Consider the following 83,351-nt stretch of genomic DNA (forward strand, 5'->3'; position numbering starts at 1 on the left):
TTATTTTTCTTATCACGGGCGGGCCTTCCGTTGCCTAGGGTTAGTTCATGCCTCATATTCTATACCGGCTGTCAATGCGTAAGTTCTATAACAAACTTCTTGTGGAGTTGTTAAAGCAGCGCGCTAAGGCATCAAAGGCCATATGTAAGGTTGATATATCCTGGCTTTGAGTTAGTGCTAGTAAATCCTGTTGTAGACCAACAGAGTCAGACCAGATAGCGGCTATCATACCCCCGAAACAATAAGAACCTTTGAAACTAAAGGTTCGTTTATTATCCAGCTTTATCCAGTTAATAAAATCTTCACGACCGACCCAATTTTTGCCTATACGCTCCACTGCCGGTAATGCATTTTTTTCAAACAATTCTTCAATGTCTTCATTTCTATAATCCTTCTCTCTTTCAAACCACCTACACAAACAAGCCAAAACTTGTTTAGAGGTATCGGCTATTTCGCTTAAATCCGAAATTTCGGCCAAACACTGTATAGCAAGTATTAATGCCTCGTTTTGCTCCCGACTCTCTAATTCCTCAGTCAATATGGCATCAATCAGCAGCCCGGCAAATTTGGCATCGATCATGCCGCAGATCAGGCGCAGAATTTCATGCCAAACATCATCCTGGTAATGCTGTAAAAACAAGGTTTTTAAGTCGTCTTCCGATAGCTCCTGTTTTTTCTCAAAACGTTGCACAATCTCAGCGGCACAAAAATATTCCAAAAAAGTTCTATGTACGAAACCGTATGAATCGGTACCATAAAAACACAAAATAAAATTGCGGATGTGTAGTTGTTTTATGATGACTCGGCTTAACTGCGTAGCTTTTGCAGATGGTTGTTTCCAACGCTGGATTAAATAATCGGTTATAGCTTGTTGTAGTTCTTCACTCTGAATTACATTTCCAGATAAGCCACTGGGAGCTTGCTGCATTTTTACTGCGATGCGCCGTAATAAATCCAACTTGTCGGTATCGAGCATAAAGTTGGCGTGTGAGTCAGTAATTTTATGTCCGGTGACATCCCAATGATGGCATAACACTTTTGCTGCATGTTCATATAACAATACTCTGTCACGCGGCAATTCCTGATGCTTGGCGATAATAGCGATAATGGTCAATAACAGTGGATTGCCAGCCAATTGAGCTATGGCGGGTGAATGTTCAACGGCTAATTGAATACGTTGCAGACGGTTGGTTACTTCTTGCGGGTGATCTTTGAACACCAGCTGATACCAGCCTTGGGCAAAAGCGTGAATTTGAGGAAGCGATAAGTCCTGTAGCGTATATTCGCTAAATCCGGCATGACGTAAAGCCGCGCCGTCAAAACCGATGATACGAGATGTTACCAGGATTTTGGCTTTGGGATAATCGTTGCCGAAACCGATAATTTCCTGGGTTATTTTTTCGCGTTGAGCAAGATCGAATATTTCATCCAGCCCATCGAACATGACCAAGGCAGAACGGTTTTTTAATTGCTTTTTCAATTCCTGATGATTGAGCGCGTAGCCTTCCGATTTGCCAAGGTAATGGAAGTAATCCAGAAAATTATCGCAGTGCTTGCCCGTGACTGCCGCTATATAGGAACGCAGCTCAATCAATAACGGCAAATGCCCTTTTAACGGCTCCAGCCAAGTGTCATTTTTGGGCGGATTTAAACAGCTGAGTAATAAATAACGTACTAAGCTGGATTTACCTGAGCCAGGATCGCCTAATACGATCAGTTTATGTCGGGTGAAAATATCCAAAACCGGTTTTGAGCTTTGTTGTACCCAGCTTTTTTGGAGCCGCGCAAACTCATCGTTACGAAAAGCTTCCGGTGAGTTTTTGATGTTGTCTTGATTTTGTAATTGTTGCCAGCGTTCTTTGGGTAGTTCGCTGGGTGGGCGGCTTTCTTTGACAGTTTGCGGCATAAACACATCTTGCAGCATTAGCCGGGTGTCGTTGTCATCCCGTGTTGGCGGCGTTAATGCTGATAAATCCAGGACTTTGTAACGCTCGCTCAATCGGGCTTTGTATTGATCTAGATCGAAATCCGGCCAAGCGCCACGCAGGGCTTGTAAATAATTGGCGGAGTCTTGGCTTAATTGAGCAAGGTAAAGGCTGCGTAAATCGGGTGAGACGATACTTTGTTTCTGTACGCGTTTGACATACAACTTGCAGATTTCTTGTATGTCAAAGTTTTCCGGCAAGGCTTGCAGATCAAGTTCTTGCCAGCGTTGATGTAACAGCTCGCTGTTAAGCTGATACTGGCTTCCCGTATCGCTTAACGGTTTTAATAATTCTTCGGCGACTTGTTCATCTTTAACATAACGTTCTAAATCATGATTATAGTGTTGGAAGAAATCCCGTAAGGCTTGGTCTTCATAATCCATCGCCGAAAGACTTTTCATGACGGATAGTAACCATTGTTCACAAAGCTCTTCAATGCAAAGCTGAATCTGGTTTTGCTGAGCTTTGTTGTTTTGGTGGGCGGATACTTTTTTGCTCAGAAATGTGGCGCTCAAGCTACCCGCTACCTTAACGGCGGCTGGTTTTAACAAAGTTGTTTCAATTAGCATGTTGTGTCCTTGGGTCAACATTTAGCCACTCGGATGGGGTAAAAAAACCTCGTCAAGCTCACAGTGGATTTAGTAAAAGGGAAAAACAATAGTGATTGGAGTGTTTGCAGTGCCGAATTAACGAACAAAGTTCAAAGTTATAAAGAAACTTAACCGCTATGTTATTTAGCAGACAGTCTACGGCGCAAAAGGCAGTTTGCCAATAACGATTAATTTGAGCAGAAAAGAAATTGTCTAAATTCTGGCTCTAGCGAAATTGAATCAGTCTGGCACACATGCTCTAATGTGTATTGTTTATAAGATCATTACACAAGGTCAATACGATGCGAACCAATATAATCATTGACGACACCCTAATGGCCGATGTTTTAAAAGCGACGGGAGCAAAATCCAAGCGCGAAGCGGTAGAGCTCGGTTTAAAAGCCTTGTTGATGCTGAAACAGCAAGAGGGCATTAAAGCTTTTAAAGGTAAATTAAAATGGGACGGCGACTTGGAGCAAATGAGGACTGACCGTTGATTCTGGTCGATTCCAGTGTTTGGATCGACTACTTCAACGGCACGGAAACATTGGCAACCAAGAAGCTGGATAATTTACTGGGCGTTCAGCCGGTATGCACCGGGGATTTGATTCTGGCTGAAGTGCTGCAAGGGTTTAGATCGGATTCCGATTATCAGACTGCAAAAAACTTGCTTTGTTCCTTGCCAGTTCATGCCATGTTGGGCGTAAACCTGAGTTTAAAAAGCACAGAGAATTTCAGGCTGTTGCGTAAACAAGGCATTACGATCCGCAAAACCATCGATACGATGATTGCCACTTTCTGCATTGAAAACGAACTACCGCTACTGCATTCGGATAAGGATTTTCAACCTTTTCAGCAATTTTTAGGTTTGCAGGTCGTATAACCAATCCTTGCCTCAAGCCAAAGTAATCTCTATGATTTTACTTTTACTCGATCGATAACATCATCAAGAGGTTTGTATGATTTCGGCTAAATTATCCAGCAAGTTCCAGTTGGCGATACCTAAATCCATTCGGGATCAACTTGACCTGAAAGCGGGGCAGCAGTTTACGCTGATCGCTAAAGGCGACATTATTGAGTTGGTTCCGGTTCGTTCATTGTCCGCGGCTAGAGGCAGTTTTAAAGGTTGCAATCCTGACGATTACAGGGATCATCAGGATAGAATCTAATGGCGGCGCTGGTCGATACCTGCTGCTGGATAGAATGGTTAACCGACGGCCGGTTAGCGGATGCCTTTGCGCCGTATTTGGCAGAGCCGGCTGAATTGATTGTTCCCACTACGTTGCAATTTGAACTTTATAAATGGGCGAAACGGGAAAAAAGCGAAGTTGAAGCCCTGGATGTTATCGCTCTAACCGAACAAGGACGGATCTTGTCATTGACGACCCGGTTAGCCCTGTATGCGGCAGACCTAGCTTTGCAACATCAATTATCGTTTGCCGACGCGATTATTTATGCTTCCGCAAGAATGGTCGATGTGCCGCTGGTAACGGCGGACGATCATTTTAAGGATTTGCCGGAAGTCATTTATTTCTCGAAAAAACGGACAACTCAACAACAATAATAAAGAATCTGACTGATGAATAATTTACTAAAAAACTCCATCTGGGTACTGGTTGCGGCGCTCGGTGCGGCAGCCGTCGGCGGGATTGCTTTAAACCGCGGCGAGCATATCAATACGCTGTGGTTCATCACCGCCGCTTTGTGCATTTACGCGATAGCCTACCGTTTTTATGCGGCATGGATTACCGCCACGGTGCTGGCGGTTGACGAAACGCGGGCGACGCCGGCCGAACGTTTAGATAACGGCCGCGATTTTGTGCCGACTAATAAATGGATCGTGTTCGGACACCATTTTGCCGCGATTGCAGGACCGGGGCCGCTGGTCGGGCCGACGCTGGCCGCGCAGTTCGGCTATTTGCCGGGCACGTTGTGGATTTTGTTCGGTGCGGTGCTGGGCGGTTGTGTGCAGGATATGGTGACGTTGTTTTTGTCGACCCGGCGCGATGCGAAAAGTTTGGGGCAAATGGCGCGCGAAGAGCTCGGCGCATTGGGCGGCACGGCGGCGCTGATCGGCACGTTCGCGATCATGATCATCCTGATTGCGGTGCTCGGCTTGGTCGTCGTCAATGCGATGAAGCACAGCCCATGGGCGACCGCGACGGTGTCGGCGACGATTCCGATTGCGATGATAGTCGGTTTGTATATGCGCAATTTCCGACCCGGCCAAGTGCTGGAAGCCTCGGCGTTGGGTGTGATTTTATTGTTGCTGGCGGTCATGGGCGGCGGTTGGATCGATCACAATCCTACTTTGCGCACTTGGTTCGATCATGAAGGCTTGATACTGGCTTGGTGCGTGATGGCTTACGGTTTCGCGGCCGCGATTCTGCCGGTTTGGTTGTTGCTGGCGCCGCGCGATTATCTGTCGACTTATGTAAAGCTCGGCACGATTACTCTGTTGGCGGTGGCGATTATCATGTTGCAACCGACTGTGAAAATGCCGGCGTTGACGCAGTTCATCGACGGCACCGGGCCTATTTTCGGCGGCAAGTTGTTCCCGTTTGTGTTCATCACGATTGCTTGCGGCGCGATTTCCGGCTTCCATTCGCTGATTGCGTCCGGCACCACGCCGAAACTGCTCAGCAATGAACGCGAGATACGCATGATCGGCTACGGCGGTATGTTATTGGAATCTTTTGTGGCGATCATGGCGATGATGGCCGCGACGGTGCTCGATCCGGGTGTGTTTTTTGCGATCAACAGCCCGGCCGGCGTGGTTGGCAAAGAGGCTGTCGATGCGGTTGCCAAAATTTCCTCATGGGGCTTTCCGGTCACAGTCGACCAGATGCAGCTTCTAGCCAGTCAAATGGGCGAGGCGACGTTGTTTGCCCGGACCGGCGGCGCGCCGTCTTTGGCTGTCGGCATGGCGAGTATTTTCGGCAGCGCGTTCGGCGAGAGCATGCTGGCGTTGTGGTATCACTTTGCGATTATGTTCGAGGCTATCTTTATATTGACTACGCTGGATGCCGGCACCCGCGTCGGCCGTTTCATGTTGCAGGACATGCTCGGCAATATCTGGCCGAAACTGGGCGAGACTTCGTGGACGCCGTCGGTCGTTTTGACAAGCGGGTTGGTTGTCGCAGGTTGGGGCTATTTTCTGTATATCGGTGTGATCGACCCGAACGGCGGAGTCAATATTCTGTGGCCGCTGTTCGGTATTGCCAATCAAATGCTGGCCGCGATTGCGCTGTGTGTGGCGACCGGTATTTTGGTTAAATCCGGTAAGCTCAAATACGCCTGGGTGACGGGTGTGCCGTTGGCGTGGTTGGTGACGATTACTACCACTGCTGCATGGGAGAAAATCTTCAGCGATAACATCCGTATCGGTTTCTTTTCCGCGGCTAACGATCTGGCCGGCAAACTGGCCGCTGGCGCGCTGCCTCCTGAGAAAGCGGCCATTGCGCCGCAGTTGATCTTTAACCAGCAATTGGACGGCTGGCTGACTTTGTTTTTTGTCGCGTTGTTGTGGCTGATTGTGTTCGATATGTTGCGCGTTTGCAGCCGTTATCTGGCCGGGAAACCAGTATTGCCGCTGGCGGAGGCGCCGCATTGTCCAAGCCAATTAATTGAAGATTGGGTGAGGGATTGATGTTGGGCAAATTCAAAGCGTTTTGGCAGGGCGTTCGCCGTTTGTCCGGCGACGACGCTTACGAACGTTATTTACAGCATCATGCCGAACATCATCAAGGCGATACGCCGTTAAGCAAAGAAGCATTTTTCAAGCAATGGCAGGATGAAAAATGGAATGGGGTTAAGCGGTGTTGTTAGCTAGGTAGGTTTTTTTATTCACCACGAAGGCACGAAGAGCACGAAGGAATAAAACTTCGTGCTCTTCGTGCCTTCGTGGTGAAATCTTTAAAATTTTAATAAGGTTCTTTGGTTTATGACGACTCACGCCCAACACCCCAATCGCCAAACCCTCTATGTCGCCGTGGCTCTGGTGCTCGGCATCATTGTTGGCGAGCTGCTTAACCTGACGCTGGCCGGAACCGATGCAATGAAACAGGTCATCGGGATCTTTGCCGCGCTGACCGATATTTTCCTGCGTCTGGTCAAGATGATTATCGCACCATTGGTTTTTTCGACGCTGGTTGTCGGCATGGCTAAAATGGGCGATATTCAGACCGTCGGGCGAGTCGGCATCAAAGCGATGGTGTGGTTTTTTTCGGCGTCGATTTTCAGTTTGCTGTTGGGCATGCTGCTGGTGAATGGCTTTGAACCGGGCAGTTCGTTGCATATGGCGCTGCCTGAAGCCGGGGCTAAAACCGGCTTGCCGCAAGCCGCGCCGACACTGAGCAATTTTGTTGGTCACATGTTTCCGAAAAGCATTATCGAAGCGATGGCGGCTAACGAGATTTTGCAGATCGTCGTGTTCGCAATGTTTTTCGGCATGGCCTGCGCGTCGCTGGACGAACTGGCTCACCCGACCGTCAAGTTGCTCGATTCGTTGACGCACATCATGCTGAAAGTCACCGGCTATGTGATGCATACTGCGCCGGTTGCGGTGTTTGCGGCGGTCGCTGCGGTTATCGCGCAAAACGGTATCGGCGTGTTGTTGTCTTACGGACGCTTTATCGGGGAGTTTTATTTAGGGTTACTGCTATTGTGTGTTTCACTGGGTTGCGTCGGCTTCCTGATTTTAGGGCATAAAACCCTGTCGTTGATTCGGCATATCCGAGAACCAATGTTGCTGGCTTTCGGTACGGCCAGCAGCGAGAGCGCTTATCCAAAACTGTTGCAGCAATTGGAACGCTTCGGTTGCGACGAGAAAGTCTGCGGGTTGGTGTTGCCGCTGGGTTATTCGTTCAATTTGGACGGCAGCATGATGTATATGACGTTTGCGGTGCTATTCATTGCCCAGGCTTACGGCATCGATATGGCGTTGGGCGACCAGCTGATCATGCTGTTGGTGCTGTTGTTCACCAGCAAAGGCGTGGCTGGCGTACCCAGGGCCTCGCTGGTTGTGATTGCCGCTACTTTGTCGATGTTTAATATTCCCGAAGCCGGTTTACTGTTGTTGCTGGCTGTCGATCAGGTGTTGGATATGGGACGTAGCGCGACTAATGTGTTCGGCAATAGCATGGCGGCCGCGCTGGTCAGCCGGTGGGAGAAAGCGCTGCGATAGTGTTTTCGGTTGTCGGCAAAAATCAGAAATTTAGACTACAGCGCCATTGGGAAGCAGGTGTTCGCCTGCTACTTCGGACAATTCCTCCAAAATAGCCATGCGCGTTTCGATCAGTTCATGAAGGTGTTTGGCGCGCGGTTGCGGCATCGTAATTTGCCATTCGCGGACGATACGTCCCGGCGTGTCTCCCATCAGTATAATGCGGTCGCCTAATATAAGCGCTTCGTCTATATCGTGAGTGACCAATAATACGGCGTTACGGCGATGAGCGATCAATTTCAGCAGTAATTGCTGCATATTGAGCCGCGTAATTGCATCAAGCGCGCTGAACGGTTCATCCATCAACAAAATATCGGGACTTTTAACCAAGGCTCTTGCCAATGCGACCCGTTGCGCCATCCCGCCCGATAATTGATCCGGATAAACATCAGCGGAATCACGTAATCCAACCCATTGCAAGACTGTATCCGTTTGCGTTTGAATTTCAGCCTGGCTGATTTTGGATTCGCGATGTAAGGTCAACGGAAAAGCGGTATTTTGATGCACGTTGAGCCAAGGCAATAAGCAAGGGGCTTGAAATACCAAGCCAATGCTTGCATCCGGTTTATGAAGCGGTTTGCCTTTAAATAGAATTTCACCGCCGTTGACCGGGTGTAATCCGGCTAAAGCTTTCAATAGTGACGATTTACCGCAGCCGCTCGCGCCGAGCAGACAAATGACTTCGTGCGCTTTAACTTCAAAATTGATATCGGCAAAGACTTGCCGATTGCCTTGGTAAGCTTTCGATAGGTTGTTGATTTGCAATAAGGGCGTATTCAATGACTGATGCCTCGCTGTGCCAGACAGGCTAATTCACTGCGTAGATGTTTAATTGCAGGGGTGACAATCGCAATAAAATAGGCTTCGCGGAGTTTTCGTTGCGCTGCCGAATGCGTCAGGTAACCTTTCGCGCCCTGATGCAGCATGGCCGCTTGTGCGGCGCGTAAAGACAGCTCGCCGCCTGCCAGGCGTACTTTTAAGACGTCGGGCAGAATTTGAGCATTTGGATCGCTATCCAATAGCGCCGCCAAACGGTAGGTTTCCCGATGGGCCGATTCCAGAAGCACTGATAAATCATCGGCTTGATCGTCAAGGTACTGGTTGATCGATGACTGCGCTGAACCGACTGCCGCAATCAGGTCGATGCAGCTGCCGATTAATCCCAGCCCCATGCCCATCTGGCCCAGAATCATTCCCGGTTTAATTTTTGCCAGATAAGCCGCCGAATCTTCGGCATGCGCCAGCACGCGGTCATCGCTAATCCGGCAATCCCTGAACTGGCAAGCCAGCGTTCCCGTTCCTTCCAGTGCGGTGAAATGGGTGCCTTCCACCAAACGAAAACCTTGCTGATTGCAATCGACGACAAAAAACACCAAGCGTCCGTCATTTTCTAACGGACAACCGGTAACGAAATAATGTCCTTTGCCAAGGTTCGACACCCACGGTAAATTGCCGTTGATCACGTAGCCTCCGGCAACACGATGGGCTTTCAGTAAGGAGCGTTCAATGTCGGCATTGGCTTTTAAGGTGTTAGACAGCCCTGTCCCGCCGAGCAAGCGGCCGCAAGCCAGATGAGCTAAAAGCTCGTTTTTAACTTTGTCGTTCTCGGAGAGTTGCAGGTAGCGCAGGCAAGCGGTTTGGCACCATATTAAGAACGCTGAAGACAGGCAGACTTTAGCCGTTTCCTCCATGACTTCTATGCTGTGGGCCAAGCCTAAACCGTTGCCTCCGTAAGCAGGGGAAACGACGCCTGCAAACCCGCCCAAAGCGCCTAACGAATGCAAAAAATCCTGCGGATATTCACCTTCAAGATCGATTGCCGTCACGCGCGGTTTTAACCGGTCGGCAATTAAGTGCTTAATATCGGTCATCGCCGGTAATTGATGGTGCAGAGAATCGTTGTTGATAGAGCTCGTTGCATTCATAAAGTCATTGATGTTGATGATTGATAAGGTGAGGGCGGGTTTACATGGCTTGTCAGTTTGACGAGACTTCAACCGCAACAGCGTTGCGTAAAGTGTTCGCAACCGGCGACCATTGGTTGGCGTGAGCAATAATGTCTTGTAATTCCTCGTGCGAAGCGTTGCCTTCAACGCTGATGTTGACGCGAATTGCTGTAAAGCCCAAACGCTTTTCCAACGACAAATCGCCGACGCCCCAGACCGCGGTAACGTTAATATCGCCTTCCAACGCTAATTCCAATTTGCTTAAAGCAATGCCGCGCGCGGTTGCATTGGCATGAATCCCTACCGACAAACAAGCGCCTAAAGCCGCTAGTAAGGCTTCCGAAGGATTAGGCGCGGTGTCTTCGCCGAGTAAGTGCGGCGGTTCGTCAATGACGTAAGGTTCCAAGTTGCGAATGTAGGTTAAATTGCGGAACTGCCCTTCGCAGACGGTCTTTGCTTTCAAGGTGACGAACGCATCGGGATTGGCTTTACCTTTTTCGGACAAGTCGGCTAAACCGGACTGATCAATCGGACGGAGCAAATCAGGGTACAGGCAAGCGGTATTTTGGTTAGTCATAAATATTCTCGTATTAGATTTAAAATTGAATGAGCCGATATTTTATTTTTTGCCTAAATGGATGGAAATGTGCGGGAATCGCAATATTCTGTTCATTCGTCTGTTTATTTTGTGCCGGCTTTAATTCAACGCATTTCTGCGATGATGAACAAAATGCCTTATAAAAAGACGCGCGGACAGGTCGAGTAAATAGCCGATTAAACCGATCACTAAAATGACCGCCATCAATTCCGGGTAAGCCAAGCGATCGCGGGTATCGAGAATAAAATAGCCAAGGCCCGCGCTGACGCCGAGCATTTCGGCCGGAACCAGTACAATCCAAACGATGCCGATAGCCAGACGGATGCCCGTTAACGCATGCGCGACAATCGCAGGAACGATGATGCGCGTGACCGTCTCCCAACGGCTTGCGCACAGGCTTTTTGCCAAGGTTAGCCAGCACGGATCGACGGCATGCACACCGGCCGATACGTTCAGCATGATCGGCCAAACCGCCGCGATGGTGAGCAGGAAATAAACGGGCGCATCGCCGATGCCGAAAACCATAACCGCCAACGGCATCCACGAAATCGGTGAAATCATGCGGATAAACTGAAACAAAGGACTTGTCGCTTTTTCCAGCCGTCTGGATAAACCGACAATGAGGCCAAGAGGAATCCCGACTAATAAAGCAAATAACAGACTTAGCAACACCCGCTGCAAGCTGACAGCGGCATGGGTAAATATTTCGCCGGATTGCAATAGCTGTAATAATGCACGAAAGCAGGCGTCGGGCGCGAAGCCGGCCAAGATTGTGTTCTCGCTTAAGAATGGACTTGTTCCTAACCACCACAAAAACACGGCAATGAAAATACCCGATAGAGCCAGCAATGTTGAGTTGCCAAGCCGCTTTATGCGCGGGCTAAAAAGCTGGAACCTGGGCACCCGAATATCGATCGGCAGCGCGCTCATGCCAGATTTTCCTTACGCAACAGCGAATCGGGTAAATCAAAGGCTTTAGCGCCGCCCGCTTTTTCAATGGCCTTGCGCACAAAACGGTCGTCGACCAAATCCTTGGCAACAGCGCTTGGATTAAGCCCGTTCAAAAACTTCACATCGCCTTCAACATGGGTCAGTTTTAGCAAACGTACCAGTTCTTCGGTATAAGAAGGATAAGGAAACGGCTGGAAATCGATGCGCCGTTGTTGCCAATCCACATGCTGCAAAGCGCCCTGTTGACTATAAGTATCAGCATCGTAATGAGAAAGCGCTCGTTCAAGGACAGCTTGCGGATGCGGCGTGTAATTGTTGCCGCTTTCTTTCGATAATATTTGCGCGGTTTCCTGGCGGTTTTCGCGTATCCAGCGCTGCGCTTTGACAATCGAATTAACGACGCCTTGTGACCATTCCGGACGCAGTTCCAAATCCGCTTCGCGCATAAACACGACGCAGCATGCGTGCGATTGCCAAACATCGCCGGTAAATCGGAGAATTTTGCCGACTTTTAAATTTTCGGCGGCCGCATTGAAAGGTTCGGCAACGATATAGCCGGCAATACTGCCGTTAGCCAATGCGGAAAGCATGTCGGGCGGAGGCATAATAACTAATTTGACTTCATTGGCTTTACCTGAAAATTTGGAAACGGCAACCAGACCTTCTTTTCGCAATAAGTGTTGCAGGATGACGTTGTGGATTGAAAACCAAAATGGTACCGCAACGGTTTTGCCTGCCAGATCACGCAAGTTATTGACGTCAGGTGCAACCGTCAGCGCCGAACCGTTCACATGATTCCAGGCAACGATTTTTGCCGGGAATTTGCTGCCATAGCGGACCATCAGCGTTGTCGGCGCCAACAAATGAATAACGTCGATTTGTCCGGCCAAGAACGCTTCAACCAGTTGCGGCCAGGCGCGGAAAAGTTTGGGTTGTTCCACGTCAAGGCCTTCTTCGGCATAGAATTTTTTCGCATGCGCAACCAGAAAAGGCGACGCATCGGTAATCGGCAAATAACCGATCCGCAACGGGTGTAAAGTGCCAGCGCCGTCAGCCGTTGCCGCTCGCGTTATTTTATTCGGCAATAACGCGGCCGCGCCCAGCACGGCGGTTAATTGCATAAAGTCGCGCCGCGACATTGAGCAGCATGAACAGGCTCCCAATTGATGTAAGTCTTGATCGTTTTGCGGAGTGACGGGGGGGGATTTTTTTCGCATGGTTTTATCCTTTAAAAGCTCGCATTAAATTCCACAAAAGCAAAATCGGCGTCTCGCTTGTTGCGATAAAAATTGTCTACATAATTACCGCCGAAAGCATGGGCGTAGTAGGCTGTCCAAGATAATTGCTTGGTGATGTTATGAGTGAAACTCACATCGACCAGTTCGCCTATCGTGCTGTTGCCGGTTGCCGGACGGCCCAAAAAACCGAAGGAACTGTCTTGTGAGCCGGCGCCGGAACCCGCGTAGAACAAGTCGTTGGTTTCGTCTAACGACAAATGGTGAAAATCGATACCGACTTTTGTTGTCGATGTTGGCGTGACAATGAACTGTGCGAAAGCATCGTTCAGGTTCATCAGGTTAAAAAATGGGAACTTGGCATAAAGACGGATGGTTGGTAAAACCTGAAAGAAAGTGCCGTGTTTGCCGTCCCTTGAGTTGCTGTCGCCGGAGCCTTGAAAATAGCCGCCTCGCAACCAAGGCTTTAACGGTAAATCGGTGAATTGATAGCCCGCTTCTATATCGAAAGCGTAGGCTTGCTGGCTCAGGTTGCCCCAATCGCCGAATTGATAAGCTCCCCAAAGCAAACCGTCGACCGCTCCCGGTCCTAGTTTCTGTACTGTCAGCCAATGGGTGCCGATAGTGTGGATTTGCAGACTTTGCTGGCTTAACAGCGGTCTTTGGTTGGCCGCCCTGTTATCGATAACCTGAGTGTTGCGGTTGTCGCCGTAATATAAATAGAACAGCCGGCTTTCAGTGCCCGCTAACAGCGCATCTTTTTTACTGGTGAGCGCGGCATAAACAAGATCGATTTTGCTGATTTCATCTTGCGCATTTAAATTAAAGCCGCCTTGAGTCGGATGCGTTGCGCTTGCGGTGAAATTGTATTTAGGCTGGTCGTAACCTACCGATACGCCGTCGAAATTTCGTGTGGCGTGGGCAAAATCAAACGTGCCCAGCAAGCGTTGCGAAACCCTCGTTAATTTGAGCGTGTCGAATTTTGCATCCCCGGTTTTGTATTCCAAACCGTCCTGCACTTCAAAGCGGCCTAATTTCAGATTGGCCCCTTTAAAACCTAAGGGTGTTAATTTGAAATTCAAATAAGCCTGTTTCAGGTGCACGTCGCTGGGCGAATCGTTACGATTGTTTTCGGTGTAATACAAAGCACCCAGGCCTAATGCGCCGCCGGGTGTTGCAAACGCATTGTTAGGCAAGCCGTAAATGCCGCTGTATTCGCCTTGCACATAGCCGTCGACATATTGGCTGGTGCCCTCTAAACCTAAACGGGCTCTAAGTCCCCAAAAATCATATTCATTGTTATTGCTCGCTCCGACAGGCTGGAAAAAATCGTAGGCTTCGTAGCGTGCGCGAAATTCACCGGTAAGGCGAAGATTATCGGTTAGCTGTCCTAATGGCTTTTCAGCAGGTGTTTCCGCTGCTTTAACAGCATGAGCGTAAAAACTAAGGGATAGAATTCCCAAGAAAATCGGGAAGGATGACTTACCGGATGATTTTAGATCTGTTTGCCCGCGCTTTAAGTCGGTTGTTGATTTGCAAACATGCATGATATTTCTACCTTTATACTTATAAAATTTAGTAGGTTGAAATTCTATTGAGGTTGGGTATTTATTAAAATGTTCATAAATCCCGATATTCTGCTTGTTCGTCTACTTTTTGCTTCCGGTATATAAAACTGTAAAACTCCGCAATCATCCGGTTGCATATCTGCTAGCTGATGACCATACCCCTTATCATTTCGGACATATAAGTTTCTATGCGGACAGGGATATGTTTGTCGGCGCTTCAGGAATCGGCCGACTCATGCTTAAAGCCAGGATTAAACAAAATGATTGGGAAACGCGTCGCTTACACCGGACTTTATGTTGAATCTGGCGCGGTTACGCTGGTAAGCCCCTGGTTGCTGGCCAACAATTTTTTTAAACGCCTTGGAAAAAGCCGATTCGGATTGGTAGCCCACTTTTTCGGCAGTCTGCGTGATACTGCGCCCTTGGCGCAGCAATTGGGCTGCGATTTTCATGCGCACCATGGCAAGAAAAAGATTGGGCGGTTGACCTGCTGTTTTGCTGAATCGTTTAAAAAACGTTGCGCGCGACATGTGGCTAAAATTAGCCATGACTTCAACAGGCCAGGCTTTTTCAGGCTCCTTAATCATTGCTTCCAATAATTTTACAAACTCGGGATTTTGCACGACTGCCCATAAGCCCGCCGATATTTCCTGAGTCAGCGCCATTTGGCGGATCACGTAAAAAAACAGGATGTCGGTTAGGCGCACGATCAGCGGTGAAGGTTCTTCGCCTGTGCGTTTGGCTTCGGCAATAATAAGGTCGAATATCGCACGGGTGCTTGCTGCTAATTCTGTATTGTTCGAACGGATAATTAAATAATCGGGAAAAGAATTCAGCAGCATTTCGCTCAGTCCCGGTTTGAAGTTAAAAAAGCCGCAAGCCAATGCAACGGCATCCGCTACGCTTTCATCAATCGGCGCCATAGACCCTTCTCTGACAAGACATAACGCGGGATCGTCGGGAGTCTCGTTCGGACTGAGATAATGCAAAGTTTCACGCAGAAAAAATACCGCATCGCCGCGGCGTAACGGAATGCTGTCTTGATGCTCCGGCAAGTGCATCCAGCAGCGGCCGTTTAAAACCAAGTGAAAACCTGCCCGCATATGTTCGGAGGGAGCGGCGCGCCACATGCCGCAATATTGACCTACATGAAACAGTGTGGTTTGGAGTTCAAGACTGGATAGAAGCCAATTGGCTAAATTATCAGTTGATGGTCGCATTTATATCCTCAACATACTGTTATTAAAAATAAAAATCAGTGTTTCGCTGTTAGGCTAGACGTATTTCCAGTATAGAGGAGGCTTTTGGTTTAAAGAAATGACTTTTATCGAGGTGTATTTCTCAAAAAAGCATATCTAATATTGAGATTTTTATGATGAAAATTAGTTGGAAATGCGTGTGAAGAAAATAGAGGGCTGGTAAAGATAAAATTTTTAAATATCAGCTATTTGATCTTCAATAATGGTTTGTATTTGTAAGCTGTTCTTTCGAAAGGCAAAATAGAGTCCAATACTAGGCCTTACTGAAGATTGGGCCAGAAATTCGGTAGTTTTCATTCATTTTTTATTGTTAAGGATACATTGTGGCGCCTGGTTTTCCGTAAAGCCTCTAGGACAACTGATAGCGGTAAAAGAATATCTTTGGTTAAATAACAAAAAATAGTTAACATCAACCCGATACCAACTCTGTAATTCTAAAAAATATGCCTCATAAAAGTTTCAAAACCAGTAAACCAAAATCCACCATTACCGCGCTTCCCGATTTGGGCATGACTGAGCAGGACTTTATTGCCGATTTCAAACGTTATTACAGTCATCGTCTGGGCCGGGACGAAAACAATACCTCTCCGCATTATGCCTATGAGGCGCTATCGATGGCTATCAGCGACCGGCTGATAGAACGCTGGAAAAGAACATTCAATACCTACAAAGAGACGGATTGTAAGAGAGCTTACTATTTGTCGATGGAATTTTTAATGGGCCGCACATTAAGTAATGCGATGCTGAACCTGGGCATTACCGATGCGGTTGAACAAGCGATGTACGATCTGGGCCTTGAGCTTGAAGAACTGGTTGAAAGCGAGCCGGATGCCGGTTTGGGCAACGGCGGTTTGGGGCGTCTGGCGGCTTGTTTTATCGATAGTTGCGCAACCTTGCAGCTACCGGTTACCGGTTACGGTCTGCGTTATGAATATGGGATGTTTTCGCAGGATATTGTTAATGGCGAGCAGGTGGAAAAGCCGGACCATTGGCTGCGTAACGGCAATGTGTGGGAAATTGAACGCCCTGAATACACGGTCAGGATTAAATTCGGCGGACGCACCGAATCGCATATTGATGAGATTGGCAATAAAAGGACCAGTTGGGTAGACACGCAGGATATACTCGCGGTCCCTTACGATACGCCGGTTCCCGGATACCGGAACGATACGGTGAACACATTACGCTTATGGAAGGCGCAAGCGACCGAAGAGTTTAATTTGCAGGAGTTTAATGCCGGCGATTACGCGGAATCGGTCGCGGCAAAGAATACGGCTGAAAATATTACGATGGTGCTGTATCCGAATGACGCCAATGAAAACGGCAAGGAACTGCGTTTGCGCCAGCAATATCTGCTTGCTTCCGCCAGCTTGCAGGATGTGATCGGTACCTGGGTCGGCCGTCACGGCAATAATTTTACCGAATTTGCGGCGAAGAATACGTTTCAGTTAAACGACACGCACCCGAGCATCGCAGTGGCGGAGTTAATGCGCCTGCTGATGGATGTTCACGGTTTGGTTTGGGATGAGGCCTGGGCGATTACCCGTAAGACTATGGCTTACACGAACCATACTTTATTACCGGAAGCGCTGGAACGCTGGTCGGTTAACCTGTTTAAGCAGTTGTTGCCAAGGCTGATGGAGATCATCTTCGATATTAACGCTCATTTCCTGGCCGAAGTCTCCGCTCATTGGCCTGGCGATACAGGCCGGTTGACCCGCATGTCTATTATTGAGGAAGGCAACGAGCAATACGTCAGGATGGCTTATTTGGCTATCGTCGGCAGTTATTCGGTTAACGGCGTTGCCGCGTTGCATTCGAAGTTATTGCAGCAAGGCCTGTTCCGCGATTTTTATGAGTTTTGGCCGGAGAAGTTCAACAATAAAACCAATGGCGTGACTCCCCGCCGCTGGCTGGCCGCGTGTAATCCGCAATTAGCCGAACTGATCACCGAAACCATAGGCGATGGCTGGTTGACCGATTTGTCATTGTTAAAGAAGCTTGAGCCTTATGCCGAAGATAAGCAGTTCCGCCAGCGCTGGCGAGAAATCAAGCAGGACGCAAAGCAAAAACTGATCGATTACAAGAAGCATGACCATGCCGTTGATTTTAATGTCGATGCGATTTTCGATGTCCAGGTTAAGCGCGTTCATGAATATAAACGCCAATTGCTGAATGTATTGCACGTGATTCATTTGTACGACCGCATTAAACGCGGCGACACGGCAAACTGGACGGACCGTTGCGTATTGATCGGCGGTAAGGCCGCGCCCGGCTATTACATGGCGAAAAAGATCATCAAGCTGATCAATAATGTCGCCGGCGTTATTAATTCCGATCCCGACGTCGGCAGAAAATTGAAGTTGGTTTTTCTGCCTAATTACCGGGTTTCCGCGATGGAGAAAATCTGTCCGGGCGCCGATCTTTCCGAACAGATTTCAACGGCAGGTAAGGAAGCTTCGGGCACAGGCAACATGAAGTTTATGATGAACGGTGCCTTGACTATCGGGACATTGGACGGAGCGAATATCGAGATCCGCGAAGAAGTCGGCGACCAGAATTTCTTCCTGTTCGGCCTGACCGAAGAGCAGGTTGAAGAAATGCGCCGTCATTACGATCCTAATGCGATTATTAGTCAGGACGAGGATTTAATCCGGGTCATCAGATTGCTTGAGTGCGGGCACTTTAATCAATTCGAGCCGGGACTTTTTGACGACGTTTTGGCATCAATAAAAAGCCCTTTCGATCCTTGGATGACCGCAGCCGATTTTCGCAGCTTTATCGATGCGCAAAAGCGTGTGGAAGCGGCTTATAAGGACCAGGAAAATTGGATCAAGATGAGTATCTTAAATTGTGCGAACAGCGGTAAGTTTTCTACGGACAGGACCATTACCGATTACAACGATGAGATTTGGAAGCTGGCGCCGGTCAGCATCAAGCTTTGAGCGTGTTTCATATCGTTTTGTTTGAGCCGGAAATTCCGGCTAATACCGGGAATATTATCCGGCTTTGCGCAAACACCGGCGTGCAATTGCATTTGATCAAGCCTTTGGGATTTGAATTGGATGACAAGAAGCTGCGCAGGGCAGGGCTGGATTATCACGAGTGGGCGACAATAAAAGAGCACGATTCACTGGCTGATTTTATCGACACTATTAAGCCGGGGCGAATTTTCGCGCTGACTACCAAAGGCACGAAAGTTTACAGCGATGTGAGCTTTCAGCCTCAGGATGCTTTTTTGTTCGGCCCTGAGACACGCGGCTTGCCGGCAGCGGTTTTAGCGGAATTAGGCGCCGAACAATGTCTGTATTTACCGATGCAGGCGGAAAGTCGGAGCCTGAATTTGTCCAATACGGTATCTATTGTTTTGTACGAGGCTTGGCGGCAAACGGGTTTTGCGGGGGCGGCGGTAAAATAGTTGGGGCGGGAACGATGCTCCGCTGTTAGGAAAGAGTACTCAGATGGCACGGGTCTGACTGCTTAACACAGATAAAAGTCAGAGCCGTCTTACTCGCTGGTTGTTCTTTATCTACGATTCGGCTTTTTGCTCTCTGGCCAATAAGTTTTGTACGGCGGCCAGCGGCGTTAAGCCCTCATATAAAACTTTGTAGGTTTGTTCGGTGATAGGCATGTCTACGCCGTATTTTTTAGCCAGCAAAAAAGTTTCTTTTGCTGCCGAGATGCCTTCGATTTCCTGATCGATTTCCTGTATGGCTGCCGCTGTATCCTTGCCTTGTCCCAAGGCCAAACCAAAACGCCGGTTTCTGGATTGATTGTCGGTACACGTCAGAATAAGATCGCCCAGCCCTGCCAAGCCCATAAACGTTTCCTGCCGGCCGCCAAGTTTGACGCCGAGGCGGATGATTTCATTAAGTCCTCGCGTAATCAGTGCTGCGCGGGTATTGGCGCCAAAGCCAAGCCCGTCGGCAATGCCGGCGGCTATCGCCATGACGTTTTTTACCGCGCCACCGACTTCTACGCCAATCAGGTCCGAGTTGGTATAAGTCCGGAATCGCTCGCTATGCAGGATGTCGGCCAAATGATTGGCAAAGTCCGGTTGGGATGAAGCAATAGTAATGGCGGTCGGTAGCTCAGCCGCTACTTCTGCTGCAAAGCTGGGGCCTGAAAGCAAGGCTGCCGGCGTTTGCGGAGAGAATATGTCTGCTACGACTTCATGCAGTAAGGAGCCGTTATCGGGATTAAAACCTTTAGTAGCCCAAGCTATTTGTAAGCCATTGGATAGGTGTGTTTTAAGCTTGATCAACGTATCTTTAAAGGCGTGGCTAGGTACCGAGACTAGCACTAGATTGCAGAAAGCGCTGACGTCAGCCAAGTCGGAAGTAATGGTGAGGTTTTCAGGGAAAATCCAGCCGGGTAAATAGCGCTTGTTTTCATGATCCTGTGTAAGCAACGCCATGTGTTTAGGATTGTGGCCCCATAATAGCGTTTGGCAGCCATTTCTAGCTGCCAAAATTGCCAGAGCCGTTCCCCATGAGCCTGCGCCCAGAACGGCTATTTTTTTATTCATCAGACGAACTCTTCGATAAAGCTGAGTTGAGCGGCTTGTCCGCTCAAACGAAACTTATGCCCTTTGGGTATAAAGCTGAGTTGAGCAGCTTGCCTGCTCAAACGAAACTTATGCCCTGTGGGTATAAAGCTGAGTTGAGTAGCTTGTCTGTTCAAACGAAACCGGGTATAAGCGCGGACGGATTAATTAATCGTGTCTGTGCCGGGCGCTTGTTGTGCTTGCTGTAAATGTTGGGCGTATAAAGCGTCAAAATTTACCGGGGCTAACAGCATTTGCGGAAATCCGCCTTTTATAACGAGGTCGGAAATAGCTTCTCTTGCATAAGGAAACAAGATGTTTGGGCAAAAGCTGCCGATCATCGGCCCCATTTCCGCATCTGAGAAACCTTCTAAAAGGAAAATGCCGGCTTGATTGACTTCCGCAAGATAGGCCGTTGTGTTGCCGTTTTTTACAGTGATGGTCACCATAAGGGTGATTTCATACATTGCATTTTCTAAAGGCTGGACATTGGTGCCCAGGTTAAATTCGACAGAAGGCTCCCATTTTTCGATAAACACTTTAGGGGAGTTAGGCGTCTCAAAAGACATGTCTTTGGCATAAATTTTTTGTATCGAAAATTGTTTTTCTACTGCGTTGCTTTCTTCGGACATAATGAGTTTTTTATGAATAAGGTTTAAGTTTTCAACCGGGATTTAGTTTTTATGCTTGCTGGCCGATTTTATAGGTAACTTGTAGTCGTTTTCCCAAGCTTGCATGCCGCCGATAATAACGAAGACTTGCTCGAAACCGGCTTTGGTCAATATCTTTCCGGCCGACGCTGAACGGGTCCCTGTCTGGCAGGCGATAAGGACTGGCTTACTTCTATGAGCTCCCAGTTTAGATAGCTGGTCCGGCAGGCTGCCTAGCGGAATGCTGACTGCATTTTCTATATGGCTTTTAACAAACTCGTCCGGCTCGCGAACATCGATAACAATTGTATCACTATCGTTCATTTTGGCGACAGCCAGCAACGGTGAAATGTGCTTGAACTTTTTGAATGCGGTGTCGAAAAATTCCTGAATTAACAAATAGCTAACGACAGCCATAGCGAGAGATAATACGTAGTGATTTAAAATGAATTCTAGATAACGGTCCATGGATAAATGTGTAAAGTTAAGTAAATGGGGAAAGACGAATTAGTGACTGGAGCAGAAGACATCCCGCATCATTTTTATCAGCTGTAGCATACGGGCGTCGTCAATAAAATAATAAACACGGTTGGCTTGTTTTTTAGAACCGAGAATATTTTTTTCTTTCAGAATTGCCAGATGTTGGGAAATATTGCTTTGACTGGTGCCAACCTGATCGACAATTTGTTGTACGCAGATTGAGTCGCTGCCCAGAACGCATAAAATTTTTAAACGCAATGGATGTGACATCGCCTTCAGGCAGAGAGCAGCTTTGACTATTTCAGTATCGTTATATAAATCGTGCTGCGGATTTTCAACTTTCATTAGGTCGACTTAATATTTCCGGCTTCTTGAATTCGATTAAAAAGAACTCGTGAAGAATTATTTATACACAACTGTTGTCAACGTGTATTAATATAATGGTTATTTGATGCAGTTGGTATGTTACCAAAAAATATGAAAAACCAGTGAATCTGGCAAAATAATACATCACTACGGCCATTTTTGGTAATGAAGAATAAAATGGGGGACAAAGTCGCCTATTTTATAAGGTAGTAGTACAAATTTTTTTAGTATCCCGAGATAAATTTAAAGTGCTAAATCGACCAAAGCCACTGGCATTAGCGATCCTTGACGGGTTCGGTTACTTGTTGGACAAAGAAAGCAATGCCATTGCAAAGACTAACTGGGATGAGTTACAAAAAGATTGTTCCGTGACTTTCAGTTGTTCCGGTTCTGTCGTAGGATTACTCGGTAGAGAAATGGATAACCCGGAAGTTGGCGATTTTCATACCGATACGGTTCGTTACGATTCTCAAGATTTATCCAAAGTTAACAATGCAATGGTTGATATACGTAATTATGCTAATTGCGGTACGGTAGAGCATGCCGACATAATGGATGTAGCAATCTTGGCTGTGAAAGCGCTTGATGCTTCATTACTGCGTGTGCTTGAGGCTTTGTCGGTAGGCGTACAAATGTTGATAACTGCCGCTCATGGCAATATTGAGCAGATGGTTGATAAGGAAACAGGGAAGCCGCAAGCGGCGCATACTACGACTTCAGTTTCTTCGGTGTATGCGAGCGGCAGTTTGTTTACTTTGTTTTCAACTGTGCCGGCGATGTCAGGCGTTTCTCAACCCGTTGAAATGACTGGCCGGTCTCTCATTAGATCTGTCTAATTTTTGGATGAGAAAGAAGCTGGTTTTTTGTATTTTACTGAGTCTGTGTGTCTATAAAAGTAATGCGGAAGTCTCGGAAAACAACGAAGAGCTAACTGAAGTTCAATCGGGCATGGAAGCGGCCGATCAAAATATGCAGCGTATTCAGCTGCAAAAAAATACTTTAAATACGCAGCTAGGTGAAGTTGAGAAACTTTATGGAAGGACAGCCGCTTTATTAAGAACACTGCAAGGCCAGGTAGAGCAAAAACGGCAAAATTTGATTAGAATCCGGCAGGAAAAACAGAGTCTTCAGGATGAAGTCGCTAAACAGAACAAAGAACTTGCCGGTCAAATAAAAGCTGCCTACGCAATGGGGCAAAAGGAACAATTGAAGCTGCTGCTTAACCAGCAAGATCCTGCATTATCCAGCCGGATGGTTGTGTATTACGACTATCTTAATAAGGCCCGTCTGACAAAATTAGCCGGTATTTCCGAATCTATGCAGCGCCTTGACCGACTGGGTAAGCAGCAGCAGCAGGAAACCGAGCTTTTAGAGAAAAGCCTGGAGCAAAAAAAATCAGAACAGATAGCGGCAGATGGCGTTAGAAAACGAAGGGCCGAATTGCTGAAGCAATTAAAAAGCGGCTTTTCTTCAAATGAACAACAACTTATTCATTTGAGAGACAGTGAAAATAAGCTGAGAAATCTGGTATCTTCGCTGCAAAGATCGAACAATGACCTGAATCTTGAGGTTGAACGTTCAAAAATGCTTAGCAAGGCCGCCGAGGTTTCGCCTGAGCCAGTTAAGAATTCGCCCGATTCCGGGAATGGTTTTCCTAAGCTTGAAGGTGATTTTCCTTCACTTAAGGGCCGGTTACCTTGGCCTGTGAAAGGTCGGTTGACCAATAAGTTCGGCAGTGTGCGAGCCGAAAGTACTGAAAATATTTGGGATGGAGTGTTAATTGACGCGAGTGAGGGAACGGAGATTCATGCGATTACCAGCGGAAAAGTGGTTTTTTCCGATTGGCTACGTGGATATGGCTTATTGATTATTATCGATCACGGTCAAGGCTACATGACTCTTTACGCCTTTAATCAAAGTTTATATAGGCAGGCCGGTGAGTGGGTGGATGCAGGCGAAGTCGTTGCTTCAGTGGGGCAAAGCGGAGGTCGTAGCCGCTCCGGACTTTATTTTGGAATACGTAACAAAGGTAAGCCGGTTGATCCGCTTGAGTGGTGCCGAAAATAATCGGGATCAAGTTAGTTAGCTTGTTTAATGGCCATGTTTTAGGAAATCGAGTGTTGGAGTTTTAAGGTACATGTTAAAAAAGAAAAATATCTTCATTTTGTCCTTAGGGATTATGCTGGGCGTTTTTATGGGCATCTGCGGCAGTGTTCTCGCCGAGCGGGATAATGCCGATCCTGTTGCCGACACAACGGAGGCTTTGCCTTATGAGGAGCTACGCACGTTTACGGAAATTTTTGGCCGAATTAAAAGGGATTATGTAGAACCCGTTTCCGATAAAAAGCTATTGGAGGATGCCATTCGAGGCATGTTGAGCGGGCTCGATCCTCACTCCGCTTATTTGGCTGCCGATGAGTATCAGGAGCTTAAAGAAGGTACAACCGGCCAGTTCGGCGGTTTAGGTATTGAAGTTACGATGGAAAACGGCTTTGTTAAAGTCGTTTCCCCTATTGACGATACTCCCGCGCAAAGAGCAGGCATTAAAACCGGCGACTTGATTGTTAGGCTTGATGACCAGCCGGTGAAAGGCATGACTTTGGCGGATGCTGTCAAGTTGATGCGCGGCGAGCCGGGTAGCAAGATTTTGCTTACCGTTGTTCGCGAAGGGGTCGAAGCGCCTTTAAAAATAACCATAACCCGCGACATCATAAAAGTTAAAAGCGTGAAAAGCCGGATGCTGGAAAAAGGATACGGTTATGTACGGATCAGTAGTTTTCAATCAGGAACAGGAGAAAGCCTGAAAGAGGCTCTAGCTGCGCTGAAGAAGGAAAACGCTGCTAATTTAAGAGGCTTGGTGCTTGATTTAAGGAATAATCCGGGCGGAGTGTTAAACGCGGCAGTTGAAGTGAGCGACGCCTTCATAAAGAGCGGTCTGATCGTTTACACCGAAGGACGTATTGAAAATTCGGAGATGCGTTTTAATGCCGCTCCCGATGATCTGATTGACGGGGCTCCGATAGTTGTGTTGATTAATGCCGGATCGGCGTCGGCTTCCGAAATCGTGGCTGGAGCACTTCAGGACCAAAAGCGCGCCGTCATCATGGGTGAAAAATCATTCGGTAAAGGTTCGGTGCAAACTATATTGCCAACCAGTAACGGTGCGGCAGTTAAGCTGACCACAGCCCGCTACTATACGCCTTCAGGACGATCTATCCAGGCCGAGGGTATAGAGCCGGATATTACTTTGGGCCGCGTTAAGCTGGAGTCATTGGAAAAAACGGAATTCAAACCGGTTAAAGAAGTCGATTTGTCGCGCCATTTACAAAACAGCAAAGGCAAGGTTGAGTTGGAGGCTGTTCAGGAGAAAGAGAAAGAGACATTGGAGAAAGACTATCCTTTGTATCAGGCTCTGACTTTGTTGAAAGGCATTAGTATTATTAAAAAATAAGCTTTAGCTTGTAGCGACAATCAACACCCGGATTTTGGCAGATATAAATATTTGCCGAAATCCGGGTTTTTTCGTTTTGTATTTTGGGTCGTTAACACAGGTCCAGTCATTAAAATATCTGCCGAGCGATTTTCTTGCTACGCCAAAGCAAGAAGTCTTATGAATACCAATTTATACGGCCAGCATGTAAATCTTTTGTGCCAGAACAGGCCGTTTGCGCCGTCTAGGCTATTTACACTTTGCTTATTGTTGAAATTCAACGGTTTTCGATAAACCATTGCAATACGGACTTCCCCGCATAAAGATAGATGATTGCATTTGTTGTGACGCTATTCTTTGTAAGTAATTGATTAGTAACTATTAGAAGAATAGCCATTGTTGAGCGTTTGCATATTCGTCAGAATTTTTACATTGTTGCGACTGTCGCTCTGCGACCCCAAGCCGAACTTTATTCAACGCCATAAAGCGGCCAATTACGACCTGCATTCAATTACATCCACTGTTAAGCATACTGCGCTATTCCATTTCCGAAAGACCAATTTTCCTTTTTAACTTCAACCAAATTGATCATAACATCTTCCATTCGGACGCCGAGCTCCCTATGGAGCCGGTCGGCGATAGTGTTGAAGAGCGCTTTCTTTAACGAAGTAGTTCGTCCTTCATTCAGCGTTATTTGTATGATGATAATTCCATCGGTTCGTTTGATATCGAGATAAGTCGGATCATAGATCAGAGTATCGCTATCGTGTTCAGTTACGATCTGGAAATTGTCTTTCACCGGCACATTGATGGTATCGACCATAGCTTGGTAGATGATTGCGCCAACCTTTTTTCCAAAGCCATTCGGCCTGTTTTTCATTAACGAGATGCGAACTAAGGGCATTGTTATATTTCCTGATTTTATTAGCGAAGCAGTTTAACTGCGTGAAATAAGCTATGAACCGGCAATAAATTTATATTTCTTCCCGTATCTTCACGACAAGCCCGGTAGCCGCTAAGGCAAAAAGACCGGAGGTCATAAAGGCCAAGGTGTAGTTCCCGAACAAACCATGCAAATAACCAGCTCCGTAGCTGGCTAACGCGGCACCGATTTGATGGGCAAAACAGATCCAGCCGAAAACGACCCCGACATTTTGTTTGCCGAATAGATCCGCTGTAAGCGCTGAGGTTGCCGGAACCGTCGACAACCAATTCAGCCCGTAAACCACGGAAAAGGCCATCAATTGCCCGGTCGATTCCACATAAGGCAATAACATTAGTGAAATACCGCGAAGCGCATAATAAATCGCCAGCGGCCAGCGCTTGCCGAAGCGATCGCATAACCAACCGGAAAAAATGGTGCCGGCAATATCGGTTGCGCCCATAAGGCCTAAGGATACGGCCATGGTCATTTCCGGGAAACCGTGCTCGATGCCGTGAGAAATCAAGTGCGTCTGAAATAAGCCTGAGGTGGTAAAGCCGCAGATACCGAAGCTAAAAGCCAGCAACCAAAACTGTGGATTGGCCATTGCAGAACCCATCGGGCTTGGGTCAGGCGGCATCTCAGGCGCAGCATGCCCATTGTCGCCATAAGGCTGCAATCCTTTTAAGCCGGGATTATTAGCCATGAACATCATGACCAGAGGCAATACGACCAAACCCAGCATTAAAGCGATAAACAGCGTTACCGCCCGCCAACCTAAGTGAATGTTCAGGTTCATGATAATCGGCGTGAAAATAAGTTGGCCAGACGAAAAAGCCGCCCCCAAAATCCCCAAAGCCAGGCCGCGCCGTTGCCGAAACCAGCGATTAACCACGGCCGATCCCATCACGATTGAAGTTCCTCCCGAACCGGCGCCTATGATTACGCCCCAAAACAGGTACAGTTGCCAGGGTTCCTGCATCAAAACACTGCCGCCTGCACCTAAAGTCACCAGGGTGAGTGTTATCAGCGTGACGGCTTTGGTTCCGTACAAATCCATCAGCCTGCCTAAAAAAGGACCGGCAAGCCCGAATAACAGCAGATTGACCGAAACGGCGCCGCTGACTGTTTCCCGGCTCCAGTTAAATTCATGTTCCAGCGACAGCATAATGATGCCCGGAACGGATCGGAGCGCCGATGCCGCAAACAAACAGGTGAAAGTAACGGCGAGTACGGCCCAGGCATAATGAATGCCGGCAGGTTTAGTGGTTGTCATGATTGGCGGCGCATCCGAAAGGGTTAAAGTAAATGATCTCGTTCCCACGCAACGCGTGAGAATGAGGAACTCCGCTATCTACAAATCACGGCGCGTCTTCCAGACCATCAAGCAACTCAATCAAGCGAGTCACGCCCTGAAGCAATATCCCGCCGACACCCAACGCAAACCAAACGCCAATCACAAACCCCCAATGAATCGGCGCAGCGAAAAATTCCTCCCTGAACCAGAAAGTATGACCCCATTCATTGAAGCCGACACTGACCAGGATCATAAACGGCCCGAATACCGCCAGCGTCAACGGCAGCGAAATACCCTTCGCATACAGCGGCAAGCGGGTGCGGGCATAAACCCAGGCGCTTCCGCCTAAGATGACGTACAGCGGAAAATTGAAATAAAACTCGATAATATGATTGGCCGTAAACGGCGTGTCGCGAATCGCCACCTGATGCCAGGAATTATCCTGTTCGGCAAAATAACTGCCGGCCCAGTAGACCGCAAAGGTGTAAACGCTAATCCACATGGTCAACGTGAAATAGCGGCGAATTTCCTCTTTAGGGGCGATCGAATCCAGGTTGCGATCCCGTGAAAGCCATAAATAGCCCCATAAACCCGTCGTAAATAGCGTAATAATTACCAGCTCGATATAAAACAAACGCATCCAGTATTGCTCGAAGGCGGGTTCATAGGAATCCAGTCCGGCGGAAACGGCAAACTCGCCTTGATACAAACGTAAGCCAATGTAGATCACAGTGAGCATGCCGAAAGCTTTTAGGTAAGTGGGCAAATCTTTTAAATACCAGGGCGCGTTCTCCAGTTTTTCAAGCGGGGCTTTTAATTGCCCAGGCAGCGCGGCCTTTAATTGTTCGGATGATAGTGCCATGATGTTCTCCTGATGAGGTTAATTGAATTTTGGAATGACGGCGGCGGTAATGCTCGATATATAGCGTTTGCCTGTAAGATCGTAGAGAAACAGCAGGCCGCCGATTCGGCTATCCGCATCGCGAATCAAACCGTCCAGTTTTTCGGATTCCCATAAGCCGTCTTTGACAACCATCGTCAGGGTGCGCTGCTCGCCCGGTTTGATCGCGTCGTTATTATCCAAACTCATGCCTTCCTCGGAAACGCTCGAACTATCCGAAAGATCTTGATGCGCTACCGGCAACTCTTTGTTCAAAAAATACGCGTTGGCTGTCGAAAATTCGCCGATATGAAGAGGAGCATTGCTTTGGTTATCGATTTTCAAGTCAAACCTCATCGCCCGTTCCGCTACGCGGTATTCGGCTTTTAACGTATCGACATTGACGATACCGGCATTAACCTTAGCAGGGAGCGGTAAAATCTGGTCTAAAGACGCTTGTAGAGGAATCGTGTTGGGAAGGTTATTATTCGCCATCGCATTAAAGGCCAATACCATGACCGGTACGGCGACCATCGCCGATTTGGCTATCAGCTTATCTTGCGGCGTGATCAACTCATCTTCCATACCGGCTTCCAGCATGCGATAACGGGGTATAAACAAGGGTCTGCGCACCCACCATAATAGCCAGGCTGTTGCCAATATGCCCCAGAACGCATGCCACCAAACCCCGTTGGTAAAACCATAGCTCTCCATATCGATGACTTCGCCGTTTATGATTTTGGCCGGATTGGTAAAGTCCGACGGATCGCCGGCTATATCAAGCCACACGCCAGGCCCCATCACTTGTCCGGCATCCTTCAAGTTAAAGAATGGATGGATATGATAGCGGCCGGGCAAACGCCCCTTCAGCACGACCTTGAAATCGTAATCGCCGCCCGGTTCCAAAGCCACTGAATTAGTCCAGGGTTTGCCGTTCAGGTAACGTTCGGTCCTGATTAACACCGGCCCCGGTGTCGATATGTTTAAAAATGAGGCTTCCGGTTTCGGTACGCCGATAGGCCAATCCTCGGCGACATGAAATTTACCGCTGACACTGATTTCTTCATTGACGTTGAAAGCTTGTTTCGACCAATGCACGTCATACCATTGGATGGTGCGCATTCTGATGAAAGGCTCCAAGGCTTTCTCACCATGGGCCATGGCAGTCCGGACATCCATCAAGTACACGGAAAAAACAAGGCAGAACGACATTAAGGTTTTGGCTAAGATCATTTTCATAAACCCTCCCTTTAGATTTTGTTAAGGTAACGAGTTGTCGAGAACCACTTGCCGATATACCACCATAAGGTGTACATTAGCGTGCATAACAGCGCCGAACAAAATGCCGACAGCGGCGTCGCATATTGGCCGTAGGTTCGCAAAGTGCCTCGTTCGATGATGCGTAAATATTCCGGCATGCCGGTGCGGATGTATTGGAAACCGAACAGATCGGCGACGGTCACTTGCCCGTTACCCTGCTCAACAGGCACATGGAACATGCCGAAGATGGGCCAGTTGCTGGGGTAAAACAGCAACGCAAACGCTGCACCGCCAAAAATGGCCGTTACCGTCAGGCTATTGCTCAGCATCAGGATAAAGTCCAGAACCAATGCGCCCGGCAACATCGTGGCCGGTAAAACCATGTTGATCGGAAAAAAGTTCCAATAATGATAAGCGAAGATGCGGGTAACCCAAGTACCTATCAATAACGCTGCAACGCACAACGTAGCGCCCATCGGCAGACGAAATTTATTCCACATGACATACTGAACAGCAGCCGGAAAAGTGATCCCCATCAACGGTGTCACCAACGGCCAGTATTGTCTGTCCTTCCAGTCCACCCAGAAATCCCAGTCGCCGACAGTCAGCGCAAAATGAAGATGAAAGGCTCCGATAAACAGGAAAAGAGCCAATACCAGGATCAGGTAATCGTAAGCGCGGCTAATCCGCGCCTTTTCTCCGGTATACGGCCGAAAAGACCGGTTTGAAATAGTTGCTGACATAATTGTTTCTCCTATCAATAGCAATAGATAAGGCTGGCTCGCCTATCCAAAAAGTCAGCGTGTTGTAAATTTTGTCGACCAACCATTGAGGGGGAACTGGACCGGCTCAAGCTAAACAACACGCTTGAGTGATACAGTAAGTTGAAAACAGAGCCGTGTTAAATGTATAAATTTCATTGCATCATCGACACAATTCATGGCCGGCGCAGACTGCGTTTTTGTTATGCTAATCGTTGTCAAACCAACTCTGAAAGATCTCCGAATGTCTAATTTAAGAACTTTTGACCTGAATTTATTGGTGGCTTTCGACGTACTAATGCAGGAGTTGAACGTGACCCGCGCTGCGGAACACATGTTCATTACGCAATCGGCGATGAGCCATATTTTGCAAAGGCTGCGGCAACAATTGGACGATCCTCTGCTGGTTAAAACGCCGACAGGAATGAAGCCGACCGAAAGAGCGCTGGCCTTGATCGAACCGGTCAGAAGCTTATTAACTGAGGTGGAGCAACTGATCCAGCCGCCATTGGAATTCGAAGCAGGAACCAGCCAACGGCGATTCGTACTTGCGGCCACGGATTACATGGAACTGCTGTTAATGCCGGCGTTATCGGGATTGATCGATCAAATTGCCCCCGGCGTTGATCTTCACGTTAAACGCACCGAATCGTCGTTTCCGGTCGCACAGTTGGAAAACGGCAGCCTCGATGTCGTGCTCGGTTTTGAATCGGTGTTAAAGCCGCCCGCTCATTTACACTGCGAGCATTTATTCAACGACCAAATGGCCTGCGTGGTCAGGCAGGATCATCCGCTGCTAACACAACCGCCGTCGTTGGAAGAGTACCTGGCCGCGTCCCACATGTTGATTTCCAGGACCGGCAGCAATGTCGGCTTAATCGATCAAAAATTGGCGGAACTAGGCTTGGAGCGGCGCATCAAATTAATCGTCCCGCACTTTCTTTCCGCACCGCTGATCGTTGCCGAAACCGATATGATCTTGTCGCTGCCTTACCGGATTGCCGAGCAGTTTAAAAAATTTGCGCCGCTGGAAATTTTTCCGGTGCCTGTTGAACTTCCCAGTTACGAGCTAGTGATGATTTGGCATCCGTTACAGGATAAAGATCCGGCCCATCTTTGGCTGCGTGACAAAATCGTAGAGATAGGCCGGAACATGAATGGCTCATGAGTTTTAAAGCTGAGTTGAGCGGCTGGCCCGCTCAAACGAAACTTATGGCCTTTGGCTATAAAGCTGAGTTGAGCAGCTTGTCCGCTCAAACGAAACTTATGCCCTATGGGTATAAAGAACTAATATTAGGCATTGTCCACGAAATACACGAAAAAATATTAGTCGTCAGTTTCTAGCCGGCAGTGTCATATCCGGCATTTCGAGGTGGTTTCACTCTTTTCGTGTCCCTCGTGGCGAATAAAAAATTTGTGATTAAAGAGAAAATGTTGATTATCGTCCCGGCAATCCGCCAGCCAAGGCTTTTATCTGTAACAAATAATACGGCGGTTTCGATGCCGATACGCCGCCGTTCAGCATTGCCGACCGATGCAGTCGATTGACCACCGCAAACAATTGCCCATCAGGTCCGAAGCTGAACGAATCCACCCATGACAAGCGCGGACACTGTGCCAGCCGTTGGTATTTTTTATCGGCCGAAATCACGCCAATCGCATTGGCCGCCAGCTCGCCCAAATAGATATTGTTATCCTTGTCGATGGTGATGCCGTCCGAAATCGGTTTATCGCTGTAGCGTTCAACGCGGTCTGCCAACATTTTCGCATCCAGGTTTTCGTTGACCAGATCGTCCGCTTTTATCCGGTATAAACTCAGTCCATGCATCGGACCGAAATAAACCCATTCGTTGTTCATGTCTTCCGTAATCGGATTGACTCCAATATGAGGCCGAAGCAATTTCCCGGCTTTATCTTTCACTTGGACCGGTACATTATCGATGACCAAATCGACCGGCTCAGGAATAACGCTGTGATGGGCTTCAAGCACGCGTCTTGCCGTTCCTGTGCTTAGGTTGACGACAATCAGCGCGGCATTGGCGCCACCGGCCGGGTCGCTGATAAAAATATGCCGGTGTTTGGTGTCGATTGCAAAATCGTTAACAAAAGCATCCTTCGGCGCTATCGGTGCCGGCAAATGGATGACCTGATGCAGCTTATTGCTGCGAGTGTCCCAACCGACCAGCTTAGGGGTGACGCCGTTACGCATGCCGTTATCCAGCATCCAGACAATGCCATCGGCATCCGATCGAATGCCGAGCACGGAATCCAGTTTCAGGTTCGATATTGAATCCGAATCCGACAGTTCTTTATTAGGAAACGGCATCAATGCATTATCTTTATATTCAACCACTACATATTTAGGCTGATAAAACTGATGCATGCTGATGATGATACGGCCGTTATCGGTAACGGTGACATTACCCGGACCGGCATCAAGGTTGGCGATGATGTTGAATTTTGACTCGGGGCTTGCTGCCGCTTCGGCTTCAAATGCGCACAGCAATAAAAGTGCTGTGACTTTAACGAGGGTGTTCATAAATAACTCCAATTGAACAAGATTCATTGAAAACATTACTCTGCCGGGTTAAGTCTGTTAAATGATCTTTATTCATGGCGGTATTTATAAATTTTGTGAGGTTGGAGACGAGAGTGGATATTTAAATAAAATTAGGCTTAGCATATTGCCGAACTTCATTTGGCCATATTCATCGCCATAAAGCAGCCAGTCGCGACCGGCAGAAAATGGCCGAATTCTGGCATTCAAAACCTGGCTGGGGTCGTATCGGAACAAGTGGCTGTTTGCCGCTTGAAATCAGTGGTGGACTTCATCGGAATACACAACGGTTAAGCGGACAGTTTTAATAAGCTCCTGTTCATCATATTGTAATAAAAGTGATTTATCGTTAGTTATGCCCAGAGGGCATAAGTTTAATACCTATCAGTTTATTCAATACGTCATTCCGGCAGTTTATGCCGGTATGACGTGCTATTTAAGCAAAGTGATAGGTGAAGGGACATAAGTTTTGTTTGAGTAGGCAAGCTGCTCAACTCAGCTTTATACCCAAAGGGCATAAGTTTCGTTGAGCAGACAAGCTGCTCAACTCAGCTTTAATTTTCAGCGCAAAGGCAAATTAATGTTAGATCAATCTTTGTTAAACCAATCGAGAGCAGGCCTGTCCGAAATTGAGGCGGAGTATATTGCCAGCAGTCTTCTAAGAATTTGTCCCCCTGTGTCGCCTCAGCAAACTAACTTGGAAGTTACCAATCTGCTGAATGAGCATCCCGACCTGATTTCAGTTGCCGTGATAGAAGATAACAAGCCGATTGGCTTGATCACCCGTAATATTTTCATGGAAGGTTTGGCGAAACCTTTTCACCATGATTTATTCGACCGCAAAAGCTGCATTGCTTTCATGGACAAAGATCCGCTTATTGTTGACAACAATATGAGTATTCAAGAACTCAGCTTTAAAGTGTTGGGTTCCGGCCGGAAAACGCTGAACGACGGATTTATTATCATCGATGAAAATGGCGATTACCTAGGGCTGGGCAGCGGCGAAGATTTGGTTAAAGTCGTATCTTTTTTACAAGCGGAAAAAAACCGGCTCGTTACCGAAAGCATTAATTACGCAAGCGTCATCCAAAAGTCTTTCCTGCGTTCGTCAAGAGAAGACATGAGTGCGGTATTGCAGGACTATTTCATGCATTGGGAGCCGCGCGATAAAGTGGGCGGCGATTATTATTTCTGCAAGAAATTCGACGACGGATTTTTTCTCGCATTAATCGATTGTACCGGCCATGGCGTTCCCGGCGCATTTATGACATTGATCATGGCCTCGTTTCTCGACCATATCCTGGTCGAAGATAATCGTCACGATCCTGCCGGTGCGCTAGCGATAATGAATAAAAAGGTCAAATTGGCGCTTGGTCAAATAAGTCAGCCGGCTGCCGAGGGTTTTGATAGCGACAGGTTTTCCGCAAAGCGGAACGGTCAATCCGACGATGGCATGGACACGGCTTTCTGCTGGGTTAATACGCAAAACAACACACTGACTTATGCGGGCGCTAAAACTCCATTGTTTTATATAGACAGCACATCATCGAACATGCAGTTAATGGAGCCCGATCGCAAAGGGGTAGGGTATGTTGATACGCCGATGGATTACGAATGGACAAACCAGGAACTTTTGTTGGACAAGGGGATGTGCATTTATCTGACTACCGACGGTCTTGTCGATCAGATTGGCGGACCAAAGAAAATCGCTTTTGGTAAAAAACGCTTCTCGGCCTTGCTTCAGGACAATTACCTCAAGCCCATGCAGGAGCAGGAGGTCATTGTCATGCAAGCTTATTACGACTATCAGGGCAAGCAGAAGCGGCGCGACGACGTCTGCCTGATGGGATTCAGATATTAATTAACCGGAAAATTTTATGCTTATCGATCTGTTTACCGTATTCCGCGAAGAAGCCGATGCTAACGGTATTGTTTTTTATTACAGCGGCATCCTTTCGCAGAATGTTATCACCACCATGAGTGACTCGTTAAAACAAAAACTGCAAATTCAGGATGAAAAGGGAGCCAGGTCCCGCAAGTTATTCTCAACATTCATAGAAATGATACAAAATGCGCTGCATTACTCGCCCCGTGCGCCTGGTTCCGATGATACCAAGGAAGGCTCGATTATTGTCGGAAAGAAAGACGATAAATATTTTGTTATCTGTGCGAATTTTATTCAAAAACAGCATGAAGCACGTATACGCGAGAAGATTGATCCTATTCTGGAAATGAGCGCCGACGAAATCAGGCAAGCTTACCGTACGCAATTAAAAAATGATCGGCACAGCAGCGACACAATCAGCAAAGGTGCGGGTCTTGGATTCTTAACATTGGCAAGAGATTCAGTCGAACCTATCCAATACGCCATTAGAGAGGCGGTAGGTTTTGAAAATGAATTGTCTTGTTTTTATCTCAAAGCGACTATCTGAGGAGCTATCATGACTGACATATATATCCCGGCGACTTCCGATACACCGGAAATCAATTTTAAATTTTCAAGCAATACGCTGAGCATGTCCGGCGAAGCTTATCCTGAAAATGGCGTCGAATTTTTCCGGCCTATTCTTCGGCAACTGCAAAGCCATTTAAAATCATTGAACGGCGATGCTGTTGAATTTAATTTCAAACTTACGTATTTCAACAGTGTCAGTACAAAAGTCTTTTACAGCATGTTTGAATTATTGAACGAATATGCCAAAGCTCATCCAAACAGTGTTTTGTTGAATTGGCATCACGATGAAGACGATGACACGATTTTGGAATTGGGTCAGGATGTTCAGGAAGACTTTACCTGGATTGATTTTAATGCGGTAGTCTTGGCATAGTCATGTTTTCAAGCTGAATAGCTAACGAATCTATGAGCAATGCCAGTCATTGAACAGGTTTGCCGACAGGCAATCCTGTTTATGGTTCCCTAAAGAGCGGTGTTTCTGTGATATAAAAAAGGGAAGCTGTCAGGCTTCCCTTTATAGTGCATTCAGCGGTTCGATCATTACGCTTTATATTTGTCCATGGCTTCCAGTTTTGCTATGGCCTCTTTTATTTTGGCTTCAGTCTCGGCATTCAACTGACTGGCTGTATAGATCTTCTCCAACAATCCCTCTTCAACCAGGGCGTCTTTTATCCAGCGCTTAGTAAATCGATAATTGCCATAAGTCGTCGCAACTTCGCCTGTCTTCGGGTTTTTTAATCCGTTAGCCTTCGGAGTTGCTGCGGTGGTTTTTTTAGCGGCAGCAGCTTTGGTAGCGGCGGTTTTAGCCGTAGAAGTCTTGACCGTTCCTTTCGGGGCGGTTGTTTTAGTCGCTGCCGCTTTGGTTGTTACTGATTTTGTTGCTGCAGCCTTAGGGACAACGGTTTTTGTTTCGGCCGGTTTTTCTTTTATAACCGCAGTTTCCGGTTTTGGCTGCTCTATAGCGGTTGCTTTCGCTTCGGGTTTTGCCGTTGGCGCATTGGATTTAGTCGTTGCTTTTTGTTCGTCTATAACTACATAAACAACATAGGCGACAAAGATGGTAGTTAATATAAACAACCCTTCAGTCATAATGGCTCTCCTCCTCTTAAAAGTTAATTTTTCTTTTTATAGTTTTAAAATTAAACATCGCTGGGCAGCAGGTAAAGCAAGCTTTATATAATACAAGCAGGAGCCGTACAGCGAGTGCCGGAATATACCAGAAGCCAGAGGGTAGGGAAAACTCTAATTCGAAAAAACTGCAAATCTGTCCGATACTTAGCGCTAAGTCCGGCGGCTACCAGGCTATCTGTTTTTTTGCCAGTTTCGGTAAGTCGGCACGCAGGCCCATCGCGTAATGGTTGAAATAAGACTTTAACCAGGCCGTATTATTAATTGTATCCATTCCTATCGAGCGCAGGTTAGCGAAGGGCTGTGCGCTCATAGCGTAGGTTTTGTTCAGTACATCCATGCTCGACATCATGAGTAGATTGTCGCCTTTACGCCAGCGTTCATAACGGCGAAGAAAACGCGAACCGGATAACGGCCTTTTTTCTTGTTTGGTTTGGATGATCAGTTCCGCAATTGCGGCGGCGTCCAACAAACCGGCATTGACGCCTTGCCCGGCTAGAGGGTGCATTGCATGAGCAGCATCGCCGCAGAGAGCGAAGCGCTGATCGATATAGCGGTTTGCGTATTGAAAGCGTAAAGGAAATGCCGCGCGCGGGCCTACGTCGAGCATCTTGCCCAAGATTCCAGCGGAAGCTTGTTCAAGAACTTGCAGGAAATCTTGATCGGCAAGCGCCAGATGATTTTTTGCCGTTTCCGAACTTAAAGTCCAGACAATCGAAGACTGCCCGTTTTTTAGCGGTAAAAAAGCCAGCGGGCCTTCATCCAGAAAGCGTTGCCAGGCGGTGAATTGATGGCTTTTTTCGGTGCTTACCGTAGCGACCAGGCCATCCTGGTGATATTCCCAGCCGGTGACCTCAATGCCGGCCATCTTTCTTAAGACGGAATCGCGTCCGTCGGCGGCGATCACCAAGTCGGCGGCAAGAATCCGGCCGTCTTCCAGCCGTAATTGCCGGCCGTTTTCATCAACTTGCATATCGACAACTTTAGCGGGCGTGATGCACGTGGCCGAAGGCAAGGTATCCAGCATATCCCAAAGGGCTGCAACGGTGACTCTGTTTTCAACCAGATGGCCTAATTCGGAGAATGCGGTATCGGCACAATCGAAATGCAATTCGCCGCCGCCACGGGCATCCCAAACCCGCATGTCCCGGTAGGCGCAAACACCGCGCTGCACCATGCCCGGCCAAGCCCCCAGCATTTCCAGTATATTCCGGGAGGCTTGGGTTAGGGCCGAGACGCGGATATCGATAGGTTCCGGCGGCCATTGCCGGTCCGGGTTAAAACGCTCCAACAGCGCGACATTGATGCCGCCGTGTGCGAGGGCGCAGGCCGTTGCCGCCCCGACCATGCCGCCGCCGCAGACTATCACTTCATAACGATCGGTCATTGCACTCTCTCCTGTTGCATTGGGTTATATAAGGCGGGGCAAGCGCCCTGCCAAGCCCATTGCGTGGCGGGCGAGCCATGTTTTGGCGGCGGGAATATGGTCCAGTATCGCCAGGCCGACGTTTCTGGCCGCAGCCAATGCCAGCCAGTCGTTGGAAAAAATTTGCACCACGCTATTGGTAAAGCCGATAGTTCGGTCATGATCTTTCTGTCTGGAGTCGGCGTAAGCCTTTAGAAAATCTGCGGCGCCGATGTCTTGATTCGCCTGATATTGTTTAATGATCATTTCGGCTAGCTGCATAACGTCGCGAAGGCCCAGGTTAAATCCCTGGCCGGCAACCGGATGCAGTTGATGCACCGCATTGCCGATAACCACGGTTCTATCGGCGGTCATTTTTTCCGCACGTATCAGTGACAACGGAAAGGCCCGCCGAGGCGCGGTCAAGCCAAGCCGGCCCAGTCTATAACCGAAGCATTGTTGAAGCGCGGCCAGAAAGTCCGTTTCGCTACCGGACATTAGCCTGTCGGCATCTTCGCTGGAACGTGTCCAGACCACGGCGCAATGATGAGTACCTATCGGCAACAAGGCTAAGGGCCCGGAAGCGGTAAAGCGCTCGTATGCGACATTGTTGTGGGCTAGCGATGATTTTACCGTCGTAACCAACGCAGTTTGCCCGTATTCGATAACGTGCTGGGATATTTCCAGCAAATTACGGACCGAGGAGTTGCCGCCATCGGCGCCGACCAGCAGCTTGGCGGTTAAAGCCAACGACTCGTCTTCTCTTTTCAGGCTGACATTGACTGAATCATTACCCGCCATCAGCCCGATCAGCCGGGCAGGGCAAATCAGCTCTATATCGGCCTCACTAACCAGTTGGGCGACATGGGTTTCAATATCCCGCGCAGTGATGACATAACCCAATGCCTCCACATTTTCTTTTCGCGCCGAAAGCCTGACTTTGCCGAAGTGCCCGCGATCGGAAACATGAATATCTTTGATCGCGGTGGCGGCCCGACTGACGCCTTGCCAGATATCCAGCGTTTCAAGCATTTTTACGGTGCCGGCAGCCAAGGCCAAAGCCCTGTCGCCTGCCGGAGAGCTGCGATGCTGTTCGCGGGTGTTTGCTTCAACTATCGCAATCGATAAGCCGCTGTTTTTTAACGCCAAGGCTAGGCAGTTGCCTGCCAAGCCGCCGCCGACAATCAATAAATCATAATCATGTTGCATCAGCTCGCCTGCATTAAGCTTTCAATTTCCGCAATGGTTTTAGGGACGCCGCCGGTTAATATTTCATGCCCGTCGGCGGTGACCAGCACATCGTCTTCGATACGTATGCCTATGCCGCGCCATTGCTCGTCAACGGTCTGGCAATCTTCGGGGATATATAATCCCGGTTCGATGGTCAGCACCATGCCGGGCTCCAGCAAGCGCCATTCCTTGTCCAGTTTATAGTCGCCGACGTCATGCACGTCCATACCCAGCCAGTGACCGATCCTGTGCATGTAAAACTGTTTGTATTTTTCATCCTTGATTAGCTTTGACACTTTGCCTTTGAGCAGCCCCAGCGAGACCAAGCCTTTGGTCAGTACCTCAACCGAGGCGTCGTGCGCCAGATGCCATGGAGAGCCGGGTTTGATCTGTTCGATTGCCGCCGCTTGGGCATCCAAGACCAGTTGGTAAAGCTGTTTTTGCGGTTCGCTAAAGCTTCCGGAAACCGGGAACGTGCGGGTGATGTCGGCGGCGTAATGATCGCATTCGGCGCCGGCGTCGATTAGCAGTAAATCGCCGCTTTGTAATTTATCGGCATTTTCAGTGTAATGCAGTACGCAGGCATTTTTTCCGCCGGCGACAATCGACGGGTAAGCAACCGCACGCAAACCGCCCTGAATAAAGTGATAAATGATTTCCGCCTCTATCTGGTATTCATACATGCCGGGTTTGCATTTTTGCATCGCTTTGACATGAGCGTTGGCGGAAACTTCAGCGGCGCGGCGCATCAGCTTCAGCTCTTCGGGGCTCTTGAATAGCCGCATCTCGTGAAGGATGTGCTCCAGCGAAGCCAGCTCTCCCGGCGCGGTAACGCCGGTTCTGGACTGGCTGCGGATATGATTTATCCAGACCAGTAAGTTGTGGTCAAGGTCGGAATCGCGGCCAATCGGATAATAGACCTTGCCTTTGTCTTCGAGCATGCCGGGTAAAATATCGTCCAGATCGTCGATCGGAAAAGAATCGTCGGCCTTATAATGCGTGGTAGCGCCCTCGAGGCCTGCATGGGCGCCTTCCCACAGGGCTTTTTTCTCATCGAATTCGCGGCAAAACAAAATATATTCGCCCTGCTTGCGGCCGGGAATAAAAACAGCCAGGGAATCGGGTTCATTAAAACCGGTCAAATAATAGAAGTCGCTATCTTGACGGAACGGGTAATTCACGTCCCGGTTGCGAGTCCTAACCGACGCGCTGCCTATCAATGCAATATTGCCTTTGCCGATATGCTGCATCAACAGCTTGCGGCGTTTTTTAAATTCGCTTTGTTTCATTTTTAAATTCAGGTTAAAGGTCTAAGGTTCAAGATAAAAGACAAAATTTTGAAAAATTCTTATCTTGGATCTTTTGCCCTGAGCCTTTCACCTCCGTCATTCAACTCACTGCGCAGCAGCAGAACAGCCGACCTCATGTATTCGGTAATTTCCATGAAATCGCTCTCGTCATCTTCGCCTTCAGCCTCAATGTCCAGTTTGGTGAATTCGACAATATCTTTTAATATTTCTCTTGCTTCCTCGGACAGGTCGGAAGTGGCATGAGTAAAACCTACTCCCCATAAAAAGCCTTGGCACCAGTAAACCAGCGCTTCGACCTGCTCGCTCAATGAGGCTTCATCGCCGGGCAAAAGTAAGTCAAACTCAAAATCATCGCTCGCTAATAAGCTTCGCGTTTCCTCGAATAAACCAACCAGGACCGCTTTGTCTTCATCGGCCACAGGCGCCGCATCGCGGAATAGTTCGGTTAACCATTCAGCGCTTTGAGCCTGCCCATTGGCGCATAACATGCCTGAGGCCATGCCGTGCGCTTGCGCCGCCGAGAGTCCGGCGTCGCTACGTACAACTATTGTATTAATTATCGAGTAAGTCATAAATTCCACATAATAATTCTATCGCGGACTAAAAATATCGCTTATGCTACCATGATCGTTAACTTGGATAATATTTGTTAATCTTGAATCGCCCGGTAATGCGTATGTTTTTACGCGTTTCCCTGCAACAACCCAGTATCACCATGACAGAATCGAATCAATCTTTAGAGTTAAAAAAGCTTGAAGAAAAGCTGGATCAGCTTATTGAGCAATATGCTCATGTAAAAAACGAAAACAGTTCGCTAAAAATCAAACAGGACTCATTAGTCCGGGAAAAGGCCAAGCTTCTGGAAAAAACCACGCTGGCCAGAACCCGCGTTGAAGCGATGATTACCCGATTGAAAGCCATGGAGAATGGATCATGAATAAAAGGCCCCAGTCCGTACTGCTGACTATCATGGGTAAAGAATATAAAATTGCCTGTGATCCGGACGAACAAAGCGACTTGATTCAGTCGGCCCAACAGCTCGATGCGCAAATGCGTCAAATGAGGGATTCGGGCAAAGTGGCCGGCGCCGACAGAATTGCGGTGATGGCGGCGCTTAATTTGGCTCATGAGTTACAACTGATGAAAAGCCAGAATGAGATGCTGAACCGGACGTTGGGCGAATGTCTGGCGAAAATGGCTCAGAAGATAGAAAACGTTTTAGAAAATCAGTAAACACGCTAAAATAGCGTCCTGCATCTCCTGCGGCGTTCGAGAGTGTGCTGGGTGTTTCCTGAACCTGTTTTAACCCCGGGGGCGGATACCAGTATTGGTGAGCATGCCCGTTTTGTACGGGAAGCCTGATGTGCCGGCCATGTCCCCACTTGAACCTCCGGTTCAAGGACGAAAGCACATTACGGCGCAGGCGGGAGATGCACCATAAAATAACCGCTTCCGATAAATAAATCCCCATGAACTACTGGCTAATGAAATCCGAACCCGATACGTTCGGCATTAATGATTTATACAATAAGCCTAACCGGACCGAGCATTGGGACGGCGTACGTAATTATCAGGCCAGGAATATGATGCGGGATGACATGAAATTGGGCGACCAAGTCTTCTTCTATCATTCCAACTGCGATGTGCCGGGCATAGTCGGCATCATGGAAATAGTTAAAGAAGGCTATCCCGATTTTTCCGCTTTCGATCCGGATGACAAGCATTTCGATTCGAAAAGCGATCCTGAACATCCCCGCTGGATCATGGTTGACGTTAAATATGTCAAGACCTTGTCCCGCACGATCACGCTGAAAGAATTAAAAGATCGTCAGGAGTTGTCGGGTCTTGCACTGGTAAGGCGCGGCAACCGATTATCGATAATGCCTGTTAGCGAAGACCAGTGGAAGTTTATTCTTGCGTTAGAGTAAAAACATGGTTGGGGCTAACGCCTCAATAACACATATCCCAGGCTAAAAGCTGGTTTGCTTGTAGAACCATTGAATAATAAATAGGGCTCGGAGCAGAGTCCGCTTAATATTAAAAGGCAATTAATAAGAGGTGTTTTAGTGAGTCAAGTAGTTCGGTCGGCCTTGTCCTTGATAATTTCTTTACAGATAATACCTCTATTATTTTCGCTTCATTACGCTGCTTTTACATCGCCCCATGCCTGATAAGATGAGGGGTAACAGCTATGCCGTTATTCTTGCCGGAGGTAGCGGCAGCCGCCTTTGGCCGCTTTCGCGTACATTACGTCCAAAGCAATTGCTCCCGCTCAACGGCGATCAAACCTTATTGCAGCAAACCGCATCGCGCGTGCTGAATCATGTCGATGCCGGCCGTTTGTTGACGGTAACCCATCAAGACCACAAGTTCGAAGTCAAAGGCCAACTGGCCGAACTCGATGCCGCGCTGCCGGCTTCGGTACTGGCCGAGCCTTGCGCGCGCAACACGCTGCCCGCAATCGCCTGGGCGGTTTGGGAAATATTCAAGCAGGACCCGGACGCATTGATCGGCGTGTTTCCGTCCGACCATGCGATTAGCGACGAACACAGCTTTCTTTCCGCCTGGCGGTCGGCCGAACTCGCGGCCAAACAAGGCTACTTGGTATTGCTCGGCATCACGCCGACCGAGCCGGCGACCGGCTACGGTTATATCCATCCGGGCGCGTCGTTAAATCTCGACGGCGCGGCCAACCGGGTGTTGAACGTATCCCGCTTCGTCGAAAAACCCGACTTCGATAACGCCAAGCGTTTCGTAGCCGACGGCTATTTGTGGAACAGCGGCATGTTCGTATTCCGCGCCGGTGATTTCATGCGGATGCTGGCGCAACATCAGCCGGCGATCCACCAGGCGATTACAGCAATGTCCGGAGCGTCCGACGTCAAAGCCTGTTACGGCGACCTTCCTAACCTGTCCATCGATTACGGTTTGGCCGAAAAAGCTGGCAAAGTAGCGGTCGTGCCGGTGGCGATGGGCTGGAACGACCTTGGCAGTTGGGAGTCGATTTACCTGCATCGCGGTAAGGACGAGGCCGGCAATATGACCCAGGGCGACGTATTGACGCTGGATACGCAAAACAGCCTGTTGTGGACGTCCCACGGTTTGCTGGCGACGCTGGGCCTCAACAATATCGCCGTGATCCAGACCGCCGACGCGACGCTGGTTTGCGATCGCAGCCGTTCGGAAGACATCAGGCAAATCGTGGCCGAGGTGCAGAAAAACCATCCGCACTTGACCGAAACGCACTTGACGGTACACCGTCCGTGGGGCGTTTATACGATTCTTGAAGAAGGTCCTAATTTCAAAATCAAATGCATTGTCGTCAATCCCGGCGCGAAGCTGTCGATGCAAATGCACAAACACCGCTCCGAGCATTGGGTGGTTGTGTCCGGCATTGCCAAGATTACTAACGGCACGCAGGAAATCCAACTGGAGCCGAACCAATCCACTTATATTCCCAAGACGCACAGGCATCGCCTGGAAAATCCGGGCAGCTTCCCGTTGCAAATCATCGAGGTGCAATGCGGCGACTACGTCGGCGAAGACGATATCGTGCGTTTCGACGATACCTACGACAGGGCTTTAAGCCAATGACTAAAATAGCATTAATTACCGGCGTGACCGGGCAGGACGGCGCCTACCTGGCCGAATTGCTGTTGGACAAGGGCTATGAAGTCCACGGCATCAAACGCCGCAGTTCGCTGTTCAACACCGCGCGTATCGACCATTTGTTCCAAGATCCGCACGAGCAGGGCAAGCCGTTCTATTTGCACCACGGCGACATGACCGATTCGTCCAGCCTGACCCATATCATCCAGAAAGTGCAGCCGGACGAAATCTACAACCTGGCTGCGCAAAGCCACGTCGCGGTTTCGTTCGAGGAGCCGGAATACACCGCCAACTCAGACGCGTTGGGCGCGTTGCGCATCCTGGAAGCAATCCGTATTCTGGGTTTGCAAAATAAGACCCGTTTTTACCAGGCGTCCACGTCCGAGTTGTACGGTTTGGTCCAGGAAATCCCGCAAAAAGAAACCACGCCGTTTTATCCGCGTAGCCCTTACGCAGTCGCCAAGCTGTACGCCTACTGGATCACGGTCAATTACCGCGAAGCCTACGGCATCTACGCCTGCAACGGCATTTTGTTCAACCACGAATCGCCGATACGCGGCGAAACGTTCGTCACGCGCAAAATCACTCGCGCACTGGCCCGGATCAAGCTGGGCCTGCAAGAATGCCTGTACCTCGGCAACATGAACGCATTGCGCGATTGGGGCCACGCCAAGGATTACGTCGAGATGCAATGGCTGATGCTGCAACAGGAGCAGCCGGAAGATTTCGTCATTGCCACCGGCGTGCAATACAGCGTGCGCGACTTCGTCAATGCGGCGGCCAAAGAGTTGGGCATGGCGATTACCTGGCGCGGCGAAGGCGTCGATGAAAAAGGCTACGACGCATCCGGCAAATGCATCGTCGCGGTCGATCCGCGCTATTTCCGTCCGACCGAAGTGGAAACCTTGCTCGGCGATGCAACCAAAGCCCGAACCAGACTCGGTTGGACGCCTAAAATCAGTTTCGACGAACTGGTCGGCGAAATGGTTCGCGCCGATCTGGAATCGGCCGAGCGCGACGAGCTGGTCAAGAAGCACGGCTACAACGTGCCGAACTATAACGAATAATCGCGAAGATCAGCATGAGCAAGATGCGGATATTATTGACGGGCGGCGGCGGCATGGTCGGGCGGAATTTGCTCGAACATTCGGAAATCGGCGAGTTCGAGATGCTCGCGCCGAACAGCCGCGAGCTGGACTTGCGCGACTTCGGCGCTGTGCAAAGCTATTTGCAAACGCACCGGCCCGACATGGTCATCCATGCGGCCGGCAAAGTCGGCGGCATCCAGGCCAACATGCGCGAGCCGGTCGGCTTTTTGCTAGACAACCTCGACATGGGCCGCAATATCGTCGGTGCATCGCGGCAGGCAGGCGTCAAGCGCCTGATCAACCTCGGCAGTTCCTGCATGTATCCGCGCAATCATTCCGAAGCGTTGGGCGAGGACATGGTGCTGAAAGGCGAGCTGGAACCGACCAACGAAGGCTACGCGCTGGCCAAAGTGGTCACTGCCAGGCTGTGTGAATATATTATGCGCGAAGACGCGGCCTACCGATACAAGACGCTGATTCCGTGCAATCTGTACGGGCGCCACGACAAATTCGACCCGGCGCATTCGCACCTGGTGCCGGCGATCATCCATAAAGTCTACCAGGCCAAGCAATGCGGGCAGCGTAGCGTCGAAATCTGGGGCGACGGCAGCGCCCGGCGCGAGTTTTTATATGCAGGCGATCTGGCCGATGCGATCGTGCGCGCGATCACGCAGTTTGATGCGCTGCCGGACGTGATGAACGTCGGCCTGGGTTTCGATTACACGATCAACGAATACTACCGGGCCGCGGCCGAAGTCATGGGCTACGACGGCGAGTTCGTGCACGATCTTAGCAAGCCCGTCGGCATGGCGCGCAAACTGACAAGTATCGAGCGGCAACAAGCCTGGGGCTGGTCGGCGCGCCACGATTTGCAAAGCGGCATCGAACAAACCTACCAATTTTATTTGCAAGTATGTCGGTAGTGAGTTTCAAATTTCCGTTAGCCACCGCTTCCTGGGATAAGGAAGAGCTGGACGCGATGCAGCGCGTCATCGCTTCCGGCTTGTTTACGATGGGCGAGAATGTGCGGGCTTTCGAGCGCGACTTCGCCGGCTATACCGGCAGCCGGCATTGCGTGATGGTCAATTCCGGATCGTCGGCCAATCTGCTGATGGTCGCGGCATTGTTCTATACCAAGAACCCGGCGCTGAAACTGCAACGCGGCGACGAAGTGATCGTACCGGCGGTGTCCTGGAGCACGACCTATTACCCGCTGTACCAATACGGCCTGAAGATCAAATTCGTCGATATTGACCTGGACACGTTGAACTACGACCTGGAGCAATTGGAACAGGCCGTCACCGATAAAACCCGCGCAATCATGGCCGTGAACCTGCTCGGCAATCCGAACGATTTCGGCCGCATCGACCGCATCATCGGCGGGCGCGACATCGTGCTGATCGAAGACAACTGCGAGTCGATGGGCGCGAAATTCAACGGCAAGCACACCGGCACGTTCGGCGTGATGGGCAGTTTCAGCTCTTTTTTCAGTCACCATATTTCGACGATGGAAGGCGGTTTGATCGTCACCGACGACGACGAACTGTACCAAATCCTGCTGTCGCTCAGGGCGCACGGCTGGACGCGCAACCTGCCCAAGCACAACCTGGTTTGCGCCGACAAAAGCGACGATCCGTTCGAGGAATCGTTCCGCTTCGTGCTGCCCGGCTACAACGTGCGCCCGCTGGAACTGGAAGGCGCGTTGGGCGTCGCGCAATTGAAGCGTTTGCCGGAAATGGTCGAGGAGCGCCGCAACAACGGCAAACTGTTGCAAGCGGCGTTAAGCGATCATCCTGAACTCCTTATCCAACGCGAAATTGGCGAAAGCAGCTGGTTCGGCTTCAGCCTGGTGATCCGTCCGGGTAGCGTATTGACGCGCAAGGAGTTGGTCGCCGAATTGAACGAATTGGGTTTCGAATGCCGGCCTATCGTCGCCGGCAACTTCGCCAAAAACGAAGTCGTGCAATATTTCGACTCGGAAGTGTACGGCACGCTGAAAAACGCCGAGCATATCGACCGCAACGGCCTGTTCGTCGGCAACCATCACTACCCTATACCGGAAGCCTTTACAGCGCTGGCCGCACTGCGCATGGGAGTCCAATGAAAGCGGTCATTCTTGCCGGCGGATTAGGCACACGCATCAGCGAGGAAACCACGGTCAGGCCCAAGCCGATGGTCGAAATCGGCGGCCGGCCGGTGCTTTGGCACATCATGAAAATCTATTCCGAGCACGGCATTAACGAATTCATCGTCTGCTGCGGCTACAAAGGTTACGTGATCAAAGAATACTTCGCGAACTACTTCCTGCATATGTCCGACGTGACTTTCGACATGCAACATAACAACATGGAAGTGCACCAGCGCAATGCCGAGCCGTGGCGGGTCACGCTGGTCGATACCGGCGAGGACACGATGACCGGCGGCCGCATCAAGCGCGTCGCCGATTACCTGGACGGCGAGGATTTTTGCTGCACTTACGGCGACGGCATCGGCGACGTGGACATCACCGCGCTGGTCGAATTCCACAAACAACACGGCAAGCTGGCGACGCTGACCGCGATGCAGCCGCCGGGCCGGTTCGGCGCGCTCAACCTGGACGGCAGCAGCGTTACCGGTTTTCAGGAAAAACCGCAAGGCGACGGCAATTGGGTCAACGGCGGTTTTTTCGTGCTGTCCGCGAAAGTGCTCGATTATATCCACGGCGACGATACGGTCTGGGAGCGCGAACCAATGGAGCGGCTGGCCCAAGAAGGGCAAATGGCGGCTTTTTTTCATTCCGGCTTCTGGCAACCGATGGATACGCTGCGCGATAAAACTTATCTTGAAGCCTTATGGGCAAGCGGGCAGGCGCCGTGGAAAATATGGTAGATCCGTCATTCTGGGCCGGTAAAACCGTGCTGCTGACCGGCCATACCGGCTTCAAGGGTGGCTGGCTTTCACTATGGCTGCAAGAGATGGGGGCGAAAGTGACCGGTTATGCGCTACCGGCGCCGACCGAGCCGAGCCTGTTTGAGGTCGCCGACGTCGCCGACGGCATGATCAGCATCGAAGCCGACATCCGCGACTTCGCGGCGCTGTCCGGCGCATTTGCAAAATACCGACCCGAAATCGTCATTCATATGGCGGCGCAACCGCTGGTGCGCTATTCCTACGCCAATCCAATCGAAACCTACTCGACCAACGTAATGGGCACCGTGCACGTGCTGGAAGCGGCCCGATTGACCGACAGCGTGCGCGCGATCGTCAACGTGACCAGCGACAAATGCTACGAAAACCGCGAATGGGCCTGGGGCTACCGGGAAAACGAAGCGATGGGCGGCTACGATCCCTACAGCAACAGCAAAGGCTGCGCCGAGCTGGTCGCGGCCGCATATCGCAGTTCTTATTTCAATCCCGGCAATTTTCCCGAGCACGGCGTCGCGCTGGCTTCGGCCCGGGCCGGCAACGTGATCGGCGGCGGCGACTGGGCCGGGGACCGGCTGATCCCCGACATCATGCGCGCGATCATGCAAGGCCAGCCGGTGCCTATCCGCAATCCGCATGCGATCCGTCCGTGGCAGCACGTGCTGGAGCCGTTGTCCGGCTATTTGCTGTTGGCGCAGAAACTGTACTCCGACGGCGCGGCCTACGCCGAAGCCTGGAATTTCGGTCCGAACAGCGAAGACGCAAAACCCGTGCAGTGGATAGTCGAAAACCTGACCGCTTCCTGGGGCGAGGGCGCCGGCTGGGTGCTGGATCAAGGCCTACACCCGCACGAGGCGCATTACCTGAAGCTGGATTGCTCGAAAGCCAAAGCCCATTTGGATTGGCAGCCGAGATGGAACCTGGATTGCGCGCTCGATAAAATAGTCGCTTGGTACAAGGCCTATCAACAAAACCTGAATATGCGCGAGATAACCTTGGCGCAGATTGCGGATTATCAAACCCATAAAGGAGCTTAACCATGCAAGCTATCAAAGCGATTTACAAAGAAGGCAACATTCAGTTGCTTTCGCCGTTAGTCGGAGTCGGCAGCGAGGCTGAGCTGTTTGTCGTTGTACTCGATAAGAACGACCAGGCGAGCGGCATGGCCGAATCGCTGCGCGCCGCTGCCGACAAGCCCGAACAGGAATTCCAGGCAATCGGCCTGGCGAGTTTTTTCGATACCGAAGACGATAACAACGTCGATTGGGAGGAGCTGTTCGATGCCAAAGCTCGGTGATATTGTCCTGCTGAGTTTCCCTTATTCCGATCAGGCCGGCGGCAAAGTCAGGCCGGGCTTGGTTATCGGTTCTAACCGGCGCAGCAAAAGCGACGATGTGAACGTGGCCTATATCACCACCGAAGTCGACGCTTACGCTGCCGATGCCGCGGCTGTTCTGATTACGGCCGGCGACTTGGCCGAGGGGGCGCTAAAACGCGATAGCCTCGTGCGCGTCGATAAAGCCATCACTGTACAAAGACGGATTTGCCGCAAAGTCGCCAGCGTCAACAGCAAAAAACTCGACGAAGTGTTGCGGGCGGCGACCGCGTTTAACGTGGAAAATTTCGCCGAACATAAATACAAGTCCTCGGACTTTGAACCGGGCTTCAGCGTAATCCCGCCGTCCGGCAAAGTGCTGGGCGCCGGCGAGTTGATCAACATGGTCGACGCCTCGCTGGACGGTTGGCTGACGACCGGGCGCTTCAACAAAGCGTTCGAACAGCGTTTCGCCGAATTCGTCGGCGTGCCGTACGCATTGACGACCACGTCAGGATCGGCGGCCAACCTGCTGGCGTTTACCGCGCTGACCTCGGACAAACTGGGCGAGCGCGCGTTGCAGCCGGGCGACGAAGTCATTACCGTCGCGGCCGGTTTTCCGACCACCGTCAACCCGATTTTGCAGAACGGCATGGTGCCGGTGTTCGTCGACGTCGATATTCCGACTTACAACATCGACGCCGAAAAAATCGAGGCGGCGCTAACCGATCGTACCCGCGCGATCATGATTGCGCATACGCTGGGCAACCCGTATAACCTCGATGCAGTGATGGCGGTTGCCGAGCGGCATAAGCTATGGGTCATAGAGGATTGCTGCGACGCGCTGGGTTCGCTGTACCAAGGCCGGCATGTCGGCACGTTCGGCCATATCGCGACGTGCAGCTTCTATCCGGCCCACCATATCACGATGGGCGAAGGCGGCATCGTTTTCACCAAAGACCGCAAGCTGAAAAAAATTGTCGAATCGTTCCGCGATTGGGGCCGCGATTGTTATTGCGCGCCCGGTTGCGACGACACCTGCCGCCGGCGTTTCGGTTGGCAACTCGGCGACCTGCCTAAGGGCTACGATCACAAATACACCTACTCGCATTTGGGTTACAACCTGAACATCAGCGACATGCAGGCCGCTTGCGCGCTGGCGCAGATGGACCGTTTGCCGGACTTTATCGTTGCGCGCAAACGCAATTTCGACTACCTGAAAACACGGCTGCAATCCTGCGCGGACAAGCTGGTCCTGCCCGAAGCTACCGCCGGTAGCGAGCCGTCCTGGTTCGGCTTCCCGATTACGATCAAGGCGTCAGCCGGCATCGAGCGCGTCGAGCTGTTGAAACACCTGGACCGGCACAAAATCGGCACGCGCTTGCTGTTCGCCGGCAACCTGACCCGCCAGCCGTATTTCAAAGGCCGTAATTACCGCATCAGCGGCGACTTGACCCGCACCGACGACATCATGAACAACACGTTCTGGATCGGCGTCTACCCCGGCTTGAGCGAGCAAATGCTGGATTACGCGGCCGGGCAAATCGAAGCGTTCCTGGGCGTAAAATCGTAACCGGCGGGATTTGATTTGAAAGCTTCCGACGCGCTCGCCAGATTTTTGACCGCCCACCGGGTCCGGACTTGTTTCGAACTCGTCGGCGGCATGATCACCCATATGTTGGACAGCTTCGCCGAATCCGGGCAGTTCGACATCGTTTCGATGCATCACGAGCAAGCGGCGGCGTTCGCGGCCGAAGGCGTGGCCCGGCACAGCAAAGGCAAGACCGTCGCGCTGGCGATGGGAACCAGCGGTCCTGGAGCTACGAACCTGCTGACCGGCATCGGCAGCTGTTGGTTCGATTCGGTGCCCTGCCTGTTCATCACCGGCCAAGTCAATACCCATGAGCTCCGGGGCGAGCTGGCGATCCGGCAGCAGGGTTTCCAGGAGCTGGATATCGTCGAACTGGCGCGGTCGCTGACCAAATATGCGGCGCGCGTCGATAGTCCCGAAGATTTACTGTCGCAACTGCACAAAGCGTTGTCGCTGGCGTTGAGCGGCCGTCAAGGCCCGGTATTGCTGGATATTCCGAATAACGTGCAACGCGTCGATATTCCGGATGCGTTGGTCGGGAACTGGCTGAATGTGCCGCTGGACATCGACGCAGGGACGGAAGCGTCCTCGGACGAGCTGGAACGCCTGCAAGCGCTGTGCCTGGAGGCGCAGCGGCCGCTGCTGTGTATCGGCGGCGGCGCGCGCTGGGCCGATGCGATGGCGCCGTGGCTGGCCGCAGCCGATGCGCTGGACATTCCGTACGTATCGACGCTGATGGGCCACGAACGGGTTGTCGCCGGCAAAAATTACTTCAACATGATAGGCAGTTACGGCAACCGCGAAGCCAATTGGGCCGTGCAGAACTGCGACCTGCTGATCGTCGTCGGCGCGCGGCTGGACGTGCGCCAGACCGGTGCCGACACCGGCGATTTCGCCCGCAACGCGGCTATCGTCCAGATCGACATCGACCCGGCGCAATTGAATAACCGGGTTCGCGCCGATCTAAATATCTGCGCATCGGCGGATAGTTTTTTCCGCGCGTTTCCGTTGCAATTGGGCACATTCCCGGCGCTGGACAAATGCTGGCCGGCCGAACTGGCGGCGCAACGCGAAAAGGCGCAAATTAACGAATATGCGGACTGGACTATCAGCCCCAGCGAAGTGGTCAAGCAGTTGAACCGGGTTTTGGCCGGGCGCCCGGTCGATTACGTTTGCGACGTCGGCAACCACCAGATGTGGGCCGCGCAAAGCTTGCGCCTGTCGCCGGGACAGGCGGTCCATTACAGCGGCGGCATGGGAGCAATGGGGTTTGCGTTGCCGGCCGCGTTGGGCATCGCCCTGCAATCGCGGCATAAAGCGGTCGTGATTACCGGCGACGGCAGCCTGCAAATCAATATCCAGGAGCTGGACACGCTGAAGCGCATGGATTTGGATTTGACGATCATCGTCATGAACAATTCGGTGCTGGGCATGGTCAAAAATTTCCAGGACATGTACTTCGACGGCCGCAACCAGTCTACGCAAAAAGGCTACAGCAGCCCGTCGTTCACCGATATTGCCAGGGCTTACGGCATCGAGGCCCTCCGCGCCGAAAACGCCGAAGAAACCGAGCGCGCGCTGAACCTGATCCCCGAACGCAACGGCCCGCTGTTGATCGAAATTATCATGGACGGTGCGACCGAATGCAGGCCGCGGCTGGCGTTTGGTTCGAAACTGGACAAACAGTTTCCGCCATTGGACGCTTGAGCGCATGACCCGGATCGCCATTCTCGGAGCAACCAGCCAGATCGCCAGGGACTTAATTGTCGCTTTCTCGGTGGAGCAGGACAGGCAACTGCATTTGTTCGCGCGCCGCCCGGCCGAGGTTTTGAGCTGGCTGCTGATGCAAGGTTTGCCGGGACGCTATCCGGTAGACGATTTCGGCGCATTTGCCGGCCACGACTTCGATGTCGTCATCAACTTCGTCGGCGTCGGCAATCCGGCGCAGGCGCAGGCGCTGGGCAATGCGATCTTCGACATCACTTGGCGTTTCGATCAGCTGGTGCTGGATTATTTGCAAACCCATCCTCAATGCCGCTACCTGTTTTTGAGCAGCGGCGCGGCTTACGGCACCGGTTTCAACGAACCGGCGACTAAGGACACACAGGCCGTCGTCGCGATCAACGGCCTGGAGCCGCAGGCATGGTACGGCGTCGCCAAGCTGCACGCCGAATGCCGGCACCGCGCGTTGCCCGAACGGGCTATTGTCGATATTCGCGTGTTCAATTATTTCAGCCGCAGCCAGGATCTGTCGGCGCGCTTCCTGATAACCGATATGTTGCGTTCGATCCGCGACGACGCCGTGCTGCAAATTTCAGCCGATTACATTGTCCGCGATTACCTGCATCCGGCCGATTTCCACCGGCTGGTTTCGGCGCTGATAGCCGCGCCCGCCGCCAACGCGGCCGTCGATTGCTATACGCTGGCGCCGGTCGATAAGCCGGCGTTGCTGGCGGTGATGCAGCAGGAGTTCGGGCTGCGCTACCGAACAATCGAAGCAAGCGCCGGCGTCAACGCGACCGGCGGCAAGCCGCATTATTATTCGTTGAACACCCGTGCCGCCGATTTCGGCTACCGGCCCGGGCTGTCGTCGATAGACGGCATCGTCCGGGAGGCGGCCGCAATATTGCAACAGCTGTCGTTATCGTTGCCAAAGCCTGCGCCGGTTCCGGTCAATTCCGCCGGAAAGTAGATGAAAGACGCCGTTCTCAGTGCCGTGGCCAGGATGCTGGTCATATTGCTCCAGTTGGTCAACGTCAAGCTGTATACCAATTACTTGGCCGCCGAGCAGTTGGGCGTCTATTTTTTCCTGCTGACAGTGTCTTATTCAGCCAACGCGATAGTATTTGTCCCGGTGGATTATTATCAGCAAGCCAATCTGGCTAAGGTCAGGGACGCATCCGGAAGCGCCCGGCCGCTGTTGAGGTTTAACGGCAGATTGGTCGCGCTTTATTTATGTTTTTCGCTGCCGGCCATTGCAATATGTGCGGCCGTTAAACCGGGCTATGTCGTTTACGCGGCGCTTGTCTCGGCTTTGGCTGTTGCTTTGTATGTGCTGCAAGCGCTAAGGAACACCTTGAACAACCTGGAGCACAGGAATTGCGTGTCGGTCAGCTTCGTTCAAGAAGCGGTCTTGAAGGTGCTGTTGTTTTATGTGCTGGTCCGGTATTTTGACGCGGATGAAGCGCTGTTGATCGAGGCCTGGTTAATTGCGCTGGGCTTGTCTTGCGGTTATTTATTCTACAAAGCCTATAAGTACCGGGTATTTATTGCTGCTTCGGATTATCGGATACGTGCTAAAGAAGTTTTCGATTTTTCCTATCCTTTTTCTATCGGCGCGGTTTGCAATTGGCTTCAGCTGCAAGGGTATCGGCTGATTTTAGTGCCGTTAGGGTTTGCCGAAGAAGTCGGCGCGTTCGCAACGATAGCGAATATCGGCAGCGCCGCGATTGGCGCCGCTTCGCTTGTTTACAGCCAGCAATTCACGCCGTTGATTTACAAAACTTCGGGTCAATACACGTCCAAATATTTAAAAGGGGCGATTGCGGTGATAGTGGGCGTAATGCTGGTTTCTGCCGCGTTCGGCGAGTTTGCGGTGCGGTTATTGACTAATCCCGGCTTTGCGCAACACTGGATTCTGCTATTGTTTGGCGTGGTGACGGACGGGGGTAATTTGATTATCGGCGCATTGATGGTTCATATCACTTTGATTGGCAATACGAAAAAAATACTCGCTTCTTCGCTGGTCGGTGTTTTATCAATGCTGGCCTGTTTCGGCGGCTTGTATTGGTCGTCAAGAATTTCGATCCTGACCATTGGCGCGCCGTTGCTTATTTCCCAATGGGCCGTGGTGTATTATATGTACGTTCTCTACCTAAGGACTGCACGAGCCGTTTCTCACTAGCCCCTACAACGACCTATTTATGCAGAAATCAAATGTCACCGTTTTCCTGGAAGTCTTCAACGAAGAAGCGCGTATTGAGTCGTGCTTAAAAAATTTCTCTTGGGCGGAGGAACTGATTGTATTCGACAAACACTCGACAGACCGTACGCGCGAGATTGCCGAAAAATATGCGACTCAAGTTGTCACAGTCCCGTTTACCCAGGCCAGCGAGAATATCGTCCAAAACTATTCAACTCACGGGACTTGCGAGTGGGTGCTGTTCCCGACCGCGTCGACGCTGATCCATCCGCGCCTAGCCGAGGAAATAACCAAGCTCACGTCGGACAGCGGTTTTGAATACGATGTGATCGGCATGCCTTACGGGATATATTCGTTGGGCATAAGAAGCCGCAAATCGCCTTGGATGGCGGTGCGTAAATATACGCTGATCAGAAAGTCCGCTTTGAAGTTAAGCACGAAGCTGCATCATGAGATCGGTTATAACAGCGATAAAATCTACGACATGCCTTTTTTAGACGAGGATGAGCTGCTGTATCACTGCACCAACAGGGATGCGGATGATTTTATCAACCGGACAATCCGCTATACGCGCTATGAAGCCGAACATGACGAATCGATTGATCGCAACCAAGCTTTAAGACGTTCGTTTATTGACGTATTGAAATCGATTTTTACCGTCGTTTTCCGTCGCCGCACCTTGCTTTTAGGTTGGGATGGCGTTGGCTTGGCGTTGGCTTATATTTGCTATTTCATGCTGAAGTTTATTTACGTATGGGACAGGCATCATGTTAACGGCAATACGGTTTATCCGGAATTGCGCAAGAAGCTTGACGATCTCTGGGATCAAACAAACGCCGGTTAATTCGGGATTCTCCTGATAATAGTATTCGTAAACAATGACACAAGAAGACGCCCCGCTAATATCTATCATCATCGCTGTTTTTAACGGTGCCAAAACGCTGCAGCATTGTATCGATAGCGTCGCGCAGCAAACCTATGCCAATAAAGAGCTGATTATTATCGACGGCGGCTCTAAAGACGGAACTGTCGATCTGCTGGAGGCCAATCGCGAGCGGATCGGCTATTGGGTCTCCGAGCCGGACCGCGGCATCTATAATGCCTGGAACAAAGGTCTGGCGCAGGCAAAAGGCGAATGGATGTGCTTTTTCGGCGCGGATGACTTTTTTTGGGATAACCAAGTACTGGAGCGAATGGCTTCGCAATTAACGACGATTCCTTCCGACATTCGCATCGCCTATGGGCAAATCATGCTGCTTAACAATGAGGGGGAAGAACTGTATCCGATCGGCGAGCCGTGGCAAGATGCAAAACGGCGTTTTAAACAGGTCATGAGCATTCCGCATCCCGGTTTAATGCATCGGCGCAGTTTATTTGAGCAGCACGGAAATTTTGATGAGTCGTTCCGCATCGGCGGCGATTACGAATTATTGTTGCGCGAGCTGAAGGAAGCCGATGCGCTGTTTGTTCCCGGTATTATAGTGGGAATGCGCCAGGGCGGGCTCAGCAGCAGCCCAGCAAATTCTATCGAGTCGATGTGGGACATCAGGCGCGCCCAGAAAATGCACGGCCTGTATTTGCCCGGATTCTCCTGGATGACGGCGATGATAAGAGTTTATCTGCGCTTGATATTATGGAACGTGATCGGGGAAGGAGCGACTCGCAAGCTGATTGACCTGGGCCGGCGCATCAAGGGCTTGCCGCCGTACTGGACAAAAACGTAACCGATATTTCATCATCAAGCAGCAAGATCGCTCGTCAAGCGCGATTCAACTTTTTATACCCAAAGGGCATAAGTTTCGTTTGAGCAGACAGGCTGCTCAACTCAGCTTTATACCCAAAGGGCATAAGTAGGGTTTGAGCGGACAAGCCGCTCAACTCAGTTTTATGTCGTATTACGTTCTTGTCGAAAGCAAGTATGCCAAATAAAGTGTTTATTCATGCAACGAATGTCCATCAAGGCGGTGGACGGTCTTTACTCGAAGCGCTGCTACAAGCGATTCATGGCAAAGCGGAGTTTGTGCTGTTCTTGGATCAGCGCATGCCTATTCCGGAAAATGGGTTGCACGATGCGCAAATCAAACGCATAAAGCCGTCGATTTTACAGCGCTGGCGTGCCGAGAAAGAGCTGAGCGTTACTGTCGCGGCAGGCGATACTGTTTTATGTTTCGGTAATTTACCGCCGTTATTCAGGTTACCGGGGCGCACAGTGGTTTTTGTCCAGAATCGTTATCTGATCGATGATGTCAAATTAAGCGGGTTTCCGCTTCGGGTACGGTTAAGGCTTGCGATAGAGCGGTTGTGGTTGGACAAAAAGATGTCAAATGTCAGTGAGTTTGTCGTACAAACGCCGACCATGAAACGGTTGCTGGAGTTTAAGACGCAAGGCTCGGTACCGGTGCGAGTGCTTCCTTTCGCGGCCGGGAGCGATGGCGATGCATCCAATATGCAGTCATTGCCTGCTCAAACGAAACTTATGCCCAAATACGACTTCATCTATATAGCCTCCGGGGAACCGCATAAAAACCATCGGCGGTTAATTGAAGCTTGGCGCCTTCTGGCTGAGGACGGGGTATTTCCTTCTCTGTGTTTGACCTTGGATCGGTCTCGCTTTGCTGAGTTATATACGGAGATAGAAGTCATGCGGCAACGGTATGGGCTAAAAATCATCAATGCCGGAGAATTTTCACACGAGCGTATTTTTGCGCTCTATGGCAACGCGGGCGCATTAATTTATCCTTCGACGTTTGAATCGTTTGGCCTGCCGCTGATCGAGGCTCGCCAGGCCGGACTGGCGGTGCTGGCGGCTGAGCTGGATTATGTGCGCGACGTGTTGGCTCCGGAACAGACGTTCGATCCGTATTCGCCGATTTCAATCGCTCGCGCCGTGAAACGTCATCTTGGCGTTGCCGACAGGCCTTTACAGATATTGGATGCGGCAAGCTTTTTAGATAGGCTGGTAAGCGGCGGTTCTCGAACAGGCGTTTAACTTCGGCAGCGTAGCGCTAATTCTTATTTTGGGAGGAAAGCTTTTTTTCTTTTCAGGATTTTTAGCCCAATAACAGCGGCGCGCGTAATCATAAAAAATTGCTTTTCTTCCCCAGCCATAAGGTAAAATGCCGGCTTTCCGGTTTAGGCTGGGTACTGTTCGCCAACAGGCGAAGCAGTAGGTGGATTGATAAAAGTTTTGGTGTTTTTTTCATAAAAATCAAATGCACCCGTCAGCGTTATCACTGGGGGAAGCAGGTACTTCGAGCATATTCAATGATTTTAGTAACAGGCGGTGCCGGGTTTATCGGTGCAAATTTTGTATTGGACTGGGTGGCGCAATCCGACGAAGCGGTCATTAATCTTGATGCACTGACTTATGCGGGTAATCGCGAGAATCTTGTCTCATTGGCCGGCGATGAACGGCATTTGTTTGTGCAAGGCGAAATCGGTGATTCCGCGTTGGTAGCCCGTCTTCTCGCCCAGCACCAGCCGCGCGCAATTATCAATTTTGCCGCTGAAAGTCATGTGGATCGTTCCATTCATGGGCCGGAAGATTTCATTCAAACCAACATCGTCGGTACTTTTCGGTTATTGGAAGCGGTTCGCGCTTATTGGAACGGCCTACAAGGCGAAGATAAACCAAGCTTTCGCTTCTTGCACGTTTCTACCGACGAGGTTTATGGATCGCTGAGTAAAGATGAGCCAGCTTTTTCCGAAACCAACCGCTACGAGCCTAACAGCCCTTATTCGGCCAGCAAGGCGGCCAGCGACCATCTCGTGCGTGCTTATCACCATACTTACGGGCTGCCGGTATTAACCACCAACTGTTCCAACAACTACGGCCCCTATCATTTCCCGGAGAAACTGATCCCGTTGATGATTGTTAACGCGCTTGCCGGTAAGTCCTTGCCGGTATATGGCGATGGCCGCCAAATTCGCGACTGGCTTTATGTTAAAGATCATTGCAGTGCGATTCGCCGCGTGCTGGAAGCCGGGAACGCCGGCGAGGTGTATAACGTTGGCGGCTGGAACGAAAAAGCCAACATCGACATCGTTCATACTGTATGTGCGTTGCTTGACGAACTTCGCCCTCGGGAGGACGCTAAAAAGTACTGCGAACAAATCGCTTATGTAACGGATCGTCCCGGCCATGACCGCCGCTATGCGATTGACGCGAGCAAGATCGAACGCGAACTCGGCTGGAAACCGGCTGAGACTTTCGATACGGGTATTCGTAAAACCGTCCAGTGGTATTTGGAGAACCAAAGCTGGGTGGCGAATGTGCAATCCGGCGCCTATCGGGAATGGGTCGAAAAGAACTATACAGGACGCGTCGCATGACAAGCCTGTCAAGAGCGGGCTTGCGTCGTTCAGTCGTCATAGGAAATAGAGCCATATGAAAATTCTGCTGTTCGGTAAAAACGGTCAAGTCGGTTGGGAGTTACAGCGTAGTCTTGCGCCGTTGGGGGAGCTAGTGGCGTTAAGCACCAGCAGCCGGACATTGTGCGGCGATTTCACAAATCCGGACGGTATCGCTGAAACCGTTCGAACTGTCGCTCCGGATATTATTGTCAATGCCGCTGCCTATACGGCGGTCGATAAGGCCGAGAGCGAGATAGAGCTGTCTCGAACCATCAATGCAACGGCACCCGGCGTTTTGGCTCAAGAAGCCAGGCGTAGCGGGGCATGGCTTATTCACTACTCTACCGATTATGTATTCGATGGCAGCGGTGACAGGCCATGGCTGGAAACCGATTCCACCGGGCCATTGAATGTCTACGGCAAAACCAAACTGGAAGGAGAGCAGGCTATTCTCGCCAGCGGATGCAAACATCTGATCTTTCGCACCAGTTGGGTTTATGCGGCACGCGGCAGCAATTTTGCCAAAACCATGTTGCGTTTGGCGCAAGAGCGCGACCGGCTTTCAGTTATCGATGATCAGATTGGCGCGCCCACTGGGGCCGATCTACTGGCGGACATTACTGCCTATGCTGTTCGCACGGCTCTACAGCGCCCGGATATTGGAGGGTTATATCATTTAGCGGCAGGAGGCCGGACTTCATGGCATGGCTATGCCAGCTTTGTGATTGATTTCGCTCGTCAATTCGGTCTCGATATTCATGTTGCGCCGGAGGCGATCCAGCCGGTGCCTACCAGCGCGTTTCCTTTGCCCGCCGCGCGGCCTAAAAACTCACGTTTGGACACACGCAAATTACAGGACGTCTTCGGCCTGAATCCGCCCCATTGGCAATACGGCATTACCCGTATGCTTACCGAAATTCTTGAGAAACAATTATGACCCAACGTAAAGGTATTATTTTGGCCGGCGGTTCCGGCACCAGGCTTTATCCGGTGACTAAAGTCGTCTCTAAACAGTTGCTGCCGATTTACGATAAGCCGATGATTTATTATCCGCTCAGTACCTTGATGTTGGCGGGTATTCGCGACATCCTGATTATTTCCACTCCGCAAGATATAACGCGCTTTGAGCAACTGCTCGGCGATGGCAGCGATTGGGGTCTTAGCCTGCAATACGCGGTACAGCCGAGTCCGGACGGCCTTGCCCAAGCTTTCATTATCGGCAAAAATTTTATCGGCAACGCCCCGTCTGCGTTAGTGTTGGGAGACAACATTTTTTATGGCCACGATTTGCCGGCTCGGCTTGAGCGGGCTACGACGCGTAATCAGGGCGCAACAGTCTTTGCCTATCATGTTCAAGATCCCGAACGCTACGGCGTGGTGGCTTTTGATACGCAAGGCCGGGCAACTAGTCTTGAAGAGAAGCCCGCGATTCCGAAGAGTAACTACGCGGTTACGGGTTTGTATTTTTATGATAACCAAGTTACCGATATCGCAGCCGGCCTGAAGCCATCCGCTCGGGGCGAGCTGGAAATTACCGACTTGAACCTTATTTATCTTGAGCGCGATCAGCTCAACGTGGAAATCATGGGGCGGGGTTATGCTTGGCTCGATACCGGCACTCACGAGAGCCTGATCGAAGCCAGCAATTTTATTGAAACGATTGAGCACAGGCAGGGCTTAAAAGTCGCTTGTCCGGAGGAAATCGCTTATCGCAAAGGTTTTATCGATGCAGAGCAATTGGGGAAACTGGCCCTGCCGCTTGCTAAAAATGGTTACGGCCAATATTTACAAAGGTTATTGAAAGAAGATCGGCAGCCATGAAAGCTATTCCAACCGCTATTCACGAAGTGTTCGTTATCGAGCCCAAAGTATTCGGTGACGAGAGAGGCTTCTTTTTTGAAAGCTTCAATCGCCGCCGGTTTTGCGAATTAATTGGGCGTGACGTGGATTTTGTACAGGATAACCACTCGCGTTCAGTTAAAAACGTATTGCGAGGCCTGCATTATCAAATCCAACAGCCGCAGGGCAAATTGGTGCGAGTCATACAAGGCTCGGTCTTTGATGTGGCTGTTGATATTCGCGAAAGTTCTCCCACATTTGGACAGCATGTTGGATTGGAAATTTCCGCCGAAAACAAACGTATGTTCTGGGTGCCTGAAGGTTTTGCGCACGGTTTTGTCGTGCTTTCGGAGACTGCGGAGTTTCTTTACAAAACCACGGATTATTGGGCTTCGGAATTCGAGCGCAGTATTGCCTGGAACGATCCATCCATTAATATTCAATGGCCCATTCAGGACGCCCCCATTTTATCTGCAAAAGACCAACAAGCTGAACTGTTGGCGGAAGCGGAGCTTTTTGCATAATTGTTAACTTTGCCCAATCGGTTTTCTTCTTGATTGGGCTGCAGCTTTCGGCGCGTAGCCGCCAACTTATCGCGTTAATAATGGGGGAAACGATAGCTTAATCGAATCCTTGAGATTCGGTTGGATAATTGCGGGCGCATTCTCATAGCAAAAGTAAATATATGTAAAAGTCAAAGAGAGGGTTTAATTAAAAGGAAGGTTGGTAACTTATTGATTTTATAGATTATATTTGGCGGGTCGAGATAGGGCTTGAGCTATTTTATATTCGGCTATTGAAAAAGCTTCTCTATCAATCCAACCTTAAATATGCAAAAATATATTGATTTCCAAACTGTTGTTGTCTAGGTAATGAAAGTAAGTAATAAGTCTGATTTAGAAGAAGCGTTGAAACTTTGTAAAGGCGCTTTCTTATCCGCAGCTGGTTTCAGTTTGCTCATCAACTTCTTGATGATCGTTCCGTCCATCTACATGTTGCAGGTCTATGACCGCGTAGTTGCTACCGGCAATTTATCGACTTTATTGATGCTGACGCTGATAGTGGTAATACTGTTTATCACGATGGCCGCCCTGGAATGGGTACGTTCGCAAATTTTAGTTAAAGTCAGTACCCGCTTGGAAATGCTGTTAAACCAGCGCTTATTTAGAATTGCTTTTAAGCAATCGCTATATTCCGGCGGGCAACAAGCAACAACGCAACCGCTGGACGACTTAACCGGTTTGCGTCAGTTTTTGACCGGTAACGGTCTGTTTGCGTTCTTCGATGCACCGTGGATGCCTGTATATTTTGCATTACTGTTCTTGTTTCATCCATGGTTTGGCTGGTATTCAATATTTACCGGGATATTGTTGTGTATTGTCGCGGCAATTACAGAAAAGGCGACTACCAAAATAATAGGCGAAGCCAATAATGTGGCTATGGTAACGAGAGCCGCTCTTGGCAAGAGTCTGAGGAATGCCGAAGTTATCGAATCGATGGGCATGCTTGAAAAAATAAGGCTGCGCTGGATGGTTGGTGCGATGAAGGTTTTGGATTTACAAGCGGTCGCCAGCTCGCGAGCCGGTTTGTTATCGGCATTGTCTAAAGTTATCCGTATGTCTTCGCAATCGTTAATCTTGGGATTGGGCGCTTATTTAGTGATCGAGCGCGAAATTTCGGGAGGATTGATGATTGCGGGTTCCATTCTGATGGGACGGGCTTTGGCGCCAATCGATCTTATTATCGGGACGTGGAAAGGGTTTATCAGCGCCCGTGGTCAATATAATCGTCTTAACGACATTTTGAGACAAATCCCCGCCGATAAAGAGCGTATGTTGCTTCCCGATCCGGAAGGCCGCATTCAATTGGAAAATGCGGTGGTTGTTCCGCCGGGTAGCAAGTTACCGGTAATCAAAGGCCTAAATCTAGTCATTGAAAAAGGCGACATTGTCGGCGTCATAGGGCCTAGCGGTGCCGGTAAATCGACCTTGGCGCGGGCGGTGCTGGGTATTTGGCCCACTGTCAATGGAGCTATCCGTTTGGATGGCGCCGAAGTTTTTAATTGGGAGCGTGAGCATCTCGGTAAATTTATCGGTTATTTGCCGCAAGATATTGAACTGTTTGAAGGAACCATTAGCGAAAATATTGCCCGTTTCGGCGATGTAGATCCGGAACAGGTTGTCGACGCCGCCAAAATGGCCGATGTGCACGAACTTATTTTACGATTCCCCGAAGGTTACGATACCGTTATTGGCGCTACCGGCGGCAATCTGTCGGGCGGACAACGGCAACGTATCGGATTGGCCAGAGCGCTTTACGGTAATCCGGTTTTGGTTGTGCTTGACGAACCAAACTCCAATCTTGATGAGCAAGGCGAAGCCGCTTTGGAAAAAGCGCTTTTACAACTCAAACAAAAACAGTCTACTGTGCTGATTATCACTCACCGCAATAGCGTATTGTCGAAAGTCGATAAGCTGTTGATTCTTAATGATGGCGCATTAGCCGTTTATGGGCCGAGGGATCAAGTTATCGCCCACTTGCAACAGCAGCAACAACAAGCGGCGGCTATGCCTGCTTCACAACCGGCTTAACTTAAGAAGTATTATGTCAGAAAAATCCCTATCGAATATTGTCGACCCTACCGCTTTGCAGACTAATGACCAGTCGATTCGCAACATCGGCGCAGCAATCGTTCTTGCAACTTTTGGCGTTTTTGGCGTCTGGTCGTTTTGGGCGCCTATGGATAGTTCAGCCCTTGCCCCCGGCGTCGTTGTTGTAAAATCCCATAGAAAAACAGTGCAACACCTTGATGGCGGCATTGTTGCCAAGATATTAGTTAAAGACGGCGACTTAGTGACGGAAGGCCAGCCGCTACTGATTTTGGACGACACACAACTTAAAGCGCAGCTAGGCATAGCGCGCGCTCAAAATATTACGCTTGCAGCTCAGGTCGCTAGGCTGCGAGCTGAAAGAGATCATCTTAAACAAGTTGATTATCCCGAAATACTCGACGATCCCAGCGATCCCAGAACTACTGAAGCTAAGTTAGCCGAAAATAATGTTTTTAGGTCAAGAATAAGCTCTCATGAAGGACAAATTGCCGTTCTTAAACAACGTATCAGTCAAGTTTCCAGCAAAATAAGCGGCTTGCAAGGCCAAGTGGACAGCAAAAAACAATTGATTGCCTCCTTTGCCGAAGAAATTCACGATCAGAAAGAATTGCTGGCCGAAGGTTTTGCCGACAAGCAACGTCTGCGCGACGTGGAACGCAACCATGCCTTGCAAACTGGTGAAATTGCCCAGCTCAATGGCGAAATAGCTACCAACCAAATGTTGATCAGCGAAACACGCCTGCAAATTTTGCAATTGGAAAAGCAGTTCCAAGAAGAAGTCACAGGCAAGCTTAGCGAGGCCCAAGCGCAGTTGAACGACGCCGAAGAACGGGTTGCGGCCAATCAAGACAAGCTTAACCGCATTGTGATCAAGGCACCGGCAAGCGGCATGGTGCTTGGGATGAGCGTCCACAACGAAAACAGTGTTATACCGCCGGGACGTTCTATTCTTGAAATTGTTCCTCAAGACGCGGAATTGATCATTGAAGCCCAGGTATCGCCAATGGATATTGACCGGGTTACCGTTGGCCTGCAAGCCGAAGTACGCTTTAGTGCATTCAAGCAGTCGAAGACGCCTAAAATGGACGGCAAGGTTATTCATTTATCTCCCGACCGTTTTACCGACGAGAGAACAGGCGCGCCGTACTATCAAGCTCGGGTTGAACTGACTCCGGAAAGCCGCAAAGATCTCGGCAATTTACAATTATTGCCCGGCATGCCGGCAGAGGTCTTGATTAACACCGGTGAAAGAACCTTGTTTGAATATCTGGCTCAGCCCGCGACTAATTTCTTTGCCCGTTCATTTACAGAAGACTAAGCGCCCATGAAGATATCTAAATATTGGCTGATGGTCGTTATTTCTGCGTGCGTGCAAACGGCCGTGGCCGAGGATTTAATCACCGTTTACAGACAAGCATTGGAAGCCGATCCCCAGCTTAAAAGCGCAGAAGTTAAAGTCGAAATCGGTTCGGCGCAAAAAGGCCAGGCTTTCGGGCAAATGTTGCCGCAAGTTAATGCCAGCGGTAACTGGTCGGCAAACAAGTACACTCAAAGAGGGCAGAGAGGATATACAAGCAATTACAACGGTACCCGCTACTATGTGTCCCTTAATCAGACCCTGGTGGACTTTGCCAAATTCTGGGAATGGCGGCGCGCGTCGAAAGTAGAAGATCAATATGCTGCCGAAGCGATTGAAGCCCACAATCAATTGATGTTCGATGTGGTTGATCGCTATTTCAGCGTTCTGGAAGCAGACGACCAAGTTAACTTTGCCAAAACGGAAAAACAGGCTGCTGAAAAACAGCTTGAACAAATAAAGAAGCAATATGCGAAGCAAGTAGTCAAAGTTACCGATCTTTATGCAATGGAAGCAAGATTGGACCAAATCATTGCCGCCGAGATTTTAGCCGAAAGCCGCCGCGTAACAGCCCAAGAGAAACTTCGTGAGTTGACAGGCGCGACTCTGCCAGCTACGCTCAATAAGCTTCGGGAGGGTGTGGATTACCAGGAAATTCAGGGTGATCTTCAGCAATGGGTTGAAATGGCGCAAAGTCAGAACCCGGCTGTTTCAGCAAAGCAGATTGCTATACAAGCGGCAGAAAATAATGTCGCGACTCAAAAATCCAAACATTTGCCGGTCTTAGATTTCCAGCTGAATTTCTACGATACCAACACCGGTTACCAAAGCCAACAATTAATTTCAGATACGCAAACCGAAGTTGCGGCAATTAATCTCAACGTTCCCATCTTTTCAGGCGGTACGACTACACACCAAGTCTATGAAGCCCAGCATCGCCTGCAGCTGAGTAAAAACGACAACGAAGCCTACATGCGCGCTATCACCAAAGAAACCAGCGACGCATTTTTAAGTTCTAATGCCAATGCGCGGCGTATCAGAGCCGCACAAAAAGCGCTGGAATCGACGAAGAAGTCGCGGGAAGCGATGGAGCGCGGCTATCACTATGGCGTAGTGACTATCAGCGATGTTATCAAAGCGCAACAGGATGAATTTTCGGCTGAAAATGATTTTGCGCAAGCCAAATACGAATACATCAAGAATCGCATACGTTTTATGCACGCTATCGGTTCGATATCCGAGGAAAACCTGGAAGAAGTTAATGGTTGGCTGGAAGCGATCAATCATTAAATTGTTGCACAGTATTTTTGTTAGCGATTTTCTAGAAAAATGGGTAAGAATTTATTGGGATTAGGCGTGTTATGCAATTTTTGGAGTAAAAATGAAAACTAGCGTGTTACAGTATTTGCGTAAAAAAGGAATTATTGAGTACATTCGCGACGATGCTAAAGATAAGCTAATAAAAACTAATGCGTTGCAGTATTTGCGTGAAAAAGGAGTTATTGGCTACATTACCGATGAATTTACCAACACTAAAGGTGAGTCATTGCCTAATAGCTGGTTAAATATAAATAATTCGGATCATATGGCTGCTTGGAAACAGCGCTGCCATTCAAATGATTTAATAAGATCGGAATTGCTTACACCTGCGGTGGTCTTTCCCTCCATACCGGAAGAGTTTTCGTTTCTGCAACGCCCCGCTCGGCTATCAAGTAATGAAATAGAGGCTGAGTTAAAAAGTTTGGCTCCTTGGTGTTATCACGTAAGTGATTTGACTCTCCCATTAGGAACTTATAACGAAGAAACTATTTTGTTTCATCGGTTTCGCAATGCCCTTATTTGTAAAGCAATTGAGTGCCTTTTACCTATTGCGGACACTACTTTTTTAGACATTGGTTGTAATTGTGGTTTTTTCTCACTTGAAATGGCAAGTCGAGGTGCCAAGCAGTGCCTTGGCATCGATTTACGAGACAAAAATATTGCGCAAGCGAATTTTCTTAAATCACTTTACGGTATTAACCATGTAGAATTCAAAGCAACTAATGTTAAAAGTTTGGGAGCTGAACAGTTTGATGTCGTTTTCAATCTTGGGTTAATGTACCACCTTTCTACTCCGCTTGAGGTTCTACAATCATGCTTCAATATAACAAAACAAGTTTGCGTAATTGATTCTATTTGTCACACCGAACCTTTTAGCGGCTATCACGTTGTAACACAAAAAAATATCGATAGTCCTATTGAAGGAGATTTGAGTTTCGAGCTTCAACCAACCTATAGGGGATTGCTTGATACAATTCATGCGGCGGGTTTCACTCATATTGTTGAACTTATCGGTCTTGCTTCAGAAAATATTGAGTTATATAACGATTTGTCCCGGAGGTGTTTTTTAGCATTCAAGGACCCCCCCAATCTAGCCGCTCTTAAAAAAATTGCGGAATAACACGTTTTTAAGATTGTTCTAAGTCACTTATATATCATACTACAATAATAAAACTGGGCAGTTTGTTAGCCAAAGCGGCCCAGCCTAGTCGTTTAGATAACTTTATAAGCGCTACGTTGCTGTTGGGTTTAATGATGAAACGGTTTGACGACCGACAGCAACTTGTGTTTTGGGTGAAGATTTACCCTCTTTGAATAGGAATTGAGATGCTTGCTCGTTTCAAGCAGGCATAATTCAAAGTCTATGTTTCGAGGAAAATCTCTTGATGTTTCCGCGTTGGGAAAATTGCAGTACCAGAAGCCCTACGCGTGATCATATCCATTCCAAATGGTTCGTTAAGAACTGTTGCGTAGCCTTGTTCATATCACTTGTTTTATCGAGCCGTGGGACGTATTGCTCAGTTATTGTCCCGGATATCGTAATAAAATCTCCCAAATGAGAGTTTTCCTTTCATTTTCAAAGCCGGTTTTTCAATTGAGTGCCATGATACGGCGGCAAGAATAATCGTTATAACCGAAGATATGATAAATAAATTTATGGGGTGTATTTGCGGCATTAAATAGGCGACTAATTGTTGCGTAGGAAATGCATAAATATACAGCCCATAGGAAATATCCCCCCAGTCGTCTATAGACGGCAAACGTAATTTTGGATGTAATGCCAATAAAAGAGTGAAATAGGAAAAAAGTATCGATTTTATGAACAATGAAAAGGGATAGTGCAATGTCATGTAAACGGAAAGTATCAAGGCGGCAAAGCAGGCAAAATTTAAATAGATGGTATCCCTGTTAACATAAAAAAACGAACCTAACATGAAGAGAAAGGCTAACTGTGCAGTTCTTGGCTCATGCGCGATAAAAAAATTATTGCCAGAAGACTGTGCATACATCAGACATAAGACAATAAAAAACAAATTAAACGATTTTTTGTCTTTAAGCAGAGATAGATAGCCAAGCACGGCAACCCAAACATACATCAAAATTTCGATCGGAAGTGTCCACAATGAGCCGTTGACAGACAGCGGATATGGATTATTTAAAAAGACGCCCGGCAAGTCGAACTGAATACCGTTAACTAGAAATATATTATGTTTCAAATAGCTCCATGTAGCGGGCGATAAAAAATAGTTCAATTTGGGTTCTGTTGTTACTAGATAACCGGCAAAAACACAAAAAAACACCGCAAACACAAGCCCTGGGAATATTCTCAATATCCTGGCTTCAATAAACTCGAATAAATTTTCTCGTTGAATATAACTTGCGGTAACTAAGAAGCCGCTGGTGACAAAGAACAAATCGACAGCTAAGCTGGGTAGGCTTTCTCCGGTAAATTTAATTAAGAAAGTGCTGATAGGATCTTCTGAGCCGTTTAAGCCTAGCGATAGTGGCCAAGAGTGACCAAACAGGACAGCCATCGCTGCCAGTAATCTTAAAAGTGTGAAATTGTTTTCACGATCTTTTAATGTGTCTTGTATAGGCATGGTTTATTCCCTTGCATGAGATTTAATAATGTCATGTATCGGACGACGAGATAGAAGGCGTTTAATTGATCGTAGAATATCGTAAGGAATAACGCGGCTCATCCAGCGCATGGAGGGACGCGTATATAGATGCCAGAGAATAGACAGGACGGTTTCCCTCCAGCCATGCTTAATCTCAACGGATATTTGAGTGTTCCTTAATACGGCATTGGGAATCGAGAGTATGGTTTGGTTCTCAGGTTCGCTCACAATCAAGTCACGTTTGACAATTTCTAAATACGCTTGATCATAATAATCATGTTTGGATTCATCTTCTTCAAATCGAGGTGCTGAAATATTCGCGTCTGCTCCCAATTCGTCAATAAAGGCAATGAAATGCTCAATCAATTCACTGGCGCTAGTGAGATGATTAAAAAGCAAGGTATTCGCGCGGCAGCTTAATCGTTCGGCAAATGCTCCAAGATTGGGGGCAATAATAGGTAGGCCGGAGTCCAGAGCATAGCTTAAGGTGTAACTATAGGTTTCCGGCCATTGCGCCGGAAAGAAAATAACGTCCAACTCATGCTGTTTAATTAAATTGCTTAGTTCATTTGAAGCATACGGTCCTGTGGTTTCGATTGTTTTAAGCGGCCGATAGGCATAACCAAGCAATTTGAATTTAAAAGGCAAGTCTCTGCTTCTTGCTATCAGGCTAAGTTCTTCCAGTAAATCGGCCCCTTTCTCCAGACTAAGAGCTCCAAGTACTCCGATCGTATAGCCGGCTTTCTTGGTAAAGCCAATCGGAGGCCTGTTTACGTTACGAACAATCTCGGGGTGTGGGGCAACAACCGAGTTTTTCAACGGGACTACTCCGGTAAAAATTAATTTAGTTGCAGTTGATGGAAAAATAACGCTAGCCGCATTATTAAAAAGTTTGCTGAGCGACGCGCGGAAATCCTCAGGCGTCAGTCCTTCGGGGGAAGGATATAAAGGATTATGCAATTTGTCGGAATAGAAACCGGGATATTGGCCGTTTTCGTTGGTTAATGTTGGATTGCCGCTAAGCCAGTAAAAATCATGAACGGTAAGAAGATGGGCTACGCCAAGGTCGTGCGGTAGGTCCAGCATTTTTGAGTGAAGGCCGATTGTGTGGTGAAAATGAACGGCGCTAACTCCCAGGGCTTTCAATAGCTCAAGCAAATCGGCATACTCGGATGGTATGTCATAAACTAATTTATCCGCATGGCGGTCCATGCCAAGACTGATACAAATCCTGTTATTGTCGCCGTGCGGAGCAAGAAGAACATGCGCTACGTGCGGACCGAAATATTGAACTAATTCATCGACATGCTGGCCGACACCTCCGCCAATCGCATGGGATACGTGAAGCACTTTCGGGATTGCCGTCGCAGACAAGAGCTGGATATATCGTGCGACTCGTGCCGTTTTTAAGGGATCGGCTTTAATGAATCTTTGCACGTCGGCATGATAATTCGGATGTAATTCGTCAATTACCTGCATTGCGCGATCGACAAGCGCCTGCTTGTCCGACGAAAAACTCACATTTCCCTCATGGAATGCATAAAGATTAGGAGAAATTAAATTCAACCAGCCGGCCGCCAATGCTCGTTGGCATAAATCGTTTTCTTCGCCGTAACCCCTGCCGAATTTCTCTTCATTCAGATAGCCTATCTGATCAAGGCATGATCGGCGGATATACATACAAAAGCCAACACCGGTCGGCGCTTCTACACAAGGAAGCTTTGTATGTCTAAAAACTATGTCGATAGCATCAACTTCAAGGTTAAAAGGTTGGGCATTTTGCTGCAGAAAGTTAGGGAAGCTGCATATCGTGGCGTTGTTAGATAAAGGGGTCAGCGTAGCGATATTGGGTTTTGAGTAGGCCTCATCGGCCAGCCTGCCAAGCCAATCCTTAGGCACGATCACATCGCTATTTAGAAGGACAACATCGTGTCGGCCAAAATAGGCAAGACCGCGATTAACCGTTTTGACAAATCCCAGATTATGGTCATTTTTTAATACCGAGCAGCGATCCGGCCATTGGCTAGCCAAGTCTTCAAGCATCGTCTGCATGCCGGCATCCGGGCTGGCATCGTTAATAAGCAGAAGCCGCGCATTGGCAACAGCCAAAATGCCGGGCATTGCTGTACAAATGCAACGTTTGGTCATCTCCACATCCCGGTAAGCCGGCAGGATAACCGCTATAGGTTGATTTGAGCCTTTAGGCGATACGGAGGTAGCTGTTCCGCTTTCAGCTGTTGCAGTGGCCTGATCGACAGGATTAATTGTATCGGCTTTATTCATTTGGCAAGTCTCGAATAGATGCGCCACATTAAAGTGGACTTGAGTTTTTGCAATTCGGAATTTTTTTCAGCAAGTTGTGCATCGCGTTGTTGAACAATCTGTTGCGCATAGTCAAGCTGGGCGTCCCGTTGTTGAACAATCTGTTGCGCATAGCTGTGTTGATTGCCGATTTCGTTCAGGCGTTGGTAGTTGATTTGTTGCAAGGCAGCGATCGAGTCGTCATGCCATTGATGCGTTTTTTCCAGTAAAGCGATAAAGTCTTCCGCTGTAAAAGCGGATAGCCATTTTTTATAAATATGCAAGTACGGGTCTCGATTAGCTTGCTGGTGAACGCCTGAGCTATGGCTATGTAGCCGATAGATGGCCGTTATAGTTGGACAATGTAAAAAATCGGTCTTTCGGCTTAATTGCAACCAAAAATCCCAGTCTTCAAAAAAATCAAAATCGGTATCGAAGCAAGTATTGTCAGCGATTAATTCACGCCGAAAAAGTACGCTGTGGATAGGAATGAAGTTTTCGTACAGAAGGTGTGAGGCGCTAAACGAAGTGCTATAAACAGTTATGTCGTGGTTATTGCCGTCGGCATCGACGCTAATGACGCGGGTGGCGGAATAGACCGTTTGGGCAGCGTGGTGTTGAGCGAACCTAATCAACTCTTCAACGTGATTGGGCTCTAATAAATCATCGTCGTCTAAAAAACCGATGAATTCACCGTTAGCTGCCGATAGTCCCTGATTTGCCGCACCGCTACGGCCTAAACTAGCGGTTAATTGTACTAACTGAATCGCCGATACTTGGTTCGTAAAGCTATCGGCAACGCCGCTAACGTCTTCCCCGCCGTCGTTGACAATAACAATCTCGATATTCGGATAAGTTTGCCGGCAAATGGATTGCAAGGCTTCTTGTAGAAAGCATGGACGGTTTTTAGTTCGAACAATTAAGCTAGTGAGCGGCTCCGCCGTACTGTTTTTATTAAAATCGGGTTGAGTCATAATTATTAAATAGTAACGGCGACGGAATGCTGCCGATGTTAATTAAATAGAAGTTGTTTAAAATAAATATTTATATTCAATGCGTTGGCTATTATGGAACCGCCTAAGCAGCTTGCTCTGGACATGCTTTCTAGCGTGCCGGGCGGTATTTATCCTTGGGGCTCTTTTACTAATAGAGGCGCTAGCAAGAAGAAGTTTTTATCCCCAAAGGGCATAAGTTTCGTTGAGCAGACAAGCTGCTTAACCCAGCTTTATGTGCAAACATGTAGACCAAAACGCCCGACGTTCCAAGATAACGTCTTCGCATTCATGCATATCAGAAACACTATAGCGTTTTGGCTTAGTAGTTTATTGGCTTAATAGCCCAATAAGCTCTTCCCGGGTTAAGCCGTTCAGCCTGTTTTCCCGCCAGATATATTCATCCTGAATAATCAAGCCATTTTCCTTATAGAAACTTCTAAGGCTGGTTATCATTTTCAGCGGGTCATAGCGGTCATTCACATAACGATCTTTCATATCTATATTTTTACGATAAACCATATGTTCATGCCACACCCATGAACCGGGGCAGTTAACGAGGCGTTTGCCTTCTCTTCTCAAGGCCATGGAAACGCCGGCATCTTCAAATACGTTGGGATAACCGTCGTGTAAAAATAACGCCGGATTGACTGTGAACAATGTGGCGCCGATTGGACACCAGTCGCATTCTCTGAATTGGGCGGTTTCTAAATCGTAGGTATTCTTGCCTTTGTCATAAAGGTCTAAAAGAATCAGTTGATCGTCGAGATGCCTGATATTTCCTCCGCTAAACTGCAAGCTCTCGTCCGGGAAAATCACTTTACAACAAACCGCGCCAATATTTTGATCGGATGAAGCTCTGACCAATAACTCTTCTATCCAACCGGGCTCAGCGATTTCATCGTTATCAAAGATAATAAACCAGTCTCCCGACGCGTGCTGCAACGCCTCTCTTCGGCCGGCAGCAGGTCCGAGATTAGTGTCGTTATAAAAAACTTTTAAATTATCAAAGCGGCCTTCAATATTATGTTTAATAAAATCGACTGTTTCTTGCGCGGAGCCGTTATCAAACAGAATAATTTCATGAGGAATGTTGACGGTTTTTTCCAGGCTTAATAAGGCTTCTAAAGTTTGCTCTTTTTTACCGTACGACAGCATGATGATGGAAATAAAGTGCGAAAATTTTCCATTCCTTATTTCTTGCCGGGCCGTTGCTTCTTTTTGAATCAGTTGCGTATTGGCAAGCTGCTTATCATTCATTGATACCGTGGTTTGCTTTTTATGCAGACGGTGGAAATACAGCTTATCGGGAATATGGACAAATGCCTGCGTCGGATAATGAAATGCAATTCTCATCAGCATGTCATAGTCCTGGGCGGAATCGAAGCGAGGATCGAATAAGCCAACTTTTGCAAACGCATCCCGATGAATTATTTTCAGATGTGTTGCGAACATTCTATCCAGGTTTTCCAAGAAATAATCTTGCCTTGGCAGGTGCTCGAATGAAATCCTGTTAACTTCTGCGCCGTCTTCATCGATATTAATACGGCCTGTATGCAGATAAACCGTATCGTCTTGCCAAGCGCTCAACGCAATCTCGATCGCGTCGCCGGCTAAGTAATCGTCACAATCCAGAAAAGCAATCACATCGCCTGTTGAGGCGATCAATAATTGATTTTGCGTGGCTGATATACCGTTGTTTTTATCCGAATATAAAATTTTTATTTTTGGCTGGTCGAGATATTGATCAAGAATTTTTCTCACTTCACTATCCGGCGACGCATCGTCGCAAATTACGACTTCCAAATTGCCGTAGGTCTGCTTTAACGCACTGTCAATGCATTCCCGCAGATGCTTGGAATGGTTATAGACAGGAATAATAATGCTGACTTTGAGATTCTTAGGATCTCTTACTCGTTTTCTATCTTGAGCTCGCGGGATAAATAGCGTCTTTAAACTATGTTTTAAATTGAAAGGTATGAGCCGGATTAACGGCTGTAGATATTGATTTTGGTAAGCCCTAATAAGTATTGACCAGACAGCTTGTTTCAGAGTGAATATTTTTTCAGGATTTATCGTCAGGGTACGCCGTAACGCTCTTAAAGGCTTAGTTATCCGCCATGAAAGAGAGTTTAATAATAGGTCATTAGCCTGTTTGATATTGTCTATTTCTTGATTGGCAATCGATAGCTGAAGCATTAATTGCTGTTTATCCAGATCTAACTGAGACCGTAGCAACTCGGTCTTGTCTAAAAGCTTGGCAAGCAGCCTTGCGTGGGCAATTATTTCAATAATATCGTCCGTCGACCATTTATGCCGCCATTTATCGATAACGGCATGCAATGCATCAATCGCTCTCGATTCATCAGCAATTACGCCTTCGCCGGATGAGCCGTTTACAATCCTGTAGTTTGCGGTGATTTCCTGGCTCCGGATAAAGTTGCCCTGGGCTTGCAGTTGCAGCCAGAAGTCCCAATCCTCGAATAAATCAAACGTCTCGTCAAAACGGCAAGATGCAGGACCATCAATAACGTTTCGGCGGAAAAGTGCAGCGTGAACAGGTATATAGTTCTCCAGTTTTAGCGCCGCAGGATTATAAGGTTGATTAAACAGTTTGATTGTATTGCCCGTTTCCTGATCTATACATCTGACGCCGGCATAGGCCGCAACACAATCGGCATGTGACGGATTCTCCAATAATTCCAACAGTTGTTGAACATGCTCCGGTTCCAACCAGTCGTCGTCGTCCAGAAAGGCGATGTATTTACCGCTAGCCTTGTCGAGTCCGGCGTTGGCGGCCTTTGAACGGCCGATGCCGGTAGCAAATTGCAATGGAATAATAGTGATAGCGTCGTCTTTGAATAAGCCGATTATTTCATCAATATCGTCCCCTCCATCATTGACAACAATGATTTCAATATTGAGGTAAGTCTGTCCGGTAATAGACTGTAGCGCTTCCGTTAGTAATGCCGGACGGTTTTTAGTGCGGACAATCAAGCTGACCAACGGTAAATTTTCGATCTTATCCATGGAGGAATCGTTATCTTTCTGCATAGGTATAAATTATTAGAATAAGCGAATGCTGAATAAAAGAATCAATGGTTCAATAGTTTTTCAAGATAAATGCGCAAACACAGCATTCTTTCCGGGATGCCGTTCCAAGTTCCGCTGTTTTCGGCCTCGACAAAAGCCTCCGCGAATTTGGAATGCCCGCTTCCCGACAAATAAAGTCCGCGATAGGCGGCCAAGCCGATACTGGCGGAAAGATAATCGCAATGTGCCAGCGGTAGTTGATAGTGACTAATCGCTTGCCGTTTAAGCTCAATTACGCTGCTGATGTCAACGACATGAGTAGCGGGAACCGGACTCCATATTTCATAGAAAAATAACCGCTTGGCCGTTTTGTGTCGTTGCCAAAGAGAAGCCAGCGTTTGTCCTATCGCGACGTGATCGCGGTGGTAGTCGAGTACCGACGGTGAAAATATCCAGTCGGCTTGGAATTGTTCCATGATCTCCAGAACGTGATGTTCAAATTTGGGATGGCTGCGAAAACTGCCGTCCGGCTCGTCCATGAATAACCAGTCTTGAATACCTAATGCCGTTAAGGCGGCTTTGGCTTCCTGTTGGCGGATCGCGATTGAGCCTTCCGGTAAACTGCCTGCCCCTCCGCCATCCGTGACAAAGACGACTTTGACGTTACATCCGTTTTGTTGCAGTAGTGCCAGCGTGCCGCCGCAGCCGAGCGTTTCATCGTCAGGGTGAGGCGCAAAAACCAGTACCTTGCCTTGATCGAGCAATGCTAAAGATCTGGGCAAAGGGCATGGCTTTAGTGCCGCTATCCGGCTTTGCCGGCGGCTATGGATGAAATTGTTGATAAAGTTTTTCATATTGATCGGCAATGGTTTCGATATTTGGCCACGATTGGGCTCTTTGTTGCCCGAGTTTGGCAATCGCTCGTCTTGCGTCTTTGTCAGTGATTAAGCGTTGAAGTTCAGTTGTAACGGCATTCAGGTCAGACTCAACCAATACGCCGCCGGTTGCGACAATTTCCGGTACGGCGCCGACTGCTGTACAAAGTACCGGGATACCGGCAGTTATCGCTTCCAGGTTCGCAAGACCGAACGATTCTGATGCCGAAGTGCTGACATATAAATCGGCAGCGCTCAAATATAAGCCGATGTCGTCAGTGCGGCTGAATTCAATGCTTCGCTTGAGTTGGAATTGTTCGCCAAGTTTTTGTAGTGGTTCATAGTCGCCTTCGCCCAGAATGACTAATTGAATAGGCATAGCGTGAGTGACTTTGGCCAAGGCTTCAATCAGCAGCGGAAATTGTTTGACGGGGGCTATTCGGCCGACGCTCAGTACGTAAAATACTTGATCTTTCCAGTTAAGTTGCCGGCGGGCTTCTTGTTTGTGGTAAATATTAACCTCAGGGCAGGCATGATAAATCACATGCCAGCTATTGGGCACCAATGGATAGCCGAGATCCTTGATCAGCTGTGCCGCGGCGCTATGGCTGGGTACAGTCACCCAGTCGGCCTTTGCCAATGTACGGGCTTCCCAGCGGCACAGTAATGATAGAACGTAAGATCCCAAGCGTACGCCGTCAGCATAAATGGCATGGGTATAACTGCCGAAGCCGTGCTCGGTCAAGCCCCAGCGGGCTTTAGAAGACGGTGAAAAGAGTGAAAAAAAACGGTAACCCGCGGCTATTATCGGGTCATGGCAATGAATATGGCTGTAACGATTTACAGAGCAAACTTTAGCGGCAAGCCGGCCCATATTGAAACGTTCGATTAAAACCCAAAGTAGCGTAGCAAAGTCGGTTTGGCAGTTCAGCTTGCCGAATAAACGGTAAGCCAATCGCTGCAATTTGTGTTGCGATGACAATGCCCGCGCACCTAAATCGGCTTGGCAGATGTAGTCGGCGGCTATGCCTCTGTGCTTAAACTCGGCAATTAACGGCGCCAAGCTTCTGCCCAGTCCGTAGCGTTTGTCGGCTTGCGTTTCACGGGTGACCATGAGAATCCGCATTATTTAGTAATCCTCTAGTTAGTGGTGCGATCAGGAGTCCTGCCTGGTTTTAACAGTATCTCTAAATAGCAGTAATTAAGCGCGTGTGTGAATTGTGGCTTCATATACTGTCAGCGAAAATCCGTATCCCCGCCCATCAGCCACCAGCGGTCGAGCAACTCGCTCGCAGGCATGCCCGGTGTCCAGTTGTTATGCGGAATGATAATGCCGGTTGGTGCTATCTCGCCCACATGGCCGGCCAATAGTTTTGCGTTTTGCGAAGTAACCCAAGCATAAGCTAAAGGTTTATTGAAATGCCAAGTCAGCCTCTGTAGACAGAGTACCAGTGTGCTAATGCGGTCAGGAGGGACAATGATGTCGAGCAGTTCGACGGCATCGTCCAGAATGCGTATGACGATGATGCCGATAGGCGTTCCTGTCAGCCTGGAAGAGATAAGGTAGAGCTGGTAAGTTAGCGTCGGGTGCTGTAAATAGCGGTGTTGCAGGTAGGGCCAATCCCGGACGCCGATAATTTGGTTTTGCAAGGCCTCAGCCATTTCCTGCCATAATCGGGTAGCCGCTGCACCGTCTTCAAGACTCAAAGGGCGAATGCGAACTTTATAGCTGGGACGGGCTTGTAGGGCTGGCCAGGAAACGCGCACCAGTTCGCCAACTTTGTCGTAAAGCCCCAGGCGAGTTGCCAGACGGTAAGGTCTTTCCGAGGGAAAGCCGAAAGCTATTGGAAACGCGCGGTCCTGTCCGACAAAGCGTTCGAGAAAACTTGCTGCCGCTTGAAAGAAAGGGCCTTTGCGTGTCAGGGTTCCGCGCTCTTTGGGATGGACCATCACATCGCCTATTTGCACTGCCGTTGCCGGAGCGCCTAATAAGCGGATAGTACGAGGCATTGCCCCATAAAAAGCGATGGCCCGGCCATTGCGGCGCAATACTGCTCCCAAGGTTTCAAGATTCCGGTATTTCCAGCGCCAAAGCTCGGGCTGCATCTGATGCCCGAAAGCGCTCCGGAACAAGTCCAGTAGTTCGGATTCATTGGACGGATGGGCCCAATCTATGTATTCGTTTTGGTTGATATTTTGAGTTTGTCGGGCAGGCGCTATTGCCACGTCCGGTTTCGATGCCGGGTTTGGTATTTCCCAGGTAAAGAGGCTTTTTTCTCCATTTGGAGCAGTGATTCTTGCCCAGTAACGCGCGGGGCCCAGTAAGTTCCAAATCGATGATGGAATAGTATCGGGAGCGACGGGGCTGCTGTGGTATGCCGCTGGAATTAACAGAGGATGGGGGCTCAGTTCGAGCAGCCAAGTTCCGTTTTGATCTGACGGAAGATCAAAAGTTGGTGCGGATTTACAAATGCCAAGATCATGGAACTGGCCGATTTTTAACGGAAACCGCTGCTCAAATTTTTGCCGTAGTTTGTCCGTAAGCCAAATACTTGGGAAATGCTTGCACAGGTAATGCAAGCGCGAACCTGAAACATGTTCCGATTTTGCAGGGTCGTTCCGCCATTCATGCACGGCCCTGGCTTCCGGGATCAGCATTAGTTCAAAACCGGCCTTGGCAATGCGGCGGCATAGATCCGTATCTTCGTAGTACATAAAAAAAGCCGGATCGAAAAGCCCTCCGATAGCATCAATGACTGAGCGGCGCAAAAGCATATGTCCGCCCGATAGCATGCGCTGGCGTATTGGCTGGGAAGCATATAAACATTGGAGTGCATAGGCTCTAAAACGCATTGACAGCCACAGTCCGAAAGCCGGAAACCTGAGCCCGATTGCAAGCAGCCATTCCCATGTTGGATTTTGCATTTGTCCCGGCGGCAGTAAAAAAGTTCCGGCTTCGTCCCATTGAACAATCGGCGATGCGGCTCCGGCTTCGGGGTGATTCTGTAAAGCGCTAAGCAACTTTTGCAGGCAGCCCGGCAGGATGAAGGCGTCGGGATTAAGCAGCATTATCCATTCGCCTGCCGCTCGCTCAAACGCCAGATTACAGGCGCGTCCGAATCCCAGATTTATTGGGCTAATCACTAATTCGGCCTTGCCGGGCAGAGATTTGCGTAAATTCTCCGCTTCGTCCCGATCATTGCTGTTGTCGACGACAATAACCTGGGCCGAGGGATCGTCTGCCAGTACGCTGCCGGCTGCACGGGCAGTCAGTTCGTGGCAAAAGTAGTTGACGATTAAAACCGAGATCATAGGTTAGACAGGATTTAGTCGATTGCGCGCGTATGCCAGCAATGCGCCAGTTTGACTAAACCGGGCTCAGGCAGCGGATCTTCGATATGCAGGGTCGCTACGGTCTGCGCGCTGTCATAAACGAGTACGGTATCTTCGCTGCACAGATAGACGGTCACATGGAATTCGCCTTTGCGCAAGGGAAGGGCGGGAAAATCGATGATCACTTCACCTTTGCCGAATTCGCTACGTTTGATCGGCACATTTTCAGAATGGCTCAATACAGAGGCCACCGTCATCAATGAGCCGTAATTGATAGTCACGCCAACAGTAGGGGCCGGTAGTTGAGGATCGGATTCGAATTGCACGCGAATGGACAGGTCGTTTTCGCCGGGACGTCCCTTTAACTCGCGCCCGGTCGCGCCGTCAAGGCTGACGGCAACATGACTGAGGCGGGCATGGCCTTGCGTTGCAGAAACCGCTTGCGGGTTTGCCGATATTAATGCTGATGTTTTGGCGTCGCCGAGCAAAAATTTACTGTAGCGTTGTACGACTTTTTGCGGTTCATCAAAATGCATGAGCTGGCCATGATCCAGCCACAGCGCGCGGTCGCAGAAGGCTTCCACCTGGTATAGAGAATGCGAACAGAACAAAATAGTTTTGCCTGCTTCCTTCATGCTGCGGATACGGTCGAAGGATTTACGGGCGAATTCTCCGTCTCCAACCGACAAAGCTTCGTCGACTATCAGAATATCGGGGTCAACGCTGGTCGCGACCGAGAAAGCCAGGCGCACATACATGCCGCTGGAGTAGGTTTTGACCGGCTGGTCCAGAAACTCGCGGATGCCGGAAAACTCGACAATCTCTTCAAAGCGTTCGTCAATTTCCTGTTTGGACAGCCCCAGAATAGAAGCGGAGAGATAGACGTTTTCCCTTCCTGTAAACTCCGGATTGAAGCCGGCGCCGAGCTCCAGTAAAGCCGTAATGCGGCCGCCGACCTCAACATGCCCGGAGCTGGGCGTCAGGGTGCCGCAGAGTAATTGCAACAACGTGGATTTGCCGGCGCCGTTGCGTCCGATGATGCCCAATACTTCGCCTTTGGCAACCTCGAAATTAACGTCTTTTAGCGCCCAAAACTCACGAAAATATTGACGTCTGCCGCCCCATAAAAACTGCTTTAATCGATCATGCGGTTGATTGTAAAGCTGATAACACTTGCTCAGGTGTTTGACATCGATGGCGACAGCAGTATCCGTATTTGCCGAGACTGGTTCTTGCGGCAATTCAATTTGCTTCATTCTGTCGGCCTCTAACTTGATTTGGGGAGAGGCAGTTCTTCAGGTAGGTTCCCCTCGTTATATTTCATTCGTGTTATTGCATCTTGGCGTAAACGATTGAAAGTTTCTATTAGCATCAAACTGTATTCTTTCGCTAACGCCAAGTCCTCGATAAATTTTACAGGATCGGTCATATACTCATGCACCAGGCGATTGCGAAGATTGCGCGCTTGGAGCCATTGTTCTGTGCTAAGCAGTATGCCCAATCGTTCGGTGCGATTGAGTGTTTCGATTTGACTGCCGGGAATTTCAGCGAGTGCAAGTAACCAGCGTGGAAATAATTTATCAGCCATTGTATCTTGCATTCTACCGAACCGTGATACGAATGCCTCCAGTTGCTCCGCGCGGCCGGGATTTTGTTCCAGATTGATAACCCATTCAAGATCAATAACTTGATTGGATAGACTATTCCAACTATAAGACAAATGTTTGCCTTCTTTTGCGACTATTCCTAGCGTATGCAGAAAACGCAATGCCGGTAATTCCAAAGATGCATTCATAATTTTATTCCAGTCATGGCGGCTTGCTCGTGTATCGGTTGTCTAGGTGTTGATGGATCAAGTACCAGCACGTCAATAGGTTGGTCGCCGATGCGTAATTGAAGTCTGGCCGTAAGCAGCATGGTTTTACGTTCGATTTCCGCAACGTTTGATGGCAGCTCAACAAGCAAGTCAATATCACCGCCTCGTGCATTATCGTTTATTCGTGATCCAAAAAGTTTTACATTGGCCTCAACGCCGAAAATCTCTTGGACTGTATTTCGAATAATTTGCTGTGTTTGTTCAGAGAGTCTCATCGATTAATTATCATCGAACACGTCTTCTATTGGCGCCGATACCGGAAAGTGTATTTTGAAAAGTGGGATTAAAGAACATCGGCAAACCCTTTTCTGGTCTTTTCAAACCAAAGAAGTCCAAACCAAGCGATAAAAATAGAGATAGCGGTGTAAACGGCTAGGTAGCTCCAATGGGGTTGTTGCCCCCATATTAAGATATTGCGTACTTGATCAACAACCAAGGTGAGGGGATTTAGGAATAGATAATGGCTCACGGAGTCCGGCAGGGCGCTCAAAGGGTAGAAAATAGGACTCATGAACATGAGTACCGTCAGCGCCATGCCGACAATTTGCCCGACATCGCGAATAAAAACACCCACAGAGGCCAGTAGCCATGACAAGCCCATAATTAGTAACGCAAACGGTAATAAGATCATTGGCAGCCATAGCATAGTCCAGGAAAAATCATGGCCAAGTACAGCCAAAAAAACAAACAGCACGCCCAAGCTGATGCCCGCATGAAACAGGGCTGATCCCAATGCCACCCAAGGCAGAACTTCAAGGGGAAAGATGACCTTTTTGACGTAATTGACATTAGCCAATATTAGTCCCGGAGCACGCGAAATACATTCAGAGAATAGGTTAAACACGATTAACCCGGTAAACAGCACCAGCGCAAATTCGTATTTGTCGGTATTGTCCTGTCCCCATCGTGCCTTAAATACAAAACCGAATACAAAAGTATAAATCGTCAGCATTAAAACAGGATTGACAAACGACCATAGTAGACCCAGAAACGAGCCCCGATAACGGCCGATAACTTCGCGTTTGACCATCTGCTGGATTAGGAGGCGATTTTTCTGCAAGCTGATGAATATATTTAAAAAACAGGATGTTGTTGAGTTCAAGATAGAATCGGGAAAGTATTAAAAATTTATTATCGCAAATATAAATTATCTGCGCGATAGGTGTTTTTACTGATAGTCGGAGAGAAAGCCGGTAAATGGCTTGCTGAGAAATAAGTGCATATTTTAATGCCGGCTGGCTGAATTATTCTTCCTGTTCTCCGCTGGCGATATGGTTTAAGTAATTAATATCCTTGATTTCCAAGGCGTTGCCGTTTCGCGCAATAACGCCGTTTGTTTGCAATTTTTGAAACACGCGGGTGACGGTTTCTCGAGTGACATTGATCATAATTGCAATTTCCTGGTGCGTTGGGGCGAAAGTAATGACTTGTTCGCCGGAAGGATTCCTTATTGTTAACTGAATGAGTTGCGCGCAGACGCGTTGCAGCGGCGAGGGCATGGTTAACAGCGTCCGTTGCGCAAGCGTTTCGCGCAAGCGGCGAGCCAGGCGGGCATTAATAATGGCGGCTACCTGAGGGACCTCGTTAATAAGTTGCAAAATGATCTTGGCCGGCACAGTAACAAAACGCGAGGGCGCCAAAGAGATTACAAATTCATGAGTAGGTAGCTGGTCGACAACGGCAAGCTCGCCAAAGAAATCATACGGTTCCACGAAGTAAAGCCCGGCTTCGCGGCCATCGAGAGTCATATCCACTCCCTGTAGCCGTCCGTCCAGCAATAGGCCAAGAGAGTGGGCGTGTTGATTTTTCTCCATGACGACTTTACGCCGAGGGACCTCTACCAGTTGTGCATATTGGCTAAGGGGACGAATAATGGTATCGGGAATCGGCTTGAAAAGATCAAACTGTTTAAGAATCAGCGGGTCAACCGACATGAGGGTACAGATTTGTTCTCAAAAACTAAGGAATCCTTTGTATGCGATGAAGAATTTTAGGCGTCAGAGTTAGAGTCCGGTACTGAAGGCTACGCTTTTTTTATTATAGGGCACTCATAGCTTGATCGCTACTATTTTGGCTTATCCTCTGCATTTAACTTTTCTAAAGATCGGCCGAATATAACGTAGCGCTTTGCGGTTACGAGCAGTGTTCCTGTGCCGAAGCCCGTTTGTCGCCAGTAAGCTATAATTATTTGAGATGACTTCAATGTGAATTAAGAGCTGAATAGAAGCCAGTTCACAGTTGGGCTAGACTATTGGAAAAGACACGACTCCTCCCAATTCTCTAGGCCCCCCCCATGAACTGGCAAGACCAATTAATAACAATTTACCTGTATGTCTGCAAGCACTATCAAAATAACCTTTGGGTTTATAGTCAGCGC

General features: G+C 49.1%; 77 protein-coding genes and 1 other RNA gene. 43 read left to right on the forward strand and 35 right to left on the reverse strand.

Going from position 1 to position 83,351, the window contains the following annotated elements; all coding sequences use genetic code 11:
• Positions 1 to 85 precede the first annotated feature (85 nt).
• Positions 86 to 2,554, reverse strand: coding sequence for an NACHT domain-containing protein (locus EKO24_RS15025; protein ID WP_127028207.1), 2,469 nt, complete (start codon positions 2,552 to 2,554; stop codon positions 86 to 88).
• A gap of 323 nt (positions 2,555 to 2,877) precedes the next feature.
• Between EKO24_RS15025 and EKO24_RS15030 the strand changes: the two genes are divergently transcribed.
• From EKO24_RS15030 to EKO24_RS15060, 7 genes are all read left to right on the forward strand, one after another.
• Positions 2,878 to 3,072: a type II toxin-antitoxin system VapB family antitoxin gene (locus EKO24_RS15030; protein ID WP_127028208.1), complete on the forward strand. Its 195-nt coding sequence runs from the start codon at positions 2,878 to 2,880 to the stop codon at positions 3,070 to 3,072.
• Entirely contained in the window at positions 3,069 to 3,458 is a 390-nt protein-coding gene (vapC, locus tag EKO24_RS15035) for a type II toxin-antitoxin system VapC family toxin (RefSeq protein ID WP_127028209.1), read from the forward strand. Before EKO24_RS15030 ends, vapC begins: the two co-directional genes overlap by 4 nt.
• A gap of 76 nt (positions 3,459 to 3,534) precedes the next feature.
• On the forward strand, positions 3,535 to 3,744 hold the full coding sequence (locus EKO24_RS15040) for an AbrB/MazE/SpoVT family DNA-binding domain-containing protein (protein ID WP_127028210.1): 210 nt from the start codon (positions 3,535 to 3,537) through the stop codon (positions 3,742 to 3,744).
• Positions 3,744 to 4,139 (forward strand): type II toxin-antitoxin system VapC family toxin, encoded by a 396-nt coding sequence (locus tag EKO24_RS15045; protein WP_127028211.1) that lies wholly within the window; start codon positions 3,744 to 3,746, stop codon positions 4,137 to 4,139. Before EKO24_RS15040 ends, EKO24_RS15045 begins: the two co-directional genes overlap by 1 nt.
• A gap of 15 nt (positions 4,140 to 4,154) precedes the next feature.
• Positions 4,155 to 6,224, forward strand: coding sequence for a carbon starvation CstA family protein (locus tag EKO24_RS15050; protein WP_127028212.1), 2,070 nt, complete (start codon positions 4,155 to 4,157; stop codon positions 6,222 to 6,224).
• Complete coding sequence (locus tag EKO24_RS15055; protein ID WP_196240029.1) at positions 6,224 to 6,403, forward strand: YbdD/YjiX family protein; 180 nt, start codon at positions 6,224 to 6,226, stop codon at positions 6,401 to 6,403. Before EKO24_RS15050 ends, EKO24_RS15055 begins: the two co-directional genes overlap by 1 nt.
• A 115-nt stretch (positions 6,404 to 6,518) precedes the next feature.
• Positions 6,519 to 7,760: a dicarboxylate/amino acid:cation symporter gene (locus EKO24_RS15060; protein ID WP_127028214.1), complete on the forward strand. Its 1,242-nt coding sequence runs from the start codon at positions 6,519 to 6,521 to the stop codon at positions 7,758 to 7,760.
• 30 nt (positions 7,761 to 7,790) lie between these two features.
• Here EKO24_RS15060 and EKO24_RS15065 read toward each other — a convergent pair whose 3' ends face one another.
• The 7 genes from EKO24_RS15065 to EKO24_RS15095 all read right to left on the reverse strand — a co-directional run bounded on the left by EKO24_RS15065 (position 7,791) and on the right by EKO24_RS15095 (position 15,317).
• Positions 7,791 to 8,579 carry an ABC transporter ATP-binding protein gene (locus tag EKO24_RS15065; RefSeq protein WP_206667288.1) on the reverse strand — a complete coding sequence of 263 codons (789 nt, stop codon included), beginning with the start codon at positions 8,577 to 8,579 and terminating at the stop codon, positions 7,791 to 7,793.
• Positions 8,576 to 9,724 (reverse strand): acyl-CoA dehydrogenase family protein, encoded by a 1,149-nt coding sequence (locus EKO24_RS15070; protein WP_206667289.1) that lies wholly within the window; start codon positions 9,722 to 9,724, stop codon positions 8,576 to 8,578. Before EKO24_RS15070 ends, EKO24_RS15065 begins: the two co-directional genes overlap by 4 nt.
• A 52-nt stretch (positions 9,725 to 9,776) precedes the next feature.
• The gene (locus tag EKO24_RS15075) at positions 9,777 to 10,322 is read right to left on the reverse strand and encodes an OsmC family protein (RefSeq protein WP_127028216.1); all 546 of its coding nucleotides are present in this window, start codon (positions 10,320 to 10,322) and stop codon (positions 9,777 to 9,779) included.
• Positions 10,323 to 10,442: 120 nt separating this feature from the next.
• A complete protein-coding gene (locus tag EKO24_RS15080) occupies positions 10,443 to 11,273 on the reverse strand; it encodes an ABC transporter permease (protein ID WP_127028217.1) in 831 nt (276 codons plus the stop codon).
• Positions 11,270 to 12,511 carry an ABC transporter substrate-binding protein gene (locus EKO24_RS15085; RefSeq protein ID WP_206667290.1) on the reverse strand — a complete coding sequence of 414 codons (1,242 nt, stop codon included), beginning with the start codon at positions 12,509 to 12,511 and terminating at the stop codon, positions 11,270 to 11,272. The genes EKO24_RS15080 and EKO24_RS15085 overlap by 4 nt, the downstream gene beginning before the upstream one ends.
• Before the next feature lie 11 nt (positions 12,512 to 12,522).
• Positions 12,523 to 14,076 (reverse strand): alginate export family protein, encoded by a 1,554-nt coding sequence (locus EKO24_RS15090; RefSeq protein WP_127028218.1) that lies wholly within the window; start codon positions 14,074 to 14,076, stop codon positions 12,523 to 12,525.
• Positions 14,077 to 14,348: 272 nt separating this feature from the next.
• The gene (locus tag EKO24_RS15095; protein ID WP_127028219.1) at positions 14,349 to 15,317 is read right to left on the reverse strand and encodes an AraC family transcriptional regulator; all 969 of its coding nucleotides are present in this window, start codon (positions 15,315 to 15,317) and stop codon (positions 14,349 to 14,351) included.
• A gap of 482 nt (positions 15,318 to 15,799) precedes the next feature.
• Here EKO24_RS15095 and EKO24_RS15100 point away from each other — a divergent pair, with 482 nt between their 5' ends.
• Together EKO24_RS15100 and trmL are read left to right on the forward strand one after the other, a co-directional pair.
• On the forward strand, positions 15,800 to 18,301 hold the full coding sequence (locus EKO24_RS15100) for a glycogen/starch/alpha-glucan phosphorylase (protein ID WP_127028220.1): 2,502 nt from the start codon (positions 15,800 to 15,802) through the stop codon (positions 18,299 to 18,301).
• 2 nt (positions 18,302 to 18,303) lie between these two features.
• Entirely contained in the window at positions 18,304 to 18,774 is a 471-nt protein-coding gene (gene trmL / locus EKO24_RS15105; protein ID WP_127028221.1) for a tRNA (uridine(34)/cytosine(34)/5-carboxymethylaminomethyluridine(34)-2'-O)-methyltransferase TrmL, read from the forward strand.
• A 111-nt stretch (positions 18,775 to 18,885) separates the two neighbouring features.
• Here trmL and EKO24_RS15110 read toward each other — a convergent pair whose 3' ends face one another.
• From EKO24_RS15110 to EKO24_RS15125, 4 genes are all read right to left on the reverse strand, one after another.
• The gene (locus tag EKO24_RS15110) at positions 18,886 to 19,884 is read right to left on the reverse strand and encodes an NAD(P)H-dependent glycerol-3-phosphate dehydrogenase (protein ID WP_127028222.1); all 999 of its coding nucleotides are present in this window, start codon (positions 19,882 to 19,884) and stop codon (positions 18,886 to 18,888) included.
• Positions 19,885 to 20,066: 182 nt separating this feature from the next.
• Positions 20,067 to 20,534, reverse strand: a complete 468-nt coding sequence (gene secB, locus EKO24_RS15115) for a protein-export chaperone SecB (protein ID WP_127028223.1) — start codon at positions 20,532 to 20,534, stop codon at positions 20,067 to 20,069.
• A gap of 42 nt (positions 20,535 to 20,576) precedes the next feature.
• The gene (locus EKO24_RS15120) at positions 20,577 to 21,020 is read right to left on the reverse strand and encodes a rhodanese-like domain-containing protein (protein ID WP_127028224.1); all 444 of its coding nucleotides are present in this window, start codon (positions 21,018 to 21,020) and stop codon (positions 20,577 to 20,579) included.
• 39 nt (positions 21,021 to 21,059) lie between these two features.
• Positions 21,060 to 21,377, reverse strand: a complete 318-nt coding sequence (locus tag EKO24_RS15125) for an ArsR/SmtB family transcription factor (RefSeq protein ID WP_127028225.1) — start codon at positions 21,375 to 21,377, stop codon at positions 21,060 to 21,062.
• A gap of 323 nt (positions 21,378 to 21,700) precedes the next feature.
• Here EKO24_RS15125 and EKO24_RS15130 point away from each other — a divergent pair, with 323 nt between their 5' ends.
• The 3 genes from EKO24_RS15130 (at position 21,701) to EKO24_RS15140 (ending at position 24,849) form a co-directional block, all read left to right on the forward strand.
• The gene (locus EKO24_RS15130; RefSeq protein WP_136949091.1) at positions 21,701 to 22,234 is read left to right on the forward strand and encodes a hypothetical protein; all 534 of its coding nucleotides are present in this window, start codon (positions 21,701 to 21,703) and stop codon (positions 22,232 to 22,234) included.
• Between the two features lie 112 nt (positions 22,235 to 22,346).
• Positions 22,347 to 23,465, forward strand: a complete 1,119-nt coding sequence (locus tag EKO24_RS15135) for a murein hydrolase activator EnvC family protein (protein ID WP_241674570.1) — start codon at positions 22,347 to 22,349, stop codon at positions 23,463 to 23,465.
• 70 nt (positions 23,466 to 23,535) lie between these two features.
• On the forward strand, positions 23,536 to 24,849 hold the full coding sequence (locus tag EKO24_RS15140) for a S41 family peptidase (protein ID WP_127028228.1): 1,314 nt from the start codon (positions 23,536 to 23,538) through the stop codon (positions 24,847 to 24,849).
• A gap of 502 nt (positions 24,850 to 25,351) precedes the next feature.
• Here EKO24_RS15140 and EKO24_RS15145 read toward each other — a convergent pair.
• The 5 genes from EKO24_RS15145 to amoA form a co-directional block, all read right to left on the reverse strand.
• Positions 25,352 to 25,732, reverse strand: a complete 381-nt coding sequence (locus EKO24_RS15145) for a tautomerase family protein (RefSeq protein ID WP_127028229.1) — start codon at positions 25,730 to 25,732, stop codon at positions 25,352 to 25,354.
• A gap of 70 nt (positions 25,733 to 25,802) precedes the next feature.
• Positions 25,803 to 27,026, reverse strand: coding sequence for an MFS transporter (locus tag EKO24_RS15150; RefSeq protein WP_127028230.1), 1,224 nt, complete (start codon positions 27,024 to 27,026; stop codon positions 25,803 to 25,805).
• An 85-nt stretch (positions 27,027 to 27,111) separates the two neighbouring features.
• Positions 27,112 to 27,909: a bacterial ammonia monooxygenase, subunit AmoC gene (gene amoC / locus EKO24_RS15155; protein WP_277752509.1), complete on the reverse strand. Its 798-nt coding sequence runs from the start codon at positions 27,907 to 27,909 to the stop codon at positions 27,112 to 27,114.
• Between the two features lie 18 nt (positions 27,910 to 27,927).
• Complete coding sequence (amoB, locus tag EKO24_RS15160; RefSeq protein WP_127028231.1) at positions 27,928 to 29,166, reverse strand: bacterial ammonia monooxygenase, subunit AmoB; 1,239 nt, start codon at positions 29,164 to 29,166, stop codon at positions 27,928 to 27,930.
• A gap of 11 nt (positions 29,167 to 29,177) precedes the next feature.
• On the reverse strand, positions 29,178 to 29,930 hold the full coding sequence (gene amoA, locus EKO24_RS15165; RefSeq protein WP_127028232.1) for a bacterial ammonia monooxygenase, subunit AmoA: 753 nt from the start codon (positions 29,928 to 29,930) through the stop codon (positions 29,178 to 29,180).
• 262 nt (positions 29,931 to 30,192) lie between these two features.
• On the opposite strand from amoA, the gene EKO24_RS15170 reads away from it, so the two are divergent.
• Both EKO24_RS15170 and EKO24_RS15175 read left to right on the forward strand, forming a co-directional pair.
• Entirely contained in the window at positions 30,193 to 31,116 is a 924-nt protein-coding gene (locus tag EKO24_RS15170) for a LysR family transcriptional regulator (protein WP_127028233.1), read from the forward strand.
• Positions 31,113 to 31,292: a hypothetical protein gene (locus EKO24_RS15175; protein ID WP_127028234.1), complete on the forward strand. Its 180-nt coding sequence runs from the start codon at positions 31,113 to 31,115 to the stop codon at positions 31,290 to 31,292. Before EKO24_RS15170 ends, EKO24_RS15175 begins: the two co-directional genes overlap by 4 nt.
• A 94-nt stretch (positions 31,293 to 31,386) precedes the next feature.
• Here the strand turns inward: EKO24_RS15175 and EKO24_RS15180 are convergent, their stop codons facing one another.
• On the reverse strand, positions 31,387 to 32,487 hold the full coding sequence (locus EKO24_RS15180; protein WP_127028235.1) for an L-dopachrome tautomerase-related protein: 1,101 nt from the start codon (positions 32,485 to 32,487) through the stop codon (positions 31,387 to 31,389).
• 598 nt (positions 32,488 to 33,085) lie between these two features.
• On the opposite strand from EKO24_RS15180, the gene EKO24_RS15185 reads away from it, so the two are divergent.
• The 3 genes from EKO24_RS15185 to EKO24_RS15195 are packed head-to-tail and all read left to right on the forward strand — an operon-like array spanning position 33,086 to position 35,333.
• Positions 33,086 to 34,366: a SpoIIE family protein phosphatase gene (locus tag EKO24_RS15185; RefSeq protein ID WP_127028236.1), complete on the forward strand. Its 1,281-nt coding sequence runs from the start codon at positions 33,086 to 33,088 to the stop codon at positions 34,364 to 34,366.
• Positions 34,367 to 34,382: 16 nt separating this feature from the next.
• A complete protein-coding gene (locus EKO24_RS15190) occupies positions 34,383 to 34,937 on the forward strand; it encodes a SiaB family protein kinase (protein WP_127028237.1) in 555 nt (184 codons plus the stop codon).
• A gap of 9 nt (positions 34,938 to 34,946) precedes the next feature.
• Entirely contained in the window at positions 34,947 to 35,333 is a 387-nt protein-coding gene (locus tag EKO24_RS15195) for a DUF1987 domain-containing protein (RefSeq protein ID WP_127028238.1), read from the forward strand.
• 167 nt (positions 35,334 to 35,500) lie between these two features.
• Here the strand turns inward: EKO24_RS15195 and EKO24_RS15200 are convergent, their stop codons facing one another.
• The 5 genes from EKO24_RS15200 to EKO24_RS15220 all read right to left on the reverse strand — a co-directional run bounded on the left by EKO24_RS15200 (position 35,501) and on the right by EKO24_RS15220 (position 40,605).
• Positions 35,501 to 36,049: a hypothetical protein gene (locus tag EKO24_RS15200; protein WP_127028239.1), complete on the reverse strand. Its 549-nt coding sequence runs from the start codon at positions 36,047 to 36,049 to the stop codon at positions 35,501 to 35,503.
• A gap of 205 nt (positions 36,050 to 36,254) precedes the next feature.
• Entirely contained in the window at positions 36,255 to 37,475 is a 1,221-nt protein-coding gene (locus tag EKO24_RS15205; protein ID WP_127028240.1) for a UbiH/UbiF/VisC/COQ6 family ubiquinone biosynthesis hydroxylase, read from the reverse strand.
• A 24-nt stretch (positions 37,476 to 37,499) separates the two neighbouring features.
• Positions 37,500 to 38,702: a 2-octaprenyl-6-methoxyphenyl hydroxylase gene (gene ubiH, locus EKO24_RS15210; protein WP_127028241.1), complete on the reverse strand. Its 1,203-nt coding sequence runs from the start codon at positions 38,700 to 38,702 to the stop codon at positions 37,500 to 37,502.
• Positions 38,702 to 40,012, reverse strand: a complete 1,311-nt coding sequence (pepP, locus tag EKO24_RS15215) for a Xaa-Pro aminopeptidase (RefSeq protein WP_127028242.1) — start codon at positions 40,010 to 40,012, stop codon at positions 38,702 to 38,704. The genes ubiH and pepP overlap by 1 nt, the downstream gene beginning before the upstream one ends.
• 59 nt (positions 40,013 to 40,071) lie before the next feature.
• Positions 40,072 to 40,605, reverse strand: coding sequence for a UPF0149 family protein (locus tag EKO24_RS15220; RefSeq protein ID WP_127028243.1), 534 nt, complete (start codon positions 40,603 to 40,605; stop codon positions 40,072 to 40,074).
• A gap of 143 nt (positions 40,606 to 40,748) precedes the next feature.
• Between EKO24_RS15220 and EKO24_RS15225 the strand changes: the two genes are divergently transcribed.
• From EKO24_RS15225 to EKO24_RS15350, 26 genes are all read left to right on the forward strand, one after another.
• Complete coding sequence (locus EKO24_RS15225; RefSeq protein ID WP_127028244.1) at positions 40,749 to 40,970, forward strand: TIGR02449 family protein; 222 nt, start codon at positions 40,749 to 40,751, stop codon at positions 40,968 to 40,970.
• Positions 40,967 to 41,266, forward strand: a complete 300-nt coding sequence (locus EKO24_RS15230; protein ID WP_127028245.1) for a cell division protein ZapA — start codon at positions 40,967 to 40,969, stop codon at positions 41,264 to 41,266. The genes EKO24_RS15225 and EKO24_RS15230 overlap by 4 nt, the downstream gene beginning before the upstream one ends.
• A gap of 21 nt (positions 41,267 to 41,287) precedes the next feature.
• A non-coding RNA gene (gene ssrS, locus EKO24_RS15235) (6S RNA) lies at positions 41,288 to 41,467 on the forward strand.
• A 35-nt stretch (positions 41,468 to 41,502) separates the two neighbouring features.
• Positions 41,503 to 41,961, forward strand: a complete 459-nt coding sequence (locus EKO24_RS15240; RefSeq protein ID WP_127028246.1) for an EVE domain-containing protein — start codon at positions 41,503 to 41,505, stop codon at positions 41,959 to 41,961.
• Positions 41,962 to 42,196: 235 nt separating this feature from the next.
• A complete protein-coding gene (locus EKO24_RS15245) occupies positions 42,197 to 43,627 on the forward strand; it encodes a mannose-1-phosphate guanylyltransferase/mannose-6-phosphate isomerase (RefSeq protein ID WP_196240030.1) in 1,431 nt (476 codons plus the stop codon).
• Complete coding sequence (gene gmd, locus EKO24_RS15250; protein ID WP_127028247.1) at positions 43,624 to 44,709, forward strand: GDP-mannose 4,6-dehydratase; 1,086 nt, start codon at positions 43,624 to 43,626, stop codon at positions 44,707 to 44,709. Before EKO24_RS15245 ends, gmd begins: the two co-directional genes overlap by 4 nt.
• 14 nt (positions 44,710 to 44,723) lie before the next feature.
• Positions 44,724 to 45,653, forward strand: a complete 930-nt coding sequence (locus EKO24_RS15255; protein ID WP_127028248.1) for a GDP-L-fucose synthase family protein — start codon at positions 44,724 to 44,726, stop codon at positions 45,651 to 45,653.
• Complete coding sequence (locus tag EKO24_RS15260; protein ID WP_127028249.1) at positions 45,653 to 46,834, forward strand: DegT/DnrJ/EryC1/StrS family aminotransferase; 1,182 nt, start codon at positions 45,653 to 45,655, stop codon at positions 46,832 to 46,834. The genes EKO24_RS15255 and EKO24_RS15260 overlap by 1 nt, the downstream gene beginning before the upstream one ends.
• Positions 46,831 to 47,598, forward strand: a complete 768-nt coding sequence (rfbF, locus tag EKO24_RS15265; protein WP_127028250.1) for a glucose-1-phosphate cytidylyltransferase — start codon at positions 46,831 to 46,833, stop codon at positions 47,596 to 47,598. Before EKO24_RS15260 ends, rfbF begins: the two co-directional genes overlap by 4 nt.
• Entirely contained in the window at positions 47,592 to 48,671 is a 1,080-nt protein-coding gene (gene rfbG / locus EKO24_RS15270; protein ID WP_127028282.1) for a CDP-glucose 4,6-dehydratase, read from the forward strand. Before rfbF ends, rfbG begins: the two co-directional genes overlap by 7 nt.
• A 2-nt stretch (positions 48,672 to 48,673) precedes the next feature.
• Positions 48,674 to 48,931 carry a hypothetical protein gene (locus EKO24_RS15275; RefSeq protein ID WP_127028251.1) on the forward strand — a complete coding sequence of 86 codons (258 nt, stop codon included), beginning with the start codon at positions 48,674 to 48,676 and terminating at the stop codon, positions 48,929 to 48,931.
• The gene (rfbH, locus tag EKO24_RS15280; protein ID WP_127028252.1) at positions 48,915 to 50,522 is read left to right on the forward strand and encodes a lipopolysaccharide biosynthesis protein RfbH; all 1,608 of its coding nucleotides are present in this window, start codon (positions 48,915 to 48,917) and stop codon (positions 50,520 to 50,522) included. Before EKO24_RS15275 ends, rfbH begins: the two co-directional genes overlap by 17 nt.
• Positions 50,523 to 50,537: 15 nt before the next feature.
• Complete coding sequence (locus tag EKO24_RS15285; RefSeq protein ID WP_127028253.1) at positions 50,538 to 52,247, forward strand: thiamine pyrophosphate-binding protein; 1,710 nt, start codon at positions 50,538 to 50,540, stop codon at positions 52,245 to 52,247.
• Between the two features lie 4 nt (positions 52,248 to 52,251).
• A complete protein-coding gene (locus EKO24_RS15290; RefSeq protein ID WP_127028254.1) occupies positions 52,252 to 53,232 on the forward strand; it encodes an NAD-dependent epimerase/dehydratase family protein in 981 nt (326 codons plus the stop codon).
• Positions 53,233 to 54,444: a hypothetical protein gene (locus tag EKO24_RS15295; RefSeq protein WP_127028255.1), complete on the forward strand. Its 1,212-nt coding sequence runs from the start codon at positions 53,233 to 53,235 to the stop codon at positions 54,442 to 54,444.
• 19 nt (positions 54,445 to 54,463) lie between these two features.
• Positions 54,464 to 55,306, forward strand: coding sequence for a glycosyltransferase (locus EKO24_RS15300; RefSeq protein ID WP_127028256.1), 843 nt, complete (start codon positions 54,464 to 54,466; stop codon positions 55,304 to 55,306).
• 34 nt (positions 55,307 to 55,340) lie between these two features.
• Positions 55,341 to 56,186, forward strand: coding sequence for a glycosyltransferase family 2 protein (locus EKO24_RS15305; protein ID WP_127028257.1), 846 nt, complete (start codon positions 55,341 to 55,343; stop codon positions 56,184 to 56,186).
• Positions 56,187 to 56,380: 194 nt separating this feature from the next.
• Positions 56,381 to 57,451 carry a glycosyltransferase gene (locus EKO24_RS15310; RefSeq protein ID WP_127028258.1) on the forward strand — a complete coding sequence of 357 codons (1,071 nt, stop codon included), beginning with the start codon at positions 56,381 to 56,383 and terminating at the stop codon, positions 57,449 to 57,451.
• A gap of 275 nt (positions 57,452 to 57,726) precedes the next feature.
• Positions 57,727 to 58,794 (forward strand): dTDP-glucose 4,6-dehydratase, encoded by a 1,068-nt coding sequence (gene rfbB / locus EKO24_RS15315; RefSeq protein WP_127028259.1) that lies wholly within the window; start codon positions 57,727 to 57,729, stop codon positions 58,792 to 58,794.
• A 55-nt stretch (positions 58,795 to 58,849) separates the two neighbouring features.
• A complete protein-coding gene (gene rfbD, locus EKO24_RS15320) occupies positions 58,850 to 59,752 on the forward strand; it encodes a dTDP-4-dehydrorhamnose reductase (RefSeq protein ID WP_127028260.1) in 903 nt (300 codons plus the stop codon).
• Positions 59,749 to 60,636 (forward strand): glucose-1-phosphate thymidylyltransferase RfbA, encoded by an 888-nt coding sequence (gene rfbA / locus EKO24_RS15325; protein WP_127028261.1) that lies wholly within the window; start codon positions 59,749 to 59,751, stop codon positions 60,634 to 60,636. Before rfbD ends, rfbA begins: the two co-directional genes overlap by 4 nt.
• Positions 60,633 to 61,178, forward strand: coding sequence for a dTDP-4-dehydrorhamnose 3,5-epimerase (gene rfbC / locus EKO24_RS15330; protein WP_127028262.1), 546 nt, complete (start codon positions 60,633 to 60,635; stop codon positions 61,176 to 61,178). Before rfbA ends, rfbC begins: the two co-directional genes overlap by 4 nt.
• 348 nt (positions 61,179 to 61,526) lie before the next feature.
• The gene (locus EKO24_RS15335) at positions 61,527 to 63,245 is read left to right on the forward strand and encodes a type I secretion system permease/ATPase (protein WP_127028263.1); all 1,719 of its coding nucleotides are present in this window, start codon (positions 61,527 to 61,529) and stop codon (positions 63,243 to 63,245) included.
• A gap of 13 nt (positions 63,246 to 63,258) precedes the next feature.
• Positions 63,259 to 64,584, forward strand: coding sequence for an HlyD family type I secretion periplasmic adaptor subunit (locus EKO24_RS15340; protein WP_127028264.1), 1,326 nt, complete (start codon positions 63,259 to 63,261; stop codon positions 64,582 to 64,584).
• 6 nt (positions 64,585 to 64,590) lie between these two features.
• Entirely contained in the window at positions 64,591 to 65,913 is a 1,323-nt protein-coding gene (locus EKO24_RS15345; protein WP_127028265.1) for a TolC family outer membrane protein, read from the forward strand.
• Positions 65,914 to 66,004: 91 nt separating this feature from the next.
• Positions 66,005 to 67,063, forward strand: coding sequence for a class I SAM-dependent methyltransferase (locus tag EKO24_RS15350; protein WP_127028266.1), 1,059 nt, complete (start codon positions 66,005 to 66,007; stop codon positions 67,061 to 67,063).
• A gap of 397 nt (positions 67,064 to 67,460) precedes the next feature.
• Here EKO24_RS15350 and EKO24_RS15355 read toward each other — a convergent pair whose 3' ends face one another.
• From EKO24_RS15355 to EKO24_RS15410, 12 genes are all read right to left on the reverse strand, one after another.
• The gene (locus EKO24_RS15355) at positions 67,461 to 68,543 is read right to left on the reverse strand and encodes an acyltransferase family protein (RefSeq protein WP_127028267.1); all 1,083 of its coding nucleotides are present in this window, start codon (positions 68,541 to 68,543) and stop codon (positions 67,461 to 67,463) included.
• Positions 68,544 to 68,546: 3 nt separating this feature from the next.
• Positions 68,547 to 70,847 carry a glycosyltransferase gene (locus tag EKO24_RS15360; protein ID WP_127028268.1) on the reverse strand — a complete coding sequence of 767 codons (2,301 nt, stop codon included), beginning with the start codon at positions 70,845 to 70,847 and terminating at the stop codon, positions 68,547 to 68,549.
• Positions 70,844 to 71,839, reverse strand: coding sequence for a glycosyltransferase family 2 protein (locus EKO24_RS15365; protein ID WP_127028269.1), 996 nt, complete (start codon positions 71,837 to 71,839; stop codon positions 70,844 to 70,846). The genes EKO24_RS15360 and EKO24_RS15365 overlap by 4 nt, the downstream gene beginning before the upstream one ends.
• Positions 71,840 to 72,187: 348 nt before the next feature.
• The gene (locus tag EKO24_RS15370) at positions 72,188 to 74,887 is read right to left on the reverse strand and encodes a glycosyltransferase (protein ID WP_161990609.1); all 2,700 of its coding nucleotides are present in this window, start codon (positions 74,885 to 74,887) and stop codon (positions 72,188 to 72,190) included.
• Positions 74,888 to 74,952: 65 nt separating this feature from the next.
• Positions 74,953 to 75,744, reverse strand: a complete 792-nt coding sequence (locus tag EKO24_RS15375) for a PIG-L deacetylase family protein (protein WP_127028271.1) — start codon at positions 75,742 to 75,744, stop codon at positions 74,953 to 74,955.
• Entirely contained in the window at positions 75,713 to 76,891 is a 1,179-nt protein-coding gene (locus EKO24_RS15380; protein ID WP_127028272.1) for a glycosyltransferase family 4 protein, read from the reverse strand. Before EKO24_RS15380 ends, EKO24_RS15375 begins: the two co-directional genes overlap by 32 nt.
• A gap of 110 nt (positions 76,892 to 77,001) precedes the next feature.
• Positions 77,002 to 79,077 carry a GNAT family N-acetyltransferase gene (locus EKO24_RS15385; protein WP_127028273.1) on the reverse strand — a complete coding sequence of 692 codons (2,076 nt, stop codon included), beginning with the start codon at positions 79,075 to 79,077 and terminating at the stop codon, positions 77,002 to 77,004.
• A gap of 14 nt (positions 79,078 to 79,091) precedes the next feature.
• Positions 79,092 to 80,354, reverse strand: coding sequence for an ABC transporter ATP-binding protein (locus tag EKO24_RS15390; RefSeq protein ID WP_127028274.1), 1,263 nt, complete (start codon positions 80,352 to 80,354; stop codon positions 79,092 to 79,094).
• An 11-nt stretch (positions 80,355 to 80,365) separates the two neighbouring features.
• Positions 80,366 to 80,893: a hypothetical protein gene (locus EKO24_RS15395; protein WP_127028275.1), complete on the reverse strand. Its 528-nt coding sequence runs from the start codon at positions 80,891 to 80,893 to the stop codon at positions 80,366 to 80,368.
• A complete protein-coding gene (locus tag EKO24_RS15400; protein WP_127028276.1) occupies positions 80,890 to 81,189 on the reverse strand; it encodes a nucleotidyltransferase domain-containing protein in 300 nt (99 codons plus the stop codon). Before EKO24_RS15400 ends, EKO24_RS15395 begins: the two co-directional genes overlap by 4 nt.
• A gap of 68 nt (positions 81,190 to 81,257) precedes the next feature.
• A complete protein-coding gene (locus tag EKO24_RS15405) occupies positions 81,258 to 82,076 on the reverse strand; it encodes an ABC transporter permease (RefSeq protein ID WP_241674572.1) in 819 nt (272 codons plus the stop codon).
• A 142-nt stretch (positions 82,077 to 82,218) separates the two neighbouring features.
• Entirely contained in the window at positions 82,219 to 82,908 is a 690-nt protein-coding gene (locus EKO24_RS15410) for a Crp/Fnr family transcriptional regulator (protein WP_127028277.1), read from the reverse strand.
• Between the last annotated feature and the right edge of the window lie 443 nt (positions 82,909 to 83,351).

The organism is Candidatus Methylobacter oryzae (genome assembly GCF_003994235.2).
In the GTDB taxonomy this organism is placed as follows: domain Bacteria; phylum Pseudomonadota; class Gammaproteobacteria; order Methylococcales; family Methylomonadaceae; genus Methylobacter_A; species Methylobacter_A oryzae.

Bases quoted from the DNA above. Each gene is read 5' to 3' on its own strand.
- EKO24_RS15025 (WP_127028207.1), bottom strand. From the start codon at position 2,554: ATGCTAATTGAAACAACTTTGTTAAAACCAGCCGCCGTTAAGGTAGCG.
- EKO24_RS15030 (WP_127028208.1), top strand. From the start codon at position 2,878: ATGCGAACCAATATAATCATTGACGACACCCTAATGGCCGATGTTTTA.
- EKO24_RS15040 (WP_127028210.1), top strand. From the start codon at position 3,535: ATGATTTCGGCTAAATTATCCAGCAAGTTCCAGTTGGCGATACCTAAA.
- EKO24_RS15045 (WP_127028211.1), top strand. From the start codon at position 3,744: ATGGCGGCGCTGGTCGATACCTGCTGCTGGATAGAATGGTTAACCGAC.
- EKO24_RS15050 (WP_127028212.1), top strand. From the start codon at position 4,155: ATGAATAATTTACTAAAAAACTCCATCTGGGTACTGGTTGCGGCGCTC.
- EKO24_RS15055 (WP_196240029.1), top strand. From the start codon at position 6,224: ATGTTGGGCAAATTCAAAGCGTTTTGGCAGGGCGTTCGCCGTTTGTCC.
- EKO24_RS15060 (WP_127028214.1), top strand. From the start codon at position 6,519: ATGACGACTCACGCCCAACACCCCAATCGCCAAACCCTCTATGTCGCC.
- EKO24_RS15070 (WP_206667289.1), bottom strand. From the start codon at position 9,724: ATGAATGCAACGAGCTCTATCAACAACGATTCTCTGCACCATCAATTA.
- EKO24_RS15075 (WP_127028216.1), bottom strand. From the start codon at position 10,322: ATGACTAACCAAAATACCGCTTGCCTGTACCCTGATTTGCTCCGTCCG.
- EKO24_RS15080 (WP_127028217.1), bottom strand. From the start codon at position 11,273: ATGAGCGCGCTGCCGATCGATATTCGGGTGCCCAGGTTCCAGCTTTTT.
- EKO24_RS15085 (WP_206667290.1), bottom strand. From the start codon at position 12,511: ATGCGAAAAAAATCCCCCCCCGTCACTCCGCAAAACGATCAAGACTTA.
- EKO24_RS15090 (WP_127028218.1), bottom strand. From the start codon at position 14,076: ATGCATGTTTGCAAATCAACAACCGACTTAAAGCGCGGGCAAACAGAT.
- EKO24_RS15095 (WP_127028219.1), bottom strand. From the start codon at position 15,317: ATGCGACCATCAACTGATAATTTAGCCAATTGGCTTCTATCCAGTCTT.
- EKO24_RS15100 (WP_127028220.1), top strand. From the start codon at position 15,800: ATGCCTCATAAAAGTTTCAAAACCAGTAAACCAAAATCCACCATTACC.
- EKO24_RS15110 (WP_127028222.1), bottom strand. From the start codon at position 19,884: ATGAATAAAAAAATAGCCGTTCTGGGCGCAGGCTCATGGGGAACGGCT.
- secB (WP_127028223.1), bottom strand. From the start codon at position 20,534: ATGTCCGAAGAAAGCAACGCAGTAGAAAAACAATTTTCGATACAAAAA.
- EKO24_RS15120 (WP_127028224.1), bottom strand. From the start codon at position 21,020: ATGGACCGTTATCTAGAATTCATTTTAAATCACTACGTATTATCTCTC.
- EKO24_RS15125 (WP_127028225.1), bottom strand. From the start codon at position 21,377: ATGAAAGTTGAAAATCCGCAGCACGATTTATATAACGATACTGAAATA.
- EKO24_RS15135 (WP_241674570.1), top strand. From the start codon at position 22,347: ATGGAAGCGGCCGATCAAAATATGCAGCGTATTCAGCTGCAAAAAAAT.
- EKO24_RS15140 (WP_127028228.1), top strand. From the start codon at position 23,536: ATGTTAAAAAAGAAAAATATCTTCATTTTGTCCTTAGGGATTATGCTG.
- EKO24_RS15145 (WP_127028229.1), bottom strand. From the start codon at position 25,732: ATGCCCTTAGTTCGCATCTCGTTAATGAAAAACAGGCCGAATGGCTTT.
- EKO24_RS15150 (WP_127028230.1), bottom strand. From the start codon at position 27,026: ATGACAACCACTAAACCTGCCGGCATTCATTATGCCTGGGCCGTACTC.
- amoC (WP_277752509.1), bottom strand. From the start codon at position 27,909: ATGGCACTATCATCCGAACAATTAAAGGCCGCGCTGCCTGGGCAATTA.
- amoB (WP_127028231.1), bottom strand. From the start codon at position 29,166: ATGAAAATGATCTTAGCCAAAACCTTAATGTCGTTCTGCCTTGTTTTT.
- amoA (WP_127028232.1), bottom strand. From the start codon at position 29,930: ATGTCAGCAACTATTTCAAACCGGTCTTTTCGGCCGTATACCGGAGAA.
- EKO24_RS15170 (WP_127028233.1), top strand. From the start codon at position 30,193: ATGTCTAATTTAAGAACTTTTGACCTGAATTTATTGGTGGCTTTCGAC.
- EKO24_RS15175 (WP_127028234.1), top strand. From the start codon at position 31,113: ATGAGTTTTAAAGCTGAGTTGAGCGGCTGGCCCGCTCAAACGAAACTT.
- EKO24_RS15180 (WP_127028235.1), bottom strand. From the start codon at position 32,487: ATGAACACCCTCGTTAAAGTCACAGCACTTTTATTGCTGTGCGCATTT.
- EKO24_RS15185 (WP_127028236.1), top strand. From the start codon at position 33,086: ATGTTAGATCAATCTTTGTTAAACCAATCGAGAGCAGGCCTGTCCGAA.
- EKO24_RS15190 (WP_127028237.1), top strand. From the start codon at position 34,383: ATGCTTATCGATCTGTTTACCGTATTCCGCGAAGAAGCCGATGCTAAC.
- EKO24_RS15195 (WP_127028238.1), top strand. From the start codon at position 34,947: ATGACTGACATATATATCCCGGCGACTTCCGATACACCGGAAATCAAT.
- EKO24_RS15200 (WP_127028239.1), bottom strand. From the start codon at position 36,049: ATGACTGAAGGGTTGTTTATATTAACTACCATCTTTGTCGCCTATGTT.
- EKO24_RS15205 (WP_127028240.1), bottom strand. From the start codon at position 37,475: ATGACCGATCGTTATGAAGTGATAGTCTGCGGCGGCGGCATGGTCGGG.
- ubiH (WP_127028241.1), bottom strand. From the start codon at position 38,702: ATGCAACATGATTATGATTTATTGATTGTCGGCGGCGGCTTGGCAGGC.
- pepP (WP_127028242.1), bottom strand. From the start codon at position 40,012: ATGAAACAAAGCGAATTTAAAAAACGCCGCAAGCTGTTGATGCAGCAT.
- EKO24_RS15220 (WP_127028243.1), bottom strand. From the start codon at position 40,605: ATGACTTACTCGATAATTAATACAATAGTTGTACGTAGCGACGCCGGA.
- EKO24_RS15225 (WP_127028244.1), top strand. From the start codon at position 40,749: ATGACAGAATCGAATCAATCTTTAGAGTTAAAAAAGCTTGAAGAAAAG.
- EKO24_RS15230 (WP_127028245.1), top strand. From the start codon at position 40,967: ATGAATAAAAGGCCCCAGTCCGTACTGCTGACTATCATGGGTAAAGAA.
- EKO24_RS15240 (WP_127028246.1), top strand. From the start codon at position 41,503: ATGAACTACTGGCTAATGAAATCCGAACCCGATACGTTCGGCATTAAT.
- EKO24_RS15245 (WP_196240030.1), top strand. From the start codon at position 42,197: ATGCCTGATAAGATGAGGGGTAACAGCTATGCCGTTATTCTTGCCGGA.
- gmd (WP_127028247.1), top strand. From the start codon at position 43,624: ATGACTAAAATAGCATTAATTACCGGCGTGACCGGGCAGGACGGCGCC.
- EKO24_RS15255 (WP_127028248.1), top strand. From the start codon at position 44,724: ATGAGCAAGATGCGGATATTATTGACGGGCGGCGGCGGCATGGTCGGG.
- rfbF (WP_127028250.1), top strand. From the start codon at position 46,831: ATGAAAGCGGTCATTCTTGCCGGCGGATTAGGCACACGCATCAGCGAG.
- rfbG (WP_127028282.1), top strand. From the start codon at position 47,592: ATGGTAGATCCGTCATTCTGGGCCGGTAAAACCGTGCTGCTGACCGGC.
- EKO24_RS15275 (WP_127028251.1), top strand. From the start codon at position 48,674: ATGCAAGCTATCAAAGCGATTTACAAAGAAGGCAACATTCAGTTGCTT.
- rfbH (WP_127028252.1), top strand. From the start codon at position 48,915: ATGCCAAAGCTCGGTGATATTGTCCTGCTGAGTTTCCCTTATTCCGAT.
- EKO24_RS15290 (WP_127028254.1), top strand. From the start codon at position 52,252: ATGACCCGGATCGCCATTCTCGGAGCAACCAGCCAGATCGCCAGGGAC.
- EKO24_RS15295 (WP_127028255.1), top strand. From the start codon at position 53,233: ATGAAAGACGCCGTTCTCAGTGCCGTGGCCAGGATGCTGGTCATATTG.
- EKO24_RS15300 (WP_127028256.1), top strand. From the start codon at position 54,464: ATGCAGAAATCAAATGTCACCGTTTTCCTGGAAGTCTTCAACGAAGAA.
- EKO24_RS15305 (WP_127028257.1), top strand. From the start codon at position 55,341: ATGACACAAGAAGACGCCCCGCTAATATCTATCATCATCGCTGTTTTT.
- EKO24_RS15310 (WP_127028258.1), top strand. From the start codon at position 56,381: ATGCCAAATAAAGTGTTTATTCATGCAACGAATGTCCATCAAGGCGGT.
- rfbB (WP_127028259.1), top strand. From the start codon at position 57,727: ATGATTTTAGTAACAGGCGGTGCCGGGTTTATCGGTGCAAATTTTGTA.
- rfbD (WP_127028260.1), top strand. From the start codon at position 58,850: ATGAAAATTCTGCTGTTCGGTAAAAACGGTCAAGTCGGTTGGGAGTTA.
- rfbA (WP_127028261.1), top strand. From the start codon at position 59,749: ATGACCCAACGTAAAGGTATTATTTTGGCCGGCGGTTCCGGCACCAGG.
- rfbC (WP_127028262.1), top strand. From the start codon at position 60,633: ATGAAAGCTATTCCAACCGCTATTCACGAAGTGTTCGTTATCGAGCCC.
- EKO24_RS15335 (WP_127028263.1), top strand. From the start codon at position 61,527: ATGAAAGTAAGTAATAAGTCTGATTTAGAAGAAGCGTTGAAACTTTGT.
- EKO24_RS15340 (WP_127028264.1), top strand. From the start codon at position 63,259: ATGTCAGAAAAATCCCTATCGAATATTGTCGACCCTACCGCTTTGCAG.
- EKO24_RS15345 (WP_127028265.1), top strand. From the start codon at position 64,591: ATGAAGATATCTAAATATTGGCTGATGGTCGTTATTTCTGCGTGCGTG.
- EKO24_RS15350 (WP_127028266.1), top strand. From the start codon at position 66,005: ATGAAAACTAGCGTGTTACAGTATTTGCGTAAAAAAGGAATTATTGAG.
- EKO24_RS15355 (WP_127028267.1), bottom strand. From the start codon at position 68,543: ATGCCTATACAAGACACATTAAAAGATCGTGAAAACAATTTCACACTT.
- EKO24_RS15360 (WP_127028268.1), bottom strand. From the start codon at position 70,847: ATGAATAAAGCCGATACAATTAATCCTGTCGATCAGGCCACTGCAACA.
- EKO24_RS15365 (WP_127028269.1), bottom strand. From the start codon at position 71,839: ATGACTCAACCCGATTTTAATAAAAACAGTACGGCGGAGCCGCTCACT.
- EKO24_RS15370 (WP_161990609.1), bottom strand. From the start codon at position 74,887: ATGGATAAGATCGAAAATTTACCGTTGGTCAGCTTGATTGTCCGCACT.
- EKO24_RS15375 (WP_127028271.1), bottom strand. From the start codon at position 75,744: ATGAAAAACTTTATCAACAATTTCATCCATAGCCGCCGGCAAAGCCGG.
- EKO24_RS15380 (WP_127028272.1), bottom strand. From the start codon at position 76,891: ATGCGGATTCTCATGGTCACCCGTGAAACGCAAGCCGACAAACGCTAC.
- EKO24_RS15385 (WP_127028273.1), bottom strand. From the start codon at position 79,077: ATGATCTCGGTTTTAATCGTCAACTACTTTTGCCACGAACTGACTGCC.
- EKO24_RS15390 (WP_127028274.1), bottom strand. From the start codon at position 80,354: ATGAAGCAAATTGAATTGCCGCAAGAACCAGTCTCGGCAAATACGGAT.
- EKO24_RS15395 (WP_127028275.1), bottom strand. From the start codon at position 80,893: ATGAATGCATCTTTGGAATTACCGGCATTGCGTTTTCTGCATACGCTA.
- EKO24_RS15400 (WP_127028276.1), bottom strand. From the start codon at position 81,189: ATGAGACTCTCTGAACAAACACAGCAAATTATTCGAAATACAGTCCAA.
- EKO24_RS15410 (WP_127028277.1), bottom strand. From the start codon at position 82,908: ATGTCGGTTGACCCGCTGATTCTTAAACAGTTTGATCTTTTCAAGCCG.